General features: G+C 48.3%; 104 protein-coding genes, 4 tRNA genes and 9 pseudogenes (1 of these 117 cut by a window edge). 100 read left to right on the top strand and 17 right to left on the bottom strand.

Annotated features, from left to right (window positions below):
• Positions 1-44: 44 nt before the first annotated feature.
• Both DXA97_RS21470 and DXA97_RS21465 read left to right on the top strand, forming a co-directional pair.
• Positions 45-479: a DeoR/GlpR family DNA-binding transcription regulator gene (locus DXA97_RS21470; RefSeq protein WP_279221123.1), complete on the top strand. Its 435-nt coding sequence runs from the start codon at positions 45-47 to the stop codon at positions 477-479.
• A gap of 17 nt (positions 480-496) precedes the next feature.
• Positions 497-835 carry a hypothetical protein gene (locus tag DXA97_RS21465; RefSeq protein ID WP_279221122.1) on the top strand — a complete coding sequence of 113 codons (339 nt, stop codon included), beginning with the start codon at positions 497-499 and terminating at the stop codon, positions 833-835.
• A gap of 21 nt (positions 836-856) precedes the next feature.
• On the opposite strand, the gene DXA97_RS03105 is transcribed toward DXA97_RS21465, so the two are convergent.
• Positions 857-1,156 (bottom strand): helix-turn-helix transcriptional regulator, encoded by a 300-nt coding sequence (locus tag DXA97_RS03105; protein ID WP_118718535.1) that lies wholly within the window; start codon positions 1,154-1,156, stop codon positions 857-859.
• Positions 1,157-1,286: 130 nt separating this feature from the next.
• On the opposite strand from DXA97_RS03105, the gene DXA97_RS03100 reads away from it, so the two are divergent.
• Positions 1,287-2,180: a GGDEF domain-containing protein gene (locus tag DXA97_RS03100; RefSeq protein ID WP_182436781.1), complete on the top strand. Its 894-nt coding sequence runs from the start codon at positions 1,287-1,289 to the stop codon at positions 2,178-2,180.
• A 509-nt stretch (positions 2,181-2,689) separates the two neighbouring features.
• Here DXA97_RS03100 and DXA97_RS03095 read toward each other — a convergent pair.
• The 3 genes and pseudogenes from DXA97_RS03095 to DXA97_RS03085 form a co-directional block, all read right to left on the bottom strand.
• On the bottom strand, positions 2,690-3,589 hold the full coding sequence (locus DXA97_RS03095) for an alpha/beta hydrolase (RefSeq protein ID WP_118718533.1): 900 nt from the start codon (positions 3,587-3,589) through the stop codon (positions 2,690-2,692).
• A pseudogene (locus DXA97_RS03090) lies at positions 3,528-4,690 on the bottom strand (DUF2156 domain-containing protein). The gene DXA97_RS03095 and the pseudogene DXA97_RS03090 overlap by 62 nt, the downstream one beginning before the upstream one ends.
• Positions 4,691-5,295: 605 nt before the next feature.
• Complete coding sequence (locus DXA97_RS03085; protein WP_118718532.1) at positions 5,296-5,865, bottom strand: isochorismatase family cysteine hydrolase; 570 nt, start codon at positions 5,863-5,865, stop codon at positions 5,296-5,298.
• A 198-nt stretch (positions 5,866-6,063) separates the two neighbouring features.
• Between DXA97_RS03085 and DXA97_RS03080 the strand changes: the two genes are divergently transcribed.
• From DXA97_RS03080 to DXA97_RS03015, 14 genes and pseudogenes are all read left to right on the top strand, one after another.
• A complete protein-coding gene (locus DXA97_RS03080) occupies positions 6,064-6,852 on the top strand; it encodes a nucleoside phosphorylase (protein WP_347560271.1) in 789 nt (262 codons plus the stop codon).
• 180 nt (positions 6,853-7,032) lie between these two features.
• The gene (locus DXA97_RS03075) at positions 7,033-7,635 is read left to right on the top strand and encodes an ECF transporter S component (protein ID WP_118543812.1); all 603 of its coding nucleotides are present in this window, start codon (positions 7,033-7,035) and stop codon (positions 7,633-7,635) included.
• 120 nt (positions 7,636-7,755) lie between these two features.
• On the top strand, positions 7,756-8,529 hold the full coding sequence (locus tag DXA97_RS03070; RefSeq protein WP_118706877.1) for an energy-coupling factor transporter transmembrane component T: 774 nt from the start codon (positions 7,756-7,758) through the stop codon (positions 8,527-8,529).
• Entirely contained in the window at positions 8,520-10,217 is a 1,698-nt protein-coding gene (locus DXA97_RS03065; protein WP_118718531.1) for an ABC transporter ATP-binding protein, read from the top strand. The genes DXA97_RS03070 and DXA97_RS03065 overlap by 10 nt, the downstream gene beginning before the upstream one ends.
• A gap of 134 nt (positions 10,218-10,351) precedes the next feature.
• Positions 10,352-11,724: pseudogene (locus DXA97_RS03060) on the top strand (sodium-dependent transporter).
• 325 nt (positions 11,725-12,049) lie between these two features.
• Positions 12,050-12,187, top strand: a complete 138-nt coding sequence (locus tag DXA97_RS20010; protein WP_182436785.1) for a hypothetical protein — start codon at positions 12,050-12,052, stop codon at positions 12,185-12,187.
• Between the two features lie 310 nt (positions 12,188-12,497).
• A complete protein-coding gene (locus DXA97_RS03055; protein WP_118718530.1) occupies positions 12,498-12,836 on the top strand; it encodes a hypothetical protein in 339 nt (112 codons plus the stop codon).
• Between the two features lie 8 nt (positions 12,837-12,844).
• Positions 12,845-13,676: pseudogene (locus tag DXA97_RS03050) on the top strand (SDR family oxidoreductase).
• 123 nt (positions 13,677-13,799) lie between these two features.
• A complete protein-coding gene (locus DXA97_RS03045; RefSeq protein WP_118718529.1) occupies positions 13,800-14,462 on the top strand; it encodes a hypothetical protein in 663 nt (220 codons plus the stop codon).
• Between the two features lie 257 nt (positions 14,463-14,719).
• Complete coding sequence (locus tag DXA97_RS03040) at positions 14,720-17,734, top strand: DEAD/DEAH box helicase family protein (RefSeq protein ID WP_118718567.1); 3,015 nt, start codon at positions 14,720-14,722, stop codon at positions 17,732-17,734.
• Positions 17,734-19,371: a class I SAM-dependent DNA methyltransferase gene (locus DXA97_RS03035; RefSeq protein WP_118718528.1), complete on the top strand. Its 1,638-nt coding sequence runs from the start codon at positions 17,734-17,736 to the stop codon at positions 19,369-19,371. The genes DXA97_RS03040 and DXA97_RS03035 overlap by 1 nt, the downstream gene beginning before the upstream one ends.
• A complete protein-coding gene (locus tag DXA97_RS03030; RefSeq protein WP_118718527.1) occupies positions 19,364-20,644 on the top strand; it encodes a restriction endonuclease subunit S in 1,281 nt (426 codons plus the stop codon). Before DXA97_RS03035 ends, DXA97_RS03030 begins: the two co-directional genes overlap by 8 nt.
• A gap of 105 nt (positions 20,645-20,749) precedes the next feature.
• Positions 20,750-21,736, top strand: coding sequence for a site-specific tyrosine recombinase/integron integrase (xerA, locus tag DXA97_RS03020; protein WP_118718526.1), 987 nt, complete (start codon positions 20,750-20,752; stop codon positions 21,734-21,736).
• A 12-nt stretch (positions 21,737-21,748) separates the two neighbouring features.
• Positions 21,749-22,306, top strand: coding sequence for a restriction endonuclease subunit S (locus DXA97_RS03015; RefSeq protein ID WP_118718525.1), 558 nt, complete (start codon positions 21,749-21,751; stop codon positions 22,304-22,306).
• On the opposite strand, the gene DXA97_RS03010 is transcribed toward DXA97_RS03015, so the two are convergent.
• Positions 22,285-22,980 carry a restriction endonuclease subunit S gene (locus DXA97_RS03010; protein WP_118718524.1) on the bottom strand — a complete coding sequence of 232 codons (696 nt, stop codon included), beginning with the start codon at positions 22,978-22,980 and terminating at the stop codon, positions 22,285-22,287. The genes DXA97_RS03015 and DXA97_RS03010 overlap by 22 nt on opposite strands.
• A gap of 37 nt (positions 22,981-23,017) precedes the next feature.
• Here DXA97_RS03010 and DXA97_RS03005 point away from each other — a divergent pair, with 37 nt between their 5' ends.
• The 20 genes and pseudogenes from DXA97_RS03005 (at position 23,018) to DXA97_RS02910 (ending at position 45,746) form a co-directional block, all read left to right on the top strand.
• Entirely contained in the window at positions 23,018-23,257 is a 240-nt protein-coding gene (locus DXA97_RS03005) for a tyrosine-type recombinase/integrase (RefSeq protein ID WP_207666839.1), read from the top strand.
• A gap of 220 nt (positions 23,258-23,477) precedes the next feature.
• Positions 23,478-24,971 (top strand): hypothetical protein, encoded by a 1,494-nt coding sequence (locus DXA97_RS03000; protein ID WP_118718523.1) that lies wholly within the window; start codon positions 23,478-23,480, stop codon positions 24,969-24,971.
• An 83-nt stretch (positions 24,972-25,054) separates the two neighbouring features.
• Positions 25,055-25,465, top strand: a complete 411-nt coding sequence (locus DXA97_RS02995) for a peptide deformylase (protein WP_118718522.1) — start codon at positions 25,055-25,057, stop codon at positions 25,463-25,465.
• Positions 25,466-25,486: 21 nt separating this feature from the next.
• Positions 25,487-25,870: a VOC family protein gene (locus DXA97_RS02990; RefSeq protein WP_118718521.1), complete on the top strand. Its 384-nt coding sequence runs from the start codon at positions 25,487-25,489 to the stop codon at positions 25,868-25,870.
• A gap of 110 nt (positions 25,871-25,980) precedes the next feature.
• Complete coding sequence (locus DXA97_RS02985; RefSeq protein ID WP_118718520.1) at positions 25,981-26,442, top strand: SseB family protein; 462 nt, start codon at positions 25,981-25,983, stop codon at positions 26,440-26,442.
• 279 nt (positions 26,443-26,721) lie between these two features.
• Positions 26,722-27,344 (top strand): annotated as a pseudogene (ruvA, locus tag DXA97_RS02980) (Holliday junction branch migration protein RuvA).
• Between the two features lie 104 nt (positions 27,345-27,448).
• The gene (gene ruvB / locus DXA97_RS02975) at positions 27,449-28,456 is read left to right on the top strand and encodes a Holliday junction branch migration DNA helicase RuvB (protein ID WP_118718519.1); all 1,008 of its coding nucleotides are present in this window, start codon (positions 27,449-27,451) and stop codon (positions 28,454-28,456) included.
• Between the two features lie 116 nt (positions 28,457-28,572).
• Complete coding sequence (gene zapA, locus DXA97_RS02970; RefSeq protein ID WP_118718518.1) at positions 28,573-29,286, top strand: cell division protein ZapA; 714 nt, start codon at positions 28,573-28,575, stop codon at positions 29,284-29,286.
• Positions 29,287-29,462: 176 nt separating this feature from the next.
• Complete coding sequence (locus tag DXA97_RS02965; protein WP_182436780.1) at positions 29,463-30,704, top strand: hypothetical protein; 1,242 nt, start codon at positions 29,463-29,465, stop codon at positions 30,702-30,704.
• Positions 30,705-30,893: 189 nt separating this feature from the next.
• The gene (locus DXA97_RS02960; RefSeq protein ID WP_347561432.1) at positions 30,894-33,314 is read left to right on the top strand and encodes a DUF3656 domain-containing protein; all 2,421 of its coding nucleotides are present in this window, start codon (positions 30,894-30,896) and stop codon (positions 33,312-33,314) included.
• A 6-nt stretch (positions 33,315-33,320) separates the two neighbouring features.
• Positions 33,321-34,481, top strand: a complete 1,161-nt coding sequence (locus DXA97_RS02955) for an FtsW/RodA/SpoVE family cell cycle protein (RefSeq protein WP_347561431.1) — start codon at positions 33,321-33,323, stop codon at positions 34,479-34,481.
• An 11-nt stretch (positions 34,482-34,492) separates the two neighbouring features.
• Complete coding sequence (locus tag DXA97_RS21840) at positions 34,493-34,645, top strand: FtsW/RodA/SpoVE family cell cycle protein (protein WP_347561430.1); 153 nt, start codon at positions 34,493-34,495, stop codon at positions 34,643-34,645.
• Positions 34,632-36,083, top strand: coding sequence for a penicillin-binding transpeptidase domain-containing protein (locus tag DXA97_RS02950; RefSeq protein ID WP_243107537.1), 1,452 nt, complete (start codon positions 34,632-34,634; stop codon positions 36,081-36,083). The genes DXA97_RS21840 and DXA97_RS02950 overlap by 14 nt, the downstream gene beginning before the upstream one ends.
• Before the next feature lie 59 nt (positions 36,084-36,142).
• Positions 36,143-36,919, top strand: coding sequence for an FAD binding domain-containing protein (locus DXA97_RS02945; RefSeq protein ID WP_118718515.1), 777 nt, complete (start codon positions 36,143-36,145; stop codon positions 36,917-36,919).
• A gap of 1 nt (position 36,920) precedes the next feature.
• Complete coding sequence (locus tag DXA97_RS02940) at positions 36,921-37,379, top strand: 2Fe-2S iron-sulfur cluster-binding protein (protein ID WP_118543831.1); 459 nt, start codon at positions 36,921-36,923, stop codon at positions 37,377-37,379.
• A 3-nt stretch (positions 37,380-37,382) separates the two neighbouring features.
• A pseudogene (locus DXA97_RS02935) lies at positions 37,383-39,667 on the top strand (molybdopterin cofactor-binding domain-containing protein).
• 115 nt (positions 39,668-39,782) lie between these two features.
• The gene (locus tag DXA97_RS02930; protein WP_118533268.1) at positions 39,783-40,235 is read left to right on the top strand and encodes an NUDIX hydrolase; all 453 of its coding nucleotides are present in this window, start codon (positions 39,783-39,785) and stop codon (positions 40,233-40,235) included.
• A gap of 180 nt (positions 40,236-40,415) precedes the next feature.
• Positions 40,416-41,788 (top strand): annotated as a pseudogene (locus DXA97_RS02925) (FAD-dependent protein).
• 169 nt (positions 41,789-41,957) lie between these two features.
• A complete protein-coding gene (locus DXA97_RS02920) occupies positions 41,958-43,784 on the top strand; it encodes an ABC-ATPase domain-containing protein (protein WP_118718514.1) in 1,827 nt (608 codons plus the stop codon).
• A gap of 345 nt (positions 43,785-44,129) precedes the next feature.
• A complete protein-coding gene (locus DXA97_RS02910) occupies positions 44,130-45,746 on the top strand; it encodes a carboxypeptidase M32 (RefSeq protein ID WP_118718565.1) in 1,617 nt (538 codons plus the stop codon).
• Between the two features lie 104 nt (positions 45,747-45,850).
• Here DXA97_RS02910 and DXA97_RS21835 read toward each other — a convergent pair whose 3' ends face one another.
• Together DXA97_RS21835 and DXA97_RS02895 are read right to left on the bottom strand one after the other, a co-directional pair.
• A complete protein-coding gene (locus DXA97_RS21835) occupies positions 45,851-45,997 on the bottom strand; it encodes a toxin-antitoxin system HicB family antitoxin (RefSeq protein ID WP_347561437.1) in 147 nt (48 codons plus the stop codon).
• Between the two features lie 567 nt (positions 45,998-46,564).
• On the bottom strand, positions 46,565-46,987 hold the full coding sequence (locus DXA97_RS02895; protein ID WP_118718513.1) for an MATE family efflux transporter: 423 nt from the start codon (positions 46,985-46,987) through the stop codon (positions 46,565-46,567).
• Between the two features lie 17 nt (positions 46,988-47,004).
• Here DXA97_RS02895 and DXA97_RS02890 point away from each other — a divergent pair, with 17 nt between their 5' ends.
• From DXA97_RS02890 to DXA97_RS02880, 4 genes are all read left to right on the top strand, one after another.
• A complete protein-coding gene (locus DXA97_RS02890) occupies positions 47,005-47,229 on the top strand; it encodes a nitroreductase family protein (RefSeq protein ID WP_118718512.1) in 225 nt (74 codons plus the stop codon).
• Entirely contained in the window at positions 47,226-47,348 is a 123-nt protein-coding gene (locus DXA97_RS21460; RefSeq protein WP_279221120.1) for a hypothetical protein, read from the top strand. Before DXA97_RS02890 ends, DXA97_RS21460 begins: the two co-directional genes overlap by 4 nt.
• 12 nt (positions 47,349-47,360) lie before the next feature.
• Positions 47,361-47,480, top strand: a complete 120-nt coding sequence (locus DXA97_RS20665) for an ArsR family transcriptional regulator (RefSeq protein ID WP_243107536.1) — start codon at positions 47,361-47,363, stop codon at positions 47,478-47,480.
• A gap of 87 nt (positions 47,481-47,567) precedes the next feature.
• Positions 47,568-49,274, top strand: coding sequence for a S8 family peptidase (locus tag DXA97_RS02880; RefSeq protein WP_118718511.1), 1,707 nt, complete (start codon positions 47,568-47,570; stop codon positions 49,272-49,274).
• Here the strand turns inward: DXA97_RS02880 and DXA97_RS02875 are convergent.
• The gene (locus DXA97_RS02875) at positions 49,271-50,134 is read right to left on the bottom strand and encodes a LysR family transcriptional regulator (protein WP_118718510.1); all 864 of its coding nucleotides are present in this window, start codon (positions 50,132-50,134) and stop codon (positions 49,271-49,273) included. The genes DXA97_RS02880 and DXA97_RS02875 overlap by 4 nt on opposite strands.
• A gap of 116 nt (positions 50,135-50,250) precedes the next feature.
• Here DXA97_RS02875 and DXA97_RS02870 point away from each other — a divergent pair, with 116 nt between their 5' ends.
• From DXA97_RS02870 to DXA97_RS02845, 6 genes are all read left to right on the top strand, one after another.
• Positions 50,251-51,639: an MATE family efflux transporter gene (locus tag DXA97_RS02870; protein WP_118718509.1), complete on the top strand. Its 1,389-nt coding sequence runs from the start codon at positions 50,251-50,253 to the stop codon at positions 51,637-51,639.
• A complete protein-coding gene (locus DXA97_RS02865) occupies positions 51,626-51,946 on the top strand; it encodes a helix-turn-helix transcriptional regulator (protein ID WP_118718508.1) in 321 nt (106 codons plus the stop codon). Before DXA97_RS02870 ends, DXA97_RS02865 begins: the two co-directional genes overlap by 14 nt.
• Before the next feature lie 102 nt (positions 51,947-52,048).
• A complete protein-coding gene (locus DXA97_RS02860) occupies positions 52,049-52,720 on the top strand; it encodes a hypothetical protein (RefSeq protein ID WP_118718507.1) in 672 nt (223 codons plus the stop codon).
• Between the two features lie 139 nt (positions 52,721-52,859).
• Positions 52,860-53,234, top strand: a complete 375-nt coding sequence (locus DXA97_RS02855; protein ID WP_118718506.1) for a GntR family transcriptional regulator — start codon at positions 52,860-52,862, stop codon at positions 53,232-53,234.
• Positions 53,231-54,130: an ABC transporter ATP-binding protein gene (locus tag DXA97_RS02850; RefSeq protein WP_118718505.1), complete on the top strand. Its 900-nt coding sequence runs from the start codon at positions 53,231-53,233 to the stop codon at positions 54,128-54,130. The genes DXA97_RS02855 and DXA97_RS02850 overlap by 4 nt, the downstream gene beginning before the upstream one ends.
• Entirely contained in the window at positions 54,105-56,357 is a 2,253-nt protein-coding gene (locus DXA97_RS02845; RefSeq protein ID WP_118718504.1) for a DUF6449 domain-containing protein, read from the top strand. The genes DXA97_RS02850 and DXA97_RS02845 overlap by 26 nt, the downstream gene beginning before the upstream one ends.
• A gap of 126 nt (positions 56,358-56,483) precedes the next feature.
• Here DXA97_RS02845 and DXA97_RS02840 read toward each other — a convergent pair whose 3' ends face one another.
• On the bottom strand, positions 56,484-56,915 hold the full coding sequence (locus tag DXA97_RS02840) for an Rrf2 family transcriptional regulator (RefSeq protein ID WP_118718503.1): 432 nt from the start codon (positions 56,913-56,915) through the stop codon (positions 56,484-56,486).
• A gap of 245 nt (positions 56,916-57,160) precedes the next feature.
• On the opposite strand from DXA97_RS02840, the gene DXA97_RS02835 reads away from it, so the two are divergent.
• The 14 genes and pseudogenes from DXA97_RS02835 (at position 57,161) to DXA97_RS02770 (ending at position 74,979) form a co-directional block, all read left to right on the top strand.
• Positions 57,161-59,239, top strand: coding sequence for an NAD(+) synthase (locus tag DXA97_RS02835; RefSeq protein WP_118718502.1), 2,079 nt, complete (start codon positions 57,161-57,163; stop codon positions 59,237-59,239).
• On the top strand, positions 59,236-60,114 hold the full coding sequence (locus DXA97_RS02830; RefSeq protein WP_118718501.1) for an RNA methyltransferase: 879 nt from the start codon (positions 59,236-59,238) through the stop codon (positions 60,112-60,114). The genes DXA97_RS02835 and DXA97_RS02830 overlap by 4 nt, the downstream gene beginning before the upstream one ends.
• A gap of 93 nt (positions 60,115-60,207) precedes the next feature.
• Positions 60,208-60,648, top strand: a complete 441-nt coding sequence (locus tag DXA97_RS02825; protein WP_118718500.1) for an NfeD family protein — start codon at positions 60,208-60,210, stop codon at positions 60,646-60,648.
• Positions 60,649-60,696: 48 nt separating this feature from the next.
• Positions 60,697-61,637 (top strand): annotated as a pseudogene (locus DXA97_RS02820) (SPFH domain-containing protein).
• A gap of 131 nt (positions 61,638-61,768) precedes the next feature.
• On the top strand, positions 61,769-62,758 hold the full coding sequence (gene argF / locus DXA97_RS02815) for an ornithine carbamoyltransferase (protein WP_118718499.1): 990 nt from the start codon (positions 61,769-61,771) through the stop codon (positions 62,756-62,758).
• 3 nt (positions 62,759-62,761) lie between these two features.
• Positions 62,762-63,067, top strand: coding sequence for a DUF6637 family protein (locus DXA97_RS02810; protein WP_118718498.1), 306 nt, complete (start codon positions 62,762-62,764; stop codon positions 63,065-63,067).
• A 3-nt stretch (positions 63,068-63,070) separates the two neighbouring features.
• The gene (locus tag DXA97_RS02805) at positions 63,071-64,051 is read left to right on the top strand and encodes a biotin--[acetyl-CoA-carboxylase] ligase (protein ID WP_118718497.1); all 981 of its coding nucleotides are present in this window, start codon (positions 63,071-63,073) and stop codon (positions 64,049-64,051) included.
• Entirely contained in the window at positions 64,038-65,153 is a 1,116-nt protein-coding gene (gene mutY / locus DXA97_RS02800; RefSeq protein WP_118718496.1) for an A/G-specific adenine glycosylase, read from the top strand. The genes DXA97_RS02805 and mutY overlap by 14 nt, the downstream gene beginning before the upstream one ends.
• Before the next feature lie 35 nt (positions 65,154-65,188).
• Complete coding sequence (locus DXA97_RS21830; RefSeq protein WP_347561429.1) at positions 65,189-65,638, top strand: acylglycerol kinase family protein; 450 nt, start codon at positions 65,189-65,191, stop codon at positions 65,636-65,638.
• Positions 65,639-66,245: 607 nt separating this feature from the next.
• Complete coding sequence (rpoD, locus tag DXA97_RS02790; RefSeq protein ID WP_118718495.1) at positions 66,246-67,376, top strand: RNA polymerase sigma factor RpoD; 1,131 nt, start codon at positions 66,246-66,248, stop codon at positions 67,374-67,376.
• A 62-nt stretch (positions 67,377-67,438) separates the two neighbouring features.
• Entirely contained in the window at positions 67,439-68,104 is a 666-nt protein-coding gene (locus DXA97_RS02785; RefSeq protein ID WP_118718494.1) for an epoxyqueuosine reductase QueH, read from the top strand.
• A 64-nt stretch (positions 68,105-68,168) separates the two neighbouring features.
• Positions 68,169-68,435, top strand: coding sequence for an HPr family phosphocarrier protein (locus DXA97_RS02780; protein ID WP_118533218.1), 267 nt, complete (start codon positions 68,169-68,171; stop codon positions 68,433-68,435).
• 461 nt (positions 68,436-68,896) lie between these two features.
• Positions 68,897-73,479, top strand: a pseudogene (gltB, locus tag DXA97_RS02775) (glutamate synthase large subunit).
• 12 nt (positions 73,480-73,491) lie between these two features.
• On the top strand, positions 73,492-74,979 hold the full coding sequence (locus DXA97_RS02770) for a glutamate synthase subunit beta (protein ID WP_118718493.1): 1,488 nt from the start codon (positions 73,492-73,494) through the stop codon (positions 74,977-74,979).
• Between the two features lie 119 nt (positions 74,980-75,098).
• On the opposite strand, the gene DXA97_RS02765 is transcribed toward DXA97_RS02770, so the two are convergent.
• Entirely contained in the window at positions 75,099-75,545 is a 447-nt protein-coding gene (locus DXA97_RS02765) for a MerR family transcriptional regulator (protein WP_118718492.1), read from the bottom strand.
• Between the two features lie 242 nt (positions 75,546-75,787).
• On the opposite strand from DXA97_RS02765, the gene DXA97_RS02760 reads away from it, so the two are divergent.
• The 10 genes from DXA97_RS02760 to DXA97_RS02725 all read left to right on the top strand — a co-directional run bounded on the left by DXA97_RS02760 (position 75,788) and on the right by DXA97_RS02725 (position 81,909).
• Positions 75,788-76,531: a carboxymuconolactone decarboxylase family protein gene (locus DXA97_RS02760; RefSeq protein WP_118718491.1), complete on the top strand. Its 744-nt coding sequence runs from the start codon at positions 75,788-75,790 to the stop codon at positions 76,529-76,531.
• 18 nt (positions 76,532-76,549) lie between these two features.
• Entirely contained in the window at positions 76,550-77,026 is a 477-nt protein-coding gene (locus DXA97_RS02755; RefSeq protein WP_118718490.1) for a flavodoxin, read from the top strand.
• A gap of 83 nt (positions 77,027-77,109) precedes the next feature.
• Positions 77,110-77,259 (top strand): hypothetical protein, encoded by a 150-nt coding sequence (locus tag DXA97_RS20005; RefSeq protein WP_154106744.1) that lies wholly within the window; start codon positions 77,110-77,112, stop codon positions 77,257-77,259.
• A 66-nt stretch (positions 77,260-77,325) separates the two neighbouring features.
• Positions 77,326-77,544, top strand: a complete 219-nt coding sequence (locus DXA97_RS20660; RefSeq protein ID WP_243107535.1) for a histidine kinase dimerization/phospho-acceptor domain-containing protein — start codon at positions 77,326-77,328, stop codon at positions 77,542-77,544.
• Entirely contained in the window at positions 77,451-78,233 is a 783-nt protein-coding gene (locus DXA97_RS02750) for a response regulator (protein WP_243107543.1), read from the top strand. Before DXA97_RS20660 ends, DXA97_RS02750 begins: the two co-directional genes overlap by 94 nt.
• Before the next feature lie 143 nt (positions 78,234-78,376).
• Positions 78,377-78,449: transfer RNA gene (locus DXA97_RS02745), tRNA-Asp, on the top strand.
• A 168-nt stretch (positions 78,450-78,617) separates the two neighbouring features.
• Positions 78,618-78,896 carry an ABC transporter permease gene (locus DXA97_RS02740; protein ID WP_118718489.1) on the top strand — a complete coding sequence of 93 codons (279 nt, stop codon included), beginning with the start codon at positions 78,618-78,620 and terminating at the stop codon, positions 78,894-78,896.
• Positions 78,893-79,531, top strand: coding sequence for a hypothetical protein (locus tag DXA97_RS02735; protein WP_118718488.1), 639 nt, complete (start codon positions 78,893-78,895; stop codon positions 79,529-79,531). The genes DXA97_RS02740 and DXA97_RS02735 overlap by 4 nt, the downstream gene beginning before the upstream one ends.
• A gap of 237 nt (positions 79,532-79,768) precedes the next feature.
• Positions 79,769-81,040, top strand: coding sequence for an FtsH protease activity modulator HflK (hflK, locus tag DXA97_RS02730; RefSeq protein ID WP_243107534.1), 1,272 nt, complete (start codon positions 79,769-79,771; stop codon positions 81,038-81,040).
• Positions 81,040-81,909: a protease modulator HflC gene (locus DXA97_RS02725; RefSeq protein WP_118718487.1), complete on the top strand. Its 870-nt coding sequence runs from the start codon at positions 81,040-81,042 to the stop codon at positions 81,907-81,909. The genes hflK and DXA97_RS02725 overlap by 1 nt, the downstream gene beginning before the upstream one ends.
• A gap of 106 nt (positions 81,910-82,015) precedes the next feature.
• Here DXA97_RS02725 and hydF read toward each other — a convergent pair whose 3' ends face one another.
• From hydF to DXA97_RS02705, 4 genes are all read right to left on the bottom strand, one after another.
• Entirely contained in the window at positions 82,016-83,269 is a 1,254-nt protein-coding gene (gene hydF, locus DXA97_RS02720) for a [FeFe] hydrogenase H-cluster maturation GTPase HydF (RefSeq protein WP_118718486.1), read from the bottom strand.
• A 135-nt stretch (positions 83,270-83,404) separates the two neighbouring features.
• Positions 83,405-84,859, bottom strand: a complete 1,455-nt coding sequence (hydG, locus tag DXA97_RS02715; protein ID WP_118718485.1) for a [FeFe] hydrogenase H-cluster radical SAM maturase HydG — start codon at positions 84,857-84,859, stop codon at positions 83,405-83,407.
• A gap of 49 nt (positions 84,860-84,908) precedes the next feature.
• Entirely contained in the window at positions 84,909-85,961 is a 1,053-nt protein-coding gene (gene hydE / locus DXA97_RS02710) for a [FeFe] hydrogenase H-cluster radical SAM maturase HydE (RefSeq protein WP_118718484.1), read from the bottom strand.
• Between the two features lie 5 nt (positions 85,962-85,966).
• Positions 85,967-86,197 (bottom strand): TM1266 family iron-only hydrogenase system putative regulator, encoded by a 231-nt coding sequence (locus DXA97_RS02705; RefSeq protein ID WP_243107533.1) that lies wholly within the window; start codon positions 86,195-86,197, stop codon positions 85,967-85,969.
• A gap of 537 nt (positions 86,198-86,734) precedes the next feature.
• On the opposite strand from DXA97_RS02705, the gene DXA97_RS20655 reads away from it, so the two are divergent.
• From DXA97_RS20655 to galE, 5 genes are all read left to right on the top strand, one after another.
• On the top strand, positions 86,735-87,094 hold the full coding sequence (locus DXA97_RS20655) for a hypothetical protein (protein WP_243107532.1): 360 nt from the start codon (positions 86,735-86,737) through the stop codon (positions 87,092-87,094).
• Entirely contained in the window at positions 87,055-88,113 is a 1,059-nt protein-coding gene (locus tag DXA97_RS02700) for a Na+/H+ antiporter NhaC family protein (protein WP_243107531.1), read from the top strand. The genes DXA97_RS20655 and DXA97_RS02700 overlap by 40 nt, the downstream gene beginning before the upstream one ends.
• An 18-nt stretch (positions 88,114-88,131) precedes the next feature.
• Complete coding sequence (locus tag DXA97_RS02695) at positions 88,132-89,007, top strand: MBL fold metallo-hydrolase (RefSeq protein WP_118718482.1); 876 nt, start codon at positions 88,132-88,134, stop codon at positions 89,005-89,007.
• A 262-nt stretch (positions 89,008-89,269) separates the two neighbouring features.
• Complete coding sequence (gene sigK, locus DXA97_RS02690) at positions 89,270-89,896, top strand: RNA polymerase sporulation sigma factor SigK (protein WP_118718563.1); 627 nt, start codon at positions 89,270-89,272, stop codon at positions 89,894-89,896.
• A 226-nt stretch (positions 89,897-90,122) separates the two neighbouring features.
• On the top strand, positions 90,123-91,148 hold the full coding sequence (gene galE, locus DXA97_RS02685) for a UDP-glucose 4-epimerase GalE (RefSeq protein WP_118718481.1): 1,026 nt from the start codon (positions 90,123-90,125) through the stop codon (positions 91,146-91,148).
• A 95-nt stretch (positions 91,149-91,243) separates the two neighbouring features.
• On the opposite strand, the gene DXA97_RS02680 is transcribed toward galE, so the two are convergent.
• The gene (locus DXA97_RS02680) at positions 91,244-91,774 is read right to left on the bottom strand and encodes a DUF4364 family protein (RefSeq protein ID WP_118718480.1); all 531 of its coding nucleotides are present in this window, start codon (positions 91,772-91,774) and stop codon (positions 91,244-91,246) included.
• A 146-nt stretch (positions 91,775-91,920) separates the two neighbouring features.
• Between DXA97_RS02680 and DXA97_RS02675 the strand changes: the two genes are divergently transcribed.
• The 19 genes from DXA97_RS02675 (at position 91,921) to DXA97_RS02590 (ending at position 108,358) form a co-directional block, all read left to right on the top strand.
• Positions 91,921-95,406, top strand: a complete 3,486-nt coding sequence (locus DXA97_RS02675; protein WP_118718479.1) for a DUF5717 family protein — start codon at positions 91,921-91,923, stop codon at positions 95,404-95,406.
• 92 nt (positions 95,407-95,498) lie between these two features.
• Positions 95,499-96,725 (top strand): DUF5716 family protein, encoded by a 1,227-nt coding sequence (locus DXA97_RS02670; protein WP_118718562.1) that lies wholly within the window; start codon positions 95,499-95,501, stop codon positions 96,723-96,725.
• Positions 96,722-97,534 carry a tetratricopeptide repeat protein gene (locus DXA97_RS02665; protein ID WP_118718478.1) on the top strand — a complete coding sequence of 271 codons (813 nt, stop codon included), beginning with the start codon at positions 96,722-96,724 and terminating at the stop codon, positions 97,532-97,534. The genes DXA97_RS02670 and DXA97_RS02665 overlap by 4 nt, the downstream gene beginning before the upstream one ends.
• Before the next feature lie 121 nt (positions 97,535-97,655).
• Positions 97,656-97,728: transfer RNA gene (locus DXA97_RS02660), tRNA-Val, on the top strand.
• A 14-nt stretch (positions 97,729-97,742) separates the two neighbouring features.
• Positions 97,743-97,816, top strand: a tRNA-Met gene (locus DXA97_RS02655).
• 309 nt (positions 97,817-98,125) lie between these two features.
• A complete protein-coding gene (locus tag DXA97_RS02650) occupies positions 98,126-98,782 on the top strand; it encodes a phosphatase PAP2 family protein (protein ID WP_118718477.1) in 657 nt (218 codons plus the stop codon).
• A gap of 199 nt (positions 98,783-98,981) precedes the next feature.
• Positions 98,982-99,905, top strand: a complete 924-nt coding sequence (locus DXA97_RS02645; RefSeq protein ID WP_118718476.1) for a diacylglycerol kinase family protein — start codon at positions 98,982-98,984, stop codon at positions 99,903-99,905.
• An 82-nt stretch (positions 99,906-99,987) separates the two neighbouring features.
• A complete protein-coding gene (ispF, locus tag DXA97_RS02640; protein WP_118718475.1) occupies positions 99,988-100,563 on the top strand; it encodes a 2-C-methyl-D-erythritol 2,4-cyclodiphosphate synthase in 576 nt (191 codons plus the stop codon).
• Positions 100,564-100,679: 116 nt separating this feature from the next.
• Positions 100,680-102,089, top strand: a complete 1,410-nt coding sequence (gene cysS / locus DXA97_RS02635; protein ID WP_118718474.1) for a cysteine--tRNA ligase — start codon at positions 100,680-100,682, stop codon at positions 102,087-102,089.
• Positions 102,074-102,514 (top strand): ribonuclease III domain-containing protein, encoded by a 441-nt coding sequence (locus tag DXA97_RS02630; RefSeq protein ID WP_118718473.1) that lies wholly within the window; start codon positions 102,074-102,076, stop codon positions 102,512-102,514. Before cysS ends, DXA97_RS02630 begins: the two co-directional genes overlap by 16 nt.
• Positions 102,511-103,251, top strand: a complete 741-nt coding sequence (gene rlmB, locus DXA97_RS02625; RefSeq protein WP_118543731.1) for a 23S rRNA (guanosine(2251)-2'-O)-methyltransferase RlmB — start codon at positions 102,511-102,513, stop codon at positions 103,249-103,251. Before DXA97_RS02630 ends, rlmB begins: the two co-directional genes overlap by 4 nt.
• Before the next feature lie 100 nt (positions 103,252-103,351).
• A complete protein-coding gene (locus DXA97_RS02620) occupies positions 103,352-104,464 on the top strand; it encodes a transglutaminase-like domain-containing protein (protein ID WP_243107530.1) in 1,113 nt (370 codons plus the stop codon).
• Positions 104,465-104,483: 19 nt separating this feature from the next.
• Complete coding sequence (locus tag DXA97_RS02615; protein WP_347561428.1) at positions 104,484-105,473, top strand: type II secretion system F family protein; 990 nt, start codon at positions 104,484-104,486, stop codon at positions 105,471-105,473.
• Between the two features lie 72 nt (positions 105,474-105,545).
• Complete coding sequence (locus tag DXA97_RS21825) at positions 105,546-105,683, top strand: hypothetical protein (protein ID WP_347561427.1); 138 nt, start codon at positions 105,546-105,548, stop codon at positions 105,681-105,683.
• 62 nt (positions 105,684-105,745) lie between these two features.
• Positions 105,746-105,889 (top strand): hypothetical protein, encoded by a 144-nt coding sequence (locus DXA97_RS21820; protein WP_347561426.1) that lies wholly within the window; start codon positions 105,746-105,748, stop codon positions 105,887-105,889.
• The gene (locus tag DXA97_RS02605; RefSeq protein ID WP_118543728.1) at positions 105,873-106,367 is read left to right on the top strand and encodes a DUF4860 domain-containing protein; all 495 of its coding nucleotides are present in this window, start codon (positions 105,873-105,875) and stop codon (positions 106,365-106,367) included. The genes DXA97_RS21820 and DXA97_RS02605 overlap by 17 nt, the downstream gene beginning before the upstream one ends.
• Complete coding sequence (locus DXA97_RS02600; RefSeq protein WP_118718472.1) at positions 106,364-106,765, top strand: hypothetical protein; 402 nt, start codon at positions 106,364-106,366, stop codon at positions 106,763-106,765. Before DXA97_RS02605 ends, DXA97_RS02600 begins: the two co-directional genes overlap by 4 nt.
• Positions 106,766-106,850: 85 nt before the next feature.
• Positions 106,851-107,276 carry a short-chain dehydrogenase gene (locus DXA97_RS02595; RefSeq protein WP_177303307.1) on the top strand — a complete coding sequence of 142 codons (426 nt, stop codon included), beginning with the start codon at positions 106,851-106,853 and terminating at the stop codon, positions 107,274-107,276.
• Between the two features lie 17 nt (positions 107,277-107,293).
• Complete coding sequence (locus tag DXA97_RS02590; protein WP_118718471.1) at positions 107,294-108,358, top strand: PilT/PilU family type 4a pilus ATPase; 1,065 nt, start codon at positions 107,294-107,296, stop codon at positions 108,356-108,358.
• Positions 108,359-108,497: 139 nt separating this feature from the next.
• Here the strand turns inward: DXA97_RS02590 and DXA97_RS02585 are convergent, their stop codons facing one another.
• Positions 108,498-109,466: a DUF4397 domain-containing protein gene (locus tag DXA97_RS02585; RefSeq protein WP_182436779.1), complete on the bottom strand. Its 969-nt coding sequence runs from the start codon at positions 109,464-109,466 to the stop codon at positions 108,498-108,500.
• Positions 109,467-109,580: 114 nt separating this feature from the next.
• Here DXA97_RS02585 and DXA97_RS02580 point away from each other — a divergent pair, with 114 nt between their 5' ends.
• From DXA97_RS02580 to DXA97_RS02570, 3 genes are all read left to right on the top strand, one after another.
• Positions 109,581-110,258, top strand: coding sequence for an MBL fold metallo-hydrolase (locus DXA97_RS02580; protein ID WP_118718469.1), 678 nt, complete (start codon positions 109,581-109,583; stop codon positions 110,256-110,258).
• A 67-nt stretch (positions 110,259-110,325) separates the two neighbouring features.
• The gene (locus tag DXA97_RS02575) at positions 110,326-111,792 is read left to right on the top strand and encodes an HD domain-containing phosphohydrolase (protein ID WP_118718468.1); all 1,467 of its coding nucleotides are present in this window, start codon (positions 110,326-110,328) and stop codon (positions 111,790-111,792) included.
• A gap of 49 nt (positions 111,793-111,841) precedes the next feature.
• A complete protein-coding gene (locus DXA97_RS02570) occupies positions 111,842-112,333 on the top strand; it encodes an adenylate/guanylate cyclase domain-containing protein (RefSeq protein ID WP_118718467.1) in 492 nt (163 codons plus the stop codon).
• A 50-nt stretch (positions 112,334-112,383) separates the two neighbouring features.
• Here DXA97_RS02570 and DXA97_RS02565 read toward each other — a convergent pair.
• Positions 112,384-112,456, bottom strand: a tRNA-Thr gene (locus DXA97_RS02565).
• 174 nt (positions 112,457-112,630) lie between these two features.
• Between DXA97_RS02565 and DXA97_RS02560 the strand changes: the two are divergent.
• Together DXA97_RS02560 and DXA97_RS02555 are read left to right on the top strand one after the other, a co-directional pair.
• Positions 112,631-114,327: pseudogene (locus DXA97_RS02560) on the top strand (glutamine--tRNA ligase/YqeY domain fusion protein).
• A 20-nt stretch (positions 114,328-114,347) separates the two neighbouring features.
• Positions 114,348-115,343: the 5' portion of a PLP-dependent aminotransferase family protein gene (locus DXA97_RS02555; RefSeq protein ID WP_118718466.1), read on the top strand. The gene runs 417 nt beyond the window's last position; the window shows 996 of its 1,413 coding nt (coding positions 1-996); it begins with the start codon at positions 114,348-114,350; the stop codon falls past the right edge of the window.

The raw sequence follows: 115,343 nt of genomic DNA, 5'->3' as shown, positions 1-115,343 counted from the left end.
TAATGGAAGTTAAGTGAAAAAGGCTGCAAATAGGAGGAATATTTATGCTGGCGCAACAGCGGTATGACCGGATTCTGGAATTATTAAATAAGAATGGCATTGTACATAATGCGGAGCTTGTAAAGGAAATGAAGGTTTCTTCGGAGACAGTCCGGAAAGATATGGATGCGTTGGAAAAGCAGGGAAAGTTAAAGCGCGTACATGGTGGTGCGCTTCCGGTATCCGGAAAACAGATGCAGGTTCAGAAAGAAGACTATATTTCTTTAGAGGATAGAAATACCAGCCATATGAAAGAAAAAGCTGCGATTGCTGCCTATGCAGCAGAGTTTGTCAGAGAAAACCAGGCAGTCGGACTGGATTATGGAAGCACAAGTCTTGTTATGGCAAAGGAACTGGCACGCAGATTCACTAGTCTGACTGTAGTGACCAACTCTATCCAGAATGCCGTGATCCTGTCTGAATGCCTGGATTCACCGTGATTCTGGTGGGGGGAATTTTGGATAAAAAAGAATTATCACTGGGAAATGATTTTTCCCAGACATTGGAGAGCCTTCATCTCGATATCCTGTTTATGTCAGTGAGCGGAGTGCATCCGCAGGTCGGGCTGACAGATCAGGGATTAAGTGAGGCGAGAGTGCAGAAACAGATGTGCCAGATCGCAGACAGGACCGTGGTGCTGGCTGATTCCGGAAAGTTTGGAAAAGCCAGTCTCGTAAAGCTTTGTGTCTTAAATGAGGTGGATGATATCATTACGGATTCGGCAGTTGATGAGCAGATCAAAGAGGCGGTGAAGCAGACTGGTGTCTCCCTGCATGTAGTGCCTGCGGCGGAGTGATCTCTTTTCAAAAAATCGGAATTACTCATCCATACAATCTAAAAACTGAAGAAGTGCAGCCCTCTGTTTCGGACTCATCTGGTAGATCCGGGCCAGAAGCGGATCCTGCCGGAGGTGAAGCTCGAGGGAGTCATCAAAAAAGTCTCGCAGGGAAATGTCCAGTGCTTCACATACATAAGAAAGAACCTCTACTGTGGGGTTCTTTTTTCCTAATTCCACATCCCTCAGATAACTCTGGGATATGCCTGCCATTGTCGCAAGACGGTTTACACTATATTGCTTTGCATTTCTGAAAAAGCTGATTCTCTTACCAATATCCATGTGTGTACTCCCTATAAACTATAGAGATAGGATAACAAATTTAAGGTGAAAAAATTACATCTATAACAATTGATGATTATATCTATAGATGTTATAATGAGACTAAATTAGGTACAAAGGGAGTATGGTTATGGTTGACGAAAAGGGGATGGAGCAGTCTGGTGCCTTACTGGCGGCCAGCACAAAAAGTGCGTGCATGAAGCTGCTGGCTTTGGCAGAAGATTGCCGGAAGGCTCTTGTGCAGGTTCTGGAGCTTTTGCAGCAGTATTATCACGCAGACCGGGCTGTTTTTCTGGAATGTGAAGAGCCGGAGACTGTCACTGGGGAAAATACACCAGAGGACAAGCAGCGAGAACTGATTACGGCAGCCGTGCAGTACGGGGAAAACTGTTACGGAATTCTGCAGATCAGGCATGCCCGGTTAAAAAACCGTGATCCGGAGCTAGTGGCAGAGGTTGCCCAGGTTCTTGCTGCTGAGATTGGAAAACAAGAGAAGCAGGAGTATCTGTTACGGCTTTGTTATTTGGATCAGCTGACCGGGATCCGGAATAACACATCCTACATTCAAAGTCTCAAAAGTCTGATGAAAAAAACAGGCAAGTCACTTGGGGTTGCCTTCGCAGATCTTAATGGCTTAAAGTATCTGAACGATACCTTTGGCCATGAATATGGAGACCGTGCCTTAAAGCACCTGGCAGAAGTGTGCAGGGAATATTTTGCAAAAGAGCAGCTTTTCCGGATCAGCGGAGATGAATTTGTGGTGCTTTGCCCAGATATAGACCGGAAGGAATTTATAAAACAGGCTGAGAGACTGAAAGAACGGCTGATGCATCAGGAAAAGGAATTGGCTGCCTTCGGTTACCTCTGGAACGATGGAACCGTCAGTGCAGATGAGTTGATCCACAAAGCGGAACGTCTGATGTATGAAGAAAAACAGCTCCATTACCGGGATGGCATGCGAAGGGTACAAGAGTGCCCACAGTATGCCGGACAACTGATTCCGCGGGACCAGACGGAAGCATAGGAAAGAAAGTCTCAATTGGGAAAGACCGAATTGTATCAAAAATACAAATAATAGAAATAATATATTCAGAAAATACAAGAAAAATAGAAAAATATTTTGAAATAATGCTTGACAAATTGTACTTAATGAAGTACAATGAAGACAACAAAAAACAAGAGAGGAAAAAACAAAAGAAGAAACGAAGAGAAAAAACAAAAATCTTCAGAACATGGAGGGCGGTCCAATGGGTTATTAAAATTTACCAGTAGAAAATCTCTTAACGAGTTTACATAGATGTAATCGAAGGAGGGAGATTCCAATGAAAGGCAGAGGCCCATAGCAATTTAACGAAAAAGCGAAAAACAAAATAATGGAAAGAGAGGTTATTAAGTGAAACTTCGGGATATTTCTTAAAAGAGCTATCTGATGACGAGAAAGTCAGATAGCTCTTATTTTGTGTGCATTCCATCGGATGTGGCATTTACAGCACTTCATAGTTTTATGAGATTGTTTGCGGCTGTTATGTTTTTTCACAGATTGTTTTCCTTCAGAAAATACAGGATCTTGCCCAGACAGGTCTGTTCCTGTGAAAACAGTACGTTATGTGTCCCGCCAGTAAGCAGGCATAACTGACTATGCGGAATCTGTTCTGCCATCCATTGCGTATGGGAGGTCTTGATGAGGTCATGGGTTCCGGCTAGAAGCAGGACCGGAGCCTGAATTTTCTGAAGGCGGCCGGGGGAAAGCTTTGGGGAGTCTGTTAAAAGCGTGTTCATCTGCAGCTGGCTGCCGAGCTGTTGATGGAGTTTTCCGCTGGGAAGGACCCTCTGAGCCAGTGTGAGAACGCTGCCAAGCATCAGCGTTCCAAGCCGCACCGGAAATATCAGACCATGCGGCAGGGCATTGCCGCTGGCGGAAATCACTGCAAGCGTACGTTCTGGATAAAGGCTTGCAAATTCCAAGGCAGTGTTGGCTCCGTCGCTGTATCCAAAGAGGATGACTTTGGAGATGCCAAGGTGGTCTAACAAGCTGGCGGCGTCGCGGGCCATGTCCTGAATGGTAAAGAATTCTTTTTTGCGTACTGCGGAGTGTCCTGCTTTGCTGCAAAGCAGCTGGGAATGCCCATGTCCCCGGCTGTCCATTAGAATGACCTGATAGGATTTCTGAAGCTTGGAAGCATAGGAATGAAACACATGGTGCGACTGATGGTTGCCATGGAGCAGGAGTATGGGAAGTCCTGCTCCGGATATTTCATAATAAAGGCGTGCTCCGTTTGTTTCAAAATATCCCCGGTCGGAGCGAAATCTTCGGTGTTTTCCAGACAGCAGCCCGGCAGGTACTGGGATTTGCGGGGCTGACTGCAGAATGTCAGCTGTTTTTTCTTTGATTTTCTGACTGCTTTTGTTGATCGTTTCTTGGATGCTCTTCATGATGTAGTTTCCCCTTTAAAAAAGACTGAACACCTTCACGGATCCCATTCGGGTTCTGGATCTTTACGACTGCGTAGAACATATCCGGGGTCGGGTGCTTTGGCAGATAAATATAGTAGGCCGGTATCCAATCTGTCGGGCTGTATTTTTCTTTGGCCCGGTACAGATCCTTAAATCCGTAACAGTCGTTCAGATTGTTGTAGACGAAACGCAGCAGCCGTTCAACCAGACTGGCTTTTTCATCATCGAGTCCGGCGAGTGGAGCAACACCGAGACTTCCGTAGTGGATGCCTTCTACGCGGAAGGTCTGGAAAGCTTCGTAGATGATGGTTTCCATGACACCGCTTGGAGCGCCGTTTCCGTGCCGGGTGACATCGGCCATGTAGCCATCTTTGCCGAGAAACGGGACAAAGGCGATGAAGGCAACAATCTTTCCGTCCGCGTCAGTTGCGTAGAAATAGCGTTTATCCATCGGGTTATCCAGTCCGGCTTTTCCCATGGTAAAGGCAAGAAGCGAGCTTTTTTTCTGCCCGAGCCATTCATTGGTCACACGATCGAAGGCATCTTCGATTTCCTTGTTTCGCTGCTCGAGCGGACGGTATTCCAAAACCGTGACACCGGCTTTTTTCGCATGGTTGATATTCATGCGCATTTTTGCCCCCTTTTTGCCGCTGATCTCATAATCTTCAAGGGAAAACCGTGCTTCTTCGCCGCATTTTACATAGCCAAAGCCCTGACGCTTATATCTTCGAGAAAGTGACCGGTGACACTTAGAAAGAAAAGCTTGTGGGCGCTTTTTTCACAGAATTCCTTAAACTCGGCAAGCAGTGCCGGAAAGTCCGGGTCTGCGCAGACCGGATCGCCGTTGACAATGATGGTATCGCCGGCAACTCCGTAGGGAATGACACCATCTACATTGCGTCCAAAGTAAAGCTGTTTATCGTCCTCCAAGGCGAGATAGGAGCAGCTGTTCTGGCTGTAGAGATTAAGCAGAGTGCGGGCGTGCTGCAGATCCGATTCACGCCGGGTGGATGGGGTAAGCCATGGGCGGACTGCATAAAGCAGGGCGGCCAGAATGCAGGCCCAGCTAAACCAGAACATCACAAGCTCCAGCATGTGGGCGCCATGGGAAACCGGAATGGAGGCACCGTTTCCGAGAAGAATATCGAGGCTTTCTTCAAAGCTGTCGAGCAGTGTATGCCGCCCGCCGCCGAGAATGGGAGTTAAATAATGGTAGCTGATGACTGCGTTGGCAGTGACTCCGACCAGACTGAGGAGCATGATAAAAAGCCCGCGTTTCCGGTTGGTTTTGGAAGCCGGACAGCAGAAGTCGGAGCGGAACCAGAAAAAGACCAGAAACAGGATCACGTCAGATGCCATGCACGCAAGGGAAAACAGGTCTGGAACATGGGGAATGTTACTTACAAAATCCAGCAGCAGAAGTGCCTGGGTAATGAACCGTGCGGCATGCTTCCGTTTCCAGAGCTGCATGCAGAGGAAGAACAGTACGACAGAGGAGGCACGCTGGACCATCCAGTCCATTTCTGTGGAAACTAACAGCGCGGCTTCGGCTGGCAGGTGATGAAAAAAGCTTAAGGCGAACATTCCGAGTGATAAAAAGCCTAAGATCAGAATACAAATATTTTCCACCCGGATGCGAAGAGATTGTGTCATGGAGATACTTCCTTTCTTTCATCAAAAACGGATTACTGTTGTTTCAGATATTCGTCCGTTGTCATGCATTCGGTATGGAGCGGCGCAAAGTAAGAGACGATTTTTTCAGTTTCCTTTTTGGAGTCCCCGGTGAGTCCGGCAACGGCATCGGTCAGGTAGATGACCTTACATCCGGCATCGATGGCAGCAAATACGGTGGAGAGCACGCAGCATTCAGCTACCACGCCGGAAATAATGATCCGGCTGGCTTTTCTTGCAGCAGCCACAACCTCTGGAATGGCAAAGGAAGAGTAGACATCCTTTTTGTAAACCGGCCAGATTTTGGTCCATGGAAGAAATTCCGGCATCATCTCATTCAGCCATGGGTTGGCATTGATAGAAGCATTGACCCGGTTGTATTCGGTCCAGACACCCTCTGGGTGCTCCGGTGCCAGATATTCGGTGAAGATGACTTTCTCTGGAGCATTACTTTTTAAAATGCGCTGGATGGAAGCGGAAGCAGCTTCTATGCCTTCGCAGGCCCATTCCTGCCCTTTGGTGTAAACATTTTGCATATCAATGACCAGAAACAGATCCTGGTTTTTCGATTCGGATTGCTTCATATGAAATTCCCTCCTAACTAAAATATAAAACACAGTATAGTTTTAACACAGAAAAAACTCAAGTCCAACTGCTTGTTATTTAATTAACAAATAGAGCTCTGATTACGCGCTTTTCATTGACTTTACCTAAAGTTAATGCTATCTTTATCATAAATTGTTGTTAAATTCGCAATTGAGTATACATTTTGAAGGGAGGGTATGAAATTGGAAGAAAATCAGCAGACACATTCCAGTAAAGTGCTGGATGTTCCGACTGCGAAGATGCCGCATATCCAGCTTCCGGAAAATCTGGGAATCCGCTATGCCGTGCTTCCGGGTGATCCGGCAAGGGCTGAGCGGGCAGCAGGGTATCTGAAGGATGCAAAGCTGCTTGCATGGAACCGGGAGTACAAAAGTTACAGCGGTTTCTGGAATGGGGTTCCGGTTCTGGTCATGTCTACCGGCATGGGAGGACCTTCCATGGCGATCGCGGTGGAAGAACTGCGAAAGATTGGGGTGACGGCGGCAATCCGTATTGGAAGTTGTGGTGCACTTCAGCCAGAAGCAGGAGTCGGCGACCTGGTTATGGTCGAAGCCGCTGTGCGCGATGAGGGAACGTCCCTTGGCTATGCGCCGCTCAGTTATCCGGCTGTTGCTGACCACAGGCTTTTGACTGCCTGTGAGGAAAGCGCAAGCGAGGCTGGTTACCGGTTCCACACGGGAATTGCCAGAAGTCACGACTGTTTGTATCGCGATGACAATCCGGCTATCTATGCGGACTGGGCGAAAAAAGGAGTCATGGCATCGGACATGGAGACGGCAGCACTTTTTGTAGTCGGCCGGATCCGTGGAATGAAGACGGCTTCTATTTTAAATGTCGTGGCAGCCTGCAAGGGCAATGTGGCAGAAAACATTGGCCGCTATGTGGACGGCGAGACATTGACGGCACAGGGCGAGGAGCATGAGATCCTGACGGCATTTGCGGCATTGGCAAAGCTGGACGCCTGACAGGAAACGCAACTGGCAAAAACGAATCCCGGACCATCCGGTGAGCAATATGCCAAAACGGAATCCCGGACCATCCAGTGAGCAATATGCCAAAACGGAATCCTGGATGATCCAGCCGGCAATGAAACAAAACATATCGTTCCGGAAAACGGAACAAAGAAGGGAAAGGGTGTGTGAGTTATGAACAATTTATTTAAAACAAAATTTGACGCGGCAGTGATCGTGCTGATCCCGGCCTGCATCGGTATCAACTATCTTGGAAAACTGTTTGCAAGTGTGTTAAAGCTTCCGCTGTGGCTGGATTCCATCGGAACCTGCATTGGCGGCTGCCTGGGAGGCCCGATCATCGGCGCGATCTGCGGAGCAGCCAACAACCTGATCTACGGCTTTTCAGCAGGTGATAACATTACCTTAATTTATGCGCTGACCAGCCTTGGCATTGGCGCGGCCGTTGGTATTATGGCACGTCTTGGATTTATGAAGTCCTTCCCGAAGGCAATCTTAACAGCATGCGTAGCCGGACTTACCGCAGTTGTGATTTCCACCCCGTTAAATGTTTTATTCTGGGGCGGCACCACAGGAAATGTATGGGGCGATGCGGTATTTGCAGCAACCCAGGCAGCATCCATGCCGGTATTTTTAGGCTCCCTGTTAGATGAGGTTGTGGTCGATGTGCCGGATAAGCTCATCACCCTGATCGTGGTCTTCTTTATCTTAAAGGGACTGCCGAACAAGCTGACCACACTGTATGAGGCAAACTCCGAGATTGAAACCCTGGATTAAGTGCGAAACCGTTTTATTGAACTTAGGTGACTGGGAAGGTACTGAAACAGTTACGAGTTACGAACTTAGAATAAGGAAATGCTTCTGCCTTGAGACAGGGCAGAGGCTGGGAAATAAAACATGAAAAGTATCAGTCTTTTTGTAGATAACGGGACCTACCTGACAAAGGTGCATCCCTTCACCAAATTAATGTACATTGCCGCGGCGATCAGCATTCCGCTGATTTCCGGGCGGCTGTGGATGTTCGGCGTGTTTATCGCAGTCAGTCTCTTGGTGCTGGCGAGTGGAAAAATCTTAAAAAAGACCGTTCCGCTGATCGCGTTTTCCTTTACGATCCTGCTGACCATTTTCCTGATCCACGGATTGTTTAACCAGAAAAATGAAAACGTCTTGTTTCAGATCGGCGGTTTGAAGTTTTACCGGGAGGGCATGTTGTATGCCCTCCGTATTGGTCTTAATATCTTAAACATGCTGCTTTCCTTCGCGGTATTCGTTCTTTCCACCAAACCGTCCGAATTTGTGGATGAACTGGAAAAGCGCGGATTTTCCCCGCGGTTTGGCTATATCGTTACTTCGGTATTCCAGATCATCCCGCAGATGATGGGAACCATGAACACGATCATGGATGCCCAGCGGAGCCGCGGACTCGAGACCGAAGGAAACTTAAGAACCCGTGCCAGGGCATTTCTTCCGCTGATCTCTCCGGTGGTCATGAGCTCCCTGATCAATACCAGAGAGCGTGCCATTGCCCTGGAGGTGCGCGGATTTGGCGCTGGTAAGAAGAAAACCTGGCTGGCAGAGCGAACCCCGCATAAGGGTGACCGTGCGGTCACAATTTTGCTCGGACTCTGCATTCTGGCGGCTGTGGTATGGAGGATCGTAGGATGTCTGTGATAACCGTTGAAAAATTACGTTACCGTTATCCCCACACAAAGGAGCTTGCGCTCGATGGCGTTGACTTTTCGGTGGAAAAGGGCGAGTTCATCGGCATCATCGGGGAAAACGGAGCCGGAAAAAGTACGCTGAGCCAGGCAATTATGGGGCTGGTTCCGCAGTTTTATAAGGGCGCCTACGGCGGCAAGATCATGGTGGATGGGCTCGAAGCCGGAAAAACTCCGGTGGCACAGCTTTGCGGCCATGTGGGGCTGGTATTCCAGAACCCGTTTAACCAGCTGTCCGGCGCGAAAGACAATGTTTACGAAGAAGTGGCATTCGGTATGCAGAACCTTGGCGTTCCGGCCGAAGAAATGAAAAAGCGGGTCGAGGAGGCCTTAAAGCTTCTGGATATCTGGCAGTACCGGGACCGCAATCCGTTCGATCTTTCCGGCGGTCAGATGCAGCGTGTCGCCATCGCCAGTGTGCTGGTCATGCGGCCGGATGTCATGATCTTAGATGAGCCGACCTCGCAGCTGGACCCACAGGGAAGCGATGAGGTCTTCCAGGCAGTTGAAAAGCTGACGAACTCCGGCATCACCATTTTGATGATCGAACAGAAGATTGAGAAAATGGCAGCTTACTGTGACCGGATCTTACTGCTTCACAAGGGAAAGCAGATTGCATTTGACACGCCGCAGAAAGTATTCTCCCTGAAAAACCTGGAAGAGTACGGAATCCTGGCACCGGCATTTACCCGCATCTGCAAAGCCGAGCAGGTGACACTGCCGGATGGAACCTATCCGGTGACGGTGGAAGAGGCTGCCGGGGTGCTGAAAGCGAAGCACGGAAGCGTAGGGAACGCCGGGAATGCGGAAGATGGAAAAAGCGTGGAAAAAGTCGGAAATGTGGAAACAGAGCAGTTTTGTATCGAAAACCTCGATTTCTCCTACCTGGCCGACGTTCCGGTCATCAAAGCACTGAATATGAAACTGGACAAGCGTCCGACTGCCATCATCGGTCAGAACGGCGCCGGAAAAACCACACTGGTGAAACTTTTAAAGGGCTTGTTAAAGCCGGTCTCCGGAAGCATTTATTTCCATGGGGAAGATATTTCCGGCAAGACCGTGGCTATGCTGGCTGGCAATGTCGGATATGTCTTCCAGAACCCGGATGACCAGATTTTTAAATACAACGTGATGGATGAGATCCTGTTTGGCCCGTTAAATATCGGCATGGACCCGGAGCGTGCGAAAAAAGAAGCAGAGCGGGCACTGGAACTGACCGGACTAAAAGGAAAAGAGAAGGAGAACCCGTATGATCTGGAGCTTTACGAGCGGAAGATGACGGCGATTGCCTCCGTCCTCGCCATGGATACCGATGTGCTGATCTTAGATGAGCCGACCATCGCTCAGGACTGGAAGGGCAGACAGATCATCGGCGGCATCATTCGGAGCCTGGCAGAACGCGGAAAGCTGGTCATCGCCATTCTCCATGACATGGATTTTGTGGCAGAAAACTTCGAGCGCGTCATCATCATGGCACACGGACAGGTGCTGGCCGACGGAACCGCAAAAGAGGTGTTTGCTCAGGAAGAAGCACTTCAGAAGGCCCGTTTGCAAAAGCCGTATGTGATGCAGCTTTGCGAGGCGCTTGGATATGAGAAGAGTTACTTGACCGTGGGAGAAATCCTGAAAGACCAGAAATAATCCTTCTTTAACAAATGAGCACTTAAGAAATGAAAGCGATATTTTCAAAACCCCTGCTTGATGCAGGGGTTTTCTTGTGGTATAATTTCCAAATATCCGCTTATAGTTTATTAATTAAAGGAGTTTATTATCTTATGAGCAAAAAACATACGAAGCGAAGCAGCTTCTCCGGAAAGCTCGGTTTCGTGCTTTCTGCGGCAGGCGCTTCGGTAGGACTGGGAAACATCTGGCGTTTCCCGTATCTGGCAGCAAAATATGGCGGCGGCATCTTTCTGCTGATCTACATTCTGCTGGCATTAACCTTTGGCTACACCATGATCGTGGCAGAGACATCCATCGGCCGCATGACGAAAAAGAGTCCGGTTGGTGCATACCATACGTTCGGAAAGTCTGGCTGGTTTTCCTTGGGCGGTTGGATCAATGCAATCATTCCGATTCTGATCGTGCCGTATTATTCTGTCATCGGCGGCTGGGTTATCCGGTATCTGTTTGGCTATCTGACCGGGCAGGGTGCGCAGCTTGCGGAGAATGGTAATTTTTCCGCATTTATTTCGAATGGGGCAGCAACCGAAATCTGTTTTATCGCATTTGCATTTTTCACCCTGTTTATTATCTATGCGGGTGTGAGAAACGGGATTGAACGTGTATCTAAGTTTATGATGCCGATCCTGATCGTGCTCTCCATCATCATTGCAGGTTATTCCATGACCCGGCCGGGGCAGGCGCGGGAATCAAATATTTCCTGGTGCCGAACGTGGAAAACTTTTCCTGGATGACCGTGGTGACAGCCATGGGACAGATGTTCTATTCCCTGTCCATTGCCATGGGAATCCTGATCACGTTTGGTTCTTATATGAAGCGCGATGTTTCGATTGAAGCATCCACCGGAAATGTAGAGGTATTTGATACCGCGATTGCCATTATGGCAGGACTGATGATCATTCCGGCGGTGTTCGCATTTACCGGCGGTGATCCGGATACTCTGCAGGCAGGACCGGCGCTGATGTTCATCACCATTCCGAAAGTATTCGCAAGCATGGGCTTTGGAAGTATTGCAGGCGTCTTATTCTTCCTGTTGGTACTCTTTGCGGCAGTTACCAGTTCTATCGCGCTGACGGAGAGTGCAGTGTCTACTTTTGAGGACGAGCTTGGCTGGAGCCGGAAAAAGGCTACGGTCATGATCGGCGGCATTATGCTGGTACTTGGAACACTTTCCTGCCTGGGATACGGTCCGTTAGCAAATGTAACCATCATAGGTATGCAGTTTCTGGATTTCTTTGATTTCCTGACCAACTCGGTTATGATGCCGATCGCAGCAATCGCAACCTGTCTTCTTGTGTCCAGAGTCATTGGAATCAAACGGATCGAAGAAGAGGTGCTCCATGGGGAAGGCAAATTCCACAGAAAGCAGGTCTTCAACATCATGGTGCAGTACCTGTGCCCGGTATTTGCAGTCATTATCCTGATCAGCTCCGTGGCCAATGCGTTTGGGTGGATCTCAATGTAATTTCTATGTAATTGAATTTAGAATCCCCGTTGCTGTGTGCGCGTGCATGCATGGCAGCGGGGATTTTTTTCATTGCATTGCATATTGGAGAGGTGCAGGTGGCGTGTCTGCTGATTCTGTCTGGAAACTGCAGAAAAGTTAGGAAAACGCAAAAGAAAATTGCGGTGTTATAAAGAAACTGTTATCAAGTCATACAGAACCTGTTAAGGGTCATGAAAACCTATTCCCATTTGTCTCATCTCTGAATAAAATACCAGAGGAGATAAAATGTTGCTGTTTGCGCAAAGCGTGAACAGTAACGATAAAAAAGAAAGGGGATATGGGAATGTTCACATTATTGATCCTGATTATTTATGCAATCATCGGAGGCGTATCGACACTGGCTATGGTCATTGGAATTCCTGGTGTACTCGGCTGGAAAATTTACCGGAAGGTAAAGTACCATATTCCGGTCATGAAATAAACGTGAATAAGAAAAATATAAAGCTGGCAGCATGTTTCGATTTTCAAGGGAACATGCCGCCGGCTTTTAAAATACTTGAACGGCTAATGCGTCAGCCCTGTTTATTACTTAAAATTCCGATTTCAGCATTTCAGTAAATTCTTCGATATAATATCCGGAATTGTCTTTCTTCCAAAAGGCGCAGTAGGTTTTGGTAACAGGTTCCTGGTTTCACTTATCTGATTGAAAAGATCAGAAGAACTATAGTAGAAGCACAACATGCTTACGCAACGTGAAAGCAGGAAACGAAAATTATGAGGAGGAAATTACAATGAGCAAAAATCTTATTATCTACTATTTACGCAAGGGTGAAAATTACGTGAACGGCCGCATTGTCAAGCTAGCAAAAGGAAATACCGAGATCTGCGCAGAATATATTCAGAAGGCAGTAGGTGGTGACCTGTTTGAGGTAAGCACGACAGAAGCTTACAGCGATGATTATAACGAATGCATTGAACAGGCCAAGCAGGAACTTAAGCGTCATGCCAGACCAGAGTTAGCAGCATATCTGGATGATATCTCCGGCTATGATCATGTGTTTGTACTGGGACCATGCTGGTGGGGAACTTACCCGATGGCGGTCTTTTCCTTGCATGTCGGAGAGGAGTAAGCGTGAAGATGAAAGAGGTAATGATTTTAACCTGGGCATGTCAGATTGGCATGGCGATTGCCCGGAGAATGGGATATGGAAAGAAAATCATCGTTGGTGATAAGAACCTGGAGCATGCGCAGAACATTTCTAAAATTTTGAATGATGCCGGATTCGATGCAAGAGTCTGTTTGGATGGATTTATCGTCGCGGACATCTATTTTGCAGATGATCGAAACAGCACGGCAGTATGGCGAAATTTCCATGCTGGTCAATGTAGTGGGTGTTTCCCCAAGCCAGGCATCCATCGAAACGATTCTAAAGGTGGATCTGTATGGTACCGCAGTACTTTTAGAAGAAGTCGGAAAGGTAATTCGAAAAGGCGGCGTAGGTGTTACTATTTCCAGCCAGTTTGGCTGGAGAATGTCTGCGCTTACTCTGGAGGAAGATGAGCTTCTTGCGACCACACCGGCAGAAGTATTACTGGCACTGCCGATGCTCCAGGTGGGGCAGATCAAGGACACCCTGCATGCATACCAGCTGGCGAAGCGCTGTAATGAAAAGCGTACCATGGCAGAGTCTGTAAAATGGGGAGAGCGTGGTGCGCGGATCAATGCAATCGCACCGGGCATTATCGTAACACCGCTTGCAATCGATGAGCTCAACGGCCCCGTGCGTCGATTTTTACAAAAACATGTTTGCGAAATGTCCGGCAGGCCGTCCGGGAACGTCAGATGAAGTAGCCAATGTCGCAGAACTCCTGATGAGTGAGAAAGGTGCATTCATTACGGGTTCCACGTTTCTGATTGACGGTGGGCAACATCCAGTTATTATTACGGGCCGTTGAAGCCGGGACGATAGTTTTTATTGTTTTACTTGGAAATAGAAAATGATTGATCTATAATGTGGGAAGAAAATACGTAAGATAATACGGAAGTAAAATGCAAAGTATTATGACAAAGTACATTAAGGATGATAACAGCCATGACTATGACAGGAGCGCAAGCGAAACTGTTTACCAAACTTAGGACGCTGGATCACGGTGTGATTGAGGATGGTTTGCCAAATGAGACCGAATATTTATCGGCCGCTACCCGTATCATGTATGTGCTAAAAGAGGTAAATGGTGGATTCGGCTGGAGCCTCTGCGAGCATTTGCGACATGGCGGAAGACAGCAGGAACACGATGCCACATGGGATAATATCGCAAGGTGGACGCAGGGGATTTTCAGTCTTCCAAAGGAACTTTCGTGGGAACAGTTAGAGCATGATTGCAGAACACGGAGAAAGCAGATGCTTCCTAAAATCTGTGCAGTGAATGTAAAGAAAACATCTGGAAGCTATGTGTCGAATGGGAAAGAGGTCTATACGGAAGCTTTAAATAATGCCGGTATTCTGAAACAGCAGCTGGATCTTTACCAGCCGGATCTTGTGATTTGCTGCGGGACAGAGCATGCTTTTGTGGATGCGTGTTTTCCGGGTGAGTCCATTGAATGGAAGATGACGACACGGGGAATCGGGTATTTTGTACATGATAAAAGGCTGGTCATTTCCTTTTCGCATCCAGCGGCCCGTGTCAAAGACTGCTATTTGTATTATGCGCTGCTGGATGCGGTGCGGGAAATTCTACATCTGTCTGTATGTTAAATGTTTCGTATGTAGTTGGTGGAATTACGGTAATCACGGTACTTTCCACCATGATGGCCGGATTTGTGATCAATATGCTGTAGAGTTATGAATGACCCTGACGAGAGAGAAAAATCTCTGGTCAGGGTCGTTTTTATTTTTGATTCCAAAGGGAAAAGGGGTGGCGGCGATTCGAATATACGTTTATAATGAAATCAGGATAAATATACTTAGGATTCTTGCAAGAAATAATGATGTATAGGAGATGGTTTATGTTTATGGAGAGACCGGAAGATTCAAGAGTAAAGATTCCGGCACTTGTACATTTTACAAGGCTTGGATATACTTATATGTCAATTAAAGATAAAGAACGTAATGTGGACTATGACGGAGATACAAATATTTTTTACGGGAAATTTTTATCTGCCATAAATAGAATCAATCAGGCTGATTTTACCCTTGATGATGCTAAGAAAATTATTGATGAAATAAAGATAAAACTGGATAATGAGGATTTAGGCAAATCATTTTTTAATATTCTGCAGTCAGGAATAAACGATATAAAGTTAATTGATTTTGATGATGAGAGTGGATTACAGAATGACTACACAGTAGTAACGGAACTTCCATACGAGAATGGTGATGATAATTTCAGACCTGATATTACTGTATTAATAAATGGAATGCCGTTATCATTTATCGAGGTAAAGCGTCAGAATAATAGAGAAGGCATTCTTACGGAGCGTAACCGCATGGAAAGACGCTTTGGTAATAAAATCTATCGTAAATTTGTGGGAATCACGCAGTTTACTGTGTTTTCTAATAATAATGAGTATGATGATTCTGATATCGAACCGATACAGGGGGCATTTTATGCTTCCAGCAGCTATACCAGAATGTTTTTTAGTAAATTTAGGGAGCAGAGAGTAGAAGAGCTGAGGGCGAAAATGAAAGCTATAGATACTGATGATGAAGCTTTTATTTTGTCAGATACGAATCTTATTGCAATTAAAGGAACACCTGAATATACATCTTCTATAAATGAGGATTCGCCGACAAATCGTATTATTACATCTTTATATACAAAAGGCAGACTATTATTTTTATTGAAATATGGGATCTGTTATAAGACCACTACGAATAAAGATGGAATTACGCAGATAGAGAAACATATTATGCGTTACCCTCAGATGTTTGCAACTATGGCAATACGTGATAAGTTACGTGAAGGCATCAGAAAGGGTGTTATCTGGCATACACAGGGCAGCGGAAAAACAGCATTGGCATACTCTAATGTAAGATATTTGACCGATTATTTCAGCAAAGAAGAAGGAAAAATTGCAAAGTTTTATTTTATAGTAGACAGATTGGATCTGGCAGAACAGGCAAAAAGTGAATTTGAAGCCAGAGGTCTTAACGTCAAGATGATAAAGGACAAGAAACAGTTTGTAAATGATATAATCAATCCGGGAGAGTCAAATACAAGTGGTAAAACTACGATGACTGTGCTTAATATACAGAAGTTCTCGAAAGAATCAGTGACAAAGCCTGCTGATTATAATGTCAATGTACAGAGAATTTATTTTTTGGATGAGGCACATCGTAGCTATAATCCAACAGGTTCATTTCTCGCTAACCTGATGTCATCGGATAGAAATGCGGTAATGATAGCGTTGACAGGAACGCCATTGATCGGAGAAGGCTATAATACAAAAGATGTGTTTGGAAATTATATTCATAAATATTATTATAATCAGTCCATTGCAGATGGTTATACGTTAAAACTGATTCGGGAAGAGATAGAAACTACATATAAGAACCAGATGAACGATACGCTGGATCAGATTGTAAGACAGGGAAGTATTGTAAAGAAAGAGTTGTATGCTCATCCTAAATTTGTTGAGAAGATGGTTGAATATATTGTACATGATTTTGGAGAAGGCAGAAATGCACTGGATTCTTCTATCGGTGCAATGATTGTATGTGATTCTTCTGAGCAGGCAAGAGAGGTTGATAAGCAATTGAATCGCTTTTCAGCGTATACTCATGCACTAATACTTCATGATGAGGGAACAAAACAGGACAGAAAAGACGAGCAAGAAGAATTTAAAAAGGGTAATATTGATATTCTTGTTGTTTATAATATGCTTCTGACAGGTTTTGATGCCCCTAGGTTAAAGAAACAGTATCTTGCCAGAATGATTAAGGCCCATAATTTATTACAGACTTTGACAAGGGTAAACCGACCTTACAAAGGGTATCATTATGGATATGTTGTTGATTTTGCAAATATTAAGGATGAGTTTGATAAGACGAATAAAGCCTATTTTGATGAACTTCAGTCAGAACTAGGAGATGAAGTTCAGAATTACAGCAATATCTTTAAGAGCAAGGAAGAGATTGAAAAAGATTTAAACGAGGTCAAAAATCAATTATTTCTGTATGATACAAGTAACGTGGTTAGCTTTATTAACCAGATTAATGCGATTGATGATAAGAAGCAGCTACTTGACTTACGGCAGGCATTAGAGAATTACAAAGTAATGTATAACCTGATACGGTTATATGGCTATGAAGATCTGTACGAACACTTTAATGTTGAGAATGCGATTAAATGTTTGAATGAGGTCAATAACAGAATCAGTATTGTAAACTTGAAGAATAGCATTAATTCTTCGGAAGATATGACACAGGTGCTTAACATGGCGCTTGACCAGATTGATTTTCAGTTCCGTAAGATCAAAGAAGAAGAGCTTCTGATAGCTGATGCGTTTAGAGATACGCTGGAAAAAACAAGGAGAGAGATTGTGGACAGATGCCTTGATCCAAAAGATCCGGAGTACATATCACTTCTTGATGAATTGAAGAGAGTATTCAAAAAGAAAAATATTGAAGAACTCACAGCAGATGAAATGAGGCAGATGATGGGTGAACTGGGTTCATTGCGGAAGAAAGCAGAGAAACGCAATCTTGCAGATCGGATGCTTGCAGTAAAGTATTCCGGAGATGTTAAATATATGAGAACTCATAAAAGGATAATGGGAAGTCCACCACCGATAGCAGATGCGATTACTGTACATAGAATTTTAATGACAGTTAAGTCTGAGGCTGATGACCAGATAGCTCATAATGAAAACATCCTTGATAATGAGGATTACTTTATGAAATCCTTGCAGCCTATCATTTTAAAGGCATGCTTAGGAGAAAATGTGAAGATAGAACGGCAGCAAATTCTATTTATAGATAATTGTCTGTCAAAAGAATATATATCAGAAAGGGATTGGGTATCCTGATGACAACAGAAACAATAATAGCAAATACAAAACAGATGATTGATGACTTAAAAACCGTATGTGTCAACTTTGGACTTGGCAATGCCAGTAGTGAGTATAAAATTATTACAGAAATCTTCCTGTATAAATTTTTGAATGACAAGTTCCTTTATGAGGTTCGACAAGCAGATGAAAAATTGAAAGATTCCAAGAATATTGAGCAAGCATTAAACGATATGTCAGATGATGATTATGAAATGCTTATGATGCTGTTACCGCCAGCAACTGCAAAACTGAAAAGAGAGCATTTTATTTCATATCTGTTCAACCATAAAAATGATGATAAGTTCAATGGATTGTTTGATGCAACCTTATGGGATATTTCTAATACGAACCTTGATGTGTTTTCAGTGAGTACCGGCTCAGGAGATAAGATTCGTTTATTTGATCAGAATTTATCACTCAATGTAACAGAGTCTAATCGTAGATCTGACTTCTGCAAGGCGATGATTGATAAGCTTGTTACTTTCAGTTTTGCAGATGCATTTTCACAGAAATATGATTTTTTTGCAACTATATTTGAGTATCTGATTAAGGATTACAACAAAGACTTTGGCAAGTATGCCGAGTATTATACACCACATTCCATAGCAAGCATTATAGCAAGAATTATGGTTCCACAAGGAACTCAGAATGTTACAGTATATGATCCGGCGGCAGGTTCAGGAACGCTTGTATTGGCACTTGCACATGAAATAGGCGAGAATAATTGTACAATATATACACAGGATATTTCCCAGAAATCAAATGAATTTCTGCGCCTGAATCTTATTCTGAATAATCTTGTACATTCACTGGGTCACGTAGTGCATGGTGACACATTATTATCACCACAGCACTTGAATCGACAGAAGAATGGATTGATGAAGTTTGACTATATCGTCAGCAATCCGCCTTTTAATGTGGATTTTTCAGATAATAGAGATACATTGGCAGGAGAAACTTATAAGGAAAGATTCTGGGCGGGAGTGCCAAAAGTCCCTGATAAGAAAAAAGACAGTATGGCAATTTATCAGATGTTTCTTCAGCACATAATTTTTTCCATGAAGGAGAATAGTGGCAGAGCTGCAATTGTTGTGCCGACAGGATTCTTAACAGCAGGAACGGGCATACCAAAGACAATACGAGAGCGTATAGTGAAAGAACAAATGTTACGAGGTGTTGTATCCATGCCAAGTAATATTTTTGCAACAACAGGCACAAATGTATCCGTTGTATTTCTTGACAATACAAAGAAATATAACAAAGTGATACTTATGGATGCCTCCAAACTTGGAACTAAGGTTAAGGTGGATGGCAAAAACCAGAGAACGGTACTTTCTGATGAAGAAATTGAGGATATTATTAATACTTTCAATAATTTTGAAGCGAAAGAAGATTTCTCTGTTGTTGTAGATTATGACAAGATAGAGCAGAAGAAGTGTTCTTTTAGTGCCGGACAGTACTTTGAAGTAAAGATTGAGTATGTAGAACTGACACAGGAAGAGTTTCAGGCAAAAATGAATGATTATACGGATAAACTGACAGAATTATTTGCTGAGGGTAATGCTTTGCAGGCGGAGATTCTGGAACAGTTGAAGAAGGTGAAGTATGAGTAAGATTACGAAATATGCATTATCTGAATTATATGATATGAGTTCTGGAATATCTTCTACAAAGGATCAAGCTGGACATGGTGCACCGTTTGCTTCTTTTGGAACAGTTTTTAATAACTATTTTTTGCCGGATGAATTACCTGATTTAATGGATACAAGCGAGAAAGAACAGGAAATATACTCTATCAAAGAGGGTGATGTTTTTATTACCAGAACCAGTGAGACAATTGATGAGCTGGCAATGAGTTGTGTTGCTGTAAAAGATTATCCCAAAGCAACATATAGTGGATTTACGAAAAGACTTAGACCTAAAAAGAAAGGTTTTGTTTATCCGAAATATATGGCATTTTATTTTAGAAGTGAACTATTTCGTAAAGCTGTAACCAATAATGCATTTATGACTCTAAGAGCAAGCTTTAATGAGGATATTTTTACATTCTTAGATGTGTATTTGCCAGATTACGATGAGCAGGTGAAGATAGGCGATATGCTTTATTCGATTGAGTGTAAAATTCAGAAGAATAGAGAGATAAATGATTATTTAGAAGAGATGGCAAAGACCATCTACGACTATTGGTTTGTTCAATTTGATTTTCCAGATGATAATGGAAATCCATATAAATCATCTGGTGGAAAAATGATTAATACTAATGGTTATGTTATTCCTGATGGTTGGAAAATTCTTAAAGTGAAGGATGTTATTTCCAATATTTGTACAGGATTGAATCCTAGAAACAACTTTAAATTAGGTTCAGGAAATATAAAATATATCACTGTAAAAAATCTTACAACCAAAGGAACTTTAGATTTCACTGGTTGTGACACTATTGATGAATCAGCTCATGCAATTATCCATAATAGATCCGACATCAAAATTGGCGACATTTTATTTGCAAGCATTGCTCCATTAGGTAGATGCTATCTGATTCAATCTGCACCAACAGATTGGGATATTAATGAATCGGTATTTTCAATTCGACCCAATTATAGTGTGATGACATCTGCTTATCTGTATTTATATTTTATGAGCGATTCTTTTATAAAATATGCTACATCAAGTTCCACTGGTAGTATTTTTAAAGGCATCCGCATAAATACACTTTTGGATACAGTGTTATGCGTACCACCAATGTCGGTTATAAAACAATTTGAAGATAGGCTTACATCCACATTACCATTAAAAGCAAAAAATGATGAAGAAATTCGTTCCTTAACAAACTTACGTGACTGGCTTCTTCCCATGCTTATGAATAGTCAAACCGCTATCGAAGATTGATCCGCTAAATAATCATTTATAATAGAAAAATTAACTCTTGAAAGTGGCAAGAGCAAATCATAGAACTCCACTTCATGGTGGTTCTCACGTATAAAGGAGAAACACATGAAAGAAAAAATAATAACGGAAATTATTAATGCGATGCTTCCGTCACTTAATAATGGACAATTAAAAAAATTGAAAGATGTATTAGAGGTAAATTTATATAATGTTGCCATTGTGACTAGAAAAGACGAAGAAAATGAACAGGAAACACAGGATTATTTGGAGATATTTTTATCTGCAAAGAGAATAGAGGGATGTTCGGAGAAAACTTTAACATATTACAGAAATACCATTTATCAAATGATGGAAAGTATTGGAAAAACAGTATGCACAATTGAAACGGAAGATCTTCGAACATATCTATCGAAATATCAGGCTGAAAAGGAATCAAGTAAGGTGACGATTGATAATATAAGAAGAATATTTTCGAGCTTCTTTGCATGGCTGGAAGATGAGGATTATATTATAAAAAGCCCTGTACGTAGAATACATAGAATTAAGTCCGCTAGCGTGATAAAGGAAACGTATACAGATGAGCAACTGGAGACAATGAGGGATAATTGTGACAATCCAAGAGATTTGGCATTGATTGATATACTTGCATCCACAGGAATGAGAGTTGGAGAACTGGTTTTATTAAATAGAGATGATATTTCATTTGATGAAAGAGAGTGCATAGTATTTGGTAAAGGCGATAAAGAACGAATGGTGTATTTTGATGCACGAACTAAGTTACATTTGCAGAATTATCTTGATGCAAGAACAGATAATGAATCAGCCCTATTTGTATCTTTAAAAGCACCGTACAAACGTATGAAAATTGGTGGTATAGAGTTGAGATTACGGGAAATGGGGAAACGATTGAATATAGACAAGGTTCATCCGCATAAATTTCGAAGAACACTGGCAACAGTTGCGATTGATAAGGGAATGCCGATTGAACAGTTGCAAAAATTATTGGGGCATCAACGAATAGATACAACATTGCAATACGCAATGGTTAAGCAGAGTAATGTGAAGATTGCTCATAGAAAATACATTGGATAGGAATGTTGATACATGAAAAGAATAGAAATAAAAAGTATTTGCAAGGTTTATGATGGACCTCATGCAACTCCTAAAAAAACTGAAAATGGGCCTATTTATCTTGGGATAGATGCTATTACAGAAGATGGAATGTTAGATCCGTCACAGTATGCCCATTTATCTGAAGATGATTATGTGAAATGGACAAAAAGAGTAATTCTGCAAGAAAATGATATTGTATTTTCATATGAGGCAACCTTAGGTAGATATGCACTGATCCCAAAGGATTTTTATGGTTGCCTTGGAAGAAGACTTGCAATAGTAAGAAATATTAGCGACAAAATAAACGTTAAATGGTTGTATTATTATTTCAAATCACCAGAATGGACTTCATTTATTAAGAATCAGACAGTCAAGGGAAGCACTGTAGATAGAATTTCGATTGAAAGTTTTCCGGAATATACAGTCCCATTAATTCCTTTAGAAGAACAGAACAAAATAGTTAATGTGTTAGAGAAAATTGATCGTAAAATTTCTGATAACAAAGAGATAAATGATTATTTAGCGGATCAATCTTCTATGGTTGCCTGACCATTCATCAACATTGGCAGAAGCCAATTTCTTAACTGATATAATTCCTGATTTTCTTTATTGATGCGACTAATTTCTGTATGAATCTTATCAATTTGGTTAGAAAACTTGCGAATTATATTTTCAGGTGGTAAAACAATGACACTTTGCCTTAAATGATCGCTGGTTATATGCCCCATTGTAGTTTTCCTGGCTTCAGCCAATTGGACAAATTTTATAATATATGCCCTTAGCTGGTGATAAACATAACTTTGAGTATAATTTTTCTTGGGAATTACCTTAAAAATATGTTGATTTAGGGCACTTTTGAAGCCTGCCCAACGTTGGACTTCAAGTGAAGCAGACCAAGAAAATAATATATCTCCGGTGTTTACAATATTATTTTGGGGAATAGTTGCTTTTACTCGTTCTGTATTTGAAGATATACCTTCATGCATCTCTTTGATTTTAATTACTGGAAGAGAATTTTCAGTTTCATCAGGACGATACTTTTGACATGCCAAGCCATTTATAAATTCAGCAATATCATATAAATTTCCAAATTTCCAATCAGAAGGAGCTAAGCCAAAATCGTCAATGAAACTCATTTTTCCACCAGATGATTTATATGGATTTCCATTATCATCTGGAAAATCAAATTGAACAAACCAATAGTCGTAGATGGTCTTTGCCATCTCTTCTAAATAATCATTTATACTATAAAATTCAACCGTGAATGGGATTTTGGAGCGCTATTGTAAGAAACTCGGCATTTCCACGATTTCTGTTCATGGATTGCGTCATACCCATGCGTCAATTCTGTTATTTGCAGGGGTGTCGATCGGAAGTGTGGCGCGGAGACTTGGACATGCCAGCATGACAACGACACAGAAAACATATCTGCATATCATTCAGGAACTGGAAAACCAGGATATTGATCTGGTGATGCGGTCACTGGCAAATTTGACTTGATTAGTAGAGGTCTCGTTACTTCGATTTTACGATCCGCTACTGCGAAAATGATGCTTGCACGTAACAGTAACAATAAATAGAATATAAACGAAAGCAACTTAAATACAAAGAAAGATCAGAACACTGGTGAATGGGCTGCATATGAGCATAAGGATATCATTTCCGATACGTGTCTGATAAAACCGGGTTTTGCTGTAACGTATAGTCAGGGGGAAGATTGGTGGAAAAAGAATTTTACATAAAGGACAAGACGCCACTGCAGTATTTGCAATCTATTGTAAATCTTGAGCGTTTCCAGAAGTATTTACAGGAGAAGGATCTTGGCAGTGCCTACAATTACCTAAACAATATCTATATGGTTATGCTGGATACAGACCAAAACACGAGGGGCGAAGCAGTCGGAATTTACGAAAGCCATTTGGAAGAGATCCATAAACAGCTTGGGACGCTTAAGTCATTAAAAGAAAAAAGAACGAGTATCACAAAAACAGATAATCCTTTCATTGGCAAAGCACGCATGGAAACTTCACGGGAATCTTTGATCCATGATAGTATTGCATACCTGTCTAACGTAGATTCGATTCGTTTTGAGCGGACATACGATGGACAAATGATCGACCGTCATATGAATAACATCCCGGAGCTGGCTTATGAGGACCGGTATTATAAAACTCCATATGCCATATTTTCGAAATACATACAGTTTTTTGCAGATACGATCTCCATGCTTGCAACGGCGGAAGAGTACAATCGATTGCCGCAGACTATTAAGCATGTCATTGCAGCGAATAATTCTGGAAAACCGAATGGGGCGAAGCCTGCATTTGATCAAAAAAAGAACAGCAATATAAAAACAAAGAAAAATGTTCGTCACAATCATGGCGGGCGAAAAATATGGAATTTTTTCAAGATAACAATTGTGATATGCCTGGTCTTTATCTTGAAAATTTCGAATACCGGGAAGAGTAATACCTATCAGTCTGCAGCGGGTGATACCAATACAACGGCAAGAATGGATAACGCAATACCGCAGCAAATTGCAGATAGGAATACCATGCCAGCAAAATCATTATTCGATGACCGTCAGCCGGACATGCAGCAACTGGCAAATCGTGTTTCTGAAGAAAACGTAAAAATACAATACGAATGGGAATCTCCTTCTGGATCATGGAAAAATGGAATGACCATGGAATTAAATATGGGTGTCTATATGTATTATCGCGGGTTACCACGCCAATATTCCAATGATTGTAAAAATTATATTTCTGATGAATACACGGTCAGCATGTTAAAACGCACGAATGAGACGATCGATGAGCTGTGTGAAAAAGAAAACATGAGCAGCGAATGGGCAAAGGTGCAGGAAACGGTTGCATTTGTACAGGCGATTCCATACAAGACCGATGAGGAATCGGTAGGGCAGGAAGAATGGTACAAATATCCGTATGAGACCTTGGTTGATCAGTGCGGGGATTGTGAAGACAAAACATTCCTGCTTGCAGGACTTCTGAAAGAACGGGGATACGATGTTGTTATCCTTATCATGCCCGACCATATGGCGCTTGGTATTGCAGGCACGGATATTCCGGGAAGCTATTATGAACGGAATGGGAAAAAGTATTACTATGTGGAAACGACATCTTCCGGGTGGAAAATCGGAGATATCCCGAATGAGTATCGTTGGCAGAAGGCAGAAGTCGTTCCAATTATGTGATTTGGCCGCACAACTCTGCAATTACAAAGGCCAATGTTATATCGTTCACGCAAAAAATGAATCTATAGAATGGAGACAAAATCATGGTAAGACCAATCATGCGAGACATCGCATTCTTAAAACAGAAATCACTTCCGGCAACTTCTGCGGACCGCCAGGTCGCACTCGATCTTTTAGATACCTTGAAGGCCCACGAGGCAGAGTGTGTTGGCATGGCAGCGAATATGATCGGGGTGCAGAAAAATATCATTGCGGTGAATATGGGATTTATGAATGTTGCGATGTTTAACCCTGTCGTTGTGAAAAAATCCGGTGCATTTGAGACGGAAGAGGGCTGTCTTTCCCTGTCCGGGGTTAGGAAAACGACCCGTTATGAGGAGATTGAAGTTGAATACGAAGATATGAATTTCAAAAAGCAGCATCAGAAATTCAGCGGCTGGACAGCCCAGATCATTCAGCATGAATGTGATCATCTGGCGGGAATCATTATCTAAATGGGTGGAGGAATTACGTCTATGAAAATAGAACATATCGCACTGTATGTGAATGATCTGGAAAAGACGCGGGATTTTTTTGTGAAATACCTGGGTGCAAAATCAAATGACGGGTATTATAATATGCGGACAGGATTCCGGTCTTATTTTCTTTCTTTTGATGATGGGGCGAGACTGGAAATTATGAATAAACCGAAAATGTCAGATTTACCGAAAAATCTAGACCGGACAGGCTACGCACATATTGCGTTCAGTGTTGGCAGCAAGGAAAATGTGGAGCAAATTACAGCCAAATTGCAGGATGCTGGCTACGAAGTGATCAGTGGACCGAGAACAACGGGAGACGGCTACTACGAAAGCTGTATCGTTGCCATTGAGCAGAACCAGATTGAGATTACGGTGTAAAATCGTTAAATACAGTTATTGCAGCAGATTTTGCCGATTTGAAATGCGGAGGATTGGCAAAATCCGTTGCTGTTTAACAGTAACAGGATAAGAAAGAGCGGGACAATAGGATGAATACAACAGAGAACACGAAAAAGGATGAAGGCCTGATCGGAAATGAAAAAATTGAGGAAGCGATTGCTGCATTGCAGCAGGAACCGAGCGAAGAACTACTGGCTCACGCGTTGACTGTGCTCCGCCGGCGGATGCGGGAGCGGGGACAGGTTATTCTGGCGGTGGACATGCCGCAGGATCAGAGTGGCATGTCGCAGTTACTGCCAAATCCGGCAGCTCCGATGCAGATTCAGGCAGTGCAGACTGCAGATGGAAAAGCATGGTGGGTGGCATTTACCAGCTTTGAAGAGGAATTGCGTGGTGCGGATCAGGTGAAGTCCACGTTTCTGGCTGATCTGGAGCAGATTTTCCGGACAGCACTGACGGTGAACGAAATCGAAGGAGTCATTATTAACCCGTGGAACCGCACGATGATGTTAAACAAAAACCTGATTCAGATCGTGTTGGGGGATTCATAGAAATTTGGTAACTGTTCAGTAGGTCTGCGCATTTACTGCGCTGACCGTAAGAAAACATAGGATGGCAGGCAAAAATCCCATTGCCGCAGGCAATTTTTCATGGATTTTTGCTCGTGACTGTGAAGGTACTGAACAGTTACGAACTTCGGCAGCTCCTGAAAGTGCTTGCCATAAAGATAAAATAGAATGTCTGTTCGATATTTGCCTTGCGTCAGGCAGTCTGATATGCTAGAATAAAAAACATGATAAAAGGATATTAGGAAAGGTCAGGTCAGTCATTTGTTTTCATATATCAAAGGAACATTAGAAGAATACTGGGAAGATACGGTGGTAATTGAGTCGGGAGGCATTGGGTGGAACATTCACGTTCCGCTGTCTGTGCTGGATCGGCTTCCTCATGTGGGGGAGCAGATGAAGGTCTATACCTCCTTTCAGGTGAAAGAAGACTCCATGACGCTTTACGGCTTTCTAAGCCGTCAGGATTTAAAGATGTTTAACCAGCTTCTCGGTGTAAATGGCATCGGCCCGAAGGCAGCGCTTGGAATTCTTTCTTCCCTCACCCCGGACGATCTTCGCATGGCGATCATAGCGGAGGATGCCAAGGCAATCGCAAAAGCACCGGGCATTGGCCCGAAGACAGCAAAGCGTGTGATTTTGGATTTAAAGGACAAGATTAGCATGGATGATGTGCTCCCGCTGCAGTTTGCGGGTGGACAGGCCGAGGCAAATGTTGCTGCAGCGGCTTCTGGTGTGGATGGAGCAGGAAAAGAGGCGATTGAGCACTGGTTGCTCTTGGTTACTCACCGACAGAAGCAACCAAAGCTGTGCGGCAGGTAGAAATCAAGGAAGGCATGAATGCGGAAGCTGTGCTGAAGGCATCGCTGAAATTTCTGGCATTTTAAGATAATAAGCGGGAATCCCCAGTTATTCATTGCCAGTCTGGTTCACCAAAAGCGGGCAGGCATGCAGGTGCAAATCGATTAGAAAATCAGTATTGGAGCAGGAAATGGAACGACGGATCATTACCACTGAGGTGACGGAAGAGGATAAGGTAATAGAGCCAAATCTCCGTCCTCAGCTGTTAGACGAATACATAGGGCAGGAAAAAATCAAAAATAATTTAAAGGTCTACATCGACGCGGCAAAGGCGCGTGGGGAATCGCTGGACCATGTGCTGTTTTACGGACCGCCAGGACTGGGAAAAACAACGCTTTCTGGCATTATTGCCAACGAGATGGGCGTTCATATGAAGGTGACTTCCGGTCCGGCCATTGAAAAGCCGGGAGAGATGGCGGCCATTTTAAACAATCTCCAGGAGGGAGATGTATTGTTTGTAGACGAAATCCACCGTCTTAACCGTCAGGTAGAGGAGGTGCTTTACCCGGCTATGGAGGATTTTGCAATCGATATTATGCTGGGAAAGGAATCTTCTGCCCGCTCTATCCGGCTGGATCTGCCGCATTTTACCCTTGTGGGGGCAACGACAAGAGCGGGACTTCTGACAGCGCCGCTGCGTGACCGTTTTGGTGTGGTACAGAAGCTGGAGTTTTATACACCGGCAGAGCTGCAGGTAATCGTAGAGCGCTCGGCAGCAGTGCTTGGTGTCGGAATTGATCCGGAGGGTGCTGCGGAAATCGCAAGACGTTCACGCGGAACGCCGCGTCTGGCAAACCGCCTGTTAAAGCGGGTCCGCGATTTCGCACAGGTAAAATATGACGGAGTCATCACCAAACAGGTGGCGGATTTTGCACTGGACATTCTGGATGTGGACAAGGTTGGTCTGGATAATAACGACCGGAGCATTCTTCTCATGATGATCGAGAAATTTGGAGGAGGTCCGGTAGGACTGGAAACTTTGGCGGCAGCTCTCGGCGAGGATGCAGGCACGCTGGAGGATGTTTATGAGCCATACCTTCTTATGAATGGCTTTTTAAACCGGACCCCGCGCGGCCGTGTGGCAACCCAACTGGCTTACCAGCATCTGGACATTCCTTATAAAGAAAGTGAAAAGTAGTTATAGTAACAAAACACTCTTGTTGAGACGGATGGAATATGTTAAAATGAGTGCGAATTGATAGAAACATGTATACAGTATTTTAAATTAATTGATTTATTTTATAAGGAAATTTCATGGAAAAGAAAAATTACACGGAAGTGTTTATAGATGGAACCGTTTTTACGCTGGGCGGCGAGGAAGATGAAGCGTATTTAAGACAGGTTGCAGCGTATTTAAATGAAAAGATCGGAGCAGTGCGGAAACTGGATGGTTTTTCCAGACAAAGCCCGGAATACCAGAATCTGACCATTCAGCTGAACCTTTCTGATGATTATTTTAAAGAGCAGATGCGTGCAGACGGTCTGGAGCAGCAGAAGGAAGAGCTGGAGAAGGATGCTTACAGCTTAAAGCATGAGCTGATCACCACACAGATGAAGCTGGATGCGCAGTCCCGTGAGCTGGAGGTGGCGAAGGCTGCCCCGTTAAAAGACAGGGAGGAACTGGAAACTGCGAAGGAAAAGCTGGAGACAGCCGGGCAGGAAATCGAGGCTTTGAAGAACCGCTGCGAGGCAGCAAGACAGGAGCTTGCTGCGGCAAAAGCAGAGACTGAGGCAGTCCGTCAGGAAAAAGCAGCCGCTGTATCAGCGCAGGAAGCTGCGGTTGCGGAAGCGGAAGCGGCACGTGAGAAAACTGCGTTAGCGAGAAGTGAGACAGAAGCTGCAAAAGCGGAAACAAAGACGGTAGAAGCAAGTCTGGAGCATGCCAGAATGGAACTGGAAAATGCAAAGGCAGAAGCTGAAACTGCAAGAAATGCAATAGAGCTACGCAGGAAGAAGCAGAAACCGTAAAAAGTGAGGCTGAAAACGTAAAGGCGGAAGCAGAGGCGGCAAGAAGCGAGGCTGAAAACGCAAAGGCGGAGGCAGAAGCGGCAAGAAATGCGGCCGAGAGTGCGAAAGCAGATGCAGAAGCATTAAAGCAGAATCTGAAAGAAAAGACTGAGGAAACAGAACAACTGAAAAAAGATTTGGAAGGAAAATCTGCAGAGTCGGATCAGTTGAAACAGGAGCTGGAGGCAGTACGCGAGGAACTTGCGAAGCTGCAGTCTGAGCAAAGTGCAGCAGAAAATGAGTTGCAGCAGGCTCACTTGAAGAATGCTTCTTCGATTCAGGAATTGTCCCAGCTTAGAACTGAGGCGGAGACTACAAAGCAGGAGCTTAATCAGGCTAGAAGCGAGGCAGAGACTGCAAAGCAGGAGCTTAATCAGGCCAGAAGTGAGGCAGAGACTGCGAGACAGGAGCTTGCCCAGACAAAGGCAGAAAACGAATCTGTGAAACAGGAACTGTCCAAAATCAAAACTGAGGCAGAAAGTACGAAGCAGGAACTTACTCAGAGCAGAAATGAAGCAGAAAGTGCGAAGCAGGAACTTGCTCAGAGCAGAAGTGAAGCAGAGAGTGCGAAGCAGGAACTTGCTCAAAGCAGAAATGAAGCAGAGAGTGCGAAGCAGGAACTTGCCCAGAGCAGAAGTGAAGCAGAGAGTACAAAGCAGGGACTGACTCAGTTTAGAAGTGAAGCAGAGGCTGCAAAAGAGAAATTGTCCCAGCTCAGGACCGAGGCAGAGACCGCAAGACAGGAGCTTGCCCAGGCCAGAACCGAGGCAGAGACTGCGAGACAGGAGCTTGCCCAGGCCAAGAGCGAGGCAGAGACCGCAAAACAAGAGCTTTCCCAGGCACATGACGAAACGGAAATGGCAGTTATGGAGCTTGATGAGGCACGCGAGGAGAAGCAGAAAGCAGCCGGCGAGCTTGAAAGCATTCGCACGACTGCAGAGGAAACAGCCCGTGAACTGAGACAGACCCGGGAAGCAGCAGAGCATACCGAGGCAGAATTAAAAGCAGCGCTCGCTGAGGCGAAAGCAGAAACAGAGCAGATGCGGATCAAACTTGAAGTAGCACAAAGAGATGGCGAGAGTGTAAGACTGGAACTGGAAACCTTGAAACAGTCAGCATCAGCAGTTCAGCCGGTAGAACAGGCTGCTTCAACTGCAGAGCAGGGAGTGCCAACAGTACAACCAACTGCAGAGAAAAAGCCAGAGCAGGCAACAGAGACTGTAACATCTGCAGCGGCCAGAGAGCAGGTAGCTTCCGTTCTTCCGAAGGCAGTAAAAACACCGGAAGAACAAAAAGAGGCAGACGACCTGGCAAAGCAGGCGGCATTTAGGGCGGCTTTGGCGGCAGCAACACATCCAAACCGTCATTTTATCCGTTAAAGGATACAATATTAGAGTTCCTTTTTGCGCAACGCGTGAACGGTAATGATATCAGATATACAGGGGCAAGAAAGGAGGGACGTTTCGAATCAGATCGGGACTCCCTTTCTTTGCATTGCATATTAGGAAAGCACCGGAGGTGCATCCGCTGATTGGATTTTGCCCTGGAATTGTTAATAGGAGGAAGTTTTGAATTCACGTGTAGAAATCCTGGCTCCGGCCGGGTCAATGGAAAGTATGATGGCAGCGGTCCATGCGGGAGCGGATGCTATTTATATGGGTGGCAGCCGGTTTGGTGCCCGCGCCTATGCAGATAATCCAGAAGAGGATCAGTTCCTGAAAGCAATCGATTACGCACATCTGCATGGCTGCCGTCTTTATATGACAGTCAATACGCTGGTTAAGGAAGAGGAGCTGGACCAGCTTTATGATTTTTTAAAACCGTACTATGAGCGGGGACTGGATGCGGTGATCGTTCAGGATCTGGGTGTGTGGAAATTTATCCGCGAGCATTTCCCGGATCTTCCGATCCACGCAAGCACACAGATGACGGTGACAGGATGGCGTAGCGCAAAAATCTTAAAGGAGCTTGGTGCGACCCGTGTGGTAACAGCGCGTGAGCTTTCTTTGCAGGAAATCGCGCAGATCCGCGATTATGTGGATGTAGAAATCGAGAGCTTCGTCCATGGTGCATTGTGCTACTGCTATTCCGGACAGTGTCTGCTTAGCAGTCTCATTGGTGGACGGAGCGGAAACCGTGGCAGATGTGCACAGCCGTGCAGACTTCCATACGATGTGCTGACGGTAGGTGGGACACCTCTGAAAGGTGCGATCCACCAGATGGCCGAGGGAAAAAAGACAGCGAAAACATGGGATAACAGGAAGAAAAATGACAAAAAGTCAGGAGATAATCGCTATGTTTTGAGTTTAAAGGATCTTTGCACCCTCGACATTCTCCCGGATGTGATTGAGTCCGGCGTCTATTCCTTAAAAATCGAGGGCAGAATGAAGAGTCCGCGTTACACGGCCGGTGTCGTGAGCATTTACCGCAAATATGTGGATTATTATCTGGAACATGGCCGGGACGGCTATAAGGTAGATCCGGCTGACCGGAAAATGCTGCTGGATCTGTTTGACCGTGGTGGCTTTACGGATGGTTACTACCTCCATCACAATGGCCGGGAGATGGTCGCATTAAAAGAAAAACCGGCGTTTCGTGAAGGAAACCAGGCATTGTTTGACCGTTTGGACCGCGATTATGTGAATAAAAAGAAGCAGGAGCCACTTTCCGGTCATGTGACGGTAAAGGAAGGTGAGCCGTTGAAGTTTGCACTCTGGTGTGCAGCGCCGGAGCTGCTTTTGGAAGAAGCTGCTGACCAGAATCCGTATGTGGAAGTTACGGGAGCAGAGGTTCTGACGGCGCAGAACCAGCCAATGGGCGAGGAAAAACTGTTAAAGCAGTTGAACAAGACGGGAAATACACCGTTCTATTTTGAAAATCTGACTGCGGAAATCTCTGGAAACTGTTTTGTACCGGTACAGGCATTGAATGAACTGCGCCGGGAAGCCTTAGAGCAGATGGAAGAGAAACTGCTGGCACCTTTTTCCAGAGTGGCAGAGCAGGAGTCTGGTGCAGACAGAACCGCAGAAACTTGTGATAAAACAGAGACATGCGGCAAAACAGAAAAAGGAAGAACCGCAGAAACTGCCGTGGTATCAGAAAACATTCAGGATTCAGAAACACTCCGGATCGTGGAAGCAGCCCAGGAAAAAGCCCAGGAAGCAGCCACGGACAGAACCGGTCTCCACATTTCCCTTGAGGAGCCGTGTCTGTTAAGCACGGCCATTGCCCATCCGGATGTCAGCCGCATCTATCTGGATTCCTGCAGCTTCGGACCGGAGACCTGGGAAACGGCTGTGAAGGAATGCCATGAGCAGGGAAAACAGTGCAGTCTGATGCTGCCTCATATTTTCCGCACGGAAGCGGAAACCTATTTTAAGAAGCATATGGCTGCGTTAAAGGCAGCAGGCTTTGATGAACTGGTGGTAAAATCCCTGGATGAGATCTTCTTCTTAAAGGAACAGGGAGTAGATGAAATCCCCCTGGTTTCCGATGCAAACCTTTATGTGATGAACCATCTGGCCAGAGAGCAGATGGAGCAGCTTGGCATTTCCCGCATGACCCTTCCGCTGGAGTTAAACAGCAGGGAACTGGAGACACTGGGATGTGAGCAGATGGAGCTGTTTGTGTACGGTTACCTTCCGGCTATGGTATCGGCCCAGTGCATTGTGCGCACAACGAAGGGCTGCACGAAAAAGCCGGAGCTTTTAAAGATGAAGGACCGCACTGGAAAAGAGCTTCCGGTAAAGAATTTCTGCCGGTTCTGCTACAACACCATCTACAATCCGAGCCCGCTTTCGCTGCTCGGTCAGGAAAAGCTGGTCAGCCGTCTGCAGCCGGGGGCGCTGCGTCTGGCGTTTACCATGGAGTCACCGGAGCAGATGAAAGAAATCCTGGATGCATTCGCGGATCATTTCCTGCACGGAGAAGATACCAAGGACCCGCTGAAAGACTTTACACGGGGGCATTTTAAGAGAGGCGTAGAATAACCGTTTATGATCAATATTGTAATTGAAGTATCCAAATACCTGATGATCCTTCTGATCGCCGCATACACTTATTGGAATTTCAGTTATTTCCGGTTTCATGACCCGGACCGGCAGGGAAGTGTCTGCATCCGGCAGAATATCACGATGTTTCTGATGCATTTTGTCGCATATGCGGTATTGTTTTTAAAATCGGAGGATGAGCGGGTGCTCCTGTTTTATCTGGCCCAGGTGATCTTTCTGGCCGTTTACATGGGGCTTTACAAGATTTTTTATCCAAAGAGGTCAAGACTTTTAGTCAATAACATGTGTATGCTGCTGTGTGTCGGATTCATCATTCTGACCCGTCTGGATTTTGACAAGGCGATCCGTCAGTTTGTGATCGTTGCTATTTCCGCACTGGTGACCTGGATCATTCCATTTATTTTGGAGCGGGTCTGGCAGCTGGCAGAAATCCCGTGGGTGTACGGCTTTGCGGGATTGGCACTGTTGATCGTGGTGTGGGTGATCGGAAACAACAGCTTTGGAGCGCAGCTTTCTGTGAACATCGCGGGCATTGCATTTCAGCCGTCGGAGTTTGTTAAGATCCTGTTCGTATTTTTTGTGGCATGCATGTTTTACCGAGATACGGAGTTTCGGACCATCGCAGAGACAACCGCCATGGCGGCTGCCTATGTGCTGGTGCTGGTGCTCTCCAAGGACCTTGGAAGTGCGCTGATCTTCTTTCTGACGTATCTGACCATGCTGTTTGTGGCAACGGGCAGCTGGCTTTACCTTTTTTCCGGACTCATCAGCGGGGGCGGGGCATCAGTGGTTGCGTACCAGCTGTTTGCCCATGTGCGGACGCGTGTAGCGGCCTGGAAAAATCCGTGGGCAGACATCGATAACCGCGGCTACCAGATCACGCAGTCGCTGTTTGCCATCGGTACGGGTGGCTGGTTTGGCATGGGACTTTACCAGGGTATGCCGTATAAGATCCCGGTCGTGGAAAAGGACTTCGTCTTTGCGGCAATCTCGGAAGAGCTGGGCGGAATTTTTGCCCTCTGTGTGCTGTTTGTCTGCCTTGGCTGCTTTTTGCAGTTTGTGCTTCTGGCAGCGCAGATGCAGGCGCTGTTCTTTCAGCTGATCGCGTTCGGGCTTGCATGGTATATGCAGTCCAGATTTTTCTGACGGTTGGAGGTGTGACCAAGTTCATCCCGTCAACCGGAGTGACCCTTCCGTTTGTCAGCTATGGCGGAAGTTCTATCTTGAGCACCTTTATCATTTTCGGGGTGATTCAGGGCCTTTACATTCTGAAGCGGAATGATGAGGAGGACTACGATGAAATCGACTGAAAAGAAGAAAACAGGAAAACGTCTGAAGGAAAAGCGGACAGACCGTAACATCCTGTTTATTACTTATGTGATGGTGGGGCTGTTTGTCTGTCTGATGGGCTATTTCGGCTATTTTCTGCAGGTGCAGAGTGAGACGGTCATCAACAATTCTTACAATGCCCGTCTGGACAGTTTTTCGGACCGGATCATCCGCGGAGAGATCTTAAGCAGCGACAGAACCGTCTTAGCGAAAACCAATGTCGCGGAGGATGGAACCGAGGTGCGGGAATATCCGTATGGCAGTTTATTTGCCCATGTGGTCGGTTATTCTGACCAGGGAAAAACCGGTCTGGAATCGCTGGCAAACTTTTATCTGCTAAGCTCCCACATGAATCTGGTGGAGCAGGCAGTCAATGAGCTTTCGGATGTAAAAAATCTGGGCGATCAGGTGGTGACCACGCTGGATGTGCAGCTGCAGCAGGCGGCTGCTGATGCGCTTGGAGACCGGAAGGGCGCTGTTGTGGTAATGGAGCCGGACACCGGAAAGATCCTTGCCATGGTCTCGAAGCCCGGGTTTGATCCGAACCAGCTGAGCAGTCAGTGGGAGAGCCTGATCTCCGGGGATAATACCGAGGCGCAGCTGTTAAACCGTGCATCCCAGGGGCTTTATCCGCCGGGATCGACGTTTAAGATCGTTACGCTTCTGGAATACATCCGGGAGCATCCGGATACCTGGGAAGGCTTTACTTTCGATTGTGACGGAAGTTATGAATATGGAGCCTACAAGATCTCCTGTTACCATGGAACCGCCCATGGGCACCAGTCCCTTTTGCAGGCATTTGCCAATTCCTGCAACGGTGCGTTTGCCAGCCTTGGGCTTACCATGGATCTGGAGCACATGAAGCGCACAACGGATGAGCTTTTGTTTAACCGGGACCTTCCCTTGTCCCTGGCTTACAGCAAGAGTTCTTTTGCGATGGGAACCGGTGCTTCGGACTGGGAGCGGCTGCAGACCGCCATCGGCCAGGGCAACACCCAGATGACGCCGCTTCACAATGCCATGATCACGGCAGCCATTGCCAATGGCGGTGTGCTGATGAAACCATATCTGATCGACCATGTGGAATCCGCAGCAGGAGAAGAGGGAAAGAAATTCCTGCCTTCTTCCTATGGAAATTTCATGACCTCTGCGGAAGCGGATACCCTGGCGATGTTTATGCGCAGTGTAGTGACAGATGGAACCGGTTCGGGTGTCCGCACGGATGCGTATTCCGTAGCCGGGAAAACCGGATCTGCGGAATTTGAAACAGGAAAAGAAACCCACGCATGGTTTACCGGATTTGCCCCGGCGGAGGATCCGAAGCTGGTGGTAACGGTCCTGGTGGAAGAGGCGGGCTCGGGCGGCCATGTGGCAGCACCGATCGCCAGAACAATTTTTGATACCTATTTTTCAAGATAAAATAGAGTGATATACCGTTTACACAAACAATCTTTAGGAGTGACGAAGGAGGAAGGCGCATGTTTCATGCAAAGGAGTATGTGAAAGCAGAAAGCCTTGAACAGGCATACGCGCTGAACCAGAAAAAAAGCAATGTTCTGGTCGGCGGCATGATGTGGCTCAAAATGGGAAATGGAAACCGGAATACGGTGATCGACCTAAGTGGTCTCGGACTCGGTCAGATCGAGGAGACGGAAGAAGAATTCCGGATCGGCTGTATGTGCAGTCTGCGGGATCTGGAACTTCATGAGAGGTTAAACCAGTATTTTGGCGGAGTTTTTAGGGAATGTACCCGTTGGATCGTGGGAACCCAGTTCCGCAACGGCGCTACTGTGGGCGGCAGTATTTTTGGCCGTTTCGGTTTTTCGGATATTTTAACCTGCATGATGGTTCTGGATACGTATGTGGAGTTATACAAGGGTGGAACCGTTTCCCTGGAAGAATTTGCAAAGATGAAATATGAGCGGGATATCCTGGTTCGTATCATCATCAAAAAGGACGGCAGAAAAGCCGCTTATGTCAGCCAGCGCCGTTCCAAGACCGATTTCCCACTGATCGCGGTTGCGGCAGCAAAAAAAGACGATATGTGGTACCTTTCTGTGGGTGCAAGACCTTCCAAAGCAGCGCTTGTGGTACGGCCGGTCCAGACCGGCTGTGAACTTTCGGAGCAGGCGAAGGAAGCAGTCAGCCAGTTTTCTTTTGGCAGTAATCTGCGGGGCAGCGCAGATTACCGGAAGTCTCTGGCAGAAATCTATGTGAGACGGCTGATGGAAGCATTAAATGGAGAGGAGGCATAAGATGAAGATCACACTGATATTAAACGGAAAAAAGACTGAGGCAGAGATCAAGGCAGATACCCTGCTTTTAGACCTGGTCCGCGAAAAGGGCTGTTACAGCGTAAAGCGCGGATGTGAGACATCGAACTGCGGTCTCTGCACGGTATGGCTGGACAAAAAGCCAGTGCTTTCTTGTTCGGTCCTTGCGGCAAGAGCGGACGGACACGAAATCACCACGCTGGAAGGGCTTCAGAAGGAATCCGAAGAATTTGCAGGCTTTCTCGCGAGAGAAGGTGCTGACCAGTGCGGTTTCTGCAGCCCGGGTCTGATCATGAATGTGCTGGCCATGGAGCGGGAACTGGTAAACCCGACGACGGATGAAGTAAGGGAGTATCTGGCTGGAAATTTATGCCGCTGTACCGGATATGCCAGTCAGCTGCGTGCACTGGAAAAGTACTTAAACCGGAAAAAGGAGGCGTAGACCATGGAACCAAAGAAAAAATATGTAGGAACTTCAGTGGTGAAAAAAGATTCAAAAGCACTTCTTTCCGGAAAACCTCTTTACACCGATGATATTGCTCCCAAGGATTGCCTGATCGTGAAACTGCTGCGCAGCCCTCATGCGCATGCATGGATCGAAGAGATCGATCTTTCCAGAGCCTTGAAGGTAGAGGGAATCGAGACGATCCTGACTTATAAAGACTGTTCCCAGAAGCGTTTTACCATGGCGGGTCAGACTTTTCCGGAGCCAAGTCCGTATGACCGCCTGATCCTGGACCAGAGAGTCCGTTTCGTTGGAGATGCAGTTGCGATTGTGGCAGGTGAGACGGAAGAAGCGGTTGATAAGGCACTGTGTCTGATTAAGGTAAAATATCAGGTGTTGGAGCCGGTTCTGGATTTTCACACAGCCAAGGACAATAAGATCCTGGTACATCCGGAGGACAGCTGGAAAAGTCTGTGCCCGGTCGGTGCAGATAACAAACGGAATCTTTGTGCTTCCGACGAGGATAGCAACGGGGATGTCGATGCTATCTTAGCAGGCTGTGCACATGTCATTGACCATACGTATCATGTCAAAGCAAACCAGCAGGCGATGATGGAGACGTTCCGTACTTTTACGACCATGGATGCATATGGCCGTTTAAATGTTACTTCTTCGACACAGATTCCGTTCCATGTGCGCCGGATCGTGGCACATGCGCTGGATATCCCAAAATCAAAGGTGCGTGTCTTAAAGCCAAGAATTGGCGGCGGCTTCGGTGCAAAGCAGACGGTTGTGACCGAGGTGTATCCGGCACTGGTTACGTGGAAGACCGGAAAACCGGCGAAGCTGATCTACACTCGTTATGAGTCCCAGATCGCATCCTCCCCGCGCCACGAGATGGAGGTCCATGTAAGGCTCGGAGCCGATGAAAATGGAATTTTCCAGGCAATTGACATTTATACCCTGTCGAATACCGGAGCATTTGGCGAGCATGGGCCGACCACGGTTGGTCTGTCCGGACACAAATCGATCCCGCTGTACTCCACAACCAAAGCATATCGATTCGCTTATGATGTGGTTTACACCAATACCATGTCTGCAGGTGCATACCGTGGTTATGGTGCGACGCAGGGCATTTTTGCACTGGAATCTGCAGTCAATGAGCTTGCGCGGGAATTGCATATGGACCCGACGGTCCTCGTGAGAAAAATATGGTACATGAGGGTGACTTCATGCCGGCCTATTACGGCGAAACAGCAAACAGCTGTGCGCTGGACCGCTGTTTGGCAAGAGCCAAGGAACTGATCCACTGGGATGAAAAATACCCGTGCCGCGATATGGGCAATGGAAAGGTGCGTTCCGTAGGCGTGGCGATGTCCATGCAGGGTTCTGCGATTTCGAACTGTGACGTGGGTTCCATTACCCTGAAGTTAAATGACGACGGCTTCTACACCCTGATGCTGGGTGCTTCCGACATGGGTACCGGCTGCGATACAACACTGGCCCAGATTGCGGCAGATGTGCTGGGGTGTGATCTTGACAATATCGTATCCCATGGTGTTGATACGGATGTTTCTCCGTACGATTCCGGCTCTTATGCGTCCAGTACCGCGTACCTCACTGGTATGGCAGCTGTGAAGGCATCGAAGTCCATGATCCGTCTGATTACCGAAAAGGGAGCAGAGTATCTGGAAAAAACGCCAGAGGAAGTAGAATTTGACGGCGAACGGGTGATGGCAAAGGACGGCTCCGCTGCGATCAGCTTAAAAGATATCGGAAACCGTGCCATGGCGAACAATGGAAAGGCACTCGAGGTGACCGAAAGCCATTCTTCACCGGTATCTCCGCCTCCGTTTATGGTTGGTATCGCGGAAATCGAGATGGACAAGGAAACCTGTGACTTTGAGCTGGTCAACTATGTGGCAGTCGTAGACTGTGGAACCCCGATCAACCCGGCACTGGTCCGCGTCCAGACCGAAGGTGGTCTGGGACAGGGCATTGGTATGGCGATGTTTGAGGATGTGACCCGCTCCGAAAAAGGACAGGTTTATGAGAATTCCTTTATGCAGTACAAGCTTCCGAGCCGTGTCGATGTCGGCAATATCCGCGTGGAGTTTGAGAGCAGCTACGAGCCGACCGGACCGTTTGGTGTCAAATCCATCGGTGAGGTTGTTATCAACACGCCATCCCCGGCGATCGCAGGCGCGGTAGCCAATGCGACCGGCGTGCAGATCCGTGAGCTTCCGGTCACACCTGAGAAGATTTTCCGGGAGCTTCATAAATAAAATAAAGTAACGCAATAAGAAACTTGCAAGTTGTCCGAAATAGAGGTATACTAAAGCCAGTCTATGCGACACACCAACACCGTGTTTGTAACACGGTGCAACAGGAGGAATTGCAATGATAGAAGCAACGAGCTGTGGAGGTGTGGTTATATTTCGCGGCAAGATCCTGGTTCTCTATAAGAATTACAAGAACAAGTATGAGGGCTGGGTCCTTCCAAAGGGAACTGTAGAAGCAGGAGAGGAATACAAGGAGACCGCTCTTCGCGAGGTCAAAGAAGAAACCGGTGTCAGCGCTTCCATTATCAAGTATATCGGAAAGAGCTCTTATTCCTTTAACACGCCGCAGGATATGGTGGAGAAAGACGTACACTGGTATCTGATGATGGCAGACAGCTATTACAGTAAACCACAACGGGAAGAGCATTTTGTGGATTCCGGGTATTACAAGTTTTATGAGGCGTACCATCTTCTGAAATTCTCCAACGAGAAGCAGATCCTGGAAAAAGCCTACAACGAGTACCGGGATTTAAAAAAGGCGAACCTCTGGGGCAGCAAGAAGTATTTTTAAGACTGGTTATAAAAACAGGGAATCCAATGGATTCTCTGTTTTTGTGCGCTACGAATGCGGTATGACTACATTTGAGGATTGCCGCGCAGCAGATAAGATCCGCAAAGCAGGTTTTACCTCTGCATACGTGACGCATAGCAAAGAAAACAGAGAAGTATAAGAAGGAGTTTTGAAAGAAATATGAAGTATGATGTCATCATTGTAGGAGCAGGTCCGGGCGGTATCTATTCCGCTTATGAACTTACCAAAAAGTGCAGCGGCAAGAAGATCGCAGTGTTCGATTCCGGTTATTCTTTGAAGAAGCGTCACTGCCCGATCGATGGAGATAAGATCAAGGCCTGCATCAAGTGCAAATCCTGCTCCATTATGAGCGGATTTGGCGGAGCTGGCGCATTCTCTGATGGAAAATACAATATCACCAACGATTTCGGTGGTACGCTGTACGAGTACATCGGCAAAAAAGTAGCAACGGAGCTGATGGAGTATGTCGACGAGATCAACATGGCTCACGGCGGAGAGGGTACCAAGATGTATTCTACCGCAGGAACCGGATTAAAGAAGGTATGTATCCAGAACCGTCTGAAACTGCTGGATGCATCTGTGCGTCATCTGGGTACCGATATCAACCTGGTTGTTCTGGGCCAGCTTTATGATGAGTTAAAGGACCAGGTGGATTTCTATTTCGAGTCCCCGGTCAGCCACATTGAAAGCCTGGAAGACGGCACTTACCGCGTATGGGTCGGAGAAGAGTCTTACGACTGTGGGAAATGTATTGTTTCCGTAGGAAGAAGCGGAAGCAAATGGATGGAGAAGATCTGTAAGGAACTGGATATTCCGACCAAGTCCAACCGTGTTGACCTGGGTGTGCGCGTAGAGCTTCCGGCTGTTCTGTTCTCTCATCTGACCGATGAGCTTTACGAGAGCAAGATCGTGTACCGCACCGAGAAATTCGAGGATAACGTGCGTACCTTCTGCATGAACCCGAGAGGCATTGTCGTAAATGAGAATACCAACGGTATCGTAACCGTAAACGGACACAGCTACGAGGACCCGGCAAAGCAGACCGAGTGCACCAACTTTGCGCTGCTGGTATCCAAGCATTTCTCTGAGCCGTTCAAGGACAGCAACGGCTACGGCGAGAGCATTGCGCGTCTGTCCAACATGCTGGGCGGCGGCGTTATCGTACAGCGTTTCGGTGATTTGGTGCGCGGAAGACGAAGCACCCAGAAGCGTATCGAGGAGAATATGTTTATGCCGACCTTATCTGCAACTCCGGGCGATTTAAGCTGGTACTGCCGAAGCGTATCTTAGACGGCATCATCGAGATGATCTATGCACTGGATAAGATTGCACCTGGTACCGCAAATGACGATACTTTACTTTACGGTGTCGAGGTCAAATTCTACAACATGGAAGTAGATGTCGATGAGAATCTGGAGAGCCGCCACAAAGGCCTTTACATCATCGGTGACGGAAGCGGTGTGACCCACTCTCTGTCCCATGCATCGGCAAGCGGCGTTTACGTAGCAAGAAAGATTGCAGAAAGTTTATAAAAGATCGATGAAGTGCGGTTTTCCCTGGTTGTAATATTGGGAAAATGTTACTGTTTACAGGTAGGAATTTTGCTGCACTTCTGATCAGAAAAATGGTTGCCGGACGTTTGTGCAAAGCAGAGAATTCTGCAGCCAGACGTCCGGTAATCGCGTATATGAGGAGAATAGTATGAAATCATCCAATGAACTTCGCACGATGCTGCGGGGCATTGACCGGAAAAGCTATCCGGCATACAAAGCACTGGCCGGGGCATATCAGTTTGGAAGCTATATTCTGGTGATCGACCATGTCCAGGGAGATCCTTTTGCGTCCCCTTCTTCGGTTCATGTGGAAATCCCGTGGAAGGTATCTGGCTTTGCGGAAAACCTGCGGGACCGGGTGTGCAAGCGTGTTGCTTTGCAGGATCATCTGACGAGGCTGTTTTATGCCCAGACAGAGCGCTTCAGCTTCCAGACAAAGGGCTCTGGCAAGAGCGGTCTGATTTCTATCAGCCGCTGCGGTCAGGAGGTTTTAGAGCGCAGTGCCTGTGAAATCAGCCGTGACACCATTACGGTGCGCTTTCATGTGGGATTTCCGGCATTTGGACGTACCATCGATGCGGGCGGGCTGGAAAAGATCCTGTTTGAGTTTCTGCCAAAGGCAGTGGAAAAGAGCTTTGTTGCAAAGAATCTGGACCGCCGGGCAGTGCAGGAGGCCGTATGGATAGCAGAAGACCAGGAGGAACTGCGCAGACAGCTGCGGGAGCGAAAGCTGGCTGCATTCGTGGCAAACGGAGCTATCTTACCACGCAAAAGCGGTGTTTCCGACCAGCCTATGAAGGAAAGTGTGCCGTTCCTTTCCCCAAAGAGCATGGAAGCTTCTTTTGTGCTGCCGCATCACGGCGAAATCCGCGGGATGGTGGTGCCGGAGGGCATTACCCTCATCGTGGGAGGCGGCTACCATGGAAAATCAACTCTGCTTTCTGCTTTGCAGATGGGCGTTTACAACCACATCGCGGGAGATGGACGGGAGTTTGTCCTGGCGGATGACACGGCAGTAAAGCTGCGTGCAGAGGAAGGACGCTCCATCAAAAATACGGATATTTCATTATTTATCAACGATCTGCCAAACCGCAAGGACACCAGAAGCTTTTCCACCACCGATGCCAGCGGAAGCACTTCCCAGGCGGCGGGGGTTGTGGAAGGAATCGAAGCCGGGACCAGACTTTTCCTCATCGACGAAGATACCTCTGCGACCAACTTTATGGTGCGCGATGACTTTATGCAGCAGGTCATCAGCCGGGAAAAAGAACCGATCACCCCGTTTCTGGAGCGGGCACGGGACTTATATGAAAAGGCCGGGATCTCAACCATTCTGGTAGCAGGAAGTTCCGGAGCCTTTTTCTATATTGCAGACCAGATCATTCAGATGGACTGCTACCGCCCGGTGGATATTACAAACCGGGTGAAGGCACTCTGCAAGGAGCATAAGGCACCGAGAACGGAGACGCCTGGTTTTGTATTGCCAGAGTTTACGGTGGCGTATGGGAAAGAAACTTCCGGTGCAGTGCGGACAATGAGCGATGCGAAGGGCATGGGAGAAGGTGAGGCAGGCTCAGGCTATATGCAGGGACACAGCGAAAAAAGTGGACGCAGCGTGGATGTAGCACAGGAACGCGGCGGAAAACGTGGACACGGTGCAGGTCGTACACAGGAACGCAGCAAGGTGAAAATATTCGGCAAAGATTCGTTCTCGCTCGACCGCGAAACCGTAGACCTGCGCTATGTAGAACAGCTTGCGGACTCAGAGCAGACCGCGGCGCTTGCCTATCTGACCCGCTATGCGCTGGAGCAGCTTGCAGACGGAAAGAGGACATTGTGCCAGATTGCGAAAGAACTGGAAACACAGTATGCGGCAAAGGGCTGGAACCATTTAACCGGATCCTATGTGCCGGGTGGACTTGCAAGGCCGAGAATCCAGGAGGTGTTTGCAGCACTAAACCGATACCGGGGATAAACATTGCATGACGAAAAGACGTCAGAGAAGCGTCTTCTGATTTACCATGTGGAACAACATAAGAGATAAGATTAAAAACGAGATAGAAGAGAAACTACCAAGAGAATTTCATAGGAAAATCCAAGGGAAAATACAAGAAAAAATACGCGACAAAACGTACGACAAGACAGGGATCACACGACAAAACAGTACTTTCCGGAAGAAAAGCGACAAAAGAGACGCTTGAGGAACCGGTAACAGCAGAATCAGAGCTTGCAAACAGCAGAAACGATGTTACAGCAGAATAGGATCAGTGGAAGAAGGAAAAAATAAAAACATTGGATGATGATGGCTCAGGAGGACGATATGAATACAGAAAACAAAAATTCAGATTACGAAGAACTGATGAAGTATTTAGAAGAGGCTCAGGCATATCAGACTGCCCTGATCCTGTTTGAGTGGGACGATGAGACGCTGGCTCCCGAAGCAGCAGGAAGCCGCACTGCCCGGATGCAGGGCGTGCTCTCCGCTTCTTATCAGCGAATCATGATGGATCCGCGGGTGAAAGAACTGGTGGACCGATGCTTAGATGAACTGGAGGAAAGCAGAAAAACGGTTTCGGACGGGAAAACGAAAGAAAAAGAACATCTGCAGACGGCAGAAAATGGAGCGGCATGTTCCACGAGGACAGATGATACAGAACTTACGGAAGAAAACATCCGCCGTGCTATCTTGAAAGCCGCAAAGCGCGAGATCGAGGAAGTCTCCTGCATTCCGCCGGAAGAATACCGCGCTTATCAGGAACTGACTGCAAAATCGACCCGTATCTGGACCAAAGCACGGAAAGAAAACGATTTTGAAGCTTTTGCGCCGGTTTTGCAGGAAATCATCGATTACCAGAAAAAATTCGCCTCTTACCGTCAGAAAGAAGGGCAGAAGCTTTACGATGTCATGCTGGATTCTTTTGAACCAGGTTTTACCATGGAAAGGCTGGATGAATTCTTTGGTCTTTTGAAAGAGCATATTGTTCCGCTCTTAAAACAGGTTATGGAAAGTCCAGTCCGCGTCCAGGACGATTTTCTGGATGGAGATTATCCGAAAGAAAAACAGCGCGAGCTGGCAGAGTATCTGGCAAACTATGTGGGCTTTGATTTTTCCAAAGGAGTATTGGCAGTCAGTGCACATCCCTTTACAACCAACCTTCATAACCGTGATGTGCGCATCACGACGCACTACAAATCCCGTGTGGATTCCTCGGCATTTTCCGTGATTCATGAGAGCGGACACGCCATCTATGAATTTGGTATCGATGACCGGCTGAGCCAGACACCGGCAGGGCAGGGAACTTCTATGGGGATGCACGAATCCCAGTCCCGTTTCTTCGAAAATATTATCGGTCGGAGCGAAGCTTTCTGGATCCCGGTATACGGCAAGCTGAAAGAGCTGTTCCCAGAGCAGTTAAAGGGCGTAGGGCGGGAAATGTTTGTCCGCGCCATCAACAAAGTACAACCGGGGCTGATCCGCACCGAAGCGGATGAGCTGACCTACAGTCTTCACGTTCTGGTTCGTTATGAACTGGAAAAAATGCTGATCGAGAAAAATCTGGATGTAAAAGGACTTCCGAAACTCTGGGCTGATAAATATGAAGAATATCTTGGTATCCGTCCGGAAAATGATGCAGAAGGTGTGCTGCAGGACATACACTGGGCGCAGGGATCCTTCGGATATTTCCCGTCGTATGCTCTTGGAAGTGCCTTTGGCGCACAGATGCTGGTACAGATGAAAAAAGAAATGGATTTTGAAAAACTTCTGGAGGAAGGACGGCTGGATGTGATCCGGGAGTATTTGAAAATACATGTACACCGCTATGGAAAGATGAAGACCAGCCGGGAAATTTTAAGGGATATGACCGGGGAGGATTTTGAGCCGCGGTATTACGTGGAGTATCTCGAGGAAAAATATAGGAAGCTGTACGCAATATAACAAACAAGAAATTACAGAAAAATAAATAGAAAAAAGACCAAAAGAAACAGTGGATTGCTACGAAAAAAATCCCGCTCAGTTATTATAACTGGGCGGGAAAATACTTAAACGATAACGTGTGCTGCTGGAGAATTTTCCAAAGTATTTTCGATATACTTGTTTATGGACATTTGGTGAGCAGTTGTGTAAATGAATAGTTTTTTGTGAAGCTCAGGAGAAAGGCGGATATTGAAGCTACCCTTAAAAGCAATCTCAGGCTCTTTTCCTTCAACTTTGCAGGTTTCCAGATAATCATCGATAGCGCTGTGAAAATCATCAAGAAGGTCCTTAGCACTCTCGCCTTCGTAAGAATCAGAGAACGAATGCCCATGACTTTTCCATAAAAAATACCATCTTCTTCGGAAAATTCAACGCTGCCGATATAGCCTTTGTACTGAATGGTGTTATTCATATGAGTCCCTCCTGTTCCAAAATTTCTATCAACTGCTTAATCTGATAAGATTTTAATTCTTTTTGTCCCATAATATATCCCCCGTTAATTATATTATACGCTGTGATCAAGAAAAGTGCAACTAATAATAGTTGCAAAAGGACGTTTTATACTTTGTTATTTTTTGTTACTTCGTCTCAGCATCATACTCTAGAACACATTCACCAGCACCCAGCCGATTCCGGTAGCGACAGCCACCGCTTTCAGCTGATACTGCCCAATCAAGATCCAGGAGAGAATCACGCGCAGTGTGATATGGCTGCGGAGCCGCTGTCTCCAAAGGAATTTGCGAAGCCCTCCACGCGCGTGGCAGCAGTGTAAGCTGCGATCAGGTCAGTGCCGCCCGTGTTGACAGCGCCCTGTACCAGCATTTTTCCGATGTAAAGGCCAGACTGGTGCAGCGCTGTGACGGAGCCAAAATGCAGGGTTTCCCGGAGTCTGTCCGGGACAAGCTGGCAGTCTTTTTTTTGAAACAGCAGTTCCCTATGACTGTGAAGCAGATAAACGATGCAGGCAGGCTGGAAAAACCGGTGCATACCCCAACAAGAGCGAACAAAAACAGATTCATGACCGTTCCCGCGATGCCGATTGCGGCAAATTCACCGGTTCCCGCGAAGCGGCCAATGACGAACGCATCGATGGTATTGTAAAACTGTTGCAGGATATTTCCGAGGATCAGAGGAAGTGCCAGGGTACACAGATGCCGGTAGAGACTTCCCTCAGTGAGAGATTTACTGGTTTGTGAATTCATAATAAAAACTCCTTTTGATGAACATTATTTTCTCCTGTGGTTTTGCCTGTATGCTTCCGCAGGGAACACCTCCGAATGCTTTGGCAGCAGGTTCCGGATTAGTAGAGAACCAGCAGAAATTTTTCTTTGAACTGAAAGATGGAACAGTAACAGCAAAATCACTCAGAGGCTTTTATTCCAAGATCGACCTTGGAATCGCCAAGTATCATTTTGAAGCAGTTACCGGACATAAGGTAAAATGATGGACGCAAAAGAACAGATTGAGCAGCTGGCGGCTGATTTTGAAAAAAGCAGGAAGATTCTGATTGCGCTGGGCGACAAAAACCGGCAGCACATGATCCTGGAAATGATGAAAATGTGAAACTGCTCTGGAGTGCGGGTCAATGAAATCACGGAAAAGACGCATCTTTCAAGACCGACGGTTTCGCATCACCTGCAGATTTTAAAAGATGCAGGGGTTTTGAAGGTGAGTAGGGAAGGAACGAAAAAATGATATCGATTTTTTGCTTGATTCATCATAGTGAAATCCAGCGCATAGAATACTGAAAAATGTGAACGGTTTATAGGTTGGAACATTGTTATGCCGACGAACCAGAAACTGGAAAATCTTTTGAATCTTTCCCTTGATACAAGCCCGGAGGAACGAAGCCGTTCCTCGGAATTAGAAACTGGATTTGACCCGGAAGAAAACACCTGGGAGCTGATCGTGAAGTACTCGGGAAATCTGGATGAGGTGAGAAACCTTGGCGCTTCCGTGGAGGAGATGCGCAATGAATATGCGATTCTTACTGTGAAAGAAAGCCAGATACCACTCATCAGTGCGCTTCCACAAATTGAATACATCGAAAAACCGAAGAGGCTGTTCTTTGCCATCAATCAGGCAAAGACAGCCTCTTGTGTGAATATTTTGCAGGAAGCACCACCGAACTTAAGCGGACGCGGAGTTTTGATCGCAGTGCTGGATTCCGGGATCGATTATTTTCACGAAGTCTTCCGAAAGGAGGACGGTTCCACAAGAATCCTGGAACTGTGGGATCAGACCCAGAATCGCATTTATACATCCGAAGAGATCAATACGGCTTTAGAAAGCGGAAACAGGGCTGCAGCCAGACAGATCGTTCCTTCTGTGGATGTGAGCGGCCATGGAACTGCGGTTGCGGGGATCGCGGCGGGTCTCGATTCCGGATATCGCGGAATTGCCTATGAAAGCGATCTTTTGGTCGTGAAGCTTGGGACTGCCAGACCCTGTGGCTTTCCTCGCACAACAGAATTAATGCGGGCCGTGAACTATGCTGTTTCGTTTGCTGCAGACCGGTTTTTGCCATTGGTGATCAATATCAGCTTTGGAAATACCTATGGCTCTCACGACGGAACCAGTCTTCTGGAAACTTTTTTAGATGACATTGGCAATTACGGTCGGACGACGATTGTGGTGGGAAGCGGAAATGAAGGCGCCGCGAGTGGTCATACATCTGGTATTTTGCAGATGCGGACAACAGAAACAGTGGAATTTACGGTTTCTGCGTATGAAAGCAGCTTCAGTATCCAGCTCTGGAAGTCTTATAGTGATCAGTTTGAGATCAGCCTGCAGGCACCATCGGGAGAACAGTTTGGTCCGTTTTCAGAAAATCTGGGTCCGGCACGTTTCCGCTACCGCAGTACCCAGATTCTGTTATATTACGGGAAACCGGGACCCTACAGCGCGGCGCAGGAAATTTATTTTGATTTCATTCCGGATGAAGGAAATTATGTGGAAGAAGGAATCTGGACGTTCTTTTTAAGACCGGTAAGTTTGGTGCGCGGACAGTATGATTTCTGGCTTCCCTCTGCCAGAGTTTTAAATACAGCTACCCGTTTTCTCAGGCCGACACCCGATACGACACTGACGATTCCGTCTACAGCATCGAAGGTCATCACGGTAGGAGCTTATAACAGCTATTACAATTCCTATGCGGATTTTTCCGGGCGCGGATTTACGCGCTTGACCAATCAGGTCAAGCCGGATCTTGCTGCTCCCGGAGTCGGAATCATGGCTCCGGCGGTGAATGGAGGCTACCAGTCCGTCACAGGTACCTCATTTGCGACACCGGTTGTCGTGGGTTCGGCAGCGCTTCTGATGCAGTGGGGAATCGTGAATGGAAATGATCCGTTTTTGTATGGGGAGAAGGTGAAGGCTTATTTGAGACGCGGGGCGAAAAAGCTTCCGGGGATTGCGGAGTATCCGAACCCGCTGGTGGGGTATGGGGGTTTGTGTGTTTCGAATAGCATACCAAAATATCTTGTCTAAAACTCTGTTTTTCCGATGAAATTCGTCTCTAGAAAATCCTGTACCTCCGCCGGCAGTCTTCCTTTTCTCCATACGAGGAGCACTTCTGTTGCCAGGTCGGCGCCTGTGATGGCGCATGCTTTTAAGCTGGAGGACTGGTTTTTCATGGATTCCGGCAAAATGGCTATGCCAAGTCCTTTTTCGGCCATGATCATAGCTGTACGTGCATCTTCGCATGCAAGATAAATATCGCAGATGAGTCCTGCCTGCTCAAAGGCAGAGAGCATATATTTCCGGTAGCGGTGGGATAAGATCAGAGGCTGCTCAGAAAGCTCCTGCAGGCTAATGGAACCACGGTTCTGGAGGAGCGGATCGTTGACATTTGCCATGGCAAGCAGGGTTTCCTTGGCGAGTGTACGTGTTTCGCATCCGTTTAGCATAATGGGGGTTCTTAGCGTTGTTACGTCAATCTGACGGTTTTCAAGCTGGTCTTTCAGCGTAAACGTCGAACCTTCATGTACATCGAAGCGGATCTGCGGATATTTTTTCGCGAAACGGAGTAGATAATCCGACATAAGGGAAACCGTAGAGGGTGTCATTCCGATATGAAGCGTTGCAGCCTGGGCAGATTTTGTTACCTCGCGTTTGGTAAGGTCGGAGAGCATCAGAAGATTTCCTGCCTGTTCGTAAAGGGTTTTGCCGGCTTCTGTCAGCTGTACCCGCTTGCTTCCGCGCAAAAACAGGGAAACCTGCAATTCTTCTTCCAGCATTTTCATTTGGTAGCTGAGCGGTGGCTGTGTCATATGGAGTTCCCGGGCAGCACCGCTGATCGTCCCGGCATCTACAATAGCACGAAAGTATTCTAATTGTCTGAGTTCCAAAATAGCCTCACCTTTCTATACAAAAAATATTTATTTCCCATATAAAAACAATAATTTACATATAGAATACCTCGTGCTATACTCAAATGCAAGAATAAAAAAGGGATGAAGGATTTATGAAACGAATCGATTTTGAACATGGCACGGTAACCGGCAATATTCTGGGAGCGGCAGTCCCAATGCTGGTAGCCCAGATGCTGAATCTGCTGTATAATATAGTAGACCGCATTTACATCGCCCGGATCCCGGAGGTGGGAACAATAGCACTTGGTGCAGTGGGATTGTGCTTTCCTCTGATCGTGATCATTACTGCATTTTCTAATTTATATGGAAGCGGTGGTGCACCGCTATTTTCTATCCGCAGGGGCAAAAAGGAAGAACGCGAAGCAAACGATATTATGAACACATCGTTTACCATGCTTTGCTTTACCGGAGTTGCACTCATGCTGGCAGGATTTTTGTTTATGCGTCAGATCCTGATTTTATTTGGTGCCTCCGAAGGAGCCATGGTTTATGCGCTTCCTTATATGATGATCTATCTGACTGGCACACTGCCGTCGATGATCGCGGTTGGCATGAACCCGTTTATTAATGCGCAGGGATATTCCCTGATCGGAATGCTTTCGGTTGCGATCGGTGCGGCTGCCAACCTTGTTCTGGATCCGCTGTTTATTTTTGTCCTTGGTTTTGGAGTACGCGGGGCAGCAATTGCTACCGTTATTTCGCAGTGTATGTCAGCGGCATTTGTACTGTTTTTCCTAACCAGGAAATCGGAATTAAAGGTGCGCTTTCTTAGAAAACATGAGATGAAAGCGTGCACAGGTTATGCGAAGGATATTGTCAGTCTTGGCACAGCTGGCTTTGTGATGCAGCTGACCAACAGCCTGGTAACGATCTGCTGCAACCATGTGCTTGGTGTCACAGGCGGTGATATTTACATTTCGGTCATGACGATCGTGTCCAGCGTGCGCCAGCTGGTAGAAACCCCGATCTCTGCGATCAATGATGGATCATCCCCGATTCTGAGCTATAATTACGGTGCCCGCCGCCCGGCGCGTGTCAGAAAGGCCGGAATCGTGATGGGGCTTATGATGCTTTGCTATACGGCCATCATGTGGAGCAGCATCATACTGGTGCCGGACGTTCTGATCCAGATATTCAGCTCCGATCCACTTCTTTTACAGGATGCGGTTCCGGCATTGAAGCAGTATTTTACAGCATTTATTTTTATGGATCTGCAGTACTTTGGACAAACAGTATTTAAGTCATTGAACAAAAAGAAGCATGCGATCTTCTTTTCGCTGCTCCGAAAGGTGTTTATTGTCGTTCCGCTTACTTATTTCATGCCTTATGCTTTACATATGGGGACGGACGGTGTGTTTCTGGCAGAACCGGTTTCTAATGTCATCGGAGGAAGCCTGTGCTTTGTGACAATGCTGTGCACGGTTCTTCCGGAGTTAAAGCGGATGGAATATCTGCGAGGTGAAAAATATGGAGAGAAATGATCAGTATCCGGGACTGGATGTCAGCCAGAGCGGAAAGTCATTGCGGTATCAGATCCGCAGGGCTGGCTATAATATCCGTGAAATACAGGATTACCTGCACCTTTCCTGTCCCCAGCCTGTTTACCGGTGGCTCCGGGGGAAAACACTTCCCTCTGTAGATCATTTATATGCGCTCAGCAGGCTTTTTGGGGTACATATGGAAGATCTTCTGGCCGGATGCGGGGAAAAACCGGTTTACCTGGAGGCATTTCACGGAAAAGAGTATCTGGTTTCTTATCTAAAGTATTTTCAACAAAAGACAGCATAATATCATAAATAAAAAGCATTGGACCATTTGTCCAATGACAAAAACGAACTGATGTTTTATCCTCTTGTCATAACCGGTTTGGGAATGACAGGAGGTTTTTTTATGAAAAAAGGAAGACTTATTTATGCAGACGAAGACGGAACCTGCTATGTGACGCGCAGAATCGAATGCGATATGCGTCCGGTAAGAAGCGGGTGTGGCATGCACATTGTTAATAGCTTTCGTTATGGTGGTTTCCGTTCCTTATACGAATTCGATTGTTTTGTAGTTCGTTTTATCCAGAAGCAGGAAAAAGAAAAGGCAGAGGACCTTTCCGGGCTTACGGCAATATGGCCTGAGTGTGAAGACCTTACGGAACTATTTGCCAGGCTGAATACGGAGGAATATTGTTATTTCATCAATGAGGGAGGGCAGAAGCAATGGCCGGGCGGCACGCTGCATCCAGACAGTATGCTGGTTATCTGCGGGCAGGAACCGGCAGAGGTGGTTTACCGCAGGACGGATGTATCGGAGCCACCGGTAGGGGAAACAGAGTTTGTCAATATCCTGGAGACATTAAGAATAGAAGAAAAGCTTCCGGTTCTGGCGAAAGACCATATCATTTACCTTCTGGAGCTTTTGATGCGTGACCAGGGAGGCGAGATTTCTTATTTTGTCCACGATCTGGACTTTGGAAGAAATTATGAACCAGGGCTGCTTTTAGACGAATTGGGAAAGATCGATCTAAGCTGCAGCCAGTCTCTTTACCAGGAGCTGGTGCAGACTGGCTTTTAGGATAACAAGCCGGCAGCTAGGTGATATTATGAAAAAATATAGTATTTTGGAAAGATGTGGTTGCATTTCCAACTTGACTGTGATATAAGTGTATTAAGATGATTAATACACTTATACAGAAAGGAGAGAACGCAGGAACATGATTCATCTGGATTATAAAGACAGCCGTCCAATCTATGAACAGGTAGCGGACCGCTTAAAGGAGCTGATGATCCTTGGTGTTCTGGAAGAGGATGTGCAAATGCCGTCGGTACGTTCACTGGCAACAGAGCTCTCCATCAACCCCAATACCATACAACGGGCTTATGCAGAGCTGGAGCGGAATGGTTTTATTTATTCCGTGAAGGGGCGTGGCAGCTTTGTGGGAAGCATCAGCAGGCTCCGGGAGCAGAAGCACCGGGAACTGGAAGAGAAGGTGGCAGCTCTTGCAGCAGAGGCAAGGAGCCTTGGTATAGATAAAAAAGAGTTTACCCGCATGGCGGAGGAACAGTTTGGAGGAGAGGAAATAGTATGATAGAGGCAACCAACCTTACAAAAAAATTCGATGATATCCTCGCGGTGGATCATATCAGCGCCAAGATCCGGGAAGGAAACGTATTTGGCCTCATCGGGACTAACGGAGCCGGGAAGAGTACATTTCTGCGCATGGCAGCAGGTGTTTTGAAGCCGGACGAGGGAAATATTACGGTCGATGGCATGGATATTTATGAGAACGAGGCAGCAAAACGGAAGTTCTTTTATATTTCCGATGACCAGTATTTCTTCGGGAATGCGACGCCACAGGACATGATGAACTATTACCGCATTGTCTACCCGGACTTTGATGTGTCCCGTTTCGACACGCTTATGAACAGCTTTGGCCTGCAGAAAAACCGCAAGATCAATACATTTTCCAAGGGCATGAAAAAGCAGGTTTCCATTCTCTGCGGAATTTGTGCGGGGACAGAGTATCTGTTCTGTGACGAGACCTTTGACGGCCTTGACCCGGTCATGCGCCAGGCGGTTAAGAGTATTTTTGCCAATGACATGGAGGAACGGAATCTGACACCGATCATCGCTTCCCACAACTTACGGGAGCTGGAAGATATCTGCGACCATGTGGGGCTGCTCCATAAAGGCGGTATCCTGTTAAGCCGCGATCTGGACGAAATGAAAATGAATCTGCATAAGGTGCAGTGCGTATTAAAAGAAGGAACAAGGCCGGAGGACATTGAGGGGCTTGAAATCTTAAAGACAGAGCGGCGTGGAAAGCTTCTGACTCTGACCGTGCGTGGGGAGCTGGGGCGTGTGGAATATCTTATGCAGAAGGCAGAACCTGTATTTTATGAGACTATTCCTTTGTCTCTGGAGGAAATCTTTATCAGCGAAACGGAGGTAGTCGGCTATGACGTCAAAAAACTTATATTTTAAGCTCATGCGTGAGGATTGGAAAAACCGTCTGTGGGCACCGGCTCTCATTGCACTTGGCTGCTTTTTCCTTTATCCGGTATTTCTGGTATTTCTGGCAGGAAGAGCAGTGCGGGAGTGTGAGACAGCGGAGCTGGGGCTTAAATGGTTTACAACAGAAGCAATCAAGTGGCTGTCTTTTGAGAATGGCATGACGGTGTTTGGGGTTGTCCTTGTTTCCCTGATCTGCGGACTTAGCAGCTTTTCCTATTTAAATTCGAAAAGCCGTGTAGATTTTTACCACAGTATTCCGGTCCGGAGGGAAAAGCTGTTTCTTGTGCATTACCTCGATGGAATCCTGATGCCGGCAATCCCCTATGCAGTAGCACTGATCGCATCTGTGATCGTGTGTGCAGCAAACGGAGTCGATATGGAGCTTTTGTGCGGGACTGCAGCCAGTGCCTGCGCATTTCACCTGATCTATTATATTTTGTGCTATACCACTGTGGTGATCGCGTCAATGCTGACCGGGCATCTGGTGGTGGGCTTTTTTGGAAGCATGGTGCTGATGTTTTATGTACCTCTGGCAGCGGTAATTGTAGAATCATTTTTCAACACATTTTTTCTGTCCTACAGTTATGAAAACTATAACGGGATAACCGAATCTGTTTCCCGCATTTCTCCGGTCATGGAATACATACACTCCATCTCCTGCTATGTGGATGGAAAGCCAGTCTGGCCTGCGGCGGGAGCTGCCTTTCTGGTTTCCGTGATCCTTGCTGCAGCGGCTCTGTTCCTTTACCGGAAACGCCGGTCGGAAGCAGCAGGGCGTGCCATGGCTTTTGGACCTAGCTGCCCGATCGTCCGTGTGCTCATCACGGTGCTGAGTGGACTTGGCATGGGTGGATTTTTGTGGTCGATGCAGAATTCTAACGGCTGGATGGCATTTGGCGTCATTTGCGGAAGCATGATTGCCCACTGTGTGATCGAGAGTATCTATCATTTCGATTTCCGAAAGCTGTTCGCACAAAAAATGCAGCTTGTATGCTGCGTGGCTGTGGCACTGGCTGTTGTGTTTTCCTTCCGCTTTGACTTGTTTGGGTACGATGCATACCTGCCATCTGCACAAAAAGTACAGTATGCCGCGGTGGACATCAGCAATCTGAACCGCTGGGTTTCTTATGGAAATGTGGAGAAAGAAAATGACGGACCTTATACCGTGTACACCTATGCAGACGAACTGTCTGGCAGTTATATTGCAAAGCACATGCAGTGCAATGACCTGGATACAGTGCTGAATATCGCAGCAGCAGGTATCGAAGAAAACAGACGGCTGAAAGAGCAGTGGAATGCGGCAGGCGGAAGGCAAATGGTTTATCAGGAGGCAGCGCAGCAGGTGGGAGCAGCTGAAACGGCCGCGCAGGAGGTACAGCCGGTTTATACCATGGCAACAGTCTTCTATACTTTAAAGAGCGGCCGTGTGGTGAGCAGGAATTATACCATCGATATGACAAAGAGCTATGAACTGCTTAAAGAATTACAACAGGACGCGGAGTACCAGAGTGGAGCCTATCCGCTCCTTTCTGCACAGCCGGAGCAGTTTGCCAATGTCCGCTACCGGAAGAGCCGTTCCAGCGGAGACCAGAATCTGAAAAACCTGACTGACAGCCAGCGGGCAGAATTACTCCATGCTTACCAGCAGGAGTTTGCAGCATTGACACTCGACACGATGAAAGAAGAAATGCCGCTTGGCCTGATCCGCTTTACCACAGAAGAAGAGGAACAGGCTATTGCATGGTGGAACCAGAAGGAAAACCGCAATCAGGCCGAAATGTATCCGTGGCGGTATTCTTACAGCAGTGATGTGCGGGACGAGGCATTTTATCCGGTATATCCTTCTTTTAAAAAGACGATTGCTTTGCTGGAACAGTCTGGCATATCGGTTGACGATAGCAGTCTTTCTGACAAGATCGTTTCCGTAACTGTGCGTGGCTATGTACCGGGAAGTGACGAATACCAGGTGATCACATTCACAGATCCTTCTGAGATCAGGGCGCTCGGAAATATGACCAGAAATGAGCGGATGCTGCATTATGACCCAATGTATGAGGAGGAAGACCTTACGGTAGAAGTGACCGTGGCAGATACCACGCAAAAAGCAGAAAATGGAGATGAGACCGAGAATACATACAACAGTTTCTTCAAAAAGGGAGAGATCCCTGCTCTTGTAAAAGAACGGATGGGATTTTAAAAACGAAAAGGAGTATCGCAGATGAAAGCGTAGTTGGCGCTGTGCGATACTCCTTTTGGATTCCATGGCATATTCATTAAAAATTTGCATAAATATGCAGATGGATAAATATACAGATGGAAAAAATCACATTAAGTTGGCTTCCGGCATGTTGCGCTGTTCCTCGATCAGGTCAGCCAGCGTGGTGTGGTCGACGACATCGTCGATGGCATCCTTTAATTTCTGCCAGACAGTCAGGGTGGTGCAGCGCCCGGCGTGTTCACAGTGGTTGATGTCTTCATCCAGACAGGAGACCGGCGCAAGGCTTCCCTCTGCAGCGCGGAGGATCATGCCTACCGTGTATTCTTCCGGTTTTCTGGTAAGCATATAGCCGCCCTGGGCTCCGCGGATACTCCGCACATAGCCTGCTTTGTGAAGAAGTGAAACAATCTGTTCCAGATATTTATCGGAAATGCCCTGACGCGCAGCTACCTGGCTGATCTTGGTGCACTCATCCGGATTCAGCCCGAATTCGATCATCATACGCAGTGCATATCGTCCTTTGGTTGATATTCTCATGGTTATTCCTCCTTGTATGCTGCCGCACACGTATATGTGTCCGACAAGTGTTACTGTTTGCGCATTACGCAGACAGTAACGGCAATCACCGTATGTCATTGTACAGGAAAATGTCAGGAATGTAAATGGAATTGGAAGTTTCTCATGCTTTATTTTTGATGCAGGATATGGTATACTGTCTGCAATAGTATGCACTGAAACGGGACCTGTTTTTTGTATACACATTCCGTCAGGAGGAAATGAACATGAGAGACGGCTTTATCCGCGTTGCGGCAGCCACACCAAAGATTAAGGTTGCAGATCCTGTCTATAACCGGCAGGAAATCTGCAGGATCATAGAAGAAGCCGGAAAAAAGGGCGTAGAGCTTCTGGTATTTCCGGAGCTTTGCCTTTCCGGGTATACCTGTAACGACCTGTTTTTACAGGAGGTTTTACTGGAGCAGGTAAAAGAAGAACTGAAAACAGTCGTATCATTCACCAGAAATAAGCATATGCTGGTATTTGTGGGACTCCCATGGGAGCATGAAGGCAAGCTTTATAATGTAGCGGCAGCAATCTGCAATGGCGGGCTTCTTGGCCTGGTTACAAAAACGAACCTGCCAAACTATTCGGAGTTTTATGAGCTGCGTCATTTTACTCCGGGTATGGAAGCTCCGGTTATGACAGACTGGCAGGATACCCAGGTGTCTATGGGAACCAATCTTTTGTTTACCTGCAAAGAATACCCGAAGCTGACAGTAGCGGCAGAAATCTGTGAGGATGTATGGGTTCCGTGCCCGCCGAGTATCCGGCATACGCTTGCAGGCGCAACAGTCATTGCAAACTGCTCTGCAAGCGACGAAGTGGTCGGAAAGGATTCTTACCGGAGAGAGCTGATCTGCGGGCAGTCTGCGCGACTGATCTGCGGCTATGTCTATGCTAATGCGGGGGAAGGCGAATCTACACAGGACCTGGTGTTTGGAGGCCACAATATCATTGCGGAGAATGGAACACGTCTGGCAGAGTCCAAGCGGTTTGCACCGGAAACGGTCTGCGCTGACATGGATCTGGAACGGCTGAACGCGGAACGGCGCCGCACGACCACGTACCCGGCACCGGACCGCAGCGGTTATCAGACGATCCATTTTTCCCTTGCTCCTGTGGCTGGAGCGGAGAACAGCAGCAGTTGCAAAAACGGGCAGAACCAGCAGGAAAACGGGCAGAACCAGCAGGAAAACGGACAGAGCCAGCAGGAAACTGGTCAGAGCCGGCAGGAGACCGGCAAAGCAGTTTCCGGCATGCAGGCTGGTGAAAAGCTGCTCCGCTACATCGACAACCGGCCTTTCGTTCCGCACGATACGCGGGAGCGAAGCCGCCGCTGTGAGGAAATCTTCACCATTCAGGCCATGGGACTGAAAAAGCGTCTGGAGCATACCGGCTGCAGCCATGTCGTGCTTGGAATTTCCGGTGGACTGGATTCGACACTGGCTCTTTTGGTAGCTGCGAGAGCATTTGACATGCTTAATATTCCGCGCAGCCAGATCCATGCGATTACCATGCCGTGCTTTGGAACTACGGACCGGACATACCAGAATGCCTGCCAGATGACCAGAAAGCTGGGGGCATCCTTAAAAGAAATTGGTATTAAGGCATCGGTGACACGGCATTTTGAAGATATCGGCCATGATATTACGGTGCACGATGTCACTTACGAGAACGGCCAGGCCAGAGAGCGCACCCAGATCCTCATGGATATCGCAAACCAGGTGGGCGGCATGGTCATCGGAACCGGCGATATGTCGGAGTTGGCGCTTGGCTGGGCTACTTACAATGGTGACCATATGTCCATGTACGGTGTCAATGTTTCCGTACCGAAGACGCTGGTACGCCATCTGGTACGCTACTATGCAGATGTCTGCGGCGAAGAGGAACTCAAAGCAGTGCTCCTGGATGTTTTGGACACTCCGGTAAGCCCGGAGCTGCTTCCGCCGGAGAATGGTGTCATCTCCCAGAAGACTGAGGATCTGGTCGGACCGTATGAGCTTCACGATTTCTTCCTTTACTATGTGCTGAGATTTGGCTTTAAACCTTCCAGAATCTACCGGATGGCTCTTCAGGCATTTGAGGGAGAATATGAGAAAGAAGTGATCTATAAATGGCTGAACGTCTTTTACCGCAGGTTCTTTGCACAGCAGTTTAAACGTTCCTGTCTGCCGGACGGCCCGAAGGTTGGTTCTGTGGCGGTTTCCCCGCGCGGAGACCTGCGTATGCCGAGTGATGCGGCAAGACAAATCTGGATGGATGATTTACAAAGCATCAAATTAAAGGAGAGTACAAAAGCGTGATCAGCAGTACAACCAATAAACAGGTGAAATTTGTGAATGCCCTGGTGAAAAAAGCAAAAACCAGGAGAGAGGAAGATCTGTTCGTGGCAGAGGGACTCCGCATGTGTTCCGAAATTCCGAAGGACCGCATTCACACACTTTATATATCGGAAAGCTTTAGCAAAACAAAGGAATGCAAGACGCTCCGGGAAGGAGTAAAGCATATTGAGCTGGTGACAGACGAAGTGTTTAAGAGCCTTTCCGACACGCAGACGCCGCAGGGCATTCTGGCATTGGTAAAGCAGTATCATTATACGCTGGATGAGGTGACTGGAAAAACCGCAAAAGAGAAGGCCACGGCATCCGGACAGGATGCGGATGGATCAGTACAAAACAGTACAAAACAGGAAAACCGGAAAAAGCCGGCACTTCTTATGGTGCTGGAAACGATCCAGGACCCGGGCAATCTGGGAACGATCCTTCGTGCAGGCGAGGGTGCCGGTGTGACCGGGGTAGTGATGGATGCGAACACCACCGATATCTATAACCCCAAGGTGATCCGTTCCACCATGGGTTCTGTGCTCCGTATGCCATTTGTATATGTGGAGGATCTGCATGAAACCCTGCAGGAGCTTAAAAACCGGAATATCCGGCTGTTTGCAGCCCATTTAAAGGGAAAACAGGCATACGACCTGGAGGATTACACCGGGGATACTGCATTCCTCATTGGAAACGAGGGCAATGGCCTGACCGATGAAACAGCCGCCATGGCCGACACCTATGTCCGTATCCCGATGGAAGGAAGCGTGGAATCTTTAAATGCTGCAGTGGCAGCATCGGTCCTCATGTTTGAGGCGGCGCGCCAGCGCCGGAATAGCCAGCAGGGAAACAACTAGCAAGGAAAACGCTGGCAGAAACATTGACAGAAATGAGATTGCCGGAATATTAAGCTCCGGCAGAACAAGACAATAAAATAAGGGGGAGTTGTTATGGCAGCGATTTACTGGCTCATCGCATTTGTGATCCTGGTGGGCATTGAGATCATGACCACAGCCCTGACGACCATCTGGTTTGCCGGAGGTACCGTGATTGCCTTTTTTGCGGCTGTTTTCGGTGCACTGGTTCCGGTCCAGCTTCTGGTCTTTGTGGTGGTCTCCTTCATCTTACTTTTCCTGACCCGCCCTCTGGCTATTAAGTATATCAACACTTCTACAGTCAGAACGAATGTGGACAGCTTAATTGGAAAAGAAGCAAGGGTGACAGCCGAGATCAGCAATGCAAAGGAGAGTGGAACCGTTTCGGTCCAGGGACAGGAATGGACGGCACGCTCCGCAGAGGAGGATGCGGTTTATCCGGAAGGTACCAGAGTCTGGATCCGTGAGATTCAGGGTGTGAAACTGATCGTAAGCAATGAAAAAGCGCAGCTGTAAGGCTGAGCTTGCGAAACACTTGTAAAAAAGCGTAAAGGAGGAATCATAATGGGTATTTTATTTATTTTTCCGTTACTGATCATCATTTTGGCGGTTCTGGCTTCCTGCATCCGCATTGTGCCGCAGGCGCAGGCACTGGTTGTGGAGCGCCTTGGTGCCTACCTGGACACCTGGTCTGTAGGTGTGCATTTCCTGGTCCCGTTTGTAGACCGGGTGGCAAAAAAGGTCAGCTTAAAGGAGCAGGTTGTAGATTTTGACCCGCAGCCGGTTATCACGAAAGATAATGTTACCATGCGGATCGACACAGTAGTGTTTTTCCAGATCACAGACCCGAAGCTGTATGCTTACGGTGTGGTGAATCCGATCATGGCGATCGAAAACCTGACTGCAACGACACTAAGAAATATCATCGGTGACCTGGAATTAGACCAGACCTTAACCTCCCGTGAGACCATCAATACCAAGATGCGTGCATCCCTGGATGTGGCAACCGATCCGTGGGGCATTAAGGTAAACCGCGTGGAGCTCAAGAACATCATTCCTCCAGCTGCTATCCAGGATGCCATGGAGAAACAGATGAAGGCAGAGCGCGAGCGCCGTGAGGCGATCCTGCGTGCCGAGGGCGAGAAGAAATCCACCATTCTGGTTGCGGAAGGTAAGAAGGAGTCTGCAATCCTTGATGCAGAGGCAGATAAGCAGGCTGCAATCCTTCACGCAGAGGCTGAGAAGGAGCGCCGCATCCGCGAAGCAGAGGGTGAGGCAGAGGCAATCTTAAAGGTGCAGCAGGCGAAGGCAGACGGCATCCGCTTCTTAAAGGAAGCAGGAGCCGATGCGGCAGTGCTCCAGCTCAAGAGCTGGATGCATTTGCGGCGGCAGCAGACGGCAAGGCAACCAAGATCATCATCCCGTCTGATATCCAGAATATAGCTGGTCTTGTGACCTCTGTGGCGGAGATTGCCAAGACAGCTTCAAAGCAGTCAGAGGAATAAAAGTGACAAATGGCTGACAAAAGGCGGAATGCAAAAGATTTAAGACAGGAAAGCGTTCCTGCCGGAATGCTTCAGTAAAGAAGTGTATTATAAAATTTATATACAAATTTATATACAGAGGAGAGACAATTATGAACTTAAAGGGAAGACATTTCTTAACATTAAAGAATTACACCCCGGAGGAGATTTTGTATCTGCTTGATCTTGCAGCAGAGGTAAAGCGTAAGAAAAAAGAAGGAATTCCGGTAGATAATTACAGAGGAAAGAATGTGGCACTGATCTTTGAAAAGACCAGCACCAGAACCAGATGTTCCTTCGAGGTTGCAGCGCATGACATGGGAATGGGCACCACCTACCTTGATCCGTCAGGCTCCCAGATCGGTAAAAAGGAAAGCATTGCAGATACTGCACGTGTTCTTGGACGTATCTACGATGGTATTGAGTACCGTGGTTTTGGACAGGAAATCGTGGAGGAGCTTGCGAAATATGCAGGAGTTCCGGTATGGAATGGCCTGACCAATGAGTATCATCCGACCCAGATGCTTGCAGACATGCTGACGATCCGCGAGCAGCTTGGCAGATTAAAGGGCGTAAAGCTGGTTTACATGGGCGATGCCCGCTACAACATGGGCAACTCCCTGATGATCGTATGTGCAAAGCTTGGCCTGCATTTTGTAGCATGTGCACCGAAGAAATACTTCCCGAACGCAGAGCTGGTCGCACAGTGTGAGGAATATGCAAAGGCATCCGGCGCTACCATTACCCTGACCGAGAATGTCGAAGAGGGAACCAAAAACGCAGATGTCATCTATACCGATGTATGGGTATCCATGGGCGAGCCGGACGAAGTATGGGAGGAGCGTATCCGCGAATTAACTCCGTACAAGGTAACTTCAGCTGTTATGAAGAATGCAGGTGAGCAGGCTATCTTCTTACATTGTCTGCCGGCATTCCATGATCTGAAGACCAAGATCGGCGCAGAGATGGGCAAACGCTTTGGCATCACTGACATGGAAGTAACCGATGAGGTATTTGAGTCTGCGCAGTCCAGAGTATTTGATGAGGCAGAAAACCGTATGCACACCATTAAGGCTGTTATGATGGCAACCATTGGAGTTTAAAGCATGGCAGGGCAGGAAAAAAAACGGAATCCGCGCAGCAGTGCGCTGGTGCTGGACCTGCTGCATATCGTGATCGGCATTCTTGTAGTTATCTGCGCCATTCTGGCATTTTTAGATCCGGAGGGGAACAGTATTCTGTTCCCCGTGATTTTCTGGCTTGCTGCCGTGTTAAACGGCGTGATGGGCGCATTCCGGCTAAGATACAGCGGACACGATAAAAAAAGGCAGGCAGGTGGATTCACCCAGTGCCTGCTGGCAGTGGTCTTAACGGTACTGGGTGTTTTAAGTGCCATCAGTATCTGGAGGTAAGGCTTGAAGGACAAAATTTTGAAATTTTTAAAAGAAGCAGATGGCTATATTTCCGGGCAGGAGCTTTGTGAGCGCCTTGGCGTATCCCGCACAGCAGTGTGGAAGGTGATCCGCCAGCTGGAATCAGAGGGCTATCAGATCGAGGCGGTACGCAACCGCGGCTACCGTCTCACAGATAATGCAGACATCTTAAATGAAGCCGAGATCCGTGCGGCAATGAAATCCCAGTGGCTGGGACAGCATGTTACTTTTTTGGAAGAGACAGATTCCACAAACAATGTTGTGCGCCGTATGGCAGAGCAGGGAGCACCGGAAGGCACGCTTGCCGTGGCAGAGATCCAGACGGCGGGAAAAGGCCGCAGGGGCCGCAGCTGGAGCTCTCCAAAGGGGAGCGGCATCTGGCACAGCTTTCTTCTGCGCCCTGAGTTTGCACCGGAGCATGCTTCCATGCTGACGCTGCTCGCAGCCATGGCAGTGCAGAAATCAGTGAAGGATGTGACAGGTCTGGATTGCAAGATCAAGTGGCCGAATGACATTGTGGTAAACGGCAAAAAAATCTGCGGGATCCTGACGGAGATGAGCACAGAGGAGGATTCCATCCGCTATGTGGTTGTCGGGATCGGTATCAATGCCAATACCTCGGACTTCCCGGAGGAGATCCGTGAGACTGCAACATCGCTGGCACTGGAGCTTGGGCATCCTGTGCGCCGCACCCTGCTGATCAACGGCGTAATGTGCGCGTTTGAGGAATATTACCGCATTTACCGTGAGACATTGGATATGAGCCGCCTGAAGGAAATATATGATCAGGAGCTGGTGAATGTAGAACGGGAGGTAAAGGTGCTGGCACCGGGCGGTGACTATACCGGGATCTCCCATGGGATCAACAACCAAGGGGAGCTGATCGTTGAGCTTTCAGATGGCACTATCCGGGAAGTAAATTCCGGTGAGGTGTCAGTAAGAGGAATTTATGGATATGTATGATGCAAAACATCTGTATGACCGCCTGAAGGTCGCAGAGCGTGAAGATGGGATACTGGATCTGGATGCTAGGCTTCGGGCTATGAATGGTCCGCTGCTTACCTGGTATGAGGAGCATGCCAGGGTCCTTCCATGGCGGGAGAACCCGGAAGGCTACCGGGTATGGATCTCAGAGATCATGCTGCAGCAGACCAGAGTAGAGGCGGTCAAACCTTATTTTGAACGCTTTCTCGAGGTACTGCCGGATGTTGCTTCGCTGGCTTCGGTTGAAGATGACCGGCTGATGAAGCTCTGGGAGGGCCTTGGTTACTATAACCGGGCGCGCAATTTAAAGAAGGCAGCCGGGATCATTATGGAAGAATATGGCGGAGCTATGCCGCAGCAGTATGAAGAACTGTTAAAGCTTCCGGGAATCGGCAGCTACACAGCCGGGGCGGTTGCTTCCATCGCTTTTGGCCAGCCGGTTCCTGCGGTAGATGGAAATGTACTCCGGGTCATCTCCAGGGTGACAGCCAGCCGGGAAGATATTTTAAAGGCATCCACAAAAAAATGGATGGAGACCCATTTAAAAGAAACGATGCCAGGGGACCGGGCAAGCCATTTTAACCAGGGACTAATCGAGATCGGAGCCATCGTATGCGTGCCGAACGGACAGCCGCGCTGCGGGGAATGCCCGCTGGCTTCGATCTGTCTGGCAAGAAAGCAGGACCTGATCTCGGAAATCCCGGTAAAGACCCCGCCCAAGAAGCGGCGTATGGAGGATAAAACGGTGTGTATTCTGGAATCCGGGGATCAGGTCGGGCTGAATAAGCGGGAGGCAACCGGGCTTTTGGCTTCCCTTTATGAGCTCCCGAACCGGGAAGGCCATTTAAAGCCGGAGGAAGTACCAGAGGCCTTTGGTCTGGACCCGGCTTCCATCGTGGAGCTTGAGGCTGTCGGACCGGCAAAGCATATCTTTTCCCATGTGGAGTGGCATATGACCGGCTACCGGGTACGGCTGAAAAATGGGATTCCAAAGGCTTACATCGCGGCTGGAAAAGAGGAGCTGAAAACAGTCTACGCATTGCCGAATGCCTTTAGCAGGTATACAAAGCTGATAGAATGAAGATAATGTAAGAGAGGAGCAGGGAATAGCATAGTATGTCTAAATCAAAACAGATGCTTCTGATCATAAATCCCAGATCCGGAAGGGAAAAAATCCGTTTAAAGCTTCTGGATATTCTGGATACCTATACAGGAGCGGGATACCAGGTACAGGTCTATGTAACACAGAAGGCGCTGGATGCCAGGGCTGCCGTGTTAAAATATGGTGCCAGAAAGGATCTGATCGTGTGCAGTGGTGGCGATGGTACGCTCAACGAGGTGATCTCCGGCATGATGGAGCTTCCAAAGCCTGTGATGCTGGGCTATATCCCGGCTGGCTCTACCAACGATTTCGCATCCAGCTTAAGGCTGCCAAGCAGATGCTCCCGGCTGCGGTCAATGCGGCATGCGGTGTTCCCTATGCGATCGACATCGGACGCTTTTGCGAAGACCGGTATTTTGTCTATGTGGCAGGCTTCGGGGCTTTTACAGAGGTGTCCTATCTGACCCCTCAGGACAAAAAGAACCTTCTGGGACATCAGGCATATATTCTGGAAGGAGTAAAGAGTCTTGCCTCTATCAAATCTTATCCAATGAAAATTACCACTCCGGAGGAAACACTGGAGGGTGAATTTATTTACGGTATGGTGACCAATACGATCAGCGTGGGAGGCTTTAAGGGACTGGTGAACCAGGATGTGGCCCTGAATGACGGCTTATTTGAAGTGCTCCTGATCCGCACACCGAAAACACCGCTGGAGCTTAGCGGTATTGTGACCGGTCTTTTAATGAAAGAGGAAGAGAAGAGCGAGCTGGTATATAAATTTAAGACCAGCAGGCTTCATATTGAGGCGCAGGAGCCTGTAGACTGGGTGCTGGATGGAGAGTTTGGCGGAAGCAGGACAGAAGTTTCTGTGGAGAATCTTCCGCGCCAGATCGAGATTTTGTGCCCTCAGGCAGGAAAAAGCCGCACAAGAAAAGCAGAAGGCAAAAATACGGGAGCATGAAAAAAATCCCGTGAATTATGAAAATAATTGTTGAAATCTGACACCGGATATTATATAATGATACGTTGTGTAGGCTTTCGTAAACCTTCAACTGAAAGGATGTTACTGTGGAAAAAGACAATTTTTTAGATAAGCTGAAAAAGCTGGTAGAAGTTGCCAAAACAAAGCATAATGCATTGGACATCACCGAGATCAATGACTTCTTTAAAGGGGAGAATCTTAGTCCTGAGCAGATGGAGCAGATTTACAGCTTCCTCGAGGAAAAGAATATTGACGTAGTCCCTGTTATTGACGATGCTGCCCTTGCAGAAGACAATCTGCTTCTCGATGACGACGATGTAGATATGGACGACAGCTTCATGAAAGACTCCGAGGATATTGAGTACGATGCGGTAGATCTGCTCGAGGGAATCGGCACTGAGGATCCGGTCCGTATGTACTTAAAGGAAATCGGAACAGTTCCGCTTTTGACAACGGAAGAGGAGCTGACTCTCGCGAAGCGTAAGGCAGAGGGTGACGAATATGCAAAGGAGCGCCTGATCGAGGCAAACCTGCGTCTGGTAGTAAGTATTGCAAAGCGTTACACCGGCCGCGGCATGAGCTTCCTTGACCTGGTACAGGAGGGAAACCTCGGCCTGATCAAAGGTGTAGAGAAGTTTGATTATACAAAAGGATACAAACTGAGTACATATGCGACTTGGTGGATCAGACAGTCTGTAACCCGTGCACTTGCGGATCAGGCACGAACGATCCGTGTTCCGGTGCATATGGTTGAAACAATTAACAAAATGTCCAAGATGCAGCGTAAGCTGACTCTTGAGCTGGGCTACGAGCCATCTGTTGCTGAGTTAGCAGATGCACTGGAAATGTCGGAAGACAAGGTTATGGAGATCATGCAGATCGCCAGGGAGCCAGCATCCCTTGAAACCCCGATCGGTGAGGAAGACGATTCCAACCTGGGCGATTTCGTGGCAGACAACAGTGTTGTAACCCCGGAGGGCAATGTCGAGTCTGTTATGTTAAGAGAGCATATCGATGCACTGCTTGGAGACTTAAAGGAGCGTGAACGTGCTGTTATCGTGCGCCGCTTTGGTCTTGAGGACGGTCATCCGCGCACTCTGGAGGAGGTTGGCAAGGAGTTCAACGTAACGCGTGAGCGTATCCGCCAGATCGAGGCAAAGGCTCTCAGAAAGCTGCGTAATCCGGTCAGAAGCAAACGGATCCGCGATTTCCTGTAAGGCGATTTTACAGTTGCCGGCACATGTATGTGCAACCGGTACTAATAGAGACAGGAGAAATTATGAACCGCAGAAATTACCAGCGTGAGCTGGAAGCAGTCATAAAAGAAAATGAGGGCAAGAGCCGGGTTCCCCGGCTCTTGTTGCATAGTTGCTGCGCACCCTGCAGCAGCTATGTGCTGGAATATTTATCAGATTATTTTGAGATCACGGTATTTTATTATAATCCCAATATTTCTCCGGCGGAGGAATATGAAAAGCGTGCAGCGGAGCAGCAGCATCTGATCCGGGAATTGCCGGTAAAATATCCGGTGCAGCTTATCGTTGGTGCATATGAGCCGGAGCGCTTCTATGAGATCAGCCGGGGGCTGGAAACAGTTTCGGAGGGTGGGGAACGCTGCTTTCGCTGCTACCGCCTGCGTCTGGAAGAGGCGGCTAGAATGGCGGCAGAGGGTGGTTACGATTACTTTGCCACAACGCTTACCATCAGCCCGTTAAAGAATGCCGGGAAGCTCAATGAGATCGGGGAGGAGTTATCCGCCATTTACAAGGTGGAGCATCTTCCGTCTGATTTTAAAAAGAAAAACGGCTACAAACGCTCTGTAGAGCTTTCAGCAGAGTATGGACTTTACCGGCAGAATTACTGTGGGTGTGTCTTCTCAAAAAGGGAACAGGAGCTGCGGGAAAGAGAAACGAAAAAAGAATCACAGATGGCTACAATGCCTTGACACTTGTCGTGATTTGTAATAAAATTTATACAGATTGAAACTAATTCTAAAGGAGACGTGAACTATGCTTAGTAAGAATTTAACAGTTGTAAATCCGTCTGGACTGCACTTAAGACCGGCAGGAGTTTTATCCCAGACCGCTATGAAATTCAAATGTGATGTCATCATCGAGTGTGGCGAGAAAAGAATCATTGCAAAGAGCGTATTAAACGTAATGGCAGCAGGCATTAAGTCCGGCACCGAGATCACCCTGATCTGCGACGGCGAGGACGAGGCAGCAGCTATGGAGACCGTAAGCAAGGCAATTGAGAGCGGTCTTGGCGAGATGTAAGTCTTCTTAGTACACATAAAGAAATGTAGAAAAGGTATTTTCCGGAACGCAATTCTGGAAAGTACCTTTTTTCTTTCATGGGAAAATGCGTCTTATGAAACAATTCTTTTTCCGTGCACTTCATATCTGGGAGGTACCAGTGATGTGCGGTTGATGAAACAAATACGGAAAATTGACAGACAAAATGTGAATATATAGGATAATGACAAATAATCTGTCAATTTAAAATAAAAAAGGAATTTACAAATGAGAAAAAGTGTAGTATTATCGTAACAGCTTAAAAAGGCAACACAAAAAATCATTACATAAAGCAAAACGCAAGGGTGCGGAAATTCGAAAAAGAATTTTCGTGCCCTGTTTTCTTTCACAGGAAATACATCTTGTGAAAGAAAACAATTGCGTTGCTTACCAGGGATGCGCAAATGACGCGTCTGCTGATTTTTACAGGAAAGGAAATGATTATGGACAGCGATCAGAGAACCTTAACAAAATCCCCCAACGAATCTGCTTCCCAGACCGTTCTTCCGGGTCTTTACGATCCGAGCTTTGAGCATGACAACTGCGGTATCGGTGCCGTAGCCAATATCAAAGGCATCAAGACTCACCGCACCGTGGAGCAGGCCCTCCACATTGTAGAGAATCTCGAGCACCGCGCCGGTAAAGACGCGGAAGGAAAGACCGGAGACGGTGTCGGTATCATGCTGCAGATCTCCCACAAATTCTTTAAGAAGGTAACAAAGCCGCTTGGCATTGAGCTTGGTGATGAGCGCGAATACGGCATTGGCATGTTCTTCTTCCCCCAGGATGAGCTTGCCAGAAACCAGGCCAAAAAGATGCTGGAGGTTATCGTCCAGAAAGAGGGACTGAAGTTCCTCGGCTGGAGAACTCTTCCAATTCACCCGGAGAAGATCGGTGACAAGGCCGTTGAAAAAATGCCTTACATTATGCAGGGCTTCATCGGAAAGCCAGCAGATGTGGAGAAAGGACTGGATTTCGACCGCCGTCTTTATGTAGCGCGCCGTGTGTTTGAGCAGAGTAACGATGACACCTATGTCGTATCCATGAGCAGCCGTACCATTGTATACAAGGGTATGTTTCTGGTAAAAGAGCTGCGCCAGTTCTTCGAGGATCTGCAGGATAAGGATTACGAGTCTGCGATCGCAACCGTGCATTCCCGCTTCAGTACCAACACCAATCCGAGCTGGATGCGTGCCCATCCGAACCGCATTATCGTACATAATGGTGAGATCAATACCATCCGTGGCAACGTTGACAAGATGATGGCGCGTGAGGAGAACATGGAAACAAAGTTCTTCAAATCCGATATGTACAAGGTACTGCCGATCATCAATCAGGAAGGTTCCGACTCTGCGATGCTGGACAATGCCCTGGAGTTCATGGTCATGAGCGGTATGGAGCTGCCGATGGCAGTTATGATCCTGATCCCGGCTCCGTGGCAGCATGACCGGTTCATGCCGCAGGAGGTAAAGGATTTCTACCGCTATTACGCAACCATGATGGAGCCGTGGGATGGCCCTGCATCCATCGTGTTCAGCGATGGCGATGTCATGGGTGCCGTGCTGGACAGAAACGGTCTGCGTCCGTCCCGTTACTACATCACGGACGATGACCAGGTGATTCTGGCTTCCGAGGTTGGCGCGATCGATATTGACCAGTCCCATGTTATTAAGAAAGAACGCTTACGCCCGGGCAAGATGCTCCTCATCGATACCGTGAAGGGTGAGCTGGTCGGCGACGAGGAGTTAAAGCTGCGCTATGCATCCCGTCAGCCGTACGGGGAGTGGCTGGATTCCCAGATGGTAGATTTAAAGGATCTTCCGATCCCGAATAAGGGTGTGCCGGAGCTTTCTAAGAAGCAGCGTGCACAGCTGCAGAAGACCTATGGTTACACCTACGAGCAGTATAAGACCATGATCTTGCCGATGGCATTGAATGGTGCCGAGGCGGTATCTGCCATGGGTGCTGACAGCCCGCTTGCCGTGCTTTCGAAAAAACATCAGCCGCTGTTCAACTATTTCAAACAGCTCTTTGCACAGGTAACGAACCCGCCGATCGATGCGATCCGTGAGGAAATCGTAACATCCACCACGGTTTATGTCGGCGAGGAAGGCAATGTTCTGGAGGAAGCTCCGGAGAACTGCCACATCTTAAAGGTGGATAACCCGATCTTAACCTGTACCGATCTGTTAAAGATTAAATATATGAAGAAACCGGGATTTAAAGTAGAAGTGATCCCGATTACCTATTACAAGAATACGTCCCTGGCCAAAGCCATTGACCGGTTATTCCTGGAGGTAGACCGTGCGCACCGCGACGGCGTCAACATCATCATCCTGTCTGACCGTGACATCGATGAAAACCATGTGCCGATCCCGTCACTCTTAGCGGTATCTGCCCTGCAGCAGCATCTGGTAAAAACCAAGAAACGTACTTCCATGGCAGTCATCCTGGAGAGCGGCGAGCGAGAGAGGTACATCACTTTGCAACCCTGCTTGGCTTTGGTGCCAGTGCCATCAACCCATATCTGGCGCAGGAATCTGTTCATTACCTGATCGAGACGAAAATGCTGGATAAGGATTATTATGCAGCTGTCAACGATTATAACTCGGCAGTGCTTCACGGCATTGTAAAGATCGCTTCTAAGATGGGTATTTCCACAATCCAGTCCTACCAGGGTGCACAGATCTTTGAGGCGATCGGTATTTCCAAAGAAGTCATCGACAAGTACTTCACCAACACGGTCAGCCGTGTGGGCGGCATCACGCTGGAAGACATCGCAAACGACGTGGATGTGCTGCATTCCACTGCATTTGACCCGCTGGGACTGGATGTAGATCTGACGCTGGAAAGTGTGGGAAGTCACAAGGAGCGTTCCGGCCAGGAGGAGCATCTGTACAATCCGCGCACCATTCATCTGCTGCAGCAGGCGGCATGGACCGGAAATTATGAGATCTTCAAAGAGTACAGCCATGTGCTCAATGAGGAGGAGCAGACCATCAACCTGCGAAGCCTGATCGATTTTAATTTCGATGAGAATGGCGGCATCCCGATCGATGAAGTTGAGAGTGTCGATTCCATCGTAAAGCGCTTTAAGACCGGTGCAATGTCTTACGGCTCCATTTCCCAGGAAGCACATGAGACGCTGGCGATCGCCATGAACCGTCTGGGCGGCAAGTCCAACACCGGTGAGGGCGGCGAGAGTCTGGACCGTCTGGTTCCGGGAGCGAAGAACAATAACCGCTGTTCTGCGATCAAGCAGGTGGCATCCGGACGTTTTGGCGTAACCTCCCGTTATCTGGTCAGTGCACAGGAAATCCAGATCAAGATGGCGCAGGGCGCAAAGCCTGGTGAGGGCGGACAGCTTCCGGGCGGAAAAGTATATCCGTGGGTGGCAAAGACCCGCCACTCCACAACCGGTGTCGGCTTAATTTCCCCGCCACCGCACCATGATATCTACTCCATCGAGGATCTGGCCCAGCTGATCTATGACTTAAAGAACTCAAACACCCGCGCAAGGATCTCTGTCAAGCTGGTATCCGAGGCTGGTGTTGGCACCGTGGCAGCCGGTGTTGCAAAGGCAGGCGCACAGGTTATCCTGGTATCCGGTTTTGACGGCGGTACCGGTGCAGCGCCGAGAAACTCCATCTACAATGCCGGACTTCCGTGGGAGCTTGGCGTGGCTGAGGCACACCAGACCCTGATCATGAATGGCCTGCGCGATAAAGTCATCCTTGAGACCGACGGTAAGCTGATGACCGGCCGTGATGTGGCGATCGCCTGCATCCTGGGTGCGGAGGAATTTGGCTTTGCGACCGCTCCGCTTGTTACCATGGGCTGCGTCATGATGCGTGTCTGCAACCTCGATACCTGCCCGGTCGGCATTGCGACCCAGAACCCGGAGCTGAGAAAACGCTTCAAGGGCAAACCGGAGTATGTTGTAAACTTCATGCACTTTGTGGCACAGGAGCTGCGCGAATACATGGCAAAGCTGGGTGTCCGCACCGTAGATGAGCTGGTGGGACGTACCGATCTCTTAAAGAAGAAGGAACATATTCCGTCTGAGCGTGCAAACAAAGTGGATTTAAGCAATATCCTTGACAATCCGTATGAGGGTGTGCATTTCCGCGGCTATCGCGATAAGCTGGAATACGACTTCAAGCTGGATCAGACGATCGATGAGCAGGTATTCTTAAAGCAGTTAAAGACTGCCCTGAACAAGGGACAGAAGAAGAGCCTCCAGATCGATGTCTCCAACGTAGACCGTACCCTGGGAACCATCTTCGGTTCGGAAATCACCAGACAGTATCCGGACGGACTGCCGGAGGATACTTTCACGATCCAGTGCAACGGCAGCGGCGGACAGAGCTTTGGTGCGTTCATTCCGAAGGGGCTTACCCTGGAACTGGTGGGCGACAGCAACGACTATTTCGGCAAGGGCTTATCCGGCGGTAAGCTGATCGTATATCCGCCAAAAGCAGCAAACTTTAAGGCAGAAGAAAATATCGTCATCGGCAACGTGGCTCTTTACGGAGCGACCAGCGGCAAGGCGTATATCAACGGTGTCGCAGGTGAGCGTTTCTGTGTCCGAAACTCCGGTGCAACCGCCGTCGTAGAGGGTGTTGGTGACCACGGATGTGAATATATGACCGGCGGCCGCGTGGTTGTACTCGGACAGACCGGAAAGAACTTTGCAGCCGGCATGAGCGGCGGTATTGCTTATGTGCTGGATGAAAAACGCGATTTTTATAAGCGCCTGAACAAAGATCTTGTTTCCCTGGAGGAAGTAACCAACAAGTACGATGTCCAGGAATTAAAAGAGATGATCCAGGAACATGTGGCATATACCAACTCCGAGCGCGGAAAAGAAATTCTGGATCACTTTGGCGAGTACCTGCCGAAATTCAAGAAGGTAATGCCTCATGACTACCGCCGAATGATGAATACCATTGTGCAGATGGAAGAGAAGGGCTTAAGCAGTGAGCAGGCGCAGATCGAGGCATTCTACGCAAACCAGAGAAAGTAAGGAGGAGTAACGATGGGAAAGCCAACAGGATTTTTGGAATATGACAGAGTAAACGGCAAGGCGGCAGAACCACTGGAGCGCATCAAGAATTTCAATGAGTTCCACACTCCTTTGACCGAAGAACAGCAAAGAAAACAGGGTGCACGCTGCATGGAATGCGGCGTCCCCTTCTGCCAGTCCGGCATGATGATGAACGGCATGGTATCCGGATGCCCGCTCCATAACCTGGTGCCGGAATGGAATGATCTGGTATACACCGGCAACTGGGCGCAGGCCTACAACCGCTTAAAGAAGACCAACAGCTTCCCGGAATTTACCAGCCGTGTCTGCCCGGCTCCGTGTGAGGCAGCCTGCACCTGCGGCTTAAACGGAAGTCCGGTCAGCATCAAGGAAAATGAGCACGCCATCATTGAGAAGGCATACGAGACCGGCAAGGCAGGTCCGAGACCGCCGAAGCTGCGTACCGACAAAAAGATCGCCGTTATCGGTTCCGGTCCGTCCGGACTGGCTGCGGCAGACCAGTTAAATAAGCGCGGTCATAATGTAACCGTGTTTGAGCGGGAAGACCGGGTTGGCGGACTTCTGATGTACGGCATTCCGAATATGAAGCTGGAAAAGCAGATTATTGACCGTAAGATCAACGTGATGAAAGAAGAGGGCGTGACCTTTGTCACCGGGGCCAATGTCGGAAAGAACTACAAGGCAGCAAAGCTCTTAAAAGAGTATGACAGTATTGTGCTTGCATGCGGAGCCTCCAACCCGAGAGACATCAATGTGCCGGGGCGTGACGCAGAGGGTATTTACTTTGCGGTAGATTTCTTGAAATCCACCACAAAGAGCCTGTTAAACTCTAATTTAGAGGATGGCAATTATATCTCCGCGAAGGATAAGCATGTCATCGTCATCGGCGGAGGTGATACCGGAAATGACTGCGTCGGAACCGCGATCCGTCATGGCTGCGCATCCGTGACCCAGCTGGAAATGATGCCGAAGCTTCCGGAAAAACGCGCCGAAAACAACAGCTGGCCGGAGTGGCCGCGCATCTTAAAGACCGATTACGGCCAGGAAGAGGCCATTGCCGTGTTTGGTCATGACCCGCGCATCTACCAGACAACCGTGAAAGAGTTTGTGAAGGATGAGAGCGGGAAGCTGGTAAAAGCCATCTTAGTGAGCCTGAAAGCCGAGAAGAACCCGGAGACCGGACGCATGTCCATGGTGCCGGTGGAGGGCTCCGAGAAGGAAGTACCGGCAGATCTGGTGCTGATCGCAGCAGGATTTTTAGGTGCCCAGACATATGTAGCCGATGCATTTGGTGTCGAGTTAAATGCACGCACCAACGTGGCGACCGAAGCCGGGAAATACGCAACGAATGTCGAGAAAGTCTTCACGGCAGGCGATATGCATCGCGGACAGTCCCTGGTCGTATGGGCCATCCATGAAGGCCGCGATGTGGCAAAAGAAGTGGATAAATATCTGATGGGATATACGAATCTGGCGTGAAAAGCAGTGGATGTGCCACAGGCACCTCCCGATATGCAATGAAAGAAAAAGAAACAGGATCAGGCATTTTGATTTTGCCTGGTCCTGTTTTTGTTTGGTGATGCTGCGCACAGCACAGCCTATTCAGCATCTTCATGTGCATGGTCATAGATTTTCTGGATTTCGTCCGGTAATTTGTCCGGCATCATAGCGTGGATCCGATCTTCATTTCCGTCTGCGATCGCCTGATCGTAATACCAGCATTTGAAACGGAGCATATCGAGCACGCGCTCCATTTTTTCGATTTCTTTTTCTGCTGAGGCTTTCTGCTGTTCAAAAAAGGATTTGCGTTTCTGGTAGGTAGCCGGTCCCTCGGCGCACCATTCCATAAACTGTTTAATATCTTTTAATTCTACACCGGCACGTTTCAGACATTCGATGAGGTGCAGCGCGTCAATCTCACGCTGACTGAAGCGGCGAATGCCGGAGGTACGCTCTAAATACGGGAAAAGTCCTTCCTTATCATAATAGCGTAAGGTGGAGATGGGAAGGTGGAACATCTCCGATACCTGTCCGATGGTATACATGTACATTCTCCTCTATATAAAAATAAATGATTCAAACCTAAAGTTATAGTTAAGGTTACGATAGCATGGGGGAGAAGAAAAGTCAACCATTCTCTTAAGCAGGAGTAAACGGTTAGTACTCAAGAAATGCCTGAAATATCAGTAAACGCTTGACGTAAAGTCAACTTTAGGGGATATAATACACAGCAGAGGGTGGAAATATGCCCGCGTGGATTTCAGAGAAGAACAGGAGGATGATTTGTATGGTAAAACAGACAGCAGGCAGAGACGCCTTAAATGATTTCGCACCGAAATTTGCACAGTTAAACGACGATGTTCTTTTTGGTGAGGTATGGTCCAGAGAGGACAAGCTTTCCTTAAAGCTTCGTTCCGTAGTCACCATTTCCGCACTGATCGGAAAAGGCATTGTGGACAGCTCTTTAAAATATCATCTGGAGAGTGCCAGAAAAAATGGCGTAACGAAGACCGAGATGGCTGAAATCCTGACCCACATCGCATTCTACGCAGGCTGGCCGAATGCATGGGCTGCATTCCGCATGGCAAAGGAAGTATACCAGGATGACTGCAGCAACGAGGAGCACGGCGGCTTTTTCGGACAGGGTGAGCCGAACACGGCTTATGCAAAATACTTTATCGGAAACAGCTATTTAAAACCGCTGACCGATCCGAAAAAGACCGTATTTATCGCAAACGTAACCTTCGAACCGGGATGTCGCAACAACTGGCACATTCATCACGCAAAATCCGGTGGCGGACAGCTTCTTGTCTGCGTAGACGGCGAGGGCTGGTATCAGGAAGAAGGAAAACCGGCACAGAGCTTAAAGCCGGGGGATGTCGTTACCATTCCGGCAGAGGTAAAACACTGGCATGGTGCAAAGGCCGGAAGCTGGTTCTCCCATCTGGCAGTTGAGTGCCCGGGCGAGGAGACCTCCAATGAATGGCTGGAGCCGGTAACCGATGAAGTATATGAAAAACTGGGAGAATAATCAAAGGAGGAAAACATCATGGCAAAATCATTAGTAGCATATTTTTCAGCAAGCGGAGTGACCGGAAAAGTGGCAGAAGTGCTCGCTAAAGCAGCAGGCGCAGACCTTCATGAGATCAAACCGGCAGTGCCGTATACCAGTGCGGATTTAAACTGGATGGATAAAAAGAGCCGCAGCAGTGTGGAAATGGCAGACCCGTCTTCCAAACCAGAGATCGCGAATAAAGTAGAACATATGGATCAGTATGATACCGTATTTGTTGGATTCCCAATCTGGTGGTATGTTGCACCGACTATTATCAACACGTTTCTGGAGCAGTATGACTTCTCCGGCAAGAAGATCGTGCTCTTTGCAACCTCTGGCGGAAGCGGCTTTGGAAAGACGGCCTCTGCATTGAAAAACAGTGTTTCCGCATCGGCCCAGATCGTGGAAGGCCGCCTGTTAAACGGAAGAGTCCAGGAAGCCGAGTTAAAAGACTGGGTAAAGACGCTGTAAAGAAGTTGTAAGTATTCTGAAAAATCAAGAAGCATTGGCATGAAAAGCTGACAAAAAACACCTGGTATTTTGACATTGCACCGGTGAATGGCTGGTATTCCCACAGACAGCTTGTGATTGCCAGCATTGTGTGCGTGACGATGGCAGCATTTATCGCGATTTCTTTTATGCAGACAGAAATGTGCCATTACCGGGAAGCCATCTATATGGAAGAAACCAGAAAATCGGCGTAGGAGATCCGGCATTCTGCAGAAGAAGCGCGGGCAGCCAATGCGTCAAAGACCAGTTTCTTATCGCGCATGAGCCATGATATCCGGACACCGCTCAACGGTATCATTGGTTTGCTGCAGATCAATGAAAAACATCCAGATGATCCAGGTCTGATCGAGAGCAACCGCAAAAAAATCCTGGTAGCGGCAACTGCATCAAATACAATCATGTTGGTGGAAGCGTCCGCTCAACGTTTCACAGTCTTGGCACATCAGATGACGGCAAGACCGTTACCTATCAGTGGGTAATCACCGATACCGGAATCGGTATGAGCAAAGAGTTCCTGAAGCATATCTATGAGCCATTTGCACAGGAACATTCGGATGACCGGAGCATCCGTCAGGGCACCGGACTTGGCATGGCGATTGTAAAGGGACTGGTGGAACAGATGCAGGGAAGCATTGAGGTACAGAGTGAAGTTGGTGTTGGCTCTGTCTTTATCATCACGATTCCATTTGAGATTGCAGAGGAAGCAGGAGGGAAGGACGAGTCTTGTGCACAGAATTACCAGATAAACGGACTGCATTTGCTGCTGGCAGAAGATAATGAACTGAATGCGGAAATTGCAGAAACGCTTCTGTGTGATGAAGGCGCAGCAGTGACGATCGTTCATGATGGAAAAGAGGCATTGGATTTGTTTTTGTCGCAGCCGGCTCATACGTTTGATGCAATTTTAATGGATATGATGATGCCGAATATGGACGGGATCACTGCAACCAAAGAAATCCGTGCAGCCAGTGTAATGCGGCCTGATGCCGGACAGATTCCGATCATTGCTATGACTGCAAATGCGTTTGATGAAGATGCAAAGCGATGCACCGATACAGGCATGACTGCGCACTTATCGAAACCGCTTCAGATGGAAAAAGTGATTCGCATCATCGCACAGTGCTGCGGAGAAGCGGATGTACAAATACAAACAGTTACGGATTGCTAATGGTGAAAATGGCAATGAAAAATGGAAAATTGAAAAAGTAAGGCAATGAAAAATTGGCGGTCCGCTAAAAAAACGCTTGACAGGAGAATGGTCATCTTATATAATGTTGTTATTGCATGAGCAATACATACAATTTATAAAATGGCCTGGTGGCTCAGCTGGTTAGAGCGCCGCCCTGTCACGGCGGAGGTCGTGGGTTCGAACCCATCCGGGTCGTTATTTTAGAGGAGTCTTTTGCGGACTCCTCTTTTTATTTTAAAATTAGTTCGGGTTTTGAAATTCCCTCACAAAAAAATCCCGATTCTCTCACAAAATGAACACATTCTCCTGATATGTTTATAAAAACGAAAGACCGATTCAGAGAGGTCGGTATCGGCAGATGAAATGTATACGTTTTATGAGGCAAATACGGAGAGCTTCGATCATATGACTCCGATGGTGAACATCAGCGGAACCGTAAAAAACGGCACGGATTCCATGACGGCTACATCCATAAACGGTGTCAGTGAGGATTATCTTGGCATCAAAGACTGGAGCCTGAGTTATGGGCGCAATATCCAATATCCGCATATGCCTCCGATAAAGCCGTGGAAACCGTATATCTCGGCGCGCCGGAGCATGTCTGGTGGGAGACTGACACCACCGGAAAGTGGTCTTCTGTGAAGAAAGCCCATGAATACCAGGTGAAACTATACATTGCGGACAATGTGGAGCGGGAGGAGGACAACTGGCGCAAGGTGGATTTCGATGATGAAAGCCTGGAGGAAGCCGAGTGTGTGATGACCAGGCGCACCGGAGAAACCTCCTGCAATTTCAGTGCCTACATGAATGATCTGCACACCTATTTCTTTGTTGTGCGTGCAACTCCCAAAATCAGCGAACAGGCCTACGTCAAAGCCGGCTCCTGGACAGGTTCCCCGGATGTGGACTACCGGGCAAAACAGATGATCGGCTATACAGATGGAAAATGGCGCAATTACCTGGAAGGAAGCCGCTACCAGCTGGTAGACGGAACGTATCTGGAAGCTGGCTGGCAGCTCATCGAAGCCAGCTGGTATCTGTTCGATGAGCAGGGATACCGTCTTATCGGCTGGCAGGAACGGGACGGGAAAAAATACTATCTCGGAGACAGTGGCCAGCTGGCAACCGGCTGGTTTGTCTGGAATGAAAACTGGTATTACGCAGATTCAGACGGCGTCATGCAGATCGGATGGATCATGACAGAACTGGGAAAATATTATTATATGGATGAAAATGGTATATGGATAGAAGATAAAGAGAAGGACGTTGATGTGTGAGTCGGCGTCCTTTTTGCTGTTCAGAGAAGTTCATGTCTGTGACCGGCAAATTTTTTATCATGTATTCCGGGAAAGCTGTATTCAGATTCAATAGAATATCCCGCCACTTTGTGGTATGATAATATAACGAGCGCAAGAGAGCCGGAAACGTGCTTGCACGTTTCTGGCGAACGGCGAGGCAATCGAGTGACGAAGTCACGAGAACGAGCGCACAATATAAAATTAAGGGGGAACGCTATGAACCAGAATCCATTTGGGGGACAGGATCCGTTCGATTTTCTGCGCAGGCAGATGGAAGAACAGTTAAAACAGAAGCAGCAGAGCCAGCGGCAAAAAACAAACAAAACCAGCTGGCAGAACCAGGGAGAGGCGGGAGGAAAGCCAGACGGCAGTAAAGAGCAGGAACCGGAGCGTTTCGATTCCGACGGCAATCCGGTAAAAAAGAAAAAGAAGAAGCTTAAGCTTTTTCGGAATGCAGGAACAGCAGTGGTGGTTCTGGTCGTGGCATTTGCTGCCATGAACAGCTATTACATGCTGGATGAAGAAAATTATGCTGTGGTGACGACACTTGGAAGTCCGCAGGCCGAGTCACAGGCCGGCCTGCATTTTAAGATTCCGTTTATTCAGAATGTCCGTATGGTTTCCAAGGGAATCAAAGGCATGCCGATCGGCTATATCCCGGAAACCAGCGAGTCCGTGGATGAGGAATCCATCATGATCACCAAGGACTTCAATTTCGTTAACACGGATTTTTATCTGGAATACATGGTCAATGATCCGGTAAAGTATCTGTACGCTTCTTCAGACCCGGAGTCCACGCTGAAAATGCTGGCGCAGTCTTATATCCGCGACACGGTTGGCATTTATAATGTGGACGATGTCATCACCACTGGAAAAGCCGTGATCCAGTCAGAAATCAAAGAAAAACTGACCAACCGCATGATCGCGGAGGATATCGGTCTTTCAGTGGTCAATATCACGATCCAGGATGCATTCCCGCCGACCGATGAAGTCTTAAGCGCATTCAAAAACGTGGAAAACGCAAAGCAGGGAAAAGAAACTGCGATCAATAATGCCAATAAGGACCGGAATGAGAAGATTCCGCAGGCAGAGGCAGAATGCGACCAGATCATCAAGAACGCAGAGGCAGAAAAAGAAGCCCGCATCAATGAGGCGCAGGGACAGGTAGCGCGTTTTGAGCAGATGTATACTGAGTACAGCAAGTATCCGCTCATCACCAAACAGCGTATGTTTTACGAGACGATGGAGAATGTGCTTCCGTCCATGAAGGTTTACATTGTGGATGAGAGCGGAACCCAGAAAATGCTGCCGTTGGACAGCTTCACTTCAGCCATGCAATCTTCAGCAGCAGGAGCGGGGATTTCAGACGGTACTGCGTCTAAGAACAGCGGTGCATCCGGCAATAGCAGCACATCCGGTAGTGGCAGCGTATCCGGTACTTCTGGCAGTGCTGGAGTACAGGATAACACGGAAGGAGGAAACCAGTGATGAAGAAAATCGTAAAAGCTTTTAGCGGCCTGATCCTTTTTGCAGCATTGTTTGTGGCAGGAAGTGCATTGGTCATCACCTATCCGGACGAGTATACGATCGTGCGCCAGTTCGGCGAGATCGTGCGCGTGGTTGATACACCTGGTGTATCCGTGAAAATCCCGCTGATGCAGACCAGCTCTACCATTCCGCGTGCGCTGCAGATTTATGATATCCCGAAATCGGATGTCATCACCAAAGATAAAAAGAGTATGATCGCAGATGCTTTCGTACTTTGGAAAATATCCGATCCGGTCCTGTTTACCCGCCATTTAAACGGGCAGGTAGCACAGGCACAGTCCCGCATCGCAGCCTCCGTCTTTTCCTCTATGAAATCCGTCATTTCCAATATGGATCAGACCGAAATCATCGAGAACCGCGATGGAAAGCTTGCGGAGGATATCAAGGACAACATCGGTACCTCACTGGATGGCTACGGCATCGAAGTCCTGGCCGTGGAAACGAAATCCCTGGACATGCCGGACGACAACAAGCAGTCCGTGTATGACCGCATGATCTCCGAGCGAAACAACATTGCGGCATCTTACACCGCACAGGGCAATTCTTCCGCGCAGAAGATCAAAAACGATACCACGAAAGAAGTATCAGTCATGAAGTCAGAGGCAAATGCAGAGGCAGAGAAAATCAAGGCTGAGGGCGAGGCGCAGTACATGCAGATCTTGTCCAATGCCTACAACGATGCCAGCAAGGCAGATTTTTATAACTTTGTCCGATCCCTGGATGCAGCGAAAGCATCCTTAAAGAACGGAAACAACACCCTGATCCTCGACAAGAGCTCGCCGATCACGCAGATCTTCTACGGATACTAAAATAAACAATATCACACAGTAACGAACGAGGGCCGAAAGGTTTCGTCCCCGCCATTCGGCGGGGACGGAACCTTCCGGCCCATTTGTGTTTACTGTGAGATATTGTTTACTGCAGCTCCGCCTCCACATCCGGGAACATGCCTACGGAGCGTTTCAGGATCCCGTGCACCTGTGCGATGCAGATTCCGTAATTGGTGACCGGTACGTTTTGCGCGACGGCGTGTGCAATCCGGGACTTCATTTCTCGCTCGTTCAGCATGCAGCCGCCGCAGTGGACAACCAGCGCGTAAGGAGACAGATCTTCCGGAAATTCCCCGCCGGAGGTGAACACGAAGTTTAATTCCTTTTTGGTGTAGCTGCGGATCCAGGCGGGCAGCTTTACGGTTCCAATGTCACCGCACTGCCGGTGGTGGGTACAGCCTTCGGAGATCAGGACCGTGTCACCGTCCTTCAATTTGTCCAGCTGTGCTGCTCCGTGTACGGCTTCTTTTAAGTCTCCTTTGTAACGGGCAAAGAGAATGGAAAATGAGGTCAGCGGGACATCGGAAGGCGTTTCCTGATCCACTTTTTTGAATGCCTGGGAGTCGGTGATGACCAGTGCCGGTTTTTTTGCAAGAGAATGTAAGGTCTGGGACAGCTCGGTTTCCCTGGTGACCACAGAGATGGCACCGGATTCCAGTACATCGCGGATGGTCTGCTGCTGGGGCAGGATCAGGCGTCCCTTTGGGGCAGCGGAATCGATCGGGACGACCAGGACAACCAGGTCTTGTGGCCGGATCAGGTCAGCGACAATGCGCTTTTCATCACTTTCAGAAGAAACAGCGTTCGCTAGCTTTCCGATCAGTTCTTTCAGCTCCTGAATCTGATCGCCGTTTTTGGCGCTGACGCAGATCTCGTTTTCTTGCTTTGCATATCGAGGATGTGCCGGTGGCATGTTCGCTGATTTTGCGGAGAGCGGAGTGGTGATGAGGTCCGCTTTGTTGTATACCGTGATATGGGGCAGCTTTTTCTCATCGAAGAGCTTCAAAAGCTCCTTGTCAGCCTGCTGCAGTCCTTTTTCTGAGTCCACTACCAGAATGGCAATGTCGGTTTTATCGAGAACCTGCAGGGCACGTTTTACACGCATTTCCCCCAGTGCTCCCACATCGTCAATGCCTGGCGTGTCGATGATGACAACTGGGCCGATGGGCAGAAGCTCCATGGCTTTCTGGACCGGATCGGTCGTGGTGCCTTTGGTTTCAGAGACCAGAGACAGGCTTTGCCCAGTCACAGCGTTGACAACGCTGGATTTTCCGGCGTTGCGCAATCCGAAGAAGCCGATGTGAACGCGTTCGGCGGATACTTTATCATTCAGACTCATGATTTTTCCTCTTTTCCTATTATGTTGCAGCCCGGCAAAGAAAACCGATTCTTTTCCGGGCTGTTTTGTTTCTGTGCATATCAAGAAGACACCAGTGGCGCATCCGCTGCCTGGTTATGCTTACTGTCGGAATTTTCAGAACCGGAAATCCCGGCGGCTGGATGCCTTGATATCTTCGATATTTTTTCTTGCAATCTCACGCACCTTTTCCTTTGGAATCTTTTCCAGTTCTTTTTCAATCAGTGCAAATCCATGTTGTTTCGTTTCCTCGCTGGCATAATCTACCAGATATTCGGTCAGGGTCATCAGTGCATTCGGATGGCAGCAGTTTAAAATCTGGCCGTTTTTGCACAGGCTCATAAAGCGGTCGCCGGTGCGGCCTTCCCGGTAGCAGGCGGTGCAGAAGGACGGAATGAAGCCGAGCTGCATCAGCCAGTCGACAACCTCATCTAAGGAGCGCTGGTCAGAAACATCGAACTGCTCGGAATCGTGCGGGCGTTCTTCCTCACAGTAGCCGCCGACGGAGGTTCTGGAAGCACCGCTGATCTGGGAAACACCCAGCTGCAGCATTTTTTCGCGTACCTCCTGGCTCTCTCTGGTGGAGATGATCATGCCGGTGTATGGGACCGCAATGCGGATGCAGGCTGCAATTTTTTCAAAAATATCGTCGGAAAGGCTGTTGTCAAACGCATCCGGGTCAATATCATCGGCGTGCTTAACACGCGGAACGCTGATGGTGTGCGGGCCGACACCATGCACGGCCTCCAGGTGCTCGGCATGCATCATCAGTCCGGCAAATTCGTACTGGTATCCTTCCAGGCCGAATAAAACGCCAAGACCGACATCATCGATCCCGCCTTCCATGGCGCGATCCATCGCTTCGGTATGGTAGTCATAGTTGTGCTTCGGGCCAGTCGGATGCAGTTCTTCGTAGCTCTTTTTGTTGTAGGTTTCCTGGAACAGGATGTAGGTGCCGATTCCGGCTTCCTTTAATTTCCGGTAGTTTTCCACGGTCGTAGCCGCAATGTTGACATTGACGCGGCGGATATCGCCGTTTTTATGGTGGATGGAGTAGATGGTCCTGATCGATTCCAGAATGTACTCGATTGGGTTGTTGACCGGATCTTCCCCAGCCTCGATGGCTAATCGTTTGTGCCCCATATCCTGCAGGGCGATGACTTCCTTTTTGATCTCCTCTTGGGTCAGCTTGATGCGGGCAATGTGCTTGTTCTTCATATGGTAAGGACAGTATACACAGCCGTTCACGCAGTAGTTGGAGAGATAGAGAGGGGCAAACATGACGATGCGGTTGCCGTAGAAGGCCTGCTTGATCTCTTCTGCCAGCTGGTACATTTGGGCAACCTTTTCCGGAATGTCGCAGGCAAGGAGAACGGATGCCTCACGGTGAGAGAGTCCGGCACAGTGCGTTTGGGTGCCATCAGCACTTTTGACGGGTCTTGCTTTTGCCAGGATCTCATCGATCAGGGCGATGTTATGTTTGTTTTCCTCCGCGTAGCGGATGGTGTCGAGGATTTCCCCGTGGTTGATAAATTCCTCTGCTTTTAAAGATTTTGGGTTGTAGATAGCCATATTGTTTTCTTCCTTTCTTTGCGGTTGGAAGCATTTTAGCAACCTTCCGTCAGAATTTTTCAAGTATGATGTCACCACGTGCGGTGACGATGGAGTAGCCGATGGATTCCATACGGCGGTTTAAACAGGAGCGGCACTGGGCCGATTCATCCCCGGTACAGATCTTATTGTCGTAGAGCGCATATTTTTTCCGCTCGGACACCGGGGAAAGGTTTGGCATGACCACATTGGCGCCTGCCAGGATGCCTTTTTCCCTGCCCTTTGGATCGATCGTGCCAAGGGCCGTGGTCGCAGGCAGCAAGATATTTGGCTTGATCAGCCGGATGAGAGAGAGCAGGTAGATCGTCTGGTCTGCGGTTCCTGCCGGCATATCACGGAAAGGAGTATCTTTCTGCGGGATGAACGGGCCAATACCGCACATTTCGGGCTGAAAGGCCTCGATAAATTTTAAATCCTCCGCGAGGCAGTCTGCGGTCTGGTAAGGAGAACCAACCATAAACCCACAGCCCACCTGATAACCAATCTCCTTTAAATCCCTCAGACAGCGCATCCGGTTATCAAAGGACATGGATGCGGGATGCAGCTTTTCGTAGTGCGCTTTGTCTGCAGTCTCGTGGCGGAGCAGATACCGGTCCGCTCCTGCATCGAACATTTGCTGGTAATCCTCTCTGGAGCATTCTCCGAGGGAGAGCGTTACCGCGCAGTCTGGATAGCGCTCCTTGATCTCGCTAACAAGGCTGCAGACTTCATGTACCGGGACAATGCCTTCGCCGCCCTGCAGCACAAAGGTGCGAAAACCTAGATTCCATCCCTCTTCGCAGCATTCTAAGATCTGTTCTTTCGTGAGCTGGTAGCGGTCGCAGCTTGTGTTGGATCTGCGGATGCCGCAGTAGATACAGTCGTTTCTGCAGTAATTTCCAATCTCGATCAGTCCGCGCACATAGACACCGGTACCGTAAATTTTGCGGCGCAGGGCATCGGCTTTTTTTGCAGCATAGTCTGCCAGTTCTTTCGTCTGACCTTCCACCAGCGCCCGGTATTCTTCCTGCGCCAGGGCGTGACGCTCCGCCAAAAGGTCGATCAGGGTAAAAAGCTTTGTCATGGCACTTACCCGATGATGTTGGAGTAAGCGGTTTTGACGCTGACCCCGTCCAGATTTCCAAGCTTTCCGGCTAGGGCGGAGATCGTATCCTGCGGTGCGTCCATGGCAATGGATACGATGCTTATATGCTTCTGGCGGTAGGGAATTCCCATTCTTCCGATGATATACGGGCCGTACTCATGAAGCATGGAATTCAGCTTCTCTACGGAATCCGGGTTTTCTACGATGATACTCATAACAGCAACACGTGTTCCATAAAACCTCCTGTTTGTTGTAGTGGTGGATGACTGCGGAAGCAGCAGGCAGTCATAAAGACAGAGAAAAAATGCTACCGGGTATGAATGCATGAACTGTAACAGAAAAAGCCGCGCCCCGAAGGGTGCGGCTGGACAGACTACGACTTTAGACCATGAACCAGACGAACCTTTCACGCAGGGGGAAGCTGTCAGTCTACAGGGAAATGACAGAACCTCCTTAATGTCGGGAAGCGCTTTTTGATTGATTGTTACTGTTCACGCAAGCGTGCCCAGCTTTTTGATTCTCAATAACTCCAGAATACCATAGAAAAAAACAGATTTCCAGTAGTACTTGAAATTTTACGGAAAGTCCAGTATAATAAAACAATATTTGACGGTTTAACGCGTTAAACTGTTGAAAACATTCTGCGAGTTAGAAAAATCTTGCGTCTGCATATTCCGTATATTGCATGTGCAGCCGCATGACTGAGAAATGCTTCGGAATGGAAGAGAAAGAGGATAAGAGAGGGAAACACAATGAACGAAGAAAAGAAACTGAATATGCTTCAGTCGCTGGTGCTCCTGCTTCTGATCATCGGATCGGTGGCAGTCTGCATCCGGTTGAAGACGGGAGGCCCGATGATCGGATTGTTTATGAGCTGGATCATCATTTATCTGTTTTGCAAAGTCTTAAAAATGGATTATGACAAGGTGGTAAGCGGTGCTTACGATGCCATCCGGGTTGTTGTGCCGACGCTGTGCCTGCTTATGGCAATCGGTGTTATGATCGGTACCTGGCTGCAGAGCGGTACCATTGCATCGATCATTGTAGGTGGTTTAAAGATGATCAATCCGACATGGCTGCTTCCGCTGACCTGGTGTTCTGTGCGGTATTAAGCCTTGTGACCGGAACCTCCTATGGTTCTGTAGGAAGTGCCGGAGTAGCCATGATGGCGATCGGTAACGCCATGGGGATCAATTCTGGCATGGTGGCTGGTGCCGTGATCTGCGGTGCCATGTTTGGTGATAAATTAAGCCCGCTTTCAGATACGACAAACCTGGCCCCGGCAGTAGCAGGCGCAAAGCTAAACGACCATGTCCGTTCCATGCTTTGGACAACCCTGCCGACCTTTGCGATCAGCCTGGTGCTCTTTACCATTCTTGGTATCAGCCAGACCTCTGGCGGTTATGAGGAAGGAAATCTGCTGGTTTACGTCGATGCCCTCCAGGGCGAGTTTAAACTTGGGATCGTGACGCTGATCCCGGCCATTGTGATCATTGTCCTGCTTTTATGCAAGGTCAATGCCATCGTGTCGCTGGGACTTTCAGCAGTCTGCGCCGGTGCAGTGTCCTGGTTCTGCCAGGGCGCAACCCTGCAGAGTATCATCCGCGTGGCTTATAACGGCTACAGCACCCAGATCGAGGAGGCTATTTTAAAGACGATCTTAAACCGCGGCGGAATGAGCAGTATGCTGCAGTATGTGGCTATCATCTGCTTTGCAGTTGGAATGGGCGGAATGCTGGACCGTCTTGGAGTGCTGGAGAATATCTTAAATGCGATCACGGACCGGATCCACAGCGACGGAAGCCTGATCCTGGCAAGCCTTTTGGTCGGTTATGTGACCAGCCTGATCAGCTGTTCCCAGCCGATGTCCCATGTGCTGACTGGCAACATGATGAAGCCGTTATTCAAGGAACGGAAGATTGCACCGGAGATCTTATCCCGTACGCTGGAAGATGCAGGAACCTTGTCTGGACCGATGATCCCGTGGCACGGTTATTGTGTATACATGGCGGGTACGCTGGGTGTAGCATGGTTTGCATTCTTCCCGTATCTGTTCCTTTTGTATTTAACACCGTTATTCAGTATTTTTTACGGATTTACGGGAATTTCCATCAAACATATTGAAGAATAGGAAGGGAAGCATCTGATCATGGAAACAAAACTTGTACTTCTTGGCACCGGCACGCCGAACGCGTGCCCCAATGCCAGCGGACCATCTTCCGCAGTTGTTGTAGGAGACCGGGCATACCTGGTTGATTTTGGGCCGGGTGTGGTCCGTCAGGCTGCAAAGGCCTATCAGAAGGGGGTGGATGCCCTGCGCCCGGACCGCCTGACTGTGGCCTTCTGTACGCATTTGCATACCGACCACACAGCCGGGTATTCTGACCTGATCTTTACCCCGTGGGTGTTGGAGCGGAAAGAGCCGTTGAAGATGTTTGGCCCAAAGGGCATCAGGGAAATGACTGGTTATATCCAGAAGGCTTACGCAGTGGATATCGATTTCCGCATCAACGGCTTTGAAAAAGCAAATGAAGTGGGGTACAAAGTAGAAGCAGCGGAAATTCAGCCGGGCGTGATCTACCGGGATGACCGGGTAACGGTAGAGGCATTCCCAGTCAGTCACGGGACACTTGAAAGCTACGGCTTTAAATTCACGACTCCGGATAAGGTGATCGTGATCAGCGGCGATACCGCACCGCTTGAAATCGTGGCAGAGAAAGCGAGAAACTGTGACATTCTGCTGCATGAGGTGGAGTACACAGCCGGACTTTCTGCCCGGGAGCCAAAATGGCAGAAGTATCACAGGGAGGTGCATACCTTAAGTGTGGACCTGGCTAAGGTGGCACAGAAAGCGCAGCCAAAGCTTCTTGTCACATATCACCGGATCTATCATATGGAAATCCAGGATAATACGGTGGATGTGGAAGCGGAGATGGAACGCAGAAACGAAGCAATCCTGCAGGAAATCAGGAATGCTGGTTATGAAGGTGCTGTCGTGAACGGACAGGACCTGAATATTTTCTAAAAACGTTATTTTGAACAATATTTTATAATGTTTTCATTGAAACCAGACGTCCTGCATGATAAGATATACGTACAAGAAAAAACACGTTGGCTCTGCATCAGAGGACAAAAGAAAATGAAAACAGGACATAAAAAATTGCAGCCAGTAATAAGGTTTTCCGCGGAACTGGAAAACAGCATAGAAACTCGGACGCGCAGAATGCGCACTGGAAAAGCCACCGGAGCATAAACTATCATAAGAATGCTTCAGGGTGGCTTTTTCTTTGCAGACATTTCCAAAGCCGTTGACACCTGGAGAGGAACGGGCCTGCCTGGAACGCTTGCAGGAGGGCGACCGTGAGGCACGCGATATCCTGATCGAACGAAACCTGAGACTGGTAGCGCATGTAGTCAAAAAATACCAGGGGACGGAATATGAAACCGAGGATCTTTTATCGGTAGGCACGATCGGCCTTATCAAAGCCGTAAATACCTTCCGGCCGGACCGTGGGAGCAGGCTGGCAACATACGCGGCGAAATGCATTGAAAATGAAATCCTGATGCTGTTTCGCGCAGGGAAAAAGTATAACCGGGAGGTCTCTTTATTTGAGCCGATCGGGGTAGACAAGGATGGGGAGTCGGTCAGCCTGGTGGATGTGATCGAGCTGGAAACCAGGGAGACGCTGGAAGACCTAATCCTGGAACAGGACAAAAAAGCGCTCTATGAGGCATATGCCTGCTGCTTAAAGCCACAGGAGCAGACGGTGGTAAAGCTGCGCTATGGCCTGTTCGGGACAAAGCCGCGCACCCAGCGGGAAATTGCAAAGCAGCTTGGGATATCGCGCTCCTATGTTTCGCGAATCGAAAAGCGCGCACTGAAAAAGCTGGCAGAGCAATTGAAAACAGGTTAATGTACAGGAGTAGGAATTTTTAAACCCCAAACCCAAAATAATCATATAAGTTGCAAGAAATTTGCATTGTTTTCAGATGCTTTCCCATATATAATGTATGGGAAAGCATTTTTACAGTGCAGTCTAGGCACTAAGTTTATGTTTGCAGTTTATTGCATTGCAGACTGGAAAGGCGCCGGTGGTGCGTCTGTGGATTGAAACAAACAATCAAAGGAGGGGTATTATTATGTCTACTATTTTAGTGACAGGCGGTGCAGGTTATATCGGAAGCCACACCTGCGTGGAGCTTTTAAATGCTGGATACGATGTGGTTGTTGTGGACAACCTGTGCAATTCCTGCAGAGAGTCTTTAAAGCGCGTGGAGGAGATTACCGGAAAGAAGCTGACATTCTATGAGGTGGATCTGTTAGATGAACCGGCTCTGGATTCTGTATTCCAGAATGAAAAGATAGACGCAGTCATCCATTTTGCAGGCTTAAAGGCAGTTGGGGAGTCGGTATACAAGCCGCTTGAGTATTACCATAACAACATTACCGGAACGCTGATCCTGTGCGATGTCATGCGCCGCCATGGCTGCAAGAGCATTGTCTTCAGTTCTTCTGCAACCGTCTATGGAAATCCGGCTTTTGTGCCGATCACCGAGGAATGCCCGAAGGGCGAGATCACCAATCCTTACGGACGCACCAAGGGTATGCTGGAGCAGATCTTAACCGATCTTCACACAGCAGATCAGGACTGGAAGGTTATGCTGCTCCGTTACTTTAACCCGATCGGAGCCCATAAATCCGGACGTATCGGTGAAAATCCGAAGGGAATCCCGAACAATCTTCTTCCATATATTACCCAGGTGGCAGTCGGCAAGCTGGTATGCCTCGGCGTATTTGGCAATGATTATGATACCCCGGACGGCACCTGTGTCCGTGACTACATCCATGTTGTTGACCTGGCAGACGGCCATGTAAAGGCTCTGGACAAGCTGGCAAAGGAACAGGGCGGTGTCTGGATCTACAATCTGGGAACCGGAGTCGGCTACAGTGTTCTGGATGTGATCAATGCCTTTGAGGAGGCCAACAACTTAAAGATCAACTACGTATTCAAGGAGCGCCGTGCAGGCGATGTCCCGCAGTGCTACGCAGATTCCTCCAAGGCGGAGCGTGAGCTTGGCTGGAAGGCAAAATACGGCATCCGTGAGATGTGTGAGGATTCCTGGAGATGGCAGAAGAACAATCCGAACGGATACGAGGAGAAATAAGGAACGCGTTTTTACAATGCACGGGCAGCGAAACGCATCCTAAGCTAAGGAGCACCGGAAAATAAAAAGAATAGTAAGATAAAACGAGGAGGCCGTCAGGCCTCCTCGTCGCTCATTAAAGACTTCATGATAAACGAATAAATTTCTTTGCTTTTATGTTCCCACTGGGCACTCATGGCAGCAGCCTGGTCGCGGTCCGGAACGGACAGGTTCAGTTCAATCAGGGGAGAACGCCCCTCGCGGACTTCACAGTGGACGATATAATCCTGGCTGGTGGACTTATAATAATCGGAAACAAGGCTGACCTCATTGCGCAGGCGCAGGCGGTTTTCCTTTAAATAGGTGTCCATGTCCTCAATGATCGCAGGGGAAATGCTGCTCTCGAAAAAATGAAGGGTTTCTTCGCCTTCTTTTGTGATCTCATAGCGGGTTGTGCTGTGTGTGGATTCTGCGTGGATCAGCCCGGAATCCTTTAACTCACCGAGTGCCTGCTGGAGTGTAAAATAGCTGGCATACTCATGCTGGAGGAAAAAATCCGTTAGCTGTGCGTTGGTCAGTGGGAAATTTACTTTCTTGAGCATGTACAGGTTCATCAGTTTATATAACGTCATCGGTTCAGATAACATAGAAAAAAGCCTCTTTCATCTGGAAAATTTTCTTCATGATTTTGTAAACATAAAGTTACAAATTTTTCTTAATCATACCAATTTAAACCTTTTAAATCAAGTAGAATTATGCTAAACTAATTTCACATGTGATAAAGAGGGATACTATGAGAGAAAAAATTAACCGCCTGGCAAAGGGCATTGTTGATACAGAAATCCCGGAGGTCCTGATTCTGCCGGAAACGTGCGGGGGAACGGTGACAGCCGGACAGATATGCAGAAAAGAACTTTATGTGTCGGACCGTTATGGCTTTTTTGTAAAGGGCCTGATCTATTCGTCCCATCCGTGTGTGAAGGTGCTGGGCTCTTCCTTTGGAGGAAACCGGAACCGCCTTTTTTATGAGGTAGACTGCCGTACCCTGTCAGATGGAGACAAAATCGAGGGAGTGTTTGATCTGGTGACCAATGGCGGCGAAAAAAAGCTGCCATATTCTTTTGTTGTGGAACCGGATCCGGTTGGAAAGATTCTGGCAGATTTAAAAACGCCGGAGGCATTTGCGAAGCTGGTACAGTGCGATGCGGAATTTGCGAAGCGCCTGTTTGCGTACCAGGATTTTACGGATGCACCATTTTTACAGGATCTGCACGTCCGTGCCCTTTATGATGGATTAAAGGGCAAGCCGGACCGCCAGAATGAGCTGGAGGAATTTCTTGTCGGGCTGAATGTAAAAAAGCCTGTAGAATTAAAGGCAGATACTGCGGTGCGCAGTCTGGAAAATCCGCCTGCCGGCCATCAGGAAATGATCCGGGTGGAGAAAAATACCTGGGGCTATGTTCGCTTTGAGGTCCGGACAGATGGTGAATTTATCACACTTCCAAAGACCACATTTACCGAAGATGATTTTCAGGATGGGGTTTGCGAAGTCCCGTATCAGGTAAATACAGCACATCTCCACCAGGGGAAAAATCTGGGAGCGCTTATGGTGTCCTCCATGCGCCAGGACATCTGCATTCCGGTGGAGGTGCAGTATGGAGAAGAACGGAAGGACCATCAGGCCTATGGCAGGCGTGAGGCCTTTGGAAAGTACCTGGAGCTGAGACTGGAATATGAGCTGGGCCTTTATGGGGAAGCACTAATGCTGAACCAGCTAAAGCAGCAACTGGAGCTGATCCAGAACCAGTATGGGGAGAGCCTGGCAGTCAGCCTGTACAGGGCAGATCTTCTGCTTCTGGAGGGTGACATGGAAGGCGCCGGAAAGGTGCTGGAAGATTGTAAAGAAGAAGCGGATTCCGTGCGTAAGTACCGCCCGGAGTATGCAAAACTTCACCTGTACCTGTCAAAGCAGGTGATGTCCGGCTCTGGACAGGCTGAACAGGAGGAGATGCCGGCGGAAGAACTGCTTAAAGAGCTTTGCGGAGAGTTTGAACAGGGCAGCCGCAGCCCGTATCTTTATGTCCGGGTGTGGGAGGTATACCAGAAAAATCCACAGCTTCTCACAGAGCTGTCCGGCTTTACGGTCCAGGTCCTGATGTTTGCTGCAAAACGCAAGCTGGTGGATGAGGACTTTGCCAGACGCGCGGCAGAGCTGGCGGTTTCCAGAAAGTACGGGGGAAGGCTCCTGCTGCGCCTTATGACGATGCTGTATCAGCAGCATCCGGATACTGGGATCTTAAATGCAGTCTGCAGTATCCTGATCAAGGCAGACTGCCGCGACAAAAAGTACTTTCCGTGGTATCAGAAGGCGCTGGATGAAGGCGTGAGCCTGACCCGTCTGTACGAATATTATCTGTATGCGCTTCCGGAGAATTATCCGTATCTGCTCCCAAAGGAAGTTCTTTTGTATTTTTCGTATGAAAAATCGATGGATGCTGCTAACCGTGAGGTCCTTTACAACAACATCGTGAAATTCATGAATCCAGAATCGTCCTTATACCGTCAGTATGAGCGGGATATCGAACAGTTCACCATGGAGCAGCTGCTTGCATCACGCGTGAACCAGCGTCTGGTGACCTTGTATCATCATGTCCTTTATAAGGAAATGATCGATGAACAGGTGGCAAGGGTGCTGCCTGCCATTTTGCGTTCCTACCGCATTACTGTGCCGGACCGGAATATCTGCTCGGTAGTGGTTTGTTATGAAGAACTGGACCGGGAAGATGTTTTCCCGGTGAAGGATACCGTGGCGTATGCACCGTTGTTTTCCAGTCATCCGGTGCTTTTGTTCCAGGATAAATACGGAAACCGGTATACCAATATCTCTTACCGGAAACAGCGGGCCATGACCGGGGATACAGAGAAGCTTCTGGAACGCTGCTATGAGATCTGTCCAGAACAGCCGATGCTGCTTCTGGAGCGCTGCAGTGCCATTGTACGAAACGGCATGACGGATCCTGCTGACCGCCGCATCTTAAAGCGGGAGCTGGGAGAGTTAAGACTGCATGCTTTATTCCGCACAAAGCTGCTCCACTGTCTGCTCGATCATGACAGCAGACGGCAGAATGCAGAGGAAACTATGCCGGGAGTACTGGATTATCTGGGACAGGTAAAACCGGAACGTCTGTGCAGGGAAGACCGGGCGAAGCTCTTACAGCTTCTGATCCGGCAGGGGTGCAGTACGCAGGCTTTTGCAATTGGAAAGGAATACGGCTTTTGCGGTGTCAGAAAACGGGACCTGTTGGAGCTTTGCAGCCAGATGATCTTAAAACAGCTGCCGGAATCCGATGACACGCTGCTCGGGATGGCCTGGGAGCTTTTTTCCGGTGGACAGTGGGATGGAGCGCTGCTTGATTATCTGTGTGAGCATTTTAACGGAACCTCTGCGCAGATGTACAGCCTCATGCAAAAGAGCGAAGAAGAGCATGTGGAATTATACGACCTTCCGGAGCGTCTGCTTGCACAGATGATGTTCAGCGGCGAAACCGGGCATATTGATCCGGTTTATGATTGCTACCGGAATGGAAAACAGACCAGCGTCCTGGTGAATAAAGCTTACTTTACCATGAAGTCAGCGGATTATTTTTTAAAGAACCGCACGACAAGGGACATGGTATTTGCGTATCTGGAGGATGCAGTCCGGGAAACAGAAGAAAAGAAACGGATCCCGACCATCTATCTTCTGGCGCTGACGCTATGGTACAGCCGTCAGGATACTTTGTCAGAAGAACAAAAGAAACTGGCGCGCAGTATGGCAGACCAGCTTTTAGAGGAGGGAAGGATCTTTGCGTATTTCCATCAGCTTGGACAAAAAATCCCAATGCCGGATTCTGTGATGGACCAGATTACTATTGAATACCGGGGGAGCAGGGAGGTGCGCCCGGAGCTTAAGATCCGGGTGCTTCCTTTGGAAGAGGATAGCCATAATGCAGAGCTTACAAAGGTCTATCCTGGTATTTACATTCACCAGCATGTGCTGTTTGAGGGCGAGGTGCTGGAATATGAGGTTTATGAGAATGGTGCAGAGGGAAAAATACAAAAAGACAGTGGGCGTCTCTCCTATGACAGCCTGCAGACAAGCGGACATATAAGCCGTTTTAGTGCACTTAACGATATGAGCCGGTGCCTGATGGAGCACAATACACCAGAACTGAAAGAAAAAATGGAAAAATATCTGACAGACCATGCGGCTATGGAGTCTTTGTTTACCCTGATGTAAAGGCCCGGTCCTGTCAGAGAAGGCAGAATGCGGAAACGGTTCCTGAAAAAACGGGGGAACCGGAAGCATAAATGCCGGATAAGAGGAAGTATATGAATGAATTGGTAGCAGGCATTGATCTGTGCGATGAATATACGCAGATCAGTTGCGGAGACGAAGAACAAATATGGACATTTCCTACGGTGCTCTGCCGCCATAAGCTGGCAGATGCCTGGTATGTCGGGGAAGATGCCTATGCGCATACACTGAGCGGTGAGGGGAACCTGACCGATAAGCTGGTGAAGCTGGTCCTAAAGGATGGGACAGCCACACTGGATGGAAGGCGTTATACGGCCCAGGAGCTTCTGACCCTGTTTTTGGAGCGTGTCCTTCAGATTGTAATGAAAGAGTCAGGCCAGACCGGGATGTTTGCCGGACTGGTATTTACCGTGCGGAGCCTGGATGAACGTCTGGTGAAGGCACTGTATGAAAGCGGTGAAAAGCTTGGCTTTTCAAAGGAGCAGATCCAGATCATCGGGCATTCGGAAAGCTTTATTTACTATATGCTGAGCCAGAAGAAGGAAATCTGGAACGGAACGGTCGGGATGTTTGACCTGGCAGAGGAGGAGCTGCGTTATTACGAAATGAAGGTCCAGCGTGGCTTAAAGAAAAATGCGGTGCTGGCAGAATATGAAAAAATAGAAGAAAGCTTCAGCCTGGATATCCTGGAAACGCCTTCCGGGGCGAAGCTTGGCGATAAGATCTTATGTACCTGCGCAGACCGGCTGATGCAGAGAAAGCTGTATTCTGCCGTATTCCTCATGGGAAAGGGCTTTGAAAAGCGTGACTGGGCAGAGGATTTCATGAAGCTGCTCTGCACAAAACGCCGTGTATACATGGAAACCGCAGTGTTTGCGAAGGGTGCTGCCTACTGTGGCGCAGACCGGCAGCGCCCACAGACCTCCTACCCATATGCCATGATCTGCGAGGGACGCCTGAAGGCCTCGGTTACCATGCAGGTGTTGTTTAAGGGGCAGGAAAAGGAAGTGACGCTTGCGGCAGCCGGAGATAGCTGGAGGGAGTTTCGTGCCATGCTGGAGGTTATTCCGGAAAAGCAGAATGCGGTCGAGCTGGAGGTCACACCCTTTGATTCCAAAAAGAAAAAGGCAGTAACCATTCTATTGGAGGGTTTTCCGGAGCGCCCGGAAAAGACAACAAGGGTAAGGATCGAGCTTGCCTTTCTCGATGAAAAAACCATGAAAGTAACGCTGACAGACCGTGGGTTTGGAGAATTATTCCCGGCATCCGGCGCAAAGATCGTACAAGAGGTTATGCTATGAGCTTAAGATTATGCAGGTCAGAACAGGTGAAAAATCCATATTATGTGGGCTTTCTGGGTATCCATGTATATTCTGTCCAGGAGATGGCGTATGTGATCTATCATTATCCGCTTCTTGTGATGGACCGTCTGGTAGATGAACGCCTTCTGGATTTTTTGCGGGAAGAATTAAATCTTGGTTTTCTGGCACTCAAGTTGGAAAACTGGAAAAAAAGCGGGGAAGACCCGGATGAGATGCTGGTCCTTCTGCTGCAGGAGAGCGATTACTATTCCCAGGGAGAAATTGCGGAATATAAGCAGACACTGGCGGCTTACCGGAAACAAAAGCCGGAGGAAATGAAAAAGCTGTGTGCAGACGCAGTGTTTGGCATGCGCCAGTATGGAAAAGCAGCCCGCCTATACCGGGAGATTCTGGAAGAGTCCGGGGAAACGCAGGCAGACAGAATGTTTACAGCCAGAGTCTGGAATAATCTGGGGGCCTGCTATGGCCGCATGTTTTTGTTTGACAAGGCTTATGATGCGTTTGAGAAGGCTTACAACCGGAGTGGAAGCCGGGAATGCCTGCGGAGTCTGTACTGGATCGAAAAGCTGGATAGCCGCATAGTTCTGGGAGAGCGCTTCCGGGCTGCAGTTACAGAAGCAGAAAAAGCAGACTGGGATGCAGCGTTTTTGGGGGCGCAGGAGCAGGCCGGGCAGTCAGAACTGGTAAAGCAGGTCGAAGACTGGTTTCGGGAAGGAACGGCAGATGGGGAAAAAGCTGCCGCTGAGCTGATAGAAACATGGAAAAGTGAATACCGTGCCATGGTATAGCGCATGAAAATGATAGTTTTGCATAAAATTTAAAAAAATGAAAAATAATGCTTGACATATCTTGGAAAACACGGTAAACTATCGGAGCAGTCGTAAGTGAGACATCCTGCGACAGTCATATGGGGTCTTAGCTCAGCTGGGAGAGCATCTGCCTTACAAGCAGAGGGTCATAGGTTCGAGCCCTATAGGCCCCATAGTAACAAAATATGGCGGAATAGCTCAGTTGGCTAGAGCACACGGTTCATACCCGTGGTGTCGAGAGTTCAAATCTCCCTTCCGCTATGAATTTAGAAGTTCTGGTTTTCCAGAACTTCTTTTTGTTTCATAGGAAATTGCGTCCTATGAAACAAAAAGCGCTCCGCTGGGATGCGCACTCGGCGCAAAGGTGGATGGTTGCCAAAGCAACCGCGCCTCGGCGCGAGAATGTGCCAAGGCACATTCTTTTGCGGCTTGGCATACCGGGGAGACGCCAGTGGCACCTACGCTGATTATTTATGATATTAAAATTTTTCTAAAATCCCTTGTATCCTGAAAATGGGTGTGTTATAATCCGAAAAAGTCAAACGAAACATTATCTGAAAGGAAAGTCAAGTGAAAAATCTGTTAAAAAAATATGGACACATCTGGGTCTGTGGGTACATCCTTCTCTACCTTCCGTATTTTTTCTGGCTGGAGAGTGTGGTCACAGACAATTATAAGATCATGCATGTGGCGTTGGATGACATGATTCCATTTTGCGAGTACTTTATCATTCCCTACATCATCTGGTTTTTTTATGTATCCGGTGCGGTGCTGTATTTCTTCCTTACCAGTAAACCGGATTATTACCGGCTGTGTGCTTTTTTGTTTATCGGCATGACCATCAGCATGCTGATCTGCACCATTTATCCGAATGGTACCGATCTGCGCGTTGAGGTAGATCCAGATAAAAGTATTTTATGCTATCTGGTGCAGAAGATCCACGACAGCGATACCCCGGCCAATGTATTCCCGAGTATTCATGTATACAATTCCCTGGGCGTCCACATCAGCGTCATGAACAGCGAACGCTTGAAAAACTGTAAATGGGTGCGCCGGTGCTCCTTCATCATTATGGTAGCAATCTGCCTGTCCACGGTATTTTTAAAGCAGCATTCCGTGGTAGATGTAACCGGTGCAATGGTGCTGGCCTACGTGATGTATCTGTTTGTATATGGAAATGTTTATGTAGAGAGTCGCAGAACAGCAAGACAGAAAGTAACAGGATAATCATACAGAATGGAAAGTCAGGTCCCACGGGCCTGGCTTTTTTTGATTTATTTGTAGTTTTTGGAATCCTTTTTTTGGATTGTCAGAATTGATTTTATTTTTATACAAAATTTCTTAGGAGATTTTGTGGTTTTATGATATACTTATAGGTAATAATGTGTGGGTAACTGCTTTGCAGTTACAAATGCGGGAGGTGCCCATGTACTATTTTATTGTAAATCCGAACGCGCACGGCGGACGGGGAGAGAAGATATGGAAAAAACTGGAAGTTAAGATCCAGAAATCAGGAATCTGCTATGAGGCATATCTGACGAAAGAGCCCGGGGATGCCAGACGCATGGCGTCAGAGCTGTCTGCAGATATGCAGGAGCCGGCTACCATTGTTGCGGTGGGCGGGGACGGTACTGTGAACGAGGTTTTGAATGGCCTTGCGATAACGGATCTTCTGACCTTTGGGTATATCCCGACCGGGTCCGGCAATGATTTGGCCCGCGGCCTTAATCTTTCGCGGAATCCTCATAAGTGCCTAAAGCGGATCTTGAGCCCGGTAGAAATCTGCCGGGTGGATTACGGAATCCTCTCCTATGAGGAGGAAGAACCTGTTTACCGGCGTTTTATGGTCAGCAGCGGGATCGGCTTCGATGCTGCCGTCTGTCACCGCCTGTTAGACCGCTCCGAAAAAGGCGGGCTGAAACAGCTTGCCGGAAGGGGACGTTATATTCTGGAAGGACTCAGACAGCTTCTGACTGCAAAAGCCGCCAGAGGGTACCTGATCTTAGACGGAGTCCGCCGGGTGGAATTTAACCATATTTATTTTGTATCTGTGCATAATCATGGCAGTGAGGGCGGTGGCTTTTTCTTCGCTCCCAAGGCGGTCTGTGACGATGGGGAGCTGGAGCTTTGCGTGGCACATACAGCCTCGAAGCTCCGCCTGCTCCCGGTCCTTTTAGATGCATACCGTGGTCATCTTGGCAGGCGGCGCGGGGTCCACTTCTACCGTTGCAGGGAGGCAGTCATTCATGTAGACTGCCCGCTTCCGGTCCATGCGGATGGGGAAAACTGTTATTGCCAGGAAGAACTCAGGGTGCGCTGCGTAAAGCAGAAGCTGCGCATGATCCTGTAAAGAAAATGGAGCAACAGGACTGTGAAAAACAAACACGCAGTTACCAAAACAAAAACGAAATAGAAATAAAGGAGAGACAACAATGCGAATTGGACAAGGATACGACGTCCACAAGCTGGTAGAGGGTCGGGATCTGATTCTGGGAGGCGTTATGGTTCCTTATGAAAAAGGTCTTCTCGGACATTCCGACGCGGATGTGCTGGTTCATGCAGTCATGGACGCTCTTTTGGGAGCTGCCGCACTGGGAGATATTGGCCAGCATTTTCCGGATACCGATCCGAAATATAAGGGAATCTCCAGCATTGCCCTGTTAAAAGAGGTAGGTGCACTGTTGGAAAAAGAGGGGTATATCATCGAAAACATCGATGCAACCATCATTGCGCAGCGGCCAAAGCTTGCAGCTTACCGTCCGCAGATGGCAAAAAACATTGCAGAGGCGCTGCATCTGGAAGTAAATCAGGTGAGCGTAAAGGCAACGACCGAAGAGGGGCTTGGCTTTACCGGAAGCGGCGAGGGGATCTCCTCTCAGGCAATCACCCTGCTTTCCCATATGCGTGATTTTGCGGCAGATGACCGCATGGTATACCGCGACGACGCTTACAGCGGAGGCTGCGGCGGCTGTCCGGGGTGTTGCGGCAGTAAGAGTGCAGAAGAATAATTCTAAAAGCACAGCATCAGCAATCCTGCTGCAGGCCATCTGCAAGTGAGCAGCGGCAGAGACCGCACAGGAAAGAAACAGCCAAAATAGTAGGAGAAGACAAGGAGAAAACGATTATGAAAATTTTTAATACTCTGAGCAGAAGAAAAGAAGAGTTTGTGCCATTGGAGCCGGGAAAGGTAAAAATGTATGTGTGCGGCCCGACTGTATACAACTTTATCCATATCGGAAACGCACGTCCGATGATCATTTTCGATACTGTGCGCCGTTATTTCGAGTATAAGGGCTACGATGTCAACTACGTTTCCAACTTCACGGATGTAGATGACAAGATCATCAAAAAAGCCATTGAGGAAGGCGTCGATGCGGAAACCATCTCTAAACGCTATATCGCAGAGTGCAAGAAAGACATGGCGGACATGAATGTAAAACCGGCAACCACCCACCCGCAGGCAACCCAGGAGATCGCAGGTATGCTGGAGATGATCCAGACCCTGATCGACAAGGGACATGCTTATGTGGCAGCAGACGGTACCGTATATTTCCGCACCAAATCCTTTAAGGGCTATGGCAAGCTTTCCCACAAGAACTTAGATGAGATGCAGTCCGGCTTCCGTGAGCTGAAGGTAACCGGTGAAGAAAATAAAGAGGATCCGTCAGACTTCGTGCTCTGGAAACCGAAAAAAGACGGGGAGCCATACTGGGAGTCTCCGTGGTGCCAGGGCCGTCCGGGCTGGCACATTGAGTGCTCTGTGATGTCCAAAAAGTATCTGGGCGAGCAGATCGATATCCATGCAGGCGGCGAGGACTTAATCTTCCCGCACCACGAGAACGAGATTGCGCAGTCTGAGGCAGCAAACGACAAGACCTTTGCAAATTACTGGATGCACAATGGCTTCTTGAACATCGATAACAAGAAGATGTCCAAGTCTCTTGGAAATTTCTTTACCGTTCGCGAGATCGGTGAAAAGTATGACCTTCAGGTTCTGCGCTTCTTTATGCTGAGCGCCCACTACCGCAGCCCGATCAACTTCAGTGCGGAGCTCATGGAGGCTTCCAAGAACGGACTGGAGCGTATCATCACTTCTGTTGAAAAGTTAAAAGAGCTGCAGGGCAAGGTATCCGGCGATGCACTGACTGAGACAGAGCAGGAGAACCAGAAGACCGTGAACGAGCTGATCGCAAAATTCGAGGCAGCTATGGACGATGACTTCAACACAGCAGATGCGGTTTCTGCAATCTTCGAGCTGGTTAAGCTGGCAAACAGCACCGCAAACGAAGAAAGCAGCAAAGCCTATGTAGATCTGCTTAAGGAAACCATCAGCAAACTGAGCGATGTTCTTGGTATCATTACCGAACGCAAGGCAGAGGTTCTGGACAGCGAAATCGAGGAGCTGATCGCGGCAAGACAGCAGGCAAGAAAAGAGAAAAACTTTGCCCGTGCCGATGAGATCCGCCAGCAGCTTCTGGATATGGGCATTATCCTGGAAGATACCAGAGAGGGTGTAAAATGGAAGAGAGCATAAAGATCGAGGAGGCTATCGCGAAAGCTTTAAAGCTGGAAGCGGTGGATCCGCGGACCTACTCGCCGCTGGTGCTGGCCTACATCGGAGATGCCGTTTACGAGCTGCTCATCCGCACGAAGGTCATCAACCACGGCAGCATGCAGGTCAACAAGATGCATAAAAAGAGTGCCAGTCTGGTAAAGGCAGAGACACAGGCGAATATCATCAAAGCCATTCAGGAGGACTTAACCGAGGAAGAGCTGGCAGTTTATAAGCGCGGGCGCAATGCCAAGTCAGCCACCACGGCCAAGCACGCCACCATGATCGATTACCGCATGGCAACCGGCTTTGAGGCACTTGTCGGCTATCTGTACCTGCAGGCACGTCACGACCGTCTCCTGGAGCTGATCCGGGACGGACTGGAAAAGATTGGAGAACTTTCATGAGATACGAAGAATTAACCATTGAAGGACGCAATGCCGTGTTAGAGGCATTCCGCTCCGGCAAAACGATCGATAAGCTGTTCGTGCAGGATGGCTGCAAGGACGGACCGGTCCAGACCATCGTAAGAGAGGCAAGAAAGGGCGATACCATCATCAATTTCGTGCCGAGAGAGCGCCTGGACCAGATGTCCGAGACTGGAAAGCACCAGGGTGTCATCGCCTACGCTGCGGCTTACGAGTACGCAGAGGTAGAGGACATCTTAAAGGCAGCAGAAGAAAAGGGTGAGCCGCCGTTTATCTTCCTGCTCGATGGAATTGAGGATCCGCACAACCTCGGCGCGATCATCCGTACCGCAAACCTGGCAGGTGCACATGGTGTCATCATTCCGAAGCACCGCGCGGCAGGTCTTACTGCAACGGTAGCAAAAACCTCCGCTGGTGCATTAAACTACACGCCGGTGGCAAAGGTTACCAACCTGGCGCAGACGATCGAAGACCTGAAAAAACGTGGCTTATGGTTTGTCTGCGCGGATATGGGCGGTGAAGTCATGTACCGTCTGAATTTAAAAGGACCGATCGGTCTGGTGATCGGAAACGAAGGAAACGGAGTCGGCAAGCTCATCCGTGAAAAATGTGATATGATCGCTTCGATTCCTATGAAGGGCGACATCGACTCCCTGAATGCATCCGTGGCAGCCGGAGTTCTGGCTTACGAGATCGTGAGACAGCGGCTGAACTAAAAAGAACAGATTTGCTAGGCAGTTACCAGATGTATGAAATTGTTTAGCAGCAAGGCACTCCTGGGATCCAGGGGCGTTTTCGCAAAAGAGGTGTTAACGTATGAAAAAAAGAAATATCTGTGTCAGTGCAGCAGCTGTGATGACGGCAGTTATGCTGTACGGGTGCGCGGGCAGTAGCGTTCCGGCAGAAACGGCGGCTTCTGCGAACGTCGCAGCATCTGCGGAAAATGGGAAAGAGTCTGTGGAAAACGAACAGAAGACCGAAACCGCAGAGACAGGTGAAGCAACTGCAGCAGTGACGGAGACTGCAGAAGATTCTCAGGAATCTCTGGGGCTGGCAGACGCTGGTGCAGCAGAGACTCTGGCTGTCATCGAGGACGAAGCTGTTCCGCTCTACCAGAAACCGGCAGGCAGCGATGTGCGTACCCCGGTGGCAAGCGGCAGTGTGACCTATGGAAATGGTCGTGCCACCATCGATGCATCCAATACATCCAAGGGCTATGTCATGATCAAGTATACCGGCGGACAGAGCCGCATCAAGATCCAGATTGCAAAGTCAACCACTTATACGTACGACTTAAACGCGCGTGATGCCTACGAGGTGTTCCCGTTTACCGAGGGAAGCGGAACCTACAGCATCAAGATTTTCGAGAATGTCAGTGGCAACCAGTACGCACAGGTTATGAGCCAGAATGTATCGGTCAGCTTGAGCGATGAGTTTGCCCCATTCCTGACCCCGAACCAGTATGTAAACTTCTGGAACGGAAGCGCGGCAGTCAATAAGGGCGCGGAGCTGGCGGCTTCTGCGGCAGATGCGATCGGCGTGGTTACCAATGTATACAATTATGTGATCAACAACATTACCTACGACACTGCCAAGGCCGCTTCGGTACAGAGCGGTTATCTTCCGAATGTGGACCAGGTGCTGGCGCAGAAAACAGGCATATGCTTTGACTATGCAGCTCTGATGACAGCAATGCTGCGTTCTCAGGATATCCCGACGAAACTGGTTATCGGCTACAGCGGCGGGCTGTATCACGCATGGGTCAATGTCTACATCGATAATATAGGCTGGGTCGACAACTTCATTTACTTTGACGGACACAACTGGTCTCTGATGGACCCGACCTTTGCTTCCTCAGGAGGACAGAGTGAGTCTATCAGGCAGTACATTGGAAACGGATCCAATTATCAGGCAAAATATACTTACTAAGGCATAAGGGGAGAGGACTATGGCAGCGAAAGTTTATACCGGACGGGAACTGTCGGCATTCTGCCTTCAGGTATCGATTCTGTTAAAAGCGGCAGTTCCGTTAGATGAAGGACTGTATTTGATGGCAGACGATGCTCCTACCGAAGAGGAAAAGAAGCTCCTTCACACCATGGGGGAAGATGTAGAGCTGGGCGACCCGTTCTTCGAATCCCTGGAACGTACCGGCGCATTTCCGCCCTACGTGGTGCGCATGGCAAAGCTGGGACAGCAGAGTGGTACCCTGGACCAGATGATGGAGTCCCTGGCAGATTATTATGAAAAAGAATATTACATGATGAAAAATATCCGCAATGCTATTACCTATCCGGTGATGATGGTCGGCATGCTTCTGATTGTACTATTTGTCCTGTTCACCCGCGTAATGCCGGTTTTTGAGCAGGTATACGCACAGCTTGGTGTACAGATGTCTCCGCTTTCCCAGGCGGCCTCCAGGCTTGGCGGTATTTTAAGCGGTGCAGCTCTGGTGGTGTTTGTACTTCTGGCAGTGGCAGTCCTGATCGCGGCAATCGCGGCTGGCGCAGGAAAAGAATTGACGATTGCTCACAAGCTTATGGAGAGGCTGAAACGAAACAGCAAGACAGCGCTGGCAGCTGCAGGCCGCCGTTTCACCGCAGTGCTTGCACTGACCATTCGCAGCGGTATGGAACTGGATAAAGGTATGGAGCTGGCAAGAGAGCTGGTAGACAATGGCAAGGTGGCAGAAAAAATCGATGTCTGCAGCGAAAAACTGCAGCTGGGTGAGGGCTATTATGAGGCCATGAAGGAATCCGGACTGTTCAGCAGCTTTCATATCCAGCTTATCAAAGTAGGTGTGCGAAGCGGTAAGATGGACGAAGTGCTGCAGGAAATTTCAGATGACTATGAACAGCAGGCAGATGCTTCCATTGATGCTATGGTGGCAAGACTGGAACCTACTCTGGTGGCAGTCCTGGCAGTGGCAGTCGGCTGATCCTTCTTTCTGTTATGCTTCCGCTGGCAGGAATCCTGGCGGGGGTAGGCTGAGACTGACGGAGGGATGAACATGAAAAAAAAATGGGATAAGCGGTTCCTGGCTGGATGCATTGCCTCTGTGATCGTGTTCGGCGCGGTCATGGGCCTGTTTGTGAACGGAGTGTTTTCCTTCCTGGGCCGTGCAAAGTCAGAGGCTCTGATACCCTGATCAAGGCGATCCGCCAGGCTTCTGTACAGTGTTATGCGATTGAAGGGCGTTATCCGCCGAGCGTGGAATACCTGGAGGAGCATTATGGAATCCAGATCGACCGGGAACGCTACAACGTGTTCTACAGCGGTTTCGCTTCCAATATCATGCCAGACATCACCGTGATCCCTGTAGAAGGAGGTGAAGACAATGACTGGCAGCCATAACCGCAACGACGGACAGACCATGAGTGTCCTCTTTACCATGCTCCTGTTCCTTGTCTTCATCATGTGTGCCCTGTTTACGGTACTTGCAGGAAGCAAGGTGTATGAAAATATCAGCAGGCGTATGGACCAGACTTATACCGGAAGTGTCGCGCTCCAGTACGTGGCGAACAAGGTACGACAGGGCGATACGGAAGGTTGTGTAGATGTAAAAACGATTGACGGACAGCAGGTTCTGGAAATCCGGGAAAGCATCGAAGGCGGGGACTACGTCACCTGGATCTACTATTTTGAGGGCAGCATCCGCGAGTTATTTACCTATGAAGACAGTGGACTCGGGCTTGCAGACGGTCTGGAAATTCTGGAATGCGACGGTCTGGAATTAGAGCAGGATGGCGCGTTGCTTCATGTAAAAACCATGGGAACAGGCGGAGGCAGTCTGACGTTATCTTTGCGCAGCGGAAGGGCGGTGACGGAGTGACGAATAAACGAGGTGGTTCCGGCTCCGGCATTTTCCTGATGGAAATGATGGTAGTCGTATTTTTCTTTATGCTCTGCGCATCTACCTGCATTCTTGCATTTGCAAAATCAGACCGGATGAGCCGTCTAGCCTGGGAGCGTGACCATGCTGTCAGCGCGGCACAGTCGGAGGCAGAGCTCTGGAAGCTTTCAGATGAGCGCATGGATGGGAAGCAGGACCGCTACTGGAATGCAGACTGGGAAGAGACACAAGACCCTGCTGCGGCGGTCTATACGGGTGTCCTGACAGAGTCCGTGCAGGATACCGGCATGCAAAATCTTCAGATTGTGATCCGGGAAGCCGGAGAACGCGGCGAAGAACTGTTTGTGCTGGAAGCAGCGAAATATGTGAGACCATAGCCAGGCGGACGCCAAATGGGAAAAACAAGGAACCGGGCCGGACAGCAGGTGGAGGATCACAGGAAACATCCGGAGGATGAGACAGATGGCAAAACAGGAAATCAGAAGAAAAGCGAATATCGGAAGTTCCAGTCTGATCCTGATCTTTATTGTGCTTTGCCTGGTGACATTCAGTGTATTGTCCCTTGGCAACGCAAAGCGGGAGGACGCACTTTCCCGCAGAAGCGCAGATTCGGTGCAGGAATACTACCGCGCGGATGCGGCGGGAGAGGCATTTTTACAGCTGGCAGACCAGGCGCTCTTAAAGGGCGACAAAGACAGTCTTATGCCATATCTGCAGAGTGCTTCCGGCACCTATTGTACCGATGTGGCCATGAATGCAGGTCAGGCGCTCCGGGTAGAACTGGCGCTGGACTGGGAACAGAAAACGTATCAGGTGCTTTCCTGGAAGGTATATCACCAGGAAGACTATGAGATCGATCAGTCCATTCCGGTATGGAGTGGCAATTAAAGCAGGAGGGAGTGCCTTTGTTTACAGAAGATGTACTGCGCAATGCAGTAGAACAGGGTGCGGCAGATATATTCCTGATCCCAGGCATGCCGCTTTCCTGGAAGGTGGGCGGAAAGATCATGTATCAGAGTGACGAAAAGATTTTTCCGAAAGAAATTGAAGAGATGGTGCGGGAAATTTACGCACTGGCAAATAACCGCAGCATGGATCATGTCGTGGAATGCGGTGACGATGACTTTGCAATGGCACTTCCGGGCGTTTCCCGTTTCCGTGTCAATGTATTCCGTCAGAGAGGTTCTCTGGCTGCAATCATCCGTGTGATCACATTTGACCTGCCGGATTTTCGAAATCTGAACATCCCTCAGGTGGTGATCGATATTTCCCATATGACGAAGGGCTTTGTTCTGGTAACGGGACCTGCGGGAAGCGGTAAGAGTACCACGCTGGCCTGTATCATTGACCAGATCAATAAGACACGCAACGTGCATGTGATCACGCTGGAGGATCCGATCGAGTACCTGCACCGGCATAATCAGAGTGTTGTTACCCAGCGAGAGATCGGCCTGGATACCGAAAGCTACGTGACGGGTCTTCGCGCAGCGCTCCGTCAGGCACCGGATGTTATTCTGGTTGGTGAGATGCGCGATGAAGAAACGATCAAGACAGCACTGACTGCGGCAGAGACCGGTCATCTGGTCATTTCTACCCTGCACACAGTCGGCGCGGCCAACACCATAGACCGAATCATTGACAGCTTCCCGCCGGCACAGCAGGAACAGGTGCGGGCACAGCTCTCCATGGTCATGCAGGCCGTGGTTTCCCAGCAGCTGATCCCGAAGGTGGAGGGCGGTGTGGTCCCTGCCTTTGAGGTTATGTTCTTTAACAATGCGATCCGAAACCTGATCCGTGAGTCCAAGATCCACCAGATCGATAATATCATCGCTACCTCCCAGGAGGAAGGCATGATCACCATGGACAACAGCCTCATAAAGCTGTTTAAGGATGGAAAGATCAGCAGGGAAAATGCTGTTATTTACAGCAGCAACGGTGAGCTGATGGAAAAGAAGCTGGCAAGGCTATAATAGAAGACAGGATGCGAAAAAGGCGTTCTGGCAGTGGAATTTGCTGCCAGAGCGCCTTTTTCATATGATAGGAAATTACGTCCTATCATATAAAACACTCCGTGAGAATGTGCCAAGGCACATTCTTTTGTGAACAAAATCAGGAATCCTCTACGGTCAGCAGCCGCAGACCGATATCGGACCAGGTGTTCCCGATCAGATACGAGGTATAATTCTGGCCGGCTACAATTTCAATCTGTGCGGAGAGCAGTGCCTCTGCCTGATTGTTTCCGGCAATGGTGCCGGAGCCGCCAAAGCCAATGACTATGATCGGAATCTCGCGCAGGAAGGAGTAATTGCCTGAGCTTGTTACGTAGAACTGGTAGGTACCGGCCATGGCCTGCTTATATGGGGTAACGGTCTGGAAGGCCACGTTCCGGAATATGGTTTCGCCGCCGTAAAGCAGCAGATCATACCGGGAGCCGCTGTAGGTCATGTTGGCAAAGCGGTAGCAGCCGGTATTATAGGCGCGGGTATTACAGCCGGTGTCAGAAATCTGTACCATTTCCAGACCGCCGGAGGCGGAATCTACCAGAACCATAGTTACCTTTTTGCCGGCGGTAAACGGAAAGTTCTGCCGAAGAAGCACGGAACGCATGCCGGAGGCACGGCGGACGGTAACCGTATGGAAACCATCCGAGATCCAGTCATAGTTCGAGATGGTGCCAAACCGGGAATTGATGGCATACGCAGTACCATCAATGGTGATGTTGACGGCAAAGCTGTTGGTGGAGGCATTTAAGAAACGCACCTGTCCGTAATAACGCGGGGAAATTGCGGGGTTCGTGGGAGTAAGAGGCAGGAAGCTGTTGCCCCAGTTGTTTCCATGATGTCCCCAGTGGTTGTTGCTGTTATTGCCCCAGTCCCAGTTTCCGCCGATGGCTCCGCTTGTGCTGTTTCCCGGATAGACCGGTCCGCCCTCACCGGGCTCCGGCAGCGGAGCCACAGGGATATTTGCTGCATCGTCCGGATAGACTGCCTTTTCTTCTTCCAGTTCCGGAAGCGGAGCCGCCGCATCGTTGTCACTCATATCAGAAGTTCCATTGTAATGTGTATCATTTTCAGCCATATTGCGCCTCATTGCTTTTTACTGTACTGTATGAAACGACAGGCCACACGGTGCCGGAAAATATAAAGTTTTCGGGCTTCCATTGGGACGGATCATGGATTATAATGAAAAAATATGGATGGAAAGCGCAGACGTCTGGATCTTCTGCTCAGTCATTTCCATATGGATCATCTGATGGGACTGTACGGCAGTTCCTTTCTTTTTGATCCGCAGATGGAAGTCCATATTTATGGGGAGCGTCCGGGAGAGAAAAGTCTGAAGGAATGCCTGTGCCAGATGTTTGGACCGCCTTACTGGCCGCTTCCGTTAGATCAGCTTCCGGCCATTATCCGGTTTCATGAAATTCAGGCGGGAGACGTGTTTTTGCTGGAGGATCAGATCCAGGTGCAAACACTTAGCGGCGTACATCCGGGCGGAAGCATCTTATACAGGCTGGAGGAGGCAACGCAAGGGTCTGAGCCAGCCAGCGTCGTGTACGGGCTTGACTGCGAGCTGACCGATGCGATGTTTCAGAAACTGAAAGAGTTTGCCGGAGCCTGTGGCCTGCTGATCTGTGATGCCTGTTATACGGAGGCGGAGCTTTTGCTCAGGCAGGGATGGGGACATGGCTCCATCGAACGGTGCCGGAAACTGCGGCAGGCAAGCGGAGCGCAGCAGGCGCTTTTCATGCATTATGAACGGAGCTATCAGGATACGTTTCTGCGAGAGCAGGAGAAAATATCACTGGCGCAGGATCCGGCCTGTCTGTTTGCGCGGGAGGGTATGGCTCTCAAAGTACATGGGCAAGGATGACTGCCAACAGAAAGACAAAAATACGGTTTGGAGAATAGCCTGAACTGAAAATCTGGAGGAGCTACTTATGACGCAAAAGGAAATGCAAAGCATTCTGGAGATCGGCACAGCCATTTCTTCGGAAAAGGATTATAACCGGCTACTGGAGATGATCTTAAACCGGATCATGGAACTGACTCACGCCGATGCCGGAACTCTTTATCTGGCAGACGGGGATCTGCTGCGATTCAAAATCATGTGCAACAATACCATGCACACCTGTGAGGGAGGAGATGGAAAGGAACCAAATCTTCCTCCGATCAGGATGAGCAGGGAAAATGTCTGTGCCATGTGTTATCTGGAAAACAGGACTGTCTGCATTGAAAATGTGCGGACTTCAACGGAGTACGATTTCTCCGGTCCGGTCCGTTATGATGCCATGACCGGATATCACCCCCAGTCCATGCTGGTAGTTCCCATGCATAACCGGCAGGGAGAGCGCCTTGGTGTGATCCAGCTCATCAACGCTATGGATGCAGCGGGGAATATCTGCGCTTTTCCGGCAGATATCATTCCGGCGGTGGAATCCGTAGCTTCTCAGGCAGCCATTACCATTCAGAATGTTCTTTATATTGAGAATATCAAGGAACTGTTCGAGTCTTTCGTACGCGTCATGTCCTCCGCGGTTGACGAAAGAACCCCTTACAATGCAAGTCATACACGCCATATGGTGGAATACGGACGTCATTTTATTGATTATCTCAATGAAACGGCGAAAGCAGAGGGCAGGGAACCATGGTTTGACGCGGAACACAGGCACGAGCTTCTTATGAGTGTCTGGCTGCACGATATCGGAAAGCTGGTAATCCCGCTGGAGGTCATGAATAAAGAGGCGAGACTGCTGCCGGAGCAGAAGTCCGAAATCCTGCACCGCTTTGAGAAGATGCGCCTGCTGGCACAGATTGCATGCTTAAAAGGAGCTATTTCCGGGGAAGCCCTGGAAAAGCGGCTGGAAGAATTAAAACAGGCCGGGGACAGCATTCTTCGTGCCAATACAGCCGGATTTTGCCCGGACGATCTGCGGGAGGAGATCTGCCGAATCCGTGAGAAAACCTATACGGAAGAGGATGGCAGCGAAAAGCCGTGGCTTGAGGAGGAAGAATTTCAGATGCTTATGATCCGCAAGGGAACTTTGTCGGAGAAAGAACGTGCTGTCATGGAAAGTCATGTGGTCATCACCGACAAGCTGCTTTCTGAGATCCGTTTCTCCAAAGAGCTGTCCCATGTAAGGGAATGGGCGGCTGGTCATCACGAGCTTTTAAACGGAAGCGGTTATCCGGAGCATCTGATGGCAGAGCAGATCCCGATGGAGGTGCGCATCATCACGATCCTGGATATATTTGATGCGCTGGTGGCAGATGACCGGCCGTACAAGCCGGGCATGCCCGTGGAAAAGGCACTTGGAATCCTGGATATTATGGCAGACAAAGAAGGAAAGCTGGATCCGGAGCTGACCCGGCTGTTTAGGGAAAGCCGCTGTTGGGAAAAAGAGTGATAGCGTTATTTAAAAAGAAAAAATGTAATTTGATGTTACAGCTGTCGAGGTGGTAGAGATCTTAAATCAGTATCTGACTCTGATCGCGGACTGTATTATGCGAAACGGAGGAACACTGGACAAATTCATCGGCGATGCAGCCATGGCATTCTGGGGAGCTCCGCTTCCGCAGGAGGACTACGTGATGAAGGCTGTCCGGGCAGCAGAAGATATGCGCCAGGGCTCCGATGAGCTTTCTAAAGTCCTGATGGAAAAATATGGGCGAACCGTATCCTTTGGCATCGGGGTTCATGTAGGAGATGCGGTGGTTGGAAATATCGGTTCTCCGCAGCGCATGGATTATACTGCCATCGGTGATACGGTCAATACCTCGGCACGTCTGGAGGCAAATGCCCCGGCCCGTACGATTTTCATATCCCGCGAGGTAGCAGACTGTCTGGAAGGGCGTATCCGTGTAACATCCCTGGGAACCAGTATTAAGCTGAAGGGAAAATCAGATATGGAAATCCTGATGATGGATGAGATCTTGGAATCAGATTAAAAGAAAAAGCAGAAATCCTTAAGATGTAAGGATTTCTGCTTTTATGAAAGAGCTGCTGACGGGAATCGGACCCGTGACCTCCGCACTACCAATGCGACGCTCTACCGACTGAGCCACAGCAGCGAACCTCGTATAATATAGCATGGGATTTACGGATTGTCAACAGTATTTTTGAAAAAAATGAAAAAAATTTGGAACCCATTTACCCCCTTTCCCATTTCATGGAAATGTGTTATGATAAGTTATTATCATGCGGCATAAAGCAAGACGTCCGCAAACAGTATGGAGGACTTCACGATGGAAAAAGAAAAAGAAGTTTTAGAGACAGCGGAAGAGAAAGATGTTGTTTCCAAGAACTTTATCGAGCAGGAGATCGACAAGGATCTGGCTGAGGGTGTTTATGATCATGTCCAGACCCGTTTCCCGCCGGAGCCGAACGGCTACCTGCATATCGGACATGCAAAGTCTATTTTATTAAACTATGGTCTTGCCCAGAAGTATCACGGCAAGTTTAACTTACGATTCGACGACACCAACCCGACCAAGGAGAAAACCGAGTTCGTGGAATCCATCAAGGCTGATGTACAGTGGCTGGGTGCCGATTTCGAGGACAGACTGTTCTTTGCATCCAACTATTTCCAGCAGATGTATGAGTGTGCCGTTCTTTTAATTAAGAAGGGAAAAGCATTCGTCTGCGACCTGACTGCAGACCAGATCCGTGAGTACCGCGGTGACTTTACTACCCCTGGTAAGGAGAGCCCGTACCGCAACCGCAGTATCGAAGAGAACTTAAAGCTCTTTGAGGAGATGAAAGAGGGCAAGTACCAGGATGGTGAAAAGGTTCTGCGTGCGAAGATCGATATGGCATCTCCGAACATCAACATGAGAGATCCGGTTATCTACCGTGTGGCACGTATGACTCACCATAACACTGGGGATGCATGGTGCATTTACCCGATGTATGACTTTGCACATCCGATCGAGGATGCGATCGAGCATGTCACCCATTCCATCTGTACCCTGGAGTTTGAGGACCACCGTCCACTGTATGACTGGGTGGTACGTGAGTGTGAGTTCGAGAACCCGCCGCGCCAGATTGAGTTTGCAAAGTTGTATCTGACCAATGTCATTACCGGTAAGCGTTATATTAAGAAACTGGTGGAAGATGGCATCGTAGACGGCTGGGATGACCCGCGTCTGGTTTCCATCGCTGCCCTGCGCAGACGTGGCTACACTCCGGAGTCTATCCGCAAGTTCGTAGACCTGGTTGGTGTTTCCAAGGCAAACAGCTCTGTTGATTACGCAATGTTGGAGTACTGCATCCGCGAGGACTAAAACTGAAAAAATCCCGTATGATGGCAATCCTCGATCCGGTGAAGCTGGTGATCGACAACTATCCGGAGGGACAGACCGAGATGCTGGAGGTTCCGAACAACCTGGAGAATCCGGAGCTTGGTTCCCGTATGGTTCCGTTTGGCAGAGAGCTTTACATTGAGCGTGAGGATTTCATGGAGGAGCCGCCGCGAAAATACTTCCGTCTGTTCCCGGGCAACGAGGTTCGTCTCATGAGTGCGTACTTTGTAACCTGTACCGGCTTTGAGAAAGATGAAAACGGCAATGTTACCGTGGTTCACGCTACTTACGATCCGGCTACCAAGAGCGGTTCTGGCTTCTGCGAGCGCAAGGTAAAGGGCACCATCCACTGGGTTGCAGCCGAAACTGCAAAGCAGGTTGAGGTACGCCTGTACGAGAACATTGTCGATGAAGAGAAGGGCAAGTTAAATGAGGATGGAAGCCTGAACTTAAATCCGAATTCCCTTACCATCTTAAAAAACTGTTATGTGGAACCGGCTCTTGCAGAGGCAAAGGCTTACGACAGCTTCCAGTTCGTGCGCAATGGTTTCTTCTGCGCAGACTGCAAGGACAGCAAACCGGGCGAGCCGGTATTTAACCGTATCGTTTCCTTAAAGAGCTCTTTCAAGATCCAGAAGTAATCAGATTAGGGGATAAGACTATGGAACTTTTGATTCCGCTTGATTCCCGGTCGAAAAAACCACTGTATGAACAGATTTACTCCCATATCTGCGCAGAGATCCGAGGCGGTGCCTTAAAGGCAGGCGACCGTCTTCCCTCTACGCGGGTACTGGCAGAGCATTTGAAAGTTAGCCGCAGCACAACGCAGATGGCCTATGACCAGCTGCTGGCCGAGGGGTATATGGAAGCCCGGCCGTGCCGCGGCTATTTTGTCAGTCATCTGGAGGAATTGGTGGAGACCGGGCCGTCCGGCACGGAGGAGATGCAGACTGCGGCAGAGCCGGATGCAGGGTGGCGTGTGGATTTTTCCCCGCGGGGAATTGATCTGGACAGCTTCCCTTATCATGTGTGGCGCAAGCTGAGCCGCAATACGCTGGTTGATGACAACAAAGAGATGTTTCACTCTGGAGACCACCAGGGGGAGCCGGGGCTTCGCGAGGCAATCCGCAGCTACCTGCATTCTGCCCGTGGGGTCAACTGCAGCACAGAGCAGATCATTGTGGGTGCGGGAAGTGAGTACCTGCTGGTGCTGTTATCCCAGATTTTAGAGGGGAAGCATGTGATCGCCATGGAGAACCCGACTTACAAGCAGGCGTACCGGGTGTTTCACAGCCTGGGTTATGAGGTCTGCCCGGTGGAGATGGATGCCAATGGTATGGATCCATCGATTCTGTCAGAGAGCGGTGCCAATGTCGCTTATGTGATGCCGTCCCATCAGTTCCCTACCGGAGTTGTGATGCCGGTCGGGCGGCGCCAGGAGCTTTTGAAGTGGGCAGTGGAAGAAGCGGGGCGTTATATCATAGAAGATGATTACGATAGTGAATTCCGTTACCGTGGAAAGCCGATTCCGGCGCTTCAGGGCATGGACCGCAGCGGAAAGGTGATTTATCTTGGAACGTTTTCCAAGTGCATTGCCCCGGCAATTCGTGTCAGCTATCTGGTGCTGCCGAAGCCGCTCCTTGTGCGTTATCGCAGC

The sequence above is a fragment of the Clostridium sp. OF09-36 genome (genome assembly GCF_003481985.1).
GTDB lineage: Bacteria > Bacillota > Clostridia > Lachnospirales > Lachnospiraceae > Brotaphodocola.
Note: the sequence above shows the minus strand (reverse complement) of the source record. Positions and strands in the feature narration are given on the sequence as shown.

Bases quoted from the DNA above. Each gene is read 5' to 3' on its own strand.
- DXA97_RS02595 (WP_177303307.1), top strand. From the start codon at position 106,851: ATGGCAAAACAGGAAATCAGAAGAAAAGCGAATATCGGAAGTTCCAGT.
- DXA97_RS03015 (WP_118718525.1), top strand. From the start codon at position 21,749: ATGAAAAGAATAGAAATAAAAAGTATTTGCAAGGTTTATGATGGACCT.
- DXA97_RS02810 (WP_118718498.1), top strand. From the start codon at position 62,762: ATGGCAGGGCAGGAAAAAAAACGGAATCCGCGCAGCAGTGCGCTGGTG.
- DXA97_RS21460 (WP_279221120.1), top strand. From the start codon at position 47,226: ATGATGGACGCAAAAGAACAGATTGAGCAGCTGGCGGCTGATTTTGAA.
- DXA97_RS02865 (WP_118718508.1), top strand. From the start codon at position 51,626: ATGGAGAGAAATGATCAGTATCCGGGACTGGATGTCAGCCAGAGCGGA.
- DXA97_RS02895 (WP_118718513.1), bottom strand. From the start codon at position 46,987: ATGAATTCACAAACCAGTAAATCTCTCACTGAGGGAAGTCTCTACCGG.
- DXA97_RS02770 (WP_118718493.1), top strand. From the start codon at position 73,492: ATGGGAAAGCCAACAGGATTTTTGGAATATGACAGAGTAAACGGCAAG.
- cysS (WP_118718474.1), top strand. From the start codon at position 100,680: ATGAAAATTTTTAATACTCTGAGCAGAAGAAAAGAAGAGTTTGTGCCA.
- DXA97_RS02665 (WP_118718478.1), top strand. From the start codon at position 96,722: ATGAGCTTAAGATTATGCAGGTCAGAACAGGTGAAAAATCCATATTAT.
- galE (WP_118718481.1), top strand. From the start codon at position 90,123: ATGTCTACTATTTTAGTGACAGGCGGTGCAGGTTATATCGGAAGCCAC.
- DXA97_RS21470 (WP_279221123.1), top strand. From the start codon at position 45: ATGCTGGCGCAACAGCGGTATGACCGGATTCTGGAATTATTAAATAAG.
- xerA (WP_118718526.1), top strand. From the start codon at position 20,750: ATGAAAGAAAAAATAATAACGGAAATTATTAATGCGATGCTTCCGTCA.
- hydF (WP_118718486.1), bottom strand. From the start codon at position 83,269: ATGAGTCTGAATGATAAAGTATCCGCCGAACGCGTTCACATCGGCTTC.
- DXA97_RS02890 (WP_118718512.1), top strand. From the start codon at position 47,005: ATGAACATTATTTTCTCCTGTGGTTTTGCCTGTATGCTTCCGCAGGGA.
- rlmB (WP_118543731.1), top strand. From the start codon at position 102,511: ATGAGATACGAAGAATTAACCATTGAAGGACGCAATGCCGTGTTAGAG.
- DXA97_RS02835 (WP_118718502.1), top strand. From the start codon at position 57,161: ATGAGAGACGGCTTTATCCGCGTTGCGGCAGCCACACCAAAGATTAAG.
- DXA97_RS02785 (WP_118718494.1), top strand. From the start codon at position 67,439: ATGAACCGCAGAAATTACCAGCGTGAGCTGGAAGCAGTCATAAAAGAA.
- DXA97_RS03085 (WP_118718532.1), bottom strand. From the start codon at position 5,865: ATGAAGCAATCCGAATCGAAAAACCAGGATCTGTTTCTGGTCATTGAT.
- DXA97_RS03065 (WP_118718531.1), top strand. From the start codon at position 8,520: ATGTCTGTGATAACCGTTGAAAAATTACGTTACCGTTATCCCCACACA.
- DXA97_RS02725 (WP_118718487.1), top strand. From the start codon at position 81,040: ATGAAGAAAATCGTAAAAGCTTTTAGCGGCCTGATCCTTTTTGCAGCA.
- DXA97_RS02740 (WP_118718489.1), top strand. From the start codon at position 78,618: ATGTATACGTTTTATGAGGCAAATACGGAGAGCTTCGATCATATGACT.
- DXA97_RS03035 (WP_118718528.1), top strand. From the start codon at position 17,734: ATGACAACAGAAACAATAATAGCAAATACAAAACAGATGATTGATGAC.
- DXA97_RS03055 (WP_118718530.1), top strand. From the start codon at position 12,498: ATGAGCAAAAATCTTATTATCTACTATTTACGCAAGGGTGAAAATTAC.
- DXA97_RS02705 (WP_243107533.1), bottom strand. From the start codon at position 86,197: ATGAGTATCATCGTAGAAAACCCGGATTCCGTAGAGAAGCTGAATTCC.
- DXA97_RS02630 (WP_118718473.1), top strand. From the start codon at position 102,074: ATGGAAGAGAGCATAAAGATCGAGGAGGCTATCGCGAAAGCTTTAAAG.
- DXA97_RS02825 (WP_118718500.1), top strand. From the start codon at position 60,208: ATGGCAGCGATTTACTGGCTCATCGCATTTGTGATCCTGGTGGGCATT.
- DXA97_RS02615 (WP_347561428.1), top strand. From the start codon at position 104,484: ATGGCAGCGAAAGTTTATACCGGACGGGAACTGTCGGCATTCTGCCTT.
- DXA97_RS21825 (WP_347561427.1), top strand. From the start codon at position 105,546: ATGAAAAAAAAATGGGATAAGCGGTTCCTGGCTGGATGCATTGCCTCT.
- DXA97_RS02695 (WP_118718482.1), top strand. From the start codon at position 88,132: ATGGAAACAAAACTTGTACTTCTTGGCACCGGCACGCCGAACGCGTGC.
- DXA97_RS02575 (WP_118718468.1), top strand. From the start codon at position 110,326: ATGACGCAAAAGGAAATGCAAAGCATTCTGGAGATCGGCACAGCCATT.
- DXA97_RS02870 (WP_118718509.1), top strand. From the start codon at position 50,251: ATGAAACGAATCGATTTTGAACATGGCACGGTAACCGGCAATATTCTG.
- DXA97_RS02700 (WP_243107531.1), top strand. From the start codon at position 87,055: ATGGCTGCTTCCGCTGACCTGGTGTTCTGTGCGGTATTAAGCCTTGTG.
- DXA97_RS21830 (WP_347561429.1), top strand. From the start codon at position 65,189: ATGTCTAAATCAAAACAGATGCTTCTGATCATAAATCCCAGATCCGGA.
- argF (WP_118718499.1), top strand. From the start codon at position 61,769: ATGAACTTAAAGGGAAGACATTTCTTAACATTAAAGAATTACACCCCG.
- DXA97_RS02845 (WP_118718504.1), top strand. From the start codon at position 54,105: ATGACGTCAAAAAACTTATATTTTAAGCTCATGCGTGAGGATTGGAAA.
- DXA97_RS02620 (WP_243107530.1), top strand. From the start codon at position 103,352: ATGAAAAAAAGAAATATCTGTGTCAGTGCAGCAGCTGTGATGACGGCA.
- DXA97_RS02680 (WP_118718480.1), bottom strand. From the start codon at position 91,774: ATGTTATCTGAACCGATGACGTTATATAAACTGATGAACCTGTACATG.
- DXA97_RS20660 (WP_243107535.1), top strand. From the start codon at position 77,326: ATGAGCCATGATATCCGGACACCGCTCAACGGTATCATTGGTTTGCTG.
- DXA97_RS02645 (WP_118718476.1), top strand. From the start codon at position 98,982: ATGTACTATTTTATTGTAAATCCGAACGCGCACGGCGGACGGGGAGAG.
- DXA97_RS02995 (WP_118718522.1), top strand. From the start codon at position 25,055: ATGGTAAGACCAATCATGCGAGACATCGCATTCTTAAAACAGAAATCA.
- DXA97_RS02675 (WP_118718479.1), top strand. From the start codon at position 91,921: ATGAGAGAAAAAATTAACCGCCTGGCAAAGGGCATTGTTGATACAGAA.
- DXA97_RS02950 (WP_243107537.1), top strand. From the start codon at position 34,632: ATGAAATCGACTGAAAAGAAGAAAACAGGAAAACGTCTGAAGGAAAAG.
- DXA97_RS02605 (WP_118543728.1), top strand. From the start codon at position 105,873: ATGACTGGCAGCCATAACCGCAACGACGGACAGACCATGAGTGTCCTC.
- DXA97_RS03010 (WP_118718524.1), bottom strand. From the start codon at position 22,980: ATGGCAAAGACCATCTACGACTATTGGTTTGTTCAATTTGATTTTCCA.
- DXA97_RS03075 (WP_118543812.1), top strand. From the start codon at position 7,033: ATGAACAATTTATTTAAAACAAAATTTGACGCGGCAGTGATCGTGCTG.
- DXA97_RS20010 (WP_182436785.1), top strand. From the start codon at position 12,050: ATGTTCACATTATTGATCCTGATTATTTATGCAATCATCGGAGGCGTA.
- DXA97_RS02880 (WP_118718511.1), top strand. From the start codon at position 47,568: ATGCCGACGAACCAGAAACTGGAAAATCTTTTGAATCTTTCCCTTGAT.
- DXA97_RS02940 (WP_118543831.1), top strand. From the start codon at position 36,921: ATGAAGATCACACTGATATTAAACGGAAAAAAGACTGAGGCAGAGATC.
- hflK (WP_243107534.1), top strand. From the start codon at position 79,769: ATGAACCAGAATCCATTTGGGGGACAGGATCCGTTCGATTTTCTGCGC.
- DXA97_RS02955 (WP_347561431.1), top strand. From the start codon at position 33,321: ATGATCAATATTGTAATTGAAGTATCCAAATACCTGATGATCCTTCTG.
- DXA97_RS03045 (WP_118718529.1), top strand. From the start codon at position 13,800: ATGACTATGACAGGAGCGCAAGCGAAACTGTTTACCAAACTTAGGACG.
- zapA (WP_118718518.1), top strand. From the start codon at position 28,573: ATGGAAAAGAAAAATTACACGGAAGTGTTTATAGATGGAACCGTTTTT.
- DXA97_RS02670 (WP_118718562.1), top strand. From the start codon at position 95,499: ATGAATGAATTGGTAGCAGGCATTGATCTGTGCGATGAATATACGCAG.
- DXA97_RS02860 (WP_118718507.1), top strand. From the start codon at position 52,049: ATGAAAAAAGGAAGACTTATTTATGCAGACGAAGACGGAACCTGCTAT.
- mutY (WP_118718496.1), top strand. From the start codon at position 64,038: ATGGATATGTATGATGCAAAACATCTGTATGACCGCCTGAAGGTCGCA.
- DXA97_RS02840 (WP_118718503.1), bottom strand. From the start codon at position 56,915: ATGAGAATATCAACCAAAGGACGATATGCACTGCGTATGATGATCGAA.
- DXA97_RS03030 (WP_118718527.1), top strand. From the start codon at position 19,364: ATGAGTAAGATTACGAAATATGCATTATCTGAATTATATGATATGAGT.
- ruvB (WP_118718519.1), top strand. From the start codon at position 27,449: ATGGAACGACGGATCATTACCACTGAGGTGACGGAAGAGGATAAGGTA.
- DXA97_RS03100 (WP_182436781.1), top strand. From the start codon at position 1,287: ATGGTTGACGAAAAGGGGATGGAGCAGTCTGGTGCCTTACTGGCGGCC.
- DXA97_RS02855 (WP_118718506.1), top strand. From the start codon at position 52,860: ATGATTCATCTGGATTATAAAGACAGCCGTCCAATCTATGAACAGGTA.
- DXA97_RS02910 (WP_118718565.1), top strand. From the start codon at position 44,130: ATGAATACAGAAAACAAAAATTCAGATTACGAAGAACTGATGAAGTAT.
- DXA97_RS02580 (WP_118718469.1), top strand. From the start codon at position 109,581: ATGGATGGAAAGCGCAGACGTCTGGATCTTCTGCTCAGTCATTTCCAT.
- DXA97_RS02930 (WP_118533268.1), top strand. From the start codon at position 39,783: ATGATAGAAGCAACGAGCTGTGGAGGTGTGGTTATATTTCGCGGCAAG.
- DXA97_RS02985 (WP_118718520.1), top strand. From the start codon at position 25,981: ATGAATACAACAGAGAACACGAAAAAGGATGAAGGCCTGATCGGAAAT.
- DXA97_RS20655 (WP_243107532.1), top strand. From the start codon at position 86,735: ATGAACGAAGAAAAGAAACTGAATATGCTTCAGTCGCTGGTGCTCCTG.
- DXA97_RS02945 (WP_118718515.1), top strand. From the start codon at position 36,143: ATGTTTCATGCAAAGGAGTATGTGAAAGCAGAAAGCCTTGAACAGGCA.
- DXA97_RS02585 (WP_182436779.1), bottom strand. From the start codon at position 109,466: ATGGCTGAAAATGATACACATTACAATGGAACTTCTGATATGAGTGAC.
- DXA97_RS02760 (WP_118718491.1), top strand. From the start codon at position 75,788: ATGGTAAAACAGACAGCAGGCAGAGACGCCTTAAATGATTTCGCACCG.
- DXA97_RS03040 (WP_118718567.1), top strand. From the start codon at position 14,720: ATGGAGAGACCGGAAGATTCAAGAGTAAAGATTCCGGCACTTGTACAT.
- hydG (WP_118718485.1), bottom strand. From the start codon at position 84,859: ATGGCTATCTACAACCCAAAATCTTTAAAAGCAGAGGAATTTATCAAC.
- DXA97_RS03070 (WP_118706877.1), top strand. From the start codon at position 7,756: ATGAAAAGTATCAGTCTTTTTGTAGATAACGGGACCTACCTGACAAAG.
- DXA97_RS03095 (WP_118718533.1), bottom strand. From the start codon at position 3,589: ATGAAGAGCATCCAAGAAACGATCAACAAAAGCAGTCAGAAAATCAAA.
- DXA97_RS03080 (WP_347560271.1), top strand. From the start codon at position 6,064: ATGAAATTGGAAGAAAATCAGCAGACACATTCCAGTAAAGTGCTGGAT.
- hydE (WP_118718484.1), bottom strand. From the start codon at position 85,961: ATGACAAAGCTTTTTACCCTGATCGACCTTTTGGCGGAGCGTCACGCC.
- DXA97_RS02990 (WP_118718521.1), top strand. From the start codon at position 25,487: ATGAAAATAGAACATATCGCACTGTATGTGAATGATCTGGAAAAGACG.
- DXA97_RS02755 (WP_118718490.1), top strand. From the start codon at position 76,550: ATGGCAAAATCATTAGTAGCATATTTTTCAGCAAGCGGAGTGACCGGA.
- DXA97_RS02920 (WP_118718514.1), top strand. From the start codon at position 41,958: ATGAAATCATCCAATGAACTTCGCACGATGCTGCGGGGCATTGACCGG.
- DXA97_RS02765 (WP_118718492.1), bottom strand. From the start codon at position 75,545: ATGTATACCATCGGACAGGTATCGGAGATGTTCCACCTTCCCATCTCC.
- DXA97_RS03105 (WP_118718535.1), bottom strand. From the start codon at position 1,156: ATGGATATTGGTAAGAGAATCAGCTTTTTCAGAAATGCAAAGCAATAT.
- DXA97_RS02850 (WP_118718505.1), top strand. From the start codon at position 53,231: ATGATAGAGGCAACCAACCTTACAAAAAAATTCGATGATATCCTCGCG.
- ispF (WP_118718475.1), top strand. From the start codon at position 99,988: ATGCGAATTGGACAAGGATACGACGTCCACAAGCTGGTAGAGGGTCGG.
- DXA97_RS02780 (WP_118533218.1), top strand. From the start codon at position 68,169: ATGCTTAGTAAGAATTTAACAGTTGTAAATCCGTCTGGACTGCACTTA.